Here is a 113,754-nt window from a genome sequence, read left to right on the forward strand (position 1 = left end):
TCGACACCTCCGGATGGGAGATCCGCATGCGCCACGGCACACCCCACGTCCGCGGACCCGCCTGGTGGGACCCCACCAGACGCTGGCGCACCCCACAACCCCCGACACCACGATCTGCGACACCACGAACAATGACCTCGCGCCACGACACGCGTTCTGTTCCGCTGCGGGTGTGACGAGCTGCTGCGGGTGTGATCTGTCGTTGCCGGGAGGACGAGCGCCAGCCCACTCAGCGAACGAGGAGAGACACCGCGACGATGGCGAGGGAGACGGCGCCGAAGGCGGTGGCGAGCGCCGTCAAGGCGAGAAGCATCCCGCCTCCGGGCATCGCCTCGGAAGAGAGCTCCGCCGGTGTGGAGAGGTCCGCCGGTGTGGAGAGGTCCGCCGGTGTGGAGAGCACCGCCGGTGTCGAGGAGTGCAGTGCGGCGGTCGTCTGCAGCTGCCGGCGCCGGGCGGCCACCCAGAACGTGCATGCAGCGCCGATGCCGACAACTCCCGGCGCGAGTCCCCACGCAGCCGCGTCGGCCGGCAGCAGAAGGGGGAAGATCCTGAGGGAGACCACCGAGCCGATCGCGATGGCGAGCGCAGTCCGCCGCCACGCGAGTTCCGTGCGCTCCGGCTGCAGTCCCGGATCGAACGGACCCGAGACGAGTGCCCCCGGGGGGATGTGCCCCTGACCGGTCACCGCCAGAGCACCCCCGCCAGAACCAGCAGGCCGACGACCGTCACGACGACCGCGAGCACGACCGCAGAGAAGGCTCCCGGCAGCGGGCGCGACTGGCGCAGGGCGCGCTCCGCGCGCATCCACTCCCACCAGGCGAGGGGCGCGACCGCCGTGCCGGTGATCATCAGCAGCAGTGAGGCCGCGAGGCGGAAACCGGCGTGCAGGTCGAGGCCCAGGACTTCGAGGGCGACGCCACCCGCGATCAGCGCGAGGCCGGTGCGGGTCCACGCGAGGAACGTGCGCTCGTTCGCCAGAGAGAAACGCGGATCGGGTTCTTCGCCGGTGCCGAACACCGAGGCGGGGAAACGTCGCATCGCCTCATCGTAGCGGCGGGGTGCGGCGGGGTGCGGCGCTCGCGGGAGAGCGACCGTCGTCAGGAGATCGTGATCTCGAAGCCGGTCGCGGTGGGGGTCACAGCCACCTGTGAGAGATCCGTGACCAGGACTGTCGGGTTGTGTGCTGCCGCGTGCTTCCCGACGCCGACGACCCGCATACCGGCCGCGAGACCCGCCTGGATTCCCGCGCCGGAGTCCTCGAACACGATGCAGTCCGCGGGGTCGATCCCCAGCAGGCCCGCGGCGCGGACGAATCCCTCGGGATCGGGCTTGGAGGCGGAGACGTCTTCGGCGGTCACGCTGCGCTCGGGGACGGTGAGCCCGGCGGCCTGCATCCGAGCGGTCATGAGGGCGACGTTGGCGGAGGTGACGATCGCGTGCGGGAACGGCTGCAGCGCCTCGAGCAGCGCCCGTGCGCCCGGGATCTCGATCACACCGTCGACATCACTCGCCTCCGTGGCGAGCATGACCTCGTTCTCACGGAGGTTGATGGCATGGTCGCGCTCGGGCAGCATGATCGCCATGCTCTGGTGACCCTGGCGGCCGTGCACGACGCGGAGCACCGTCTCGCGGTCGATGCCGTGCGGCTCCGCCCAGGCGAGCCAGAGCCGCTCCACGACAGCTGTCGAATCGACGAGGGTCCCGTCCATGTCGAGAAGGACGGCGCGGGCGGCGAGAGTCTGGGGCACCCCTCCAGGCTAGTGCGGGCCGGATCGGACGCCTGCCGACTTCTATGATGTGGACCGGGAGGCACGGACGATGAATGCACTCGCGAAGAGAGTCGTGCAGGTGCTGCGGCAGGTGCGGGGTCCCGACACGGCGGATGCCGTGTTCGAGGCGACTGCGCTGATCGTCGGCGCCGGGTTCCTCGTGATCGGCTTCCTCGTCGCGCTCCCGGTGTTCTGGGGACATGATCTGGCGATCAGCGGCAGCGGTTCGATCGGTGTCTTCGCCGCGTTCGGCGGAGCGATCACCGCGGCCATCGCCTTCGCCCTCGGACGCATCGCGGTGCGGCCGGAACAGGTGGATCCGGCCGCGGTCCGCGACGGCTTCACCGTGCCGGGCGATCGACTGCGCTGGTACGACCTCGCCGCCATCGCGTTCGCGCACGCGGCGATCGCCTACCTCGGCTGGCTCGGCGTCGCGGAGCTCCTCGAGCGGAGCTTCACGGATGCGCCGGTGTTCGCCTTTCCCGGCGCGGTGCTGGTGGCGGTCGCGTTCGCTCTGACCGGCTACGTCTCGTTTCTCAGCGCGGTGGCGCTCACGCCCATGGTCCTCTCGCTCGTGCTCGCGGTCTTCCTCGTCGTCGGCGCCTTCGCCAGCATGCTCGCCTCCAGCGACGTGCACTGGTGGCGCGACAACCTGTCGGCGCTCGGGATGAGCAGCAACAGCTCATCCGTGGCCTTCAACGCGACCCTGATCATCGCCGGCGTCATGGTGACGACCATCGCCCGGTACGCGACAGCCGGGCTCCCCGCCGACGATCCCGCCGACCGCCGCGGACGTTTCCTCGTGCGCGGAGGTCTGATCCTCCTGGGGATCTTCCTCGCCTGTGTCGGGCTGTTCCCCGTCGACGAGTTCTTCCTCCTGCACAACACCGTCGCGACCGGCATGACGGTCGTGTTCGGCGTCGTCGTGGTGGGACTGCCGTGGCTCCTGCCCAGCATCCCGAAGGTGTTCGTGGGCTTCGGCTGGGCCTTCGTGCTGGTGATCATCCTGCTGGCCGCATTCTTCGCGGTCGGTTACTACAACCTCACCGCGGTCGAACTCATCGCCGCAGTGCTGATCTTCAGCTGGATCATCGTCTTCCTGCGCACGGCGGGCTCGATCGGAACAGCGCCGCCCGCCCGCATCGACGAGGTCGAGCGGACGGGCGGCACCGTGCCGGGGGCTGCGGCGTGAGCGTCAGCCCTTCACACCACTGGCGGCGATTCCGGCGACGAACACCCGCTGCGTGACCAGGAACACCAGGAGCGTCGGAAGCGACGCGATGATCGCACCGGCCAGCACCACGTTCTGATACTCGAAGCTCATCGTGTAGGACATGAGCCTGTTCAGGGTCAGGACCACCGGGTAGAGCGCCTCCGAACGCAGGATCGAGAGCGGCCAGATGAAGTTGTTCCACGCATAGACGAACATGAAGACGGCGAGCGTGACGATCGCGGGCTTCAGCAGCGGAACGACGAACTGCCAGACGATCCGGAACTCTCCGGCGCCGTCCATCCTGGCCGCTTCGATGAGTTCGTCCGGAATGTCGCGGATGAACTGCCGCATCAGGAAGATGCCGAACGCGTTCGCCAACCACGGCAGCATCACGCCGAGATACGTGTCGGAGAGTCCCATGCTGTTGACCAGGTAGTACAGCGGCACCAGGGTCACGATCGGGGGCAGGAACATCGTCGCGACGATCGACCAGAAGAGCAGATCGCGCCCCTTGAAGGTGTGCTTGGCGAACACGTACCCCGCAAGGATGCTGGTGGCGAGGACACTGAGGGTGCTGCCACCGGCGATGATGAGGCTGTTCATCATGGACTGCATGAACGGCACTGCCGTCAGCGCGGTCGCGGCCTGATCGAGCGTCGGGTCGGTCGGGAACCAGGTCGGCGGGATCTGGGAGAACTCCGCGGGCGACTTCAGCGCCGAGATCACCAGCCAGTACAGCGGGAACAGCGGCACCAGGGCGACGATCGCCAGCAGCACGTAGAGTCCAGCCGTCGACAGCCGCCGCCGCATCGGAACCGGACGCCGAGAGGCCGGCGCCGTCTTCGGCTTCGGCTTCGGAGCCCGAGGCGGCGTGGAGGTCGGGGGCGAGGTGCTGGTCTGAAGACTCATCGCGTGCGTCCCTTCATGATGATGCCGAGGACCCCGCCGACGGCGATGATCATGAGGAACAGCGAGACCGCGAGGGCCGAGGACTCACCGGCCATGCCGTACTGGAACGCGGTGCGCTGGATCTCGAACGAGACCATGTTGGTCGAGTTCGCGGGCCCGCCCTGGGTGAGGAGGTAGATCGGATCGAACACCTGGATCGAGTTGATGAAGGTCATCAGCACCACGAACACCAGCGACGGGCGCAGCAGCGGGATCGTGATCGACCAGGTCTGACGGACGATGCCCGCGCCGTCGATGCGTGCGGCCTCGTAGAGGTCCTCGGAGATCTGGGTGAGCCCGGCGATGAGCAGGATGACGTAGTAGCCGAGCATCTGCCAGACGTTGAAGATCACGAGCGAGACCAGGGCCCACTGCGGGTCGCTGAGCCATCCGGGCGGGTCTATCCCGACCGCGGCGACCATGGTGCTCAGCGGGCCGTAGCCGGGCGCGTAGATGTTGCTCCAGATGATCACGATCGCGATCGTCGGGATCACATAGGTCGCGAAGAGCAGCACCCGCACGATGCCCTTGCCCTTGAGGCGCGGAAAGTACAGCAGGAGCGCGATCAGCAGGGCGATCGGCACGGTGATGACGATCGACAGCAGCACGTAGAGGGCAGTGTTGCCGAGCGCCTGCACTCTGGTCGCATCGGCGAACAGCCCGGAGTAGTTGTCGAGCCCCACCCACGTCATCTCGGTGATGGGGGTGAACATCGACCAGCGGTGGAAGCTGATCCAGACCGTCATCAGGGTGGGGATGAGGGTGAAGACGCCGATGATGAGCAGCGCCGGGCTGAGGAACAGCGCCGACCAGCGTCGGGTGGAGGCGATGCTCCGGCGCTTCGAGGTGCGCGCGACGGGCGGCGCGGCGGCGGGACGTTCGAGGGTCGTCAAGTCAGGCCTTTCGGGAGGATGGCGGGGAGGCGGTCGAGGCCGCCTCCCCGCCGGGGTGTCACTGAGCGGCGCTGAGCGCGGCGTCGACGTCGCGAGCGGCGTTCTCCATCGCCGTCTTCGCGTCGACCTGACCGTTCACGAGTGCCTCCAGCTGTCGCTGCAGGGCATCGGTCGCAGCCGGTCCGCCGAGCACGGTCGGGAACGGGGTCGCGTTCTCCAGAGCCGTCACGTACGACGACAGGAACGGCGTCTCCAGCTCGGCGGCGTGCGCCTCCAGGTCGGAGGAACGCGTGGGCAGGATCCCCATCGACAGCAGGATGTCGGCCATCGCCGAGGAACCGGCTTCGCCGGAGTCCGGGCCGTTGAGGTAGGTGAGGAACTCCCACGCCGCCTCCTGACGCGCGTCGGAGGCCTTGCCGTTGACCATCGTCATCCAGGAGTACGAGATCGACGAGGACTCATCGCCGCTGGGGCCGACCGGGATCGGCGCGGTGGCGACGTTCTCGAAGTCATCGCCCATACCGTCGCGGAGCGCGCTCTCCCACCAGTTGGCCATGACGATCATGCCGGTCTGACCGTTCACGAAGGCGTCGAGGTACGGGCCGGTGGTGTTGGCGTTCGCCGTCGACTTCCTGGGGTCGCTCGACCCGTCGGCGACCAGCTTCTCGTACAGTTCCGCCGTCTCGAGGGCTTCCGGGCTGGTCAGCTCGGAAGCCGTGCCCTCCTCGTTCAGGAACGAGCCGCCGTTCGACGCGAGCAGCGACAGGAACGGATGCACCACGCCGGAGTTCCAGCCGGTGATGAGGCCGAAGCCCTGCTGGTCTCCGGTGGTGAGCTTCGCGGAATCCTCCACGAGGGCGTCCCAATCGGCCGGAGGCTCGGCGATGCCCGCCGCGTCGAACAGCGCGGAGTTGTAGTTGAGCTGGTACAGGTCGATCTCGTTCGGGATGCCGTACACGTCGCCGCCGTTGCTCGCCGCCGAGACGACGCCGGCCGGCCAGTTCTCCGTGACCTCGTCGGCGACGTCGGCGGGCGCGGCAGCGGCGAGACCGTCGCGCACCAGCTCGGGCAGCCACGCGTCGTAGATGCCGACGATCGCCGGGCCGTCCGCCGACGCACCCTGCGTACGCAGGGTCGAGAGCAGGTTGCCGAACGGGACCGCCTGCACCTTGACGGTGATGTCGGGGTGGTCTTCGGTGAACGCCGCGCCGGCGGCCTCCAGCATCGCGACCTGGTCCGGTCCCCAGTGCGTGAGGAAGGTGAGTTCCTGGGGGCCGCCGGCATCGCCGGAGCCGCCGGAAGAGCCGGAGCAGCCGGCGAGGGTCAGCGTCGTCGCGAGCCCCAGAGCGGTGACCGCGAGAAGTGATTTCTTCATGGTTCCTTCGTTTCTGTGCGTATCGGGTGGGTGAGGAGGATCAGGGGCCTGCGAGGGTGAACTTCTCGGCCCCCGCAGATCGGAATGCGGCTGCGCGCCGCTCACCGACCAGGCAGCCCTTGACCTGCATGAGCGCGGAGTAGTAGTCGATGAAGCGGAAGCCGTAGGTCTCGCCGCGCGCGAAGGCGTGCTCCTGGATTCCGGTGAGCCAGAGGTCGAACGCCTCGTCGGGGATGCCGAAGAACGTGTCCGCCTCGAACCCCTCCATGTCCTCCCAGTTCTCGGCGTGCAGGATCCGCGGAACGGAATGCCGCGCCGCCTCGATCTCCTCGAGAGGGATGGAGGCGAGGAAGGCGCCGCGGAGGGCCGCCTGCGCCGCGCGCTCGTGGTCCCGGTGCATGGAGTGCACCCAGTGGGTGATCAGGACATCGGGCTTGGTCGCACGGATGATCTCGGCGATCTGCTCGGCGACCGCCTCGTCATCCGGGAGGAACCCGTCGGAGTAGTCGAGGGTGATCAGCTCAGCGCCGATCGTCTCGGCGAAGAAGCGGGCCTCGTGGAGTTTCTGCTCGCGGTAGACGCTCGGTGCGACCGTCGGATGCCCGCGCTCGCCGTAGGTGCAGTCGACGATGATGGCGCGGCCGCCCTCGAGGACGACCTTGGCGAGTGTGGGGCCCGCCGTCAGCTCCATGTCGCCGATGTGGCCGCCGACCGCGATGACGGTGTTAGACATTGCTCTCTCCGATCTCTGCGCGCAGGATGTCGAATGTGCGGGTCGCGGCGAACCCGGTCTTGGCGTACAGGGCCGATGCGGTCGATCCCTCATCGGCCCAGAGGAACCAGGCGCTGTGTGCGCCGAGGGCGGTCATCCGCTCCAGGGTCAGGTGGAGAAGCGCCTTGCCGAGTCCCGTTCCGCGGCTCTCCGGGAGCACACCGAAGGGGCCGAAGCGCTCGATCACGGACTCGTAGGTGCCGTGCATGGCCCAGCCGAGTACCGTGCCCTCAGGGTTCTTGGCGATGAGGATGCGTTCCAGCGGCAGCCCGCCGAGAACGCCTTCGCGGATCGCACGCGCCCAGTCGGAATTGAAGGCTTCGCCGGCGATGCGGATCAACGGCACGAGGTCGTCGTCGCTCGGCGTTCCGAGATACCACCCGTCGGCGCGCAGCGCTTCGATCCGAGAGCGGACGTCGTCGGGCATCTGATAGCCGATCAGTGAACGGTCCATCGCGCTCGGACGCTCGATGCGAGAGAACCCCAACGATTCGAGCAGTGCCGACGCGGCGGGGTAGCGGGCGGTATCGAGACCGGGCAGCACGTAGTTCGGCGTGTACGCCGAGAAGACGACCTCGGTCGCGCCGTGCGAGCGGAGCCAGCCGATCGCCTGGATCAGCAGACTGCGCCCGAGACCGTGTCCGCGCTGCTCGGGGACGACGAAGAAGAACGGGATCCACCCGGTCTCCGGCTGGAGATCGCCGGCGTCGTGTGCGATGCGGCGGCGGACGGCATAGGCCGCTCCGACGATCGCGCCGTCGCGCTCGGCGATGAGGAGGCCGTCCGCATCGAAGTTCCGATCGAGCAGGACCAGATCGCGCAGTCGTGCGGGGGTGATCCCGTCCTGCGGGGCGGATCGGGTCCAGGCCTCGGCGAGAGCAGCGCTCTCACCGGGTCGGAAGGGGCGCACCATCGTGGTGCCGTGCTCATACGTCAACGTCGTCGTCCTCTCGCCTTCGGGTGTGGCCAGTATGGCAACAATGTTCAAGAAAGTCGAGAGATGCGTAGATCGTTTACATCACGGAAATATGACGATCTCGCCGCCGGTCGCCGTGGGTGTCGAACCTGCGGGAGGAGGCCGGCGCGAGCTCAGTCGCGGAGGGCGCGGGTGGCCTCGCGGGTCCGGCGCAGCGCGTCGACGGTTTCGGCGAAACGGCGCTTCGCGATGCCGACGAACAGGCAGTCGACGAGCGCCAGCTGCGCGATCCGGCTGACCATCGCTCCGGCGCGGAAGGTGGATTCGCGCACCTCGGTGAACAATGCGTGATCGGCGGCGCCGGCGAGGGGGGAGTCCTTGGCCGACGTGACCGCGATGGTCGCCGCGCCGTTGGCACGCGCCGTCTCCAGGAAGCGCACCGTCTCCGCGGTGGAGCCCGCATGCGAGAACCCGATGGCGACCGTGGGGGAGGTCTGCAGGACGGTCGCGGCGATCGCTTCGTGCGGATCGGAGGGGACGTGGGCATTCCTGCCCACGCGAAGGAGCTTGTGTGCGAGGTCTTCTGCGACGAACTGGCTCGCCCCGATGCCGAAGATCAGGATGCGGTCGGCGCGGTCCACGGCGTCGATCGCGGCCTCCAGTACGTCGAAGTCGAGTCGGGCCACCGTCTCCTCTATCGCGAGCAGTTCGAGAGAGGCGAGTTTGGACACTGCTTCGCTGAGCGTGTCCTCGTCGGAGATCTCGGACCCGAATGCGCCCCGCGCTGAGAACTGCGCCGCCTCCTTGCCCAGCTCGGTCGCGAGCGCCATGCGCAGCGGCGCATAGCCGCTGAATCCGATCGCGCGACAGAACCGTACGACCGAGGCCACGGAGGTGTGGCACTCCTCGGCGAGTTCGTTGATGGTCATGTCGATGACGACCGACGGATTCTCCCGAATCGCTGCGGCGACGCGGGCGAGAGACGGGGGCAGCGTCGCGGCCGCTGCCTCGATCGTCGACTGAATGCTCATCCGCTTCCTCCAGAGATGTGGGATTCTCAGTATGTCGTGGGCCCCTGCGCAACGTTGGGTAAATTCTTTTCAGCAAGTCTAGATCCGATGTAGACTCTTTCCGAACTGTTGTGAACGTCACAGCGAGGAGAAAGATGAGCAGCGCCCCGACGGCCGTAGCGGTCGACCTCGGCAAGACACGTTGCCGCGTCATGGTCGACACCGAGCAGCGCGTCGTACGCTCGGGCATCGGCTCCCCGGGGCTCGCGACGCCGAACGGCGTCGAGGACGCCGTCGGGTCGATCCTTCCTCTGCTCAACCAGGACGCGGCACCCCAACTTCTCGGGGTCGGCGCAGCCGGCGCCTGGGTCGCACCCGACGCCGCGCTGGCGCTCGCGGCCGCTCTCGCCGCGTCGGTGCGGGCGCGCGTCGCCGTCGCGTCCGACGTCGTCACCGCCCATGCGGGCGCTCTCGGCGGTTCGCCCGGAGTGCTGCTGATCGCGGGCACCGGCGCTGCGGCACTCGGCGCCGACGCAGACGGCATCCGTCTGATCGACGGCTGGGGGCCCGACATCGGCGACCTCGGCAGCGGATCCTGGCTCGGCCGCGAAGCGGCCAGAGCCGTGCAGCGGGCGACCGTCGGGCTCGGACCCGATACGCGACTGAGTGAAACAGTCGCCGCGAGCATCCTTCCCGCCGACGACGTGGTCTCCTGGCTCGCCGAGGAGGGATCGGTCGCGCGGCGTCTCGGCTCCCTGGCGCCTCTCGTGCTCGACGCCGCAGAGACCGGTGACGACGTCGCCCACCGGATCGCGACGGAAGGCATCCGCCTGCTCACCGCCACGGCCGTCGCCGCCTCGTCACTGACTCGCGACATCGCGCTGCACGGCGGCCTCACGGATCACGCCTGGTTCCGAGACAGTCTCATCTCCTCGCTGCACGCCGCCGGACGCCGGGTGGTCCCCGCCGCCGGCGACGCCCTCGACGGCGCGCTGCTGATCGCACGCCGCACCGATCTCCCTCACGAAAGGTTCGTCCACCGTGCCGAATGACGACTCCCGCCTCGCCTCCCTCCTCTCCGTACTGGAAGGCCTCGGCACCGAGGCATCCACGACCGAGCGCGGGGATCTCGACCTGTTGAGCACGGCCGAGCTCGTGCATCGGATGAACGACGAGGACCGGCGGGTCCCCGAGGCGGTGGCCGAACGGGCGGACGAGATCGCGGCGGTCGTCGACGCGATCACGGAGCGGTTCCGGCGCGGCGGTCGGCTCATCTACATCGGGGCCGGCACGGCAGGCCGCATCGGCGTGCTGGATGCCAGCGAGTGCCCGCCCACCTTCGGCACGGACCCCTCGATGGTGGTCGGGCTGATCGCCGGCGGCGAGATCGCGATCCGCTCGGCCGTGGAGAATGCGGAGGACGACGCGGAGGCGGCAGGTGGATCCCTGCGTGAACTCGGACTCTCGGCCGACGACACGGTGGTCGGCATCTCGGCTTCCGGCCGGACGCCGTATGTCGTCGGCGGGCTGAACTACGCCCGCAGCGTCGGCGCGTTCACGGCGGCGATCGCCTCGAACGCGGACTCCGAGATCGGTGCCGCCGCGGAGGTCGCCATCGAGGTCGTGACCGGACCGGAGTTCATCTCCGGATCGACGCGGCTCAAGGCAGGCACCGCGCAGAAGCTCGTCGTGAACATGCTCACGACCCTGTCGATGATCAAGCTCGGCAAGACCTACCGCGGGGTGATGGTCGATCTCCTCGCCACGAACGAGAAGCTCCACGCGCGCTCCATCCGTACCGTGTCGCAGCTCGCCGGCGTCGACATCGACGTCGCGGCCGCCGCGCTGCAGGGGGCGGACGGCTCGGTCAAGCGCGCCCTGTTGATGCTGGCGGTCGACGCCACACCGCAGGCCGCGGCATCCGCGCTCGATGAGGCCGACGGGGTGCTCCGCGACGCGATCGCCGCTCTCGCCTGAGGGGAGTGGCCGGTGCCGTCGTGATGTGCCTCGGCCCCTGCGCGGGCCGCGCCGAGCCCGGGAGTCGGTCCGGTAGCGTGGCCGGATGCCCCTCGCCCTGATCACCGGCGCCGCGCGCGCGAACAGCATCGCCGCCGGCATCGTTCCCCGCCTGCGCGCGGCCGGATGGACCGTCGTGACCAGCGACCTCCGCGACGCCGACCACCCCGCCGACCTGTCGACCGCGGGTGGACCGGAGGCCCTGATCGCCGAGGTGGTGGCCGCGCACGGTCCGATCTCCGCGCTCATCCTCAGCCATGCGCACGACGTGCAATCCGGCATCCTCGACACCACGGCGGAGAGCTTCGACCTGCACGTCGCCGTGAACGCACGGGCGAGCCTGCTGCTGATCGCGGCGTTCGCGCGACAGGTCGGCGACGACGGGGGAGTGATCCTCGCCCTCACCAGCGACCACGTGACCGGAAACCTCCCCTACGGTGCATCCAAGGGCGCTCTCGACCGGTTGGTCATCTCGGCTGCCCGCGAGTTGGGGCCGCGCGGCATCTCGGCGAACGTGCTGAACCCCGGACCCATCGACACCGGCTGGATGGACGACGAGACGCGCACGGGGCTGGCCGGCATGACGCCGCTCGGACGGCTCGGACGCCCGGCAGATGTGGCCGCGCTCGTGGAGTTCCTCGTCTCGGACGAGGGCCGCTGGATATCCGGGCAGCTGCTCAAGTCGGACGGGGCATTCTCGGCGCAGTATTGAAGTGCGCTTTCCTCACGGAGTGCGCGTAGCGGAGCCCGAGATTCCGAGCAGCTCCGGTTACTGCTCGCGCTCCTGCGCGAGTGCCACGGCGCGGTCGAAGGTCGAGACGAGTACCTGTCGCCGCTCGGCGCGATAGTCCTCGTCGGGGTCGAGTTCATCGATGTAGTCGTCCCACACGCGGATGTACCGCTCGCGCCAGGCCTCGAGCGTGGCGCTCGGCGGGAACGTCGCGCCCACACGTCCGGCCGATCCGATGTCGGTGAGGAGCTCGAGCCATGCCGGCACCATGCTGCCGCCCCATTCGTCGGGTTGCAGCTCCGTGTCGTCGTCCTCATCGGCGAACGACTCGGCGATCTTGGCGATGAGATCGTCGGTGATCTCGCTCAATCCGTCTGCGACCGTGTCGTCGTCGAAGTTTCCCGGTCCCCACGTGCCCATCGTGCATCCTCCCGTTGCTGTCGTTTTCGGGATCAGTCAACCATGACGAGCAGACACCCCCGGTGCACTGCAGTCGTTGCGCGCCGCCGATTCGGCTCGTCAACTCGCGGCTTGTACGCTGGTGGCATCCCCCGATCCACCCGGCACATTCGCGCGCCGGCGATCTCGGCGCGCGCTCACACATGCAAGGACGCAGATGAACGATTCCGCGGCACACCGCGACGACTGGGCTGAGAGCGAAGAGCTGGCGGAGCGGATGATCCCGCTCATCGGGGCGCTTCGACGCGAACACGACGTGGTCACCTCGCTGCACGGGCACCGACTGCTCGGGCTCTCGGCGACGGGACTGGTCGAGGTGCACGAGCGCGTCGCCCAACTCGGGCACGAGCGGCTCCCGATCGAAGACACGCTCGCCGTGCTGGAGGCGATCCACGCCCTCGCTCCCGGCGCCTCGTCGCTCGACGTCGCGCGCCTGGTCGCGGGGCACGCCGAGAGCGGCCGGCCTCTGGACGACTACCTCGCCGAGGAACTCGCACCCGCCATGGGGGCCGTCGCCGCCGAGCCCACCGACGTGGTGCTCTACGGCTTCGGTCGCATCGGTCGCCTCCTCGCCCGCATCCTCATCGCCCACACCGGCGGCGGCAGCGGACTGCGGCTGCGCGCCATCGTCGTCCGCCGCGGGGCGGAGAACGACCTCGCCAAGCGCGCGTCCCTGCTGCTGCGCGATTCGGTGCACGGCCGCTTCGCCGGCTCCGTCACCGTCGAGGAGGAGGCCGAGCAGATCATCGCGAACGGCACCCGCATCCAGGTGATCTACTCCGACGACCCGGCATCCATCGACTACACCGCCCACGGAATCCACGACGCGATCGTCGTCGACAACACCGGACGCTGGCGCGACGAGGAAGGCCTCTCCCAGCACCTGCGGTCGACGGGCGTCGGGCGCGTGCTGCTCACCGCACCGGGAAAGAGCCCGCTCAAGAACATCGTGCACGGCATCAACGACGAGACGATCGCCGCCTCCGACCGCATCCTCTCCGCGGCCTCCTGCACCACGAACGCCATCACCCCGGTGCTGGCGGCGATCGACGAGGCGTACGGCGTCGTCAAGGGGCATGTCGAGACCGTGCACTCGTTCACGAACGACCAGAACCTGATCGACAACTTCCACAAGGGCGACCGCCGCGGTCGCTCGGCGGTGCTTAACATGGTCATCACCGAGACCGGAGCCGCGAAGGCCGTCGCCAAGGCGCTCCCGCAGCTGGAGGGCAAGCTCACCGGCAGCTCGATCCGTGTGCCCACGCCCGATGTGTCGCTCGCGGTGCTGCACCTCACCATCGAGCGCCCGGCCACCAAGGAGCAGGTCAACGACTACCTGCGCCGCGTCTCGCTGCACTCGAAGCTGCGCCAGCAGATCGACTACGTCGAGAGCCCCGACGTCGTCTCCACCGACTTCGTCGGCTCGCACCGCGCCGGCATCGTCGACGGCCTCGCCACGATCGCCGACGAGGACACCCTGATCCTCTACGTCTGGTACGACAACGAGTTCGGCTACTCGTGCCAGGTGATCCGCGTGCTCGAGGTCATGGCGGGGTCGCACCCGATCGTGCTGCCCGAGCGCCGCGAAGTGACGCTGCAGGGCTGAGCGTCTCCTGCGCCGCGTCGGTGGCGCCCGGCATGATGGGGGCATGAACACCGCGACCCTGCTCACCGAGCGTCTCCGCTCGCATCGGCTGAGCGCGCCGGCGCGCACGGTGACGGATGCCGCGCACCACATGCTCGCGGTGCAGAGCCAGGACTTCACCGCGGGCCGCTGGGCGCTCGCCGCGCGTACCCGCGGGCCGGTGCGTCTGCGCGACGTCGACCGTGCGTTCGACCGCGGCGACCTCGTGCGGGCGTGGACCATGCGCGGCACGCTGCACACCGTGCCGGCACGCGACCTGGGCTGGATGCTCGAGGTCACCGCCGCCCGACAGCGGCAGCAGGCGGTTTCCCGTCACCGTCAGCTGGGCATCGACGACGGCATGGTCGCGACGGCGGTGCGCGCGCTGACACCGCAGCTGCGCGACGGTGGCCGCACCCGCGCCGAGGTGTTCGAGATCCTCGAGGGCGTCGGCATCGACCCGACGGGGCAGCGCGGCATCCATCTGCTCTTCACCCTCACGATCGACGGCTTCATCTGCCAGGGGCCGGTCGCCGCGCGGGCGGGCATCACCAGAGACCAGCGGTTCGTGCTGGCCGAGGAGCACATCCGCGAGCACACCCGCCCGGCAGACCCACTCGCCGAGCTGTTCGTGCGCTACATCGGCGGACATGGACCGGCGGGCGTCGCCGACTTCGCGTGGTGGTCGGGACTCACGCTCGGACAGTCACGCGAGGCGGTCGAGCGCGCGGCAGGGCGGGTCGACGAGGTGGACGAAGGGCTGTTCGTGTCGCTCCAGCGTCCGCGGCGCGCGACGGGCGCGGCGACGGTCCACGCCCTCCCCGCGTTCGACGAGTACTACATCTCCTATGCCGACCGCACGACCGTGTGCGCGCCCGAGCACCTGGCCACCGTCGGCCCGGGCAAGAACGGCATGGTGCGCGCCACGCTCATCGAGCAGGGACGCGTCATCGGATGCTGGACGCACGCGAGCGCGACCCGCGACGCGCCGCCGGAGCTGTTCGCGGAACCCGCCGAACCGGCAGCCGTGGAGGCCGCGCTGGCGCGATTCGCGCACTTCGCCGGCGACTGAGCGCGTCGCCGGCGAAGAAAACGGTCACCGCGAGGCGAGCACGGCCTCCGCGGGGGCGACGAGTGCGGCGATCTCGGGAGCCAGCGCGATGAGGCGCTCGTTGGCCTCGGGCTCGGCGACGGTCGCCCGGAGCCCTTCGCCCGGGAACGGTCGCACGAGCAGGCCGTGACGTTCCAACAGCTCGGCGGCAGCGGCCGTGGCATCACCGAGGGGAAGCCAGACGAAGTTGCCCTTGCTCTCGGGAAGCGCGAGGCCGGCGGTGGTGAAGGCGGCGACGACGCGCTCCCGCTCGACGACGAGCTCGGCGACCCTGGCCTCGAGCTCGTCCTCGGCGGCGAGGGAGGCGATCGCGGCCGTCTGCGCCAGGTCGGTCACGCCGAACGGGATGGCGACCTTGCGCAGCGCGATGCCCAACTGCTCGGGGGCGATCGCGTAGCCGATGCGCATGCCGGCCAGGCCGTACGCCTTCGAGAAGGTGTGCGCGACGGCGACGTTCGGGTAGCGGCGGAAGTACTCGATGCCGACGGGGGAGTCGTCGCGGTCGTTGAACTGCACGTACGCCTCGTCGATCACGACGACGATGTGCGGCGGGACCTGGGCGAGGAACCGGTCGAGCTCGGCGTCGCCGATCGTCGTTCCGGTCGGGTTGTTGGGGTTGCACACCAGGATCAGGCGCGTGCGATCGGTGATGGCCGCCCGCATCGCGTCGAGGTCGTGCCGGTGGTCGTCCGTGAGGGGAACCATGACGGGCACGGCTCCGGCCGCGCGAGCGAGCATCGGATACGCCTCGAACGACCGCCAGGCGAACAGGATCTCATCGCCCTCGCCGGCCGTCGCGCGCATCAGCTGCGAGACGACCTCGACCGATCCGCTGCCGAGCACGACGTTCACCGGCTCGACGCCGAACCGCTCGCACAGCACGGCGGTGAGGGCGGTCGCCGCGGTCTCGGGGTAGCGGTTGATATGCGCGAGCCGGTCGGCGATGGCCGCGGTCACCGACGGGAGCGGGGGATAGGGGTTCTCGTTCGACGACACCTTGAACACCGGTCCGGTGGTCTCCGCCTGCGGCGCGGCCTTCCCCGGGGTGTATCCGGGGATCGCGTTCAGGTCCTCCCGCAGTCTCAGCTCCGACATCCGTTCCGCCTCTCTCATCATCCGCTCGTGCGGCACCCGTCCGTCCGTTTGACAGTGCCGGGCATCATCCATACTATCGCAATTGAATATATCGAATGTGGTCAATTCGGTCGATGGCGGCCGGAACGACGGAAGGAGCGGAGCGACGGTGCCCCAGTCTGCGGTGAATTCCCCGGAAGCGTCCCTCGCCCTGCGCGTGCGGGCGATGCGGTGGGAGGCGCGGGACGTGCTGTCCCTCGAACTCGACGACCCGACGGGCGCGCCCCTGCCCGCGTGGGAGCCCGGCGCGCACATCGACCTCCGCTTCGCGAACGGAGTGGAGCGCCAGTATTCGCTGTGCTCCGACCCCGCCGACCGCACTGCCTGGCGCGTCGCGATCCTGGCCGAGAGCCCGAGTCGCGGCGGCTCCCGCTATGTGCACCAGAGTCTCCGGGTCGGCGAACTCGTGACCGTCTCCGCCCCGATCAACCACTTCGCGCTCACCCCCGCAACGGAGTACGTGTTCGTCGCGGGCGGCATCGGCATCACGCCGATCCTGCCGATGCTGTCCGAGGCCGTCCGCCGCGGGATCCCGTGGCGCCTGGCGTATCTCGGCTCGACGGAGGAACGGATGGCGTTCCTCCGCTACCCCCAGCTGGCCGGGGGCGAGACGCTCCTGGTCCGTGGCGACGCCGACGAGCGACTCGACCTCGCCGCGTGGATCGGCGTCCCCTCCGCTGGGACCGCCGTGTACGCGTGCGGCCCCGAACGCATGCTGGATGCCCTCGAGCAACTCAGCCTCGACTGGCCGCACGGCGCGCTGCACCTCGAGCGCTTCCAGCCGAAGACCTTCGGGGAGTCGCAGGGCGCCGACACCTTCGAGGTCGTCGCGACCAGGTCCGACCTCGTCGTCACGGTCGACCGCGGCTGCAGCATCCTCGAGATGCTCGAGAGCGCCGGGATCGGGGTGCCGAGTTCCTGCCTCGAGGGCGTCTGTGGCACCTGCGAGACGACCGTGATCGACGGCACCCCCGAACACCGGGACTCGATCCTCACCCCCGACGAGCGCGAGAGCAACGAGACGATGATGATCTGCGTGTCCCGCTCTCTCGGCGAGCGTCTCGTCCTCGACATCTGACCCCCCGCACGAACGGAGCGAACATGGACACCGGAACCGCATACGGCCTACGCCTCGGGCAGCCGCTCAACGAGCTCGCCCAGGTCGGCCCCGGTACCCCCTACGGCGAGGTGCTTCGCCGCTACTGGCACCCGGTCGCGAAGGTCGAGGATGCGACGACGCGCCCGATCTCGCTGCGGGTGCTGGGCGAGGAGCTCGTGCTCTTCCGCACCCGCAAGGGCAAGGCCGGCCTGCTGCACCCGCGCTGCATCCATCGCGGCGCCTCGTTGTTCTACGGCGGCGTCGAGGAGGAGGGCATCCGCTGCTGCTACCACGGGTGGGTGTTCGACACCGAGGGGCACTGCCTCGAGCAGCCGTGCGAGCCCGAACTGGGCCTGCACCGCGATCGTGTGCGCCAGCCCTGGTATCCGGTCGAGGAGCAGTACGGCCTGATCTGGGCGTACCTGGGCCCGCCCGAGAAGAAGCCCGTGCTTCCGCGGTACGACACCCTTGAGGAGCTCGCCGACGACGAGCAGTTGATCGTCAACGACCAGGGCGTGGGCGGCGGCGGACCCGCCGAGCTCGACTTCAACTGGCTGCAGCACTGGGAGAACGTGATGGACCCGTTCCACGTGCCGATCCTGCACGCGCGCTTCAGCGGCAACCAGTTCACTCCCGAGATGGCGCTCATCCCCGAGGTCAGCTACGAGTACACGCCGCTCGGCGTGCGCAGCATCCAGATGCGCGAGCTCGGCGACGGTCGTCAGCTGCGCCGCGTCACCGAGGTCATCTTCCCGAACCTGCGGGTCGTGGCCAGCCCGAAGCTCAGTTCGGGGCAGACGAACATGATCGGCTGGGTCGTGCCGATGGATGACACGAACTTCCGCATCTTCACCGTGGCGCGCGATGCCGATCCCGACTTCCTCGCGAAGCTCCGCTCCACGCACGAGGGCAAGCCGTGGAAGGAGCTCACCGACCTCGAGCATCAGCGCCTGCCCGGTGACTACGAGGCGCAGAAGTCGCAGGGTGCCATCTCGCTGCACTCCGAGGATCACCTCACGACCACCGATCAGGGCATCGCGATGATCCGGCGGATGATGGCCAAGCAGCACCGCGCGGTCGCAGCCGGCGGCGACCCGGTGGGCGTGAGCTTCGATGAGGCGGAGCGGCTGGTGCGCATCGAGGGCGGCAACTACTTCGAGGGTGCCGCAGACGCGCCGCTGCTCGCCGACGCGGTGGACGACTGACATGGCGAAGTACACGGCGCGACCGCCGCGCGGAGACCGCCCGGTCCTCGTGCTCGGGATCAGCGACGTGTTCGTGATCGAGGGCGAGCCCTCGGTCCCGGTGAGCATGCACCACCTCTCCGCCTGGGGCCGGTGGGTTCGCGACGTCGCCATCCCGGACTCGGCGGCCCGACGCCTGCACGAGCTGGCCGAGCACTTCGACATCGTCTGGGCATCCGAGTGGGGACACAACGCGCACACGGCGTTCCGCGGGCCGCTCGAGTTGCCGGAGGAGCCCTGGCCCTTCTTGCCCGTGCAGTTCGACAAGCTCGCGCACATCCGCCGCTATGCCGATGGTCTGCCGTGGGTCTGGGTCGACGATCCTCTCGTGGATCTCAGCGGAGAGCCGCCGGAGTGCGAGGACGGGATCGTCGTGCGGGTCGACCCCGCTGCCGGCATCCTCAGCCTCGATCTCGATGATCTGCTGACACGGACGCGCGCGCTCGTCGAACGGCGCACGGGAGGGAACACGATGCACACGAGCGAGGAGCAGGGATGAGCGCTGACGTCGCGATCGTCGGCGGACGCGTGGTCACCGGCCTCGGTGAGGAGCTCGACGGCGGCACGGTGCTCGTGGCGGGCGGCCGCATCGAGGCGGTCGGTGTCGGGATCGCGGTGCCGGACGGTGCGCGGGTGATCGATGCGACGGGATGCTGGGTCCTGCCCGGACTCATCGACCCGCACAGCCACATCGGCGTGCACGAAGAAGCCAACGGCCCCGCGGGCTTCGACGGCAGCGAGGTGTCGTCGCCCGTGACCGCCGGCGTGCGGGCGATCGACGCGATCAACATCGAGGACATGGCGTTCGCCGACGCGTTGGCAGGCGGCATCACGGCGGTCGTCGTGAAACCGGGATCGGGGAATCCGATCGGCGGGCAGAGCGTGGCGATCAAGACCGCCGGTGGACGCTCGGTCGACGAGCAGGTCATCCGCGCGGCGCTCGGCATGAAGTCGGCGCTCGGCGAGAATCCGAAGCAGGCCTATGGGGAGCGTAAGCAGCTGCCGTCGACCCGTCTCGGCATCGCGCTCGTCATCCGGCAGGCGCTCCTGGATGCGCGCGACTACGCCGAACGGCGGGATCGCGCCCGCGCCGAGGGCACACCGTTCGCGGTCGACCTGGGAAAGCAGGCGCTCACCGAGGCCCTCGACGGCGCGCTCTCCTGGGAGCAGCACGCGCATCGGCACGACGACATCGCGACGGCGCTGCGCATCGCCGAGGAGTTCGGGCTGCGTCTCGTGCTCAACCACGGAACCGAGGCCCACAAGCTCGCCGACGTGCTCGCGGAGCGCGATGTGCCCGTCATCTTCGGCCCCATCCTGTCGAGCCGATCCAAGGTCGAGGTGCGCGAGGCCGATCCTGCGAACCTCGCGACCCTCGCCGCCGCGGGAGTGCGCGTCGCCCTGACCACCGATCATCCGGTGGTTCCCATCGGGCTCCTCGCTCTGCAGGCTGCCGTCGCCGTGCGTGCCGGCCTTCCCCGCGAGACCGCCATCGCCGCCATGACCTCCGCCGCGGCCGACATCGCCGGCATCGGCGACCGCGTCGGTGCGCTGGAGGTCGGCCGCGACGCGGATGTGGTTCTGTGGACCGGAGACCCGCTCGACGTCGCCTCGACCGTGCGGGAGGTGCTCATCGACGGACGGACCGTCTACACCGCGAAGAAGGAGAACTTGTGACGCTGCGCGACGATGCCGCCCGCCTGCTGCCCGAGCTGGTCGATCTGCGACGCCGCCTGCACCGCATCCCCGAGGTCGGTTTCGAGCTTCCGCAGACGCAGGCCGTCGTGCTCGCGGAACTCGCCGACCTCGGCCTCGAGATCACCACCGGCAGTGACCTGAGCTCGGTCACCGCGGTGCTGCGCGGAGCGGCGGACGGGCCGTCGGTGCTGCTGCGGGGCGACATGGACGCGCTGGCGATCGTCGAGGAGACCGGGCTCGAGTACGCGTCCGTGAACGGCGCCATGCACGCGTGCGGACATGACCTCCATGTGGCGGGACTCGTCGGTGCCGCCCGGCTGCTCGCGGCACGGCGGGAGAGCATCGCGGGGTCCGTCGTCTTCATGTTCCAGCCGGGCGAGGAGGCCGGCGGAGGTGCGCCGCTGATGATCCGCGACGGCGTGCTCGAGGCGTCAGGCGCGAGGGTCGAAGCGGCATACGGCATCCATGTCGGTCCGGGGGAGCGCGGCACGTTCCAACTCAAACCGGGCACGATCATGGCCGGTGCGAATGTGCTGAGGGTCACCGTGCACGGCCGGGGTGGCCACGGCTCCCGCCCGCATCAGGCGGTCGATCCGGTGCCCGCGGTCGCCGAGATCGTGCTGGCGCTGCAGAGTTGGGTCACCCGGCGCGTCGACGTGTTCGACCCCGTGGTGCTCTCGGTGACGAAGCTGTTCGCGAGCGAGGTCGTGAACGTGATCCCCGAGCAGGCCGGCCTCGCCGCGACGCTGCGCACGTTGTCCGAGGCCTCGATCGCACAGGCCCAAGCGGAACTTCCGCCCCTCATCGAGCGCATCGCGGCCGCGCACGGGTGCACGGCCGATGTCGAGGTGATCATCGGCTATCCGGTGACCGTCAACACGGCCCCGGAGACCGCGGCGGCGACGGCGGTGCTGCGCGAGGAATTCGGCGACGAGCGGGTCGAAGAGCTCGCCGTGCCGTGGATGGCCTCGGAGGACTTCTCGTTCGTGCTCCGCGAGGTTCCCGGGACGTTCCTGTTCCTGTGTGCCACGCCGCCGCACGTCGATCCGGACGACATCCCGATGAACCATTCACCGCACGCGGTCTTCGACGATGCGGTGCTCGGCGATCAGGCCGCGGCGCTGGCCGCGCTCGCTCTCTGGCACGTGTCCCGCTAGGCGCGGGCGCCGTCCGGTCGCGGTACCGAACCGCGGTCAGCGGCCGAGCGTGCGGTGGTCCAGCACGGCCTTGCGCCCGGCCTCGACGTCGCTGCTGCGGATCGCATCGATGAGTGCCTCGTGGATGTGCAGGCGCTCGTCCGTGTCCTGGCGGAATCCGGGGACGGCCAGTGCGTCCTCATCCGCCGCGCCGGCGGTCTCGCCCTCGATGTAGTCGACGAGGTTGAGGTAGAACGTCCGCAGCACCGCGTTCGGCGAGATCTCGGCGATGCGGCGATGCAGCCGCCAGTTGCCGTGCAGCCCCTCGATCGGGTCGTGCCAGTGGTCGGCGAGGTCGGACATGACCGCGTCGAGGTCGGCGATGTCCGCATCGGTGCGGTTCAGGACGGCGTCATGCATGACCGCCTCGTCGAGCGCATCGAGCACCTTGATCACGTCGTTGACCGGAGCGCCGGTCTGGCGCAGACGGAGCACGCTGTGGGCGAGGCGGATGAGTGGCGACTGGTCGGCGACGAAGATGCCGCCGCCCGGGCCCGGGCGCAGGTCGACGGAGCCGCGGGCGCGCAGCACGCGCAGCGCTTCGCCGAGTGTGGCCGGCGCGACGCCGAACTGCTCGCACAGGTCCTGTCGTGTGCCGATGCGGTGGCCGGGGGTGAGGCCCTCGGACTTGATCATCGCTTCGACCTCGGTCACGACGCGGTCGGCGACGGACTGTGCGGGCGCGACACGCTGGAAGGTGCGCGCGTCATCCTGGGTGCTGGCCACGGGAATCCTTCGGTCGGGGCAGTGTTCTGCAGCGGATCTCTCACATCCTAGGGACGCCCCGCCGCCGGGGAGCGGCGGCTCAGGGCGATTCTCCTATTTGCAGTAATTGAATGTATCTAATACAGTCAATCACGCAATGCTGCTCACGAGAGGAAACAGATGACCGACCACACCGGTGGCGATCTGCTCGCAGACTCCCTCATCAACCAGGGAGTCTCACGGATCTTCGGTATTCCGGGCGTTCAGCTCGATGCCGCCGCAGACGCCCTCCACGCCCGCGCCGACCAGGTCGACTTCATCTGCGCCCGCAACGAGCAGGCGACGACCTACATGGCCGACGGGTATGCGCGCAGCACCGGAGACGTCGGTGTCGCGATGGTCGTTCCCGGCCCGGGAGTGCTCAATGCCCTCTCCGGTGTGGCGACGGGCTACTCCGCGAACTCGCCGATGCTCCTCATCGCCGGACAGATCGATTCGAAGGCCATCGGCCGCGGACTCGGCGCCCTGCATGAGATCCCCGACCAGACGGGCATCCTCGAACGGCTCACCAAGTGGACCGGCATCGCCCGCTCCGCCGACGAGATCCCCGGACTCGTGCGCGAGGCCTTCGTGCAGCTGCGCAGCGGCCGCCCGCGTCCCGTCGCGATCGAGGTGCCGCCGGACGTGCTCGCCGCCACCTCGCGGATGGCGGCGGCCGAGATGGTCGCCGACGCCCCGCTCGTTCCCGACGAGCAGCAGATCCGCGACGCGGCGGCCCGGCTCCTCGCCGCCCGGCGGCCGATGATCGTCGTCGGCGGCGGAGTGCTCGCCTCGAACGCGTCCGTCGCTCTGCAGGCGCTCGCTGAGGCGCTGGAGATTCCCGTGCTGATGACCGAGAACGGCCGGGGAGCGCTCGACGCCCGGCACCGCCTCGCGTTCGACTCGCTCGCGCTCCGCGCCTTCCGTGAGGACGCCGATCTCGTACTGGCGGTCGGAACCCGCTTCGTCTCCACCTTCGGAACCCAGGTGGACACCCATGGTGCACCGGTGATCCTCGTGAACGCGGAAGAGGCAGACCTCGGCGGCCCGCGCGCCGCCGTGCAGACCCTCCACGCCGACGCCCGGCTGGCGCTCGCCGCGCTCGCCGCCGAGGTGGGGTCCCCGCAGCGCGATTCCCGCGAGAGCGAGTTCGTCCGCGTCCGCTCCTGGCTCGCCGAGCAGTTCGACGACATCGCCCCGCAGCGCGAGTACCTCGCCGCGATCCGCGGTGCGCTGCCCGAGGACGGCGTCTTCGTGAGCGAGTTCACCCAGGTCGGCTACGCGGCCAGCGCCTGCTACCCCGCGTATCAGCCGCGCACCTACATCGGCCCCGGTTACCAGGGCACGCTGGGCTACGGCTTCGCGACGGCTCTGGGCGTGAAGGCCGCGGATCCGAGCCGCTCCGTGGTCTCGGTCAACGGCGACGGCGGATTCTCCTGGACGCTGCAGGAGCTGTCGACGGCGAAGCGCTACGGCCTCGGACTGGTGACGATCGTCTTCCACGACGGCTTCTACGGCAACGTGCGCCGCATCCAGAAGAACCGCTACGGCGCGCGCTACTTCGCCAGCGACCTGACGAACCCCGACTACGGCAAGCTCGCCGACGCGTACGGCATCCGCTCTGCGCGGGCGTACACGCCGCAGGAGCTGGCGGGTGTGCTCGCCGATGCGGTCCCCGCGAACGAGCCGATCCTCATCGACGTGCCGGTGGGGGAGTTCCCCTCGCCGTGGCACCTCATCCATGAGGGCGTCCCGCGTCCCGTTCCGCTCGCGCCCGACGCGCACCTCGTGCAGCGGGCAGGGGTCTGACATGACCATCGGGCACGACATCGCAGGCATCAGGGAAGATGTCGATGGCCTCAGGGCGATCGATGTCGTCAGCCCGGCCGACGGCACCGTCATCGGCGCCGTCGTCGCAGGCGGCCCCGCGGACGTCGATCGCGCGGTGGCTGCGGCCGCGGACGCGTTCGGCAGCTGGTCCACGACGCCGATGGCGCAGCGGATCGCTTACGTAGAGGCGCTCGCCGAGGGGTTGGCGCGCCACCGTGAGCTTCTCGCCGCGACCCTCAGCGCCGAGATGGGCTCGCCGATCGCGTTCGCGCGTTCCGCTCAGGTCGGGGTCGCGATCGCCGACCTGAACATGCTCGCCGATGCTGCCCGCGCGCACGTCGAGCGGGAGGCGGTGTCGAACTCCCTCGTCGTCTCGGAGCCGGTCGGCGTCGTCGCCGCGATCACCCCGTGGAACTTCCCGCTGCACCAGATCGTGCTCAAGGTCGGCGCCGCCCTTCTCGCGGGCTGCACGGTGGTGCTCAAGCCCAGCGAGGTCGCCCCTCTCAACGCCGCGATCATCGGGGACATCCTCCGCGAGATCGGATTGCCGGCCGGTGTCGTGAACATCGTGCACGGCGACGGCGCAGGAGTCGGCTCGCCCCTCGTCGCCCACCCGGGCGTCGACATGGTCACCTTCACCGGCTCACGCCAGGTGGGGGAGCAGGTGGCTCGCGCCGCGGCGGCGACCATCAAGAAGGTCGCTCTCGAGCTGGGCGGCAAGTCCGCCGCGATCGTGCTCGACGACGCACCGCTCGAGGAATCGGTGCGGGGAGTGCTCGCCTCGTGCTTCGCGAACGCCGGCCAGACCTGCGCCGCGCAGACCCGCGTCCTGGTACCGGAGAGCATGCGCGATGCCTGGCAGAAGGCCGCGCTCGAGGTCGCCGCGGGCTGGGCCCCCGGTGATCCGCGCGAGGAGGGGACCGCGACCGGGCCCCTCGCCTCGGCTCTGCAGCGCGATCGCGTCCGGGCGCACATCGCCACGGCGATCGACGAGGGCGCGCAGGTGCTGACCGGCGGTCTCGATATCGTCGAACCGACGGCAGGCGGCGCCTACGTGCAGCCCACGATCTTCACCGATGTGACGCCGGACATGCGGATCTTCCACGAGGAGGTCTTCGGTCCGGTGCTCACGATCACCCCCTACGGCACGGTCGATGAGGCTGTCGACCTGGCCAACGACAGCGTCTACGGACTGTCGGGCGGCGTGTGGTCGAGCGACCCTCGACGCGCCCTCGACATCGCTCTGCGCATGCGCACCGGGACCGTCGGCATCAACGGCGCAGGCCTCGATGTCGGTGCACCCTTCGGCGGATACAAGCAGTCGGGCGTCGGCCGGGAGTGCGGTGTCCACGGGTTCGAGGAGTTCCTCGAGCTCAAGTCGGTGATGGGCGCCGCTGCCCTCCTCGACGATCGCTCGTGAAGTTACATACCCGAAACACCGGCGACACGAGCCAATAAAGAGTAATTCATAACATTCAATTGGGTTGACCCGCACCGTGCGGAACCCGTGAGAGAGGACACCATGAGACGCAGCATTGTCGCCGCGGCCGCCGTCGGCGTGACGGCCCTCGCCCTGTCCGGCTGCGCCGGTACGGCGGAGCCCGGGGGAGGAGAAGCACAGACGATCAAGATCGCCGTGCAATCGGATCCCGGAACGCTCAACCCGATCACGAATGCGACGAACGCGAGTGAGTCCGTATCCACGTTCGGGTACGAGTCGCTGCTCTTCTACCCGACCGGGGAGGAGCCCCGAGGGCTGCTCGCGGATTCGTGGGAGTCGACCACGACCGGCGTGGAGTTCACGCTCAAGGACGGCATCCTCTGCGCCGACGGCACGCCGTTGACCGCGACCGATGTCAAGTCCACATTCGAGTACGCCGCGGCCGACGAGACGGGCTCGCCCTACAAGGGCGTGTACTTCCCGGCCGAGGGCCTCACGATCGAGGCGGACGACGATGCCCGCACGGTCACCTTCACCAGCGCGAACGCCCAGAGCTTCCTCGCCGAGACGATCGGCGCCCTGCCGATCGTGTGCGCGTCCGGTCTCGCCGACCCGGCCGTTCTCGACACCGAGTTCCACGGCACCGGCGCCTACGCGTTGAAGGCGTCCTCCCCGGGGCAGTCGTACACGTTCACGCTGCGTGACGACTACACCTGGGGTCCCGACGACACGACCAGCGAGACAGCGGGGCTGCCCGGCACGGTGGAGATCTCGATCATCGAGAGCGACTCGACCGCCGCCAACATGCTCCAGACCGGCGAGGCCAACGTCGCAGAGGTCGGCGGCAGCGAGCGCGACCGGCTCGACAAGACCGAGTTCGCGAAAGAACTCGAGGTGCCGCTGCGCCCGGGGCTGATCTTCTTCAACCAGGCGGAGGGCCGGGTCGGCCACGATCTCGCCGTCCGTGAAGCTCTCGCCCAGGCTGTGGACCGCGAAGCCGTCGGACCTGTCGCCTCCGCGGGTCGCGGCGAGCAGATCACGACACTCGTGTCCGAGTTCGGCGCCGCGTGCACCGCGATGGACAGCTCCGGCGCCATCCCCGACTACGACGTGGATGCTGCTGCTGCCGCACTCGACGCCGCGGGCTGGGTCGAGGGCGCCGACGGCATCCGCGCGAAGGACGGCAAGCCGCTGTCCATCCTGATGCTCTACCCGGCATCCGAGAGCCAGGGCGTCACCGCCGCGATCGAACTGCTGCAGACCGAGTTCAAGAAGATCGGTGTGGACGCGGTTCCCACCCCGTCCGCGTCCTACACCGACGTGATCTTCTCCGGCGGCGACTGGGACATCGTGTGGGCCCCGATCTTCACGAGCCTCCCGAGCGACTGGGCCGGCATCCTGGGCGGCGAGTTCCCGCCCAACGGCGGCAACTGGACCTACAACAGCAACCAGGAGTACTTCGACCTGGTGGGCGAGGCGCAGGCGCTGGCCGGAGCCGACTCGTGCGACGCCTGGCAGGCTGCGCAGGACTCCCTGTTCCGCAACCTCGAGGTGCTGCCCGTCTACTCGTCGACGTCGACTTTCTACGGTGTCGGTGTGGAGTTCGGCATGTCGAAGAGCATCCTCGCTCCGACCACGATCCGCGTGACAGAGTGACAGGATGACGTCGCAGATCGTGACGCGGCCGAAGACCGTCGTGGTGGCCACCCCTCGGGGTGGTCGCCACGGCGGCGGCCGCTGGATCCCCTTCCTCCTCCGGCGCATCGGCCGGATGCTCATCGCGATGTTCGTGATCGTGACGGCGGCGTTCGTCGTCCTCCGCGCCGCCGGGGGAGACCCGGTCCGCGCGGCACTCGGGCCGACCGCACCGGCATCCGTGGTGGCGGAGCGCCGGGCGCAGCTCGGGCTCGATGATCCTCTCATCGTGCAGTTCTGGAACTACCTGACCGGGATCGTGTTCCGTGGCGATCTGGGCGTCTCCCTGATCACCGGACGATCGGTGAACGAGCTGGTGGAGTATCGGCTCCCCGCCACCGTGCAGCTCGCCGGCATCGCGTTCATCGTGATCCTCCTCATCGCGATCCCCCTCGGGCTCGCCATCGCGATCCTCACCGCCGGCAACCGCCGTCGCCCCGTCGAGGTCGCCTTCACCTCGGTGACGGGCTTCTTCGCCGCCGTGCCGGAGTATCTGATCGGTGTCGCACTGCTGACGCTGTTCGCGATCACGATCCCGCTCCTCCCGGTCGCCGGCATCAGCGGCCCGCAGTCGTACATCCTCCCCGTCCTCGCGCTCGCGCTCGGCGCGTCGGCGTCGCTGTCCCGCATCGCTCGTGTCGAGGCGCTCAATGTGCTCAGCGACGACTACATCCGCACCGCGCGCTCCAAGCGGCTCCCGGCCGCGATGGTGTACTTCCGGCACGCCCTGCCGAACATGCTCACCGCCACCCTGACCCTCGGCGGCGCCCTGCTCGCGACGATGATCGCCGGCAGCGTCCTGGTCGAGCGGGTCTTCAACTGGCCGGGCATGGGCAGTGCCTTCGTGCAGGCGATCATCACCAAGGACTACGGCATCGTGCAGGGGCTCGCGATCGTCTACGCGGCGATCATCCTCGTCGTGAACCTGCTGGTGGATGTGGTGCTCGCCATCCTCGACCGTCGTACGACCATTCTGGAGACCGCATGACCTCCTCGCACCGGCGGCGCACCTGGCTGCTGCAGTCCCCGATGGCGCTGATCTCGCTGACCTTCATCGCGATCTTCGCCCTCCTCGCCGTGTTCGCCCCGATGTTGTGGGGTACGCAGGCCGAGACCCCGTCGCCCGCCGACCTCCTCCAGCCACCGAGCGCCGAGCACCCTCTCGGCACCGACGCGCTCGGGCGGGACCTGCTGCTGCGCACGCTCGTGGCCACGCGGCTGTCGCTCGTGATGGCGCTGACCGCGACCGCTCTGGGTGCCGTGGCCGGGCTGATCCTCGGTGCGCTGCCGGTCGTCGCCGGTCCGCGCGTGCAGCGCATGTTCGGCTCGGTCATCAACACCTGGCTCGCCTTCCCGGTGCTGCTGGTCGCGATGCTCACAGTGATCCTGCTCGGCACCGGCTCCACGACGGCCGTGATCGCGCTCGCGCTGACCATGACCCCCTCGTTCGCCCGCCTCGCACAGACCCTCTCCTCGCGCGTCGGGGGTTCGGAGTACCTGGCCGCGGCCCGCCTGCTCGGGGTGTCGAAGACGCGTCAGTTCACCCGCTACATCCTCCCCAACATCGCCGAGCCGGTGATCGTCAACGTCACGATCTCGATCGGCGGGGGACTCCTCGCCCTGTCGAGCCTCAGCTTCCTCGGCGTCGGCGTGCAGCCGCCCGAGTACGACTGGGGCCGCCTGCTCAGCGAGGGCTTCGAGCAGGTCTACAGCCAGCCGTCCGCGATCGTCGGGCCGGGTGTGATGGTCGTGCTCGCCGGAATCATGTTCGGCATGTTCGGCGAGGCGCTGGCCTCCCACATGCGCGGCCGGGGGCGCACCCGCACGCTCAGCGTCCGCGAGCTCGGCGATCCTGACCGCGTCTCCTCGACCACTGCCGTCGAGGAGCGGAGGGACGACGTGGAACCGCTGCTGGACGTTGCGGGCCTCAGCGTCTCCTTCCCCGGTGAGCACGGCTGGGTGCGCCCCGTGCAGGACGTCTCGTTCCGCATCGCACCCGGCGAGATCGTCGGCGTGGTCGGCGAGTCCGGCAGCGGCAAGAGCGTCACGATGATGGCGATCGCGCAGCTGGCTCCGGCCGGGGCCGCCGTCAGCGCGCAGCGCCTCACCTTCGCAGGAGAGGAGCTGTCCGGACTGTCGAGCGAGCGTGCGGCGAAGAAGCTCGGCACGAGGGTCGGTGTCGTGTTCCAGGACTCGCTCACCGCGCTGAACCCGGCGCTCCGCGTGGGCACGCAGCTTGCCGAGGTGCCGCGCGTGCACCAGAAGGCGACGCGGCGGGAAGCGGATGCCGCGGCCGTCGATGCCCTGGCAGCCGTGTCGATCACCGATCCGGCGCGTCGGGCCAAGCAGTTCCCGCACGAGTTCTCCGGTGGCATGCGCCAGCGTGCGCTCATCGCGATGTCGCAGATCGGGAAGCCGCGGCTGATCATCGCCGACGAGCCGACCACGGCGCTCGACGTCACGGTGCAGCAGCGGGTGCTCGCCCTGCTCCGCCGCGAGTGCGAGGAGACCGGGGCGGCGGCGATCGTCGTCTCGCACGACATCGCGGTGCTGGCCGAGCTCTGCCAGCGCATCCTGGTCATGTACGGCGGCCGCATCGTCGAAGACGTCGACGTCCGCCACCTCGCGGAACCCGAACGGCTGGCGCATCCGTACACCCGCGCGCTGGCGGAGTCGCTGCCGGATCTCGACACCGACCGCACGGCACCGCTCGCGACGATCCCCGGTGAGCCACCGGACCTCGCGCAGCCGGTGGTCGGCTGCGCGTTCGCGCCGCGCTGCGCGTTCGCCACCGAGCTCTGCCGCACCGAGACCCCTCAGCTGGTCGCGCACGGCTCCGGCCGCGTGGCGTGCTGGCACCCGCAGGACGTGGGCGTGCACGAAGACGAATTCGCGAAGGCGGGTGCATGATGGCCGATCTCGTCATCGAGAACCTCGTGGTCACATTCGGCCGCGGGCCCCACGCCGTGAATGCGGTGGACGACGTGTCGCTCACGGTGCCGCACGGCACGACGGTGGGGCTGGTGGGCGAATCCGGGTCGGGCAAGTCCACCGTCGCGCGCACGGTCGCGGGGCTCCAGAAGCCGACCTCGGGCCGGATCCTGCTCGACGGCAAAGACCTCGCGGTCGGACGCCGTGATCGCCGGGCCCACGCCCGAGACGTGCAGATGATCTTCCAGGACCCGTACTCGTCGCTGAACCCGCGCATGTCGGTGGGCGAGACCCTGGACGAGGCGCTGGCCACCCACGGCTCCGGCAACGCCAAGGCGCGTGCGGCCGGCGTCAAGGAGCTGCTCGAACTCGTGCGACTGAAGCCCGGTGTGTCGGAGCTGCATCCGTCGAGCCTGTCCGGCGGCATGCGGCAACGCGTCGCGATCGCCCGCTGCCTCGCGGTGAAGCCGCGCCTGATCATCGCGGATGAGATCACGTCCGCCCTCGACGCCTCGGTGCAGGGCGCGGTGCTCAACCTGATGCGCGACCTGCAGCGCGAGCTCGAGCTCTCGGTGCTGTTCATCACCCACAACCTCGCCGCGGTGCGCTACATCGCCGACACCACGGCCGTGATGCGCAGCGGCGAGATCGTCGAGCACGGCGATGCCGACGCGATCGTCACGAACCCGCAGCATCCCTACACACAGGCGCTCGTGGCGGCCATCCCGCGCATCCAGAACGCCGGCACCGACAGCCTCCTCCATTCGATCGGATCCTGAATGACCCTGCTCGACGACGCTCAGGTCCTGCTGCCCGAGCTCGTGGCCCTGCGCCGCGCCATCCACGCCGACCCCGAGCTGGGTCTCGAGCTGCCGCGCACCCAGCGACGGGTGCTCGACGCGCTGGAGACCCTCGGACTCGAGGTGGTCCTCGGTGAGGGCCTGAGCTCGATCGCCGCGGTCGTGCGCGGCGCGCATCCCGGACCGACCGTGCTGCTGCGTGCCGACATGGACGCGCTTCCGCTCGTCGAGGACACGGGGCTCGACTACGCGGCGACGGGGGAGCGGATGCACGCCTGCGGGCATGACCTGCACGTCGCCGGTCTCGTCGGAGCCGCGCACTTGCTGGCGGGGCGTCGCGAGGAGCTCCACGGCGATGTCCTGCTGATGTTCCAGCCCGGCGAGGAGCTCGGCGACGGCGCGAAGCGGATGCTCGCCGAGGGGCTCCTCGAGACCACCGGGTCCCGGCCGGTCGCGGCCTTCGGCATCCATGTCGTTCCCGGCGAGTACGGCGTGTTCTCGACCCGTCCCGGCGCGCTCATGGCCGGCGCGATCGAGGTCGAGATCACCATCACGGGAGCCGGGGGCCATGCGTCGGCCCCGCACCTGACCCGCGATCCCGTGCCCGTCGCCGCCGAACTCGTCACCGCGCTGCAGACCTTCGTCACCCGCCGTTTCGACGTGTTCGATCCGGTCGTCCTCAGCGTCACGCAGTTGCATGCCGGGGGACCGGCCCGGAACATCATCGCCGATACCGCGACGCTCGTCGCCTCGGTGCGGGTGCTGTCGCACGAGTCGAGTGCGCGCGTGCAGGCGGAGCTCCCGGCGCTCGTCCGCGAGATCGCCGCCGCCCACGGTTGCACGGCCCAGGTCGATGTGACCGTGCTGTGCGCGCCCACCGTGAACGATGCCCGCGTGGTGGAGCGGGTGCGAGCCACGCTGCAGGGCCTCTTCGGCGACGAGCGCGTGTGGGAGACCGCGCACCCCGTGATGGGATCGGAGGACTTCTCCTTCGTGCTCGAACAGGTGCCGGGGGTGTTCCTGTTCCTGCGGGCGACGCCGGCGGAGGTCGACCTCGAGACGGCGTCTCCGAACCACTCTCCGACGGTCGTGTTCGACGATGCTGTCCTCGCCGATCAGGCCGTGGCGCTCGCGGCTTTCGCGATGGAGACGCTCACGGCCTGATCTGCAGCCTCGTCGGGCTCCTCAGCGGGTGAGGAAGGCGCGGAGGTCGGCGTTCAGGCGCACCGCGACCTCGGGGTCGCTGTACATCATGTGCCCGGCGCGGTACCAGTGGGTCTCGGTGCGCTCGCGCGGCAACCCCCACTGCCGCAGCAGGTGGTCGGCCGCGCCGACGGTCGTCAGCGAGTCGTACACGCCGGTGCCGATGAACAGTCGTCCGCGCGGTGTCTGCTTCATCCAGCGTGACAGCCGTGCCGGGTACGGGTACGTGCGGAACGGGGAGGGGCGTCCGTAGGCGACGAACCCCGCACCGCCCTGCTCGTCCCACTCCCAGTCGCGGCCCGCCTCCGGGTCGACCACGCGATACGGCTGCGCGGGGGCGGTGCCGAAGACGTGTCGCATCAACTGCTGCAGTCCCGCCACGTACCGCGGGGAGAGTGCCACATCGGAGGGGTCGTGGTCGAGCTCACCGGAGCGGCGGTCGGCCGCCGGTGCGGAGTACCGACTGTCGGTCACTCCGAGCACGCGTCCGGGGAGCAGGCGCGAGCGGAAGTCCTGCTTGCTGACCCAGAGTCGATCGTCGGCGAGCTCGCCCGTGGGAATCCCGATCATCCGCGAGAGGCGCTCCGAGATCCCGGCACGCTCGTCGGCCGGCAGCTGGTCGCCCTGCAGCATCGCGAGGGCGAGGTCGCCTCGAGCGAAGTCCAGTGCCGCGGCGATCGCGTCCTCGACCGTCTCGTGTTCGCGGGAGCCGACGCCGTGATACCAGGCCGTCGCTGCCTTGTACGGCAGGTTCGCGAGCGCTCCGACCACGTTGCCCGGACGATCCAGCGTCTCCTGGATGTTGACGGCCTGCCCCAGCAGCACCATGCCGTCCAGCGGCGCGGTGTCTATGCTGTGCGATGAGGTCGCGAGGAATGCCGCACGCAGGGTGCCGTAGCTCTCTCCGAGGAAGAACTTCCGGGAGTTCCAGCGACCGTGCCTGTCGACCCAGTCCGAGATGGCGGCGGCGATGGCGTCGGCGTCTCCCTCCACGGAACGGAAGTCCGACGCATCGGCATCGTCGGCGAAGCCCCCGAACCCGGTACCGGGTGCGTCGAGGAACACCAGATCGGCGACGTCGAGGATCGTCGACGGGCTCTCCTCCACGCCGTAGGGAGGGAGCCCGTCGTCGGCGAGGTCGACGGGGACGTGCGCGCGCATCGGCCCGATCCCGCTCAGGTGCAGATAGAGCGTCGACACCCCCGGACCGCCGTTGGTGAGGAACAGCACGGGGCGATCCGTGCCCTCGACGATGTAGCTGAACGCCGAGATCCTCCCCTGGACTGCGCCGTCCGAGCGCCGCAGCGGGAGCTCCTCGAGGCGGGCGGTGTAGGCCAGGTCGCCGACCCGACCCGCGGCCCCGAGCCCGATCATCCGTGCGTCGTGGCGTCGCGGTAGAAGTCGTCGAGATCGCTCTTCATGCGCTCCACCGCCCGTTCGTCGACGAAGGTCATGTGACCGGACTCGTAGAACGTGAAGCGGATGTTCTCGCGCAGGCTCGGCGCCAGATAGAGGTGCGCCACGTCGACCTCGGGTCCGAAGAACGGGGTGGCCAGGTCGTAGAAGCCGCCCATCACGAACACCTTCAGGTTCGGGTTGCGGCGCACGGCGGCCGACAGGTCGATGGAGACGTCGGGCACCAGCTGCGGGGCATCCACGCCCGGTGCCTTGTGCTTCCAATCCCATGCGCGGGAGATCGGCATGTTGTGCAGGTGGCGGTAGTGCAGGTCGCTGGTGAAGCCGATGTCGTCCACGAGGTGCGCGCGGTACGTCGAGAGGTGTGCGCTGTTGACGCCGGCGGTGGCCGCGTCGTCGGTGGCCGGGTCGTGCGAGCCGTTGCCGACGACGTACTGGTGCTCGGCGGTGAAGCGGGTGTCGAAGCGGCCGATCACGCGCCCTTCGTCGGCGAGCAGGGCGTAGCGGTACTGCTCCATCCCGATGCGGAAGTGGTGCTTCTTCAGGTAGTCGGCGTCGAGCCCGATGAGGGCGCTCATCCGTTCGGCGACGGCGTCCTCGAGGTCGGCGGGCAGCAGATCGCCGCGTAGCAGCGCCTCGGCGAACGGACCCTGCGCGAACTCACGTGCCTCCAGGAGGAGTGGCTCGAGCTCGGTGTGCCCGGTGCGGGCCTTGCCGTGGTACCAGGCGGTCGCCGCGTACGAAGGGAGCAGATTGATGTACTCGCGGGGTCCGCCGAGGTTGCTCTCGCCCCAGTTGAGCACGGTCGACAGAAGCACGACGCCGTTGAAGTCGAGGCCCTGGTTCTGCAGCCGATGCACGAGCGACGCAGCGCGCGTGGTGCCGTACGACTCGCCGAACAGGAAGCGCGGCGCATTCCAGTTGTTCGTGATCGTGAGCCAGCGCGTGATCGCCTTTGCGAACGCGGCGACGTCCTGGTCGACGCCCCACAGCTCTGCCGGGGTCGCATCGCCGAGGAGACGTGAGTATCCGGTGCCGGGCGCGTCGATGAACACGAGGTCGGAGGCGGTGAGCAGCGTGTGCGGGTTGTCGCCGCTCGCGTAGGGGGCGGGCGGCGTCGCGAGGGGTGTGTTCGTGGGCGTGCGCTTCGGTCCGAAGCCACCGATGTTGAGCCAGAGGCTCGCCGAACCGGGGCCGCCGTTGAACAGGAACGTCACGGGGCGCACCGGGGCGCCCTCCTCGCGGTCGGCGATGTACGAGGTGTAGAACACGCTCGCGAGTGGGCGGTGCTCGTCGTCGCGGACGATCACGGTGCCCGCGCCGGCGGTGTAGTCGAGCGAGCGGCCGCCCGCGGTGATGCGGTGGCGGCGCGAGGTGAAGGTCTCCGTGTCAGGTGCGTCTGCGGGGGTCGGCTCGGTCACAGGTCTCCCTCGGGAAAATGAATGAGTGAATTGAATATAGCTTAATCACTCACTCGCGTGCCGACCGAGGAAGTTGTAGACCTCGTTGTCGTCCACGCCGGGGAACGCGCCGCGGGGGAGCGGCGAGAACATGTGCGTGTGCACGCGCGCGCTCGGCCAGGCCCTGCCGTTCCAGCGTTCGGTGAGCTCGGCGGAGGGGCGACGGCAGCAGGATTCGTCGGGGCAGGTCGACACGGCGCGATCGCTGGTCTCGCGCCCGCGCCACCAGCGCGCGTCGTCGAAGGGGACCCCGACCGTGATGGAGAACTCTCCGTCGGTCGACGCCCCGGTCTGTGTCGAGCACCAGAACGTGCCCGAGGGCGTGTCGGTGTACTGGTGATGCTCCGTGGTGCGGTTCTGCTGGGTGAACGCCGCGCGCGCCTGGAACTTGCGGCACACCCGCTGTCCCTCCACCGCGCCGGTGACGTCCATGGGCAGCGGCAGGTCGTCGTTCTCGTAGACCCTCGTGATCGCGCCCGTGGCGTCCACGCGGAGGAAGTGCAGCGACATCCCGAGGTGCTGGGTGAGCAGGTTCGTCATGCGCATACCGGCTCCCTCGTGCGTCACCCCGAACGCGTCGCGGAAGTCCTCGACCGCGAGGTTGCGATCCTTCTTGGCCTGCTGCAGGAACGCGACGGCGGCCGTCTCCGGCATCAGGCAGCACGCGGCGAAGTAGTTGATCTCCAGTCGCTGCTGCAGGAAGTCGGCGTAGTCGGTCGGGGGCGTGTGCCCCAGGTAGCGGTGGGCCATGGCCTGCAGGGCCATCGAGCGGAGGCCGTGACCGCCGGGGATCGATGCCGGCGGCAGGTAGATCCGCCCGTTCTCGAGGTCGGTGACCGATCGTGTGGAATGGGGCAGGTCGTTGACGTAGATCAGCTCGAAGCCGAGCTTCTCGGCCATGATGCTCACCGTGCGGTGGGTGAGCGCGCCCTGCACGTGCCCGGCGGCCTTCAGATGCTTCTCGGCGAGCTTCTCGATCTCGGGGAGGTAGTTGTTCTGCGCGCGCATGCGCAGCCGCATCTCGGTGTTCGCGCGCCGTGCCTCCTCCGGGGTGGCGATGGCTTCGCGTTCGCGACGCTGCAGTTCGCGGTGCAGTCCGAGCACTGACTCGATCGTCTCGTCGCTCATGCCCTTGGTCACGCGCACGGGCGCGACGCCGAGCTGCCGGAAGACGGGGCTCTCCTGGGCGCGTTCGAGTTCGATCTCCAGCGCGGCGCGACGGTTCGGCGGCTCACCCGAGATGAGGTCGGTCACCTCGGTGCTCGTGGCGTGCGCGATCGCCTGCAGCAGCGACAGCTTGGGTTCGCGCTTGCCGTTCTCGATCAGGCTGAGCTGCGACCCGGCGACGCCGACCAGCGCGCCGAGCTCGTCGAGGGTGAACCCCTTCTCGAGCCGGTGGTGACGGATGCGATGACCGAGAGTCGTGAGGTGTATGCCGGAGGACGCCATTCCTTGAGTGTAGCGAAAGAATTGCAGTTCTTATCGCCCGGTTTGTCCGAAAGTCCGGTCGGAAGCGGAAGAAGATAGGTGCAACGCCCCACAATTCAAAGGAGCACACGTCATGGCCTTCGCCGAAGTCTTCACCCCTCGCACGTCTCCCGTCGCACCGACGCGTACGTTCGGCGCGGCTCCGACGTATGACACCCCCGCCATGGCCGAGCTGGCCGCGTGGGTCGAGGAGATCCGCGTTCTCACCCAGCCCGACTCCGTGCACTGGGTCGACGGCTCGCGCGCCGAGAACGACTGGCTGCTGCACGGCCTCGTCGACGAGGGCAAGCTCATCAAGCTCAACCCCGAGTGGCGTCCCGGCTCCTACCTCGCCCGCTCGCACCCCAGCGACGTCGCCCGCACCGAGGGACGCACGTTCATCGCCTCCGAGCGCGAAGAGGATGCCGGCCCCACGAACAACTGGGCGGACCCCGCCGAGATGCACTCGAAGATGGACGAGATCTTCGAGGGATCGATGCGCGGCCGCACGATGTACGTCGTGCCGTTTTCGATGGGACGCGTGGGCGGCCCGCTCTCGCACATCGGCGTGCAGATCACCGACAGCGCCTACGCGGTCGCGTCGATCGGCATCATGACGCGCGTCGGCGATGCCGTCACGCGTCAGATCGCCGAGGGGGCTCCGTGGGTCAAGACCGTGCACACGGTCGGCGCGCCCCTCGCCCCGGGCGAGAACGACGTCGAGTGGCCCTGCAACGACGACAAGTACATCGTCCACTTCCCCGAGACGCTCGAGGTCTACTCCTACGGTTCGGGCTACGGCGGCAACGCGATCCTCGCCAAGAAGTGCTTCGCGCTGCGCATCGCCTCGGTGATCGCCCGTGACGAGGGCTGGCTCGCCGAGCACATGCTGCTCATCCGCGTGATCGACCCGCAGGGCAAGGCGTACCACGTCGCGGCCGCGTTCCCCTCGGCGTGCGGCAAGACGAACCTCGCCATGCTCCGCCCCACGATCCCGGGGTGGAAGGTCGAAACCCTGGGTGACGACATCGCCTGGATCCGTCCGGGCGAAGACGGTCGCCTGTGGGCGATCAACCCCGAGGCCGGCTTCTTCGGCGTCGCACCCGGCACCGGCGAATCGACCAACGTCACGGCGGTCGAGACGCTGTGGGGCAACACGATCTTCACCAACGTCGCGCTCCGTCCCGACGGCGACGTGTGGTGGGAGGGCCTGACCGACGAGGCGCCCGCGAACTTGATCGACTGGGAGGGCAACGAGTGGACGCCCGACTCCGGTCGACCGGCAGCGCACCCCAACTCCCGGTTCACGGTGTCGGCGGCGCAGTGCCCGCAGATCTCCGACGACTGGGAGGAGGCCGTGCCACTCGACGTCATCCTCTTCGGCGGGCGTCGCGCCAGCAACGTCCCGCTCGTGGTCGAGGCCACCGACTGGACGCACGGTGTCTTCCTCGGCTCGAACATCTCGTCGGAGCGCACGGCTGCGGCCGAGGGCACGGTCGGGGAGCTGCGCCGCGACCCGTTCGCGATGCTGCCCTTCTGCGGCTACAACATGGCCGACTACTTCGGCCACTGGCTGAAGGTCGGTCGTGGTCTGCGCTTCGACCGCGCACCGCGCATCTTCCAGGTGAACTGGTTCCGTCGCGGTGACGACGGCCGGTTCCTGTGGCCCGGCTTCGGCGACAACTCGCGTGTCGTCGACTGGATCATCCGCCGCATCGCCGGCGACGTGCCGGCTGTCGACAGCCCGATCGGACGCCTGCCGCGCGTGGAAGACCTCAACCTCGACGGACTCCACATCCCCGCCGCCGACCTCGACGAGCTGTTCGCCGTCGACGCCGCGGCGTGGCAGACGGAGGCCGACCTGACCGAGGAGTTCTACGACACCTTCGGCGACAGGGTTCCGGCGGCGCTGCGCGCCGAGCTGGCGTCGCTGCGCTACCGCCTCGCCAAGGCGTAGCCCCAGACCGGTGCCGGTTCGGGGGAGCCGGCACCCTCACACCCGCGAAGGCGGGACATCAGAGACGAACCCATGGCTGAGTGGTCTCCGACGTCCCGCCTTCGTGTCGTCCGGGAACGGACGAGAATCAGGTGAGCAGCTGGTGCCGGGCGAGGTCGCGGTAGAGCGGTGTCGACTCCACGAGCTCCTCGTGCGTGCCCTGGCCGACCACGACGCCGTCCTGCAGCACCACGATCAGGTCGCTGTCGACCACGGTCGACAGGCGGTGCGCGATCACGATGAGTGTGCGGTCGGTCGAGACGGCATCGATGGCTTCGCGCATCCGCTGCTCGTTCACGCCGTCGAGCGATGACGTCGATTCGTCGAGCAGCAGGATCGGAGCATCGGTGAGCAGGGCGCGGGCGATCGCGAGACGCTGGCGCTCGCCGCCGGACAGCATGACGCCATCCTCGCCGACGGGCGCGTCGATGCCCAGCGGGTTGCGTTCGAGCACGTCGCCGAGGTTCACGGCACGCAGCACGCGTTCACAGTCCGCGTCGGAGGCATCGGGTGAGGCGAGACGCAGGTTCTCGGCGAGCGTGCCGGCGAGGGTGGGAGCATCCTGCTCGACGTACCCGAACTGGGCGCGCAGCTCGTCGCGCGGGTAGGTGCGCGCGTCGTGGCCGTGCAGGCGGATGGAGCCGCCGGTCGGGTCGTAGAACCGCTCGATCAGCGACAGGATCGTGCTCTTTCCCGCACCGCTGGGGCCGACGAGGGCGACTCTGGCGCCGCGCGGAACGGCGAACGACACCCCGCGGAGCACTTCGTGGTCCTGCGCGGCCGGCGGTGCACCCTCCGCGGATTCCAGGTGCGCGTCGGCGAGCAGGTTCCGGGCCTCCTTCGCTGCGGCATGACGGGCTGCCACCACGTTCGCGGGGTAGTGGAAGCGCACGTCGCGGAACTCGATGGCCGGTGCGCCGGGTGCTGCGTCCTCGGGAGGGAGGGCGGCGGCGATGGCCTCGTCGTCCTGCGACTCCGTCGGCAGGTCCAGCACCTCTTGGATGCGACCGAGTGCGCCGAGTGCCTGGTTCACCGAAGTGATCGCGCCGAAGGTCGTGGCGAGCGGCATCACGAGGAGGAACAGGAACATGATGAACGAGATCAGCGACGCGATGGTGATCGCGCCGGCGGCCACCCGGAACCCGCCGACGCCGAGGACCACGAGCAGCGACAGCTGCAGCGCGATGCCGGAGACGGGCACGACCATCGACGAGATCTTGGCGATGCGCACGCCGATGCCGTACGCGTCGGTGGCGAGCTCCGACACCGCGGCCGTCTCGCGCTCGGTGGCGCCCGAGGCGCGGATGGTGCGGATCGAGCCGACCGCACGCTCCACGCCGGAGGCGAGTTCGCCGACTTTCTCCTGCTGCGCGGTCGAGGCGGTGCGGATGCGGCCGCTGAGCAGCACGACGACCGTGACGGAGATGCCGATCACCACCACGATGAGCAGCAGGAGGATCGGGTCGATCAGAAGCATCGCGATCAGCGCGCCGAGGAAGAGCACGGCGCTGCCGACGGCATCCGCGAGGCCCTGCGTGAGCACGGCGTAGAGGAGGGTCGTGTCGGTGCCAACGCGGGAGACGAGGTCGCCGGTGCGGCGGGCATCGAACTCGGAGGTCGGCAGGTGCAGGATGCGGGCGATCAGCTTGCGGCGGCTCGAGTGCACGACCGCGGTGCCGGTGCGCTGGAGCAGATAGTGCTGAAAGCCCGAGATGACGGACGACACGATCACGAAGCCGACGAGCAGCCACACGAGGATCCCGATCCCGGTGTCGGACTGCACCGCCTCGATGACCTGGCCGACGAGCAGGGGTTGCACGAGAGACGTGGCGGCACCGACGACGCTGAGCACGGCGACCACGATCAGGGTTCGCTTGTGTTCGAAGAGGAAGGGGAGGAGCTGGCGGAAGGTGGCGCGCGGGCCTTCGGGCTGTGCGCCACGTCCGCGGCGGCGTGCTGTCGCCGAACCGGACATGCGGGACCTCGATCTGGAGATGGTACTTCGACCGTACTTCGTTCGCGGCCGAATCCTATGGGCGGGCTGTAAGGGTGCGCGGTGTCGGGGCCGGGCGTCAGGAGCGACCGAACCGCCGGTGCGCGGCCTGCTTGCTCACGCCGAGCGCGCTCGCGATCGCCTGCCACGAGTATCCGAGGTTGCGGGCGCGGCGCACATTCGCCTCCTCGGCGCGGGCGATCTCCTTACGCGTCTCGGCGAGCCTGTGCAGCGCGGCCAGGGGCTCGCTGCCATCGTCCTGTGCGATCGCGATCGGCATTGTCATGATGCACCTCCTGCGTCAATTCTTGTTGACTGCTGCAGAAATGTCAATTTCTGTTGACGTGTGAGACTGGTGGGATGCTGACCGCTCCGAAGCTCGTCCCCGGCGATCGTGTTGCCATCCTCTCGCCTGCGTTCGCGGCGCCCGCGGTCGCGCCGGAACTCCACGCACAGGCGCTGCGCCGTCTCGAGGAGCACACCGGCCTGATTCCGGTGGAGTACCCGACCACGCGTGAGCTCGACGCGAGCCCGCAGGCACGCGCCGCCGACGTGAATGCGGCTTTCGCCGATCCCACAATCCGGGCGATCCTCGCCACGATCGGCGGGGATGACCAGATCCTCGTCGTCCCGCACCTCGACCCCACGCTTCCGGTGGTCGATCCGAAGCCGTTCGTGGGATACAGCGACAATACGAACATCCTCAACTGGCTCTGGGGGCTCGGGGTGCAGGGCTACTACGGCGGATCGACAGCCGTGCACCTCGGGCCCGGACCGCAGGTGGACAGCATCCACCTGCGGTCGCTGCGCGCGCTGCTGCTGGAGGGCGGCGCGCTGGAGATCACCGAACCGGGGGAGTCGGAGGATGTCGGGCGGCGGTGGGCAGACCCCCGAGCGCTCGTGGAATTCGGCGATCGCATCCCGACCGACCCGTGGACGTGGGCCGGGCCCGCCGTGCGCGTCGAGGGCACGACCTGGGGCGGATGCCTCGAGGTGATCGATGGTCTCGCATTCGTCGGCCGACTCCCGGCTGCGGAGCAGCTCGAGGGCGCGATCCTGCTGCTCGAGACGAGCGAGGAGCGGCCGCCCGCCGGCTGGGTCGCCCGGTGGCTGCGAGGGCTCGGCGAGCGAGGGATCCTCACCGCGGTCTCCGCGGTCGTGGTCGCGCGCCCGCCGGTGAGCGATTTCGAGTTCCGCCCCACGCCCGCTGAGGCTGAGACACTCCGTGCGGCGCAGCGAGACGCGGTCATCGACGTCGTGACCCGTTACAACTCCGCGGCCGTCATCTGCGTCGGTCCGCCGTTCGGGCACACGCGTCCGCAGTGGATTCTGCCGTACGGCGGCACCATGGTCGTGGACGGTGCCGCCCGCACGATCACCGCCGCGTATTGATCTGAGTTCGACCGCGCGGATTATCCCCAGCTCGCTCTTTCGCGCATGCGCAACACATGCGATCCTGGAAGAGTGGGTCGGATGCTGCAGGTACGAAATCTCCCGGACGATGTTCATGCACGCCTCAAGGAACGCGCCGCCGCGGAGCGCATGTCGCTGTCCGACTACGTGGCCCGCGAACTCGCGGACCTCGTGCAGTACCGGACGAACGCGGAGATCATCGCCGCAGCGCGCGCGAGGTCGGTGAGTGACGGAAGCGCGCTCACACGCAGTCAGATCCTCGCGGCGCGTGACGCGGCTCGTGCCGACAGGGACGACGAGCTCGCCCCATGAGCACCGCGGTCGTGCTCGATGCCTCCGCAGCGATCGATGCCCTGCTGGGCACGAGTGACTGGGTGAACGGCGACGACTTTCACGCACACGCCGGGCTCGACATCGAGGTGCTCTCGGTGTTGCGGCGTCAGACGCTCCACGATGGCCTGCCGGCTCACCGCGCGCGGGAGGCGCTCGACCTCTTCGGCGAGCTGCAGATCACGCGGCATCCGCTGCGCCGGCTGATACCGCGGATCTGGATGCTGCGGGACGATGTCACCGCCTACGACGCCGGGTATGTCGCGCTCGCCGAGGCCCTCGGCATCCCGCTGCTCACGCTCGACCGGAAGCTCGCGAAGACGGCGGCGCGCTACTGCGAGGTCATCGTCCTCTGACGGGCGTCACGCCCGCGTGCTGATCTGAGTCCTGCGGGAGCGGCAGCCTCCGACGCCGGCGGCTGCCGCTCTCCGTGATCAGAGCTCGACGGCGGCGGCGACCCCGAGGTCGTCGTCGTAGTCGTGGTCCTTCGTCTCGGGGGAGAGGAGCAGTGCGACGAAGGTCAGCACACCCATCGCGGACAGGTAGAGGCCCACCAGCCACGGCGCGCCGTCGCCGAGCGCCCACAGCCAGAGCGCGATCAGAGGCGCCACAGCCGCGCCGAGGATCGACGACACGTTGTAGGCGATCGCCGACCCCGTGTACCTCACGTTCGTCGGGAACAGCTCGGGGAGCAGCGCGCCCATCGGGCCGAACGTCGCCCCCATCAGCATGAACCCGAACACGAGGAACGCCTGAGCGAGTGCACCGGTGAACTTCGGGTCGACGGCGGGGAGGAGGAACGTGTTGAACGTGAAGCCGAACACGATGATCGCGCCCGTGACCCAGAGCAGCAGCTTCCGGCGTCCGACAGCGTCGGCGATCGGCCCGGAGAGCAGCGTGAAGATCCCGAAGAACACCACGCCGATGATCTGCATCAGCACGAAGTCGGTGTAGCCGAATCCGAGGCCGGGGTAGAACTGTGCCGCGAACTTGGTCGGGTCGAACGGTGCGCCCGTCGCTTCGGCTGCGGCTTTCGCGGCGGCCGAAGCGGTCTCGAGCGACGCGGGCTTGGTGCCGTAGGCGAGCGTGAAGTTGGTCATCAGATAGAACAGCACGTAGGTCGCCAGCATGATGAACGTGCCGAGGATCAGCTGCTTCCAGTGGTGACGGAACACCGTCGCGAGCGGGAGCTTGCGGATCACGCCCTTCGTCTCGGCCTTCTTGAACGTGTCGGACTCGACGAGCTTCAGTCGCACCCACAGGCCGATGATCACCATGACGGCCGAGAAGAGGAACGGGATGCGCCAGCCCCAGGAGAGGAACGCCTCGGACTTGAGGACCGGGTTCTCGGCGTGCGGCAGCAGCCAGTTGATCGAGAGGAAGAGGAAGTTGGCGATGATGAAGCCGAGCGGTGCACCCAGCTGCGGGAAGGTGCCGTACCAGGCGCGCTTGCCTTTCGGGGCGTTCTCGGTGGCGACCAGCGCGGCACCCGACCACTCGCCACCGAGCGCGAAGCCCTGGGCGAGACGCAGGATCAGCAGCAGGAGCGCTGCCCACCAGCCGATGTCCTGGTACGTGGGGAGCAGACCGATCACGAAGGTCGCGATTCCCATGGTCAGCAGCGATGCCACGAGGGTGGCCTTGCGGCCGAACTTGTCGCCGAAGTGGCCGAAGACCACGGCGCCGATGGGACGCGCGACCATCGCCGCACCGAAGACGGCGAACGACGACAGGAGCGAGGTGGTGTCGTCTCCGGTCGGGAAGAACAGCACGGGGAACACGAGAACGGCCGCCGTCGCATACGCGTAGAAGTCGTAGAACTCGATGGTCGTGCCGACCAGACTCGCGGTGATGACGCGCGAGCGCGGGTTCGCGGGCGCAGTGGCAGTACTCATGAGGCTCCTCCGTTCAGCCCCTTTGGTATACCGGGGACTCGGCGAGTTTACGCCTTCCTGAGTGTTGGCTGTGTACGCGTTTCGCGTGTCATTCGGCGCGCGATCCGGATGCGTAGAGTCGAGGGCGGCGAAAGGCGGGAGGAACGATGACCACGAGGATGCTGCTCCTGGCCGACACCCACGTGCCGAAGCGGGCGAGAAGGCTGCCGGATGCGGTGCTGCAGGCGGTGGACGATGCCGAGATCGTGGTGCACGCGGGCGACTGGGTCGACGAAGCCACACTCGATCTGCTGGAGTCGCGGTCGCGGGTGCTGCACGGCGTGTACGGCAACAACGACGGCCCCGAGCTGCGGGCACGCCTGCCGGAGGTCGCCCGGTTCACGGTCGAGGGCGTCGATATCGCCGTCGTGCATGAGACGGGGGAGTCCCGCAGGCGCGAAGAGCGGATGGACGAGGCGTACCCCGGCATCGATCTCCTCGTATTCGGGCACTCGCACATTCCCTGGGACACCGTGTCCCCTGCGGGCCTGCGACTGCTCAACCCCGGGTCGCCCACGGACCGCCGTCGGCAGCCGGCGTGCACCATGATGTGGGTCACGATCGAGGGGACGAATGTGAACGCGACGCTGGTGCCGCTGCCGTGAACCATCCGCCCGTCTCCCGCGCTCCGATGCGCTCCCGCGTCACTCCTCCGTGACGCCGAGCGCCGGTGCCTCGACGAAGCGGGCGACGGGTGCCAGGATCTGCTCGAGCTCGAGCACGACGAGCCGGTTGCCGCCGGTGCGTGTCGCCGGTGCGGGCACGTAGAGCGTGCGCTGCGGCCCGTTGCGCCAGTAGCGGCCGAGGAAGAAGCCGTTGACGAACGCGTATCCCTTGCTCCACGGTGCGGTGTCGAGGAACAGGTCGGTCGCGGTGTCCACTGTGAACTCGGCGGTCCACGCGAGCGGGCCGTCTCCCGCAGCATCCGTCGGCTGTGCCGAGGCGAGCTCGGCGGCGATGGCGGCGACGTCGAGCGGTGTCGAGCGCCACCCGGTCACGACTGTGCCGTCGAGAGTGACCGCGCCGATCAGCCCCTTCTCCTCGCCGAGCCGGTGGTCGTAGTTCACCCGGCCCTGGTCCTCGACCAGGATGCTGAGGGTGCGGCCGGCCGGAATGCGGATCGCACGGTCATGCCGCGTGCGGGAGAGCGTGCCGACGGCGACGCCATCGACGCTCACCCAGGCGAGGTCGCGCACCTCGTCGATGAGCAACTGGCCGCCCTTCCCGTCCGGGAGGTCGACGTCGTATCGCACCAGCGCGCTCAGATGCCCGAGGGCGTCGAAGCTCTGCGGCTGTGCGGCGACCGCACCGGATCCGGCAGCATCCGTCCACGCCCCGACGGGGGAGAGGGAGACTTCGAGCGCCGGTGCCGCGCTCGCGAAGGCTGGCACCTCTTCCGGCACCGGGGCGTACTTCGCGATCACCTCTCGGAAGGCGAAGAACTTCTCCGTGGGGGTGCCGGCCTCGTCGAGCGGCGCGTCGTAGTCGTAGGAGGTCACGAGCGGCAGGTAGCGACCCTTGTCGTTCGCGCCGTTGGTGAGCCCGAAGTTCGTGCCGCCGTGGAACATGTAGATGTTGACCGATGCTCCGGCGGCGAGCAGGGCGTCGAGGTCGGCTGCGGCAGCGGTGACGTCGGTCGTGTGATGCACTCCGCCCCACCAGTCGAACCAGCCGTCCCAGAACTCCGAGCACATCAGGGGGCCGGTCGGCTGGTGCCGGCGCAGGGTCGCGAGGCGTTCCGCGCTGCGGGATCCGAAGGAGCCGGTCTTGTGCAGCTCGGGGAGGCTGCCGTCGCTCAGCATCTGATCCACGGGTTGATCCACGGTCGTCAGCGGCACCGTGATGCCGGCGTCCCGCGTGACGGCGACCAGTGCCTCGAGGTAGGCCTTGTCCGCTCCGTAGGCGCCGTATTCGTTCTCGATCTGCACGAGCACGACGGGTCCGCCCCGGTCGATCTGGCGCGGCGCGACGATGTCGTACACGCGTCGCAGGTAGGCGCTCACCTCGACGAGGAAGTCGGGAGCCGACGATCGCAGGTTCTCCATGCTCCCGGTCAGCCACACCGGCAGACCGCCGTTGTGCCACTCGGCGCAGATGTAGGGACCCGGGCGCACGATCGCATCCAGACCCTCGGCATGAACGAGGTCGAGGAAGCGTCCGAGATCGTTCCACCCGGTCGTGTCCCACTCACCGCGCCGCGGGGCGTGCGCGTTCCAGGCGACATACGTCTCGATCGTGTTCAGGCCCATCAGCCGTGCCTTGCGGATGCGGTCCTGCCACAGGTCCGGGTGCACCCGGAAGTAGTGGATGGCGCCGGAGATCACCTGATGCGGCTGACCGTCGCGGAGGAAGTCGGTGTCGCCGAGAGAGAACGTGGTCACGTGTCGGAGTGCTTTCGATCGAGGAGCTGAGCCGGCCCCGCTCTGGGGCCGGCTCAGCCACGGGTGTTACTTGTTGACGGTGAAGCCCTGCGCGTTGCCGTACTCGACCAGCGCGTCCTGCCAGGCCGTCAGGCCCTCGTTCAGGTCGGTGCCGTTCTGGTACGACTGGCCCACGGTGTCGCCGAAGATGCTGTTCGCGTACACCTGGTAGGGCAGGTAGCTCCAGTCCTCGACCACGTCGTCGGCTGCGGCCGCGAGGACCTCGTTGATCTTCTGGCCACCGAAGTACTCCGGAGCATCGGCGAGGAACTCTTCGCTGGAGAGCTCGGCGGTCGTCGACGGGAAGCCGCCTGACTCGAGGAAGATCGAGATGCTTTCCTCCGAGTTGTTCAGCCACCACAGGAAGCCGGCCGCGAGCTCCGGGTTCTTGCTCTGCGTCGTGACGGCCTGACCGCCACCGCCGTTCTCGGCGCTCGCCGGAGTGCCGTCGTAGGTCGGCATCGGCGCGACGCGCCAGTCGCCTGCGCCGTCGGGGGCGCCGGTGATGAGGTTGCCGGGCATCCAGGCGCCGATCACGAGGGTGGCGAGGCTGCCGTCACCGAGGCCGCGGAACCACTCGTCGCTCCAGCTGCCGTAGGGCGCGACGAGGTCCTCCTCGACGAGGCGGTTCCAGTTCTCGGTCCACTTCTTCGACCCTTCGTCCTGCAGGTCGATCGTGACATCGGTGCCCGAGGTCTCGAACGGCTTGCCTCCGGCCTGCCAGATCATGGAGGTCGCGAAGCCGGCGTCGCCGGTGTCGTTGGTGATGTAGGCGTCGGGGTTCGCGGCGTGGATCTTCTTCGCCGCCTCGTAGTACTCGTCCCAGGTGGTCGGCACTTCGACGCCCGCGGCGTCGAACACGGTCTTGTTGTAGAACAGCGCCATGGGGCCGGAGTCCTGCGGCAGGCCGTAGATGGCGTCGCCGGCGGTGACCGAGTTCCAGGTGGATGCGGTGTAGTCGTCCTCGAAGTCGGCGAAGCCGTACTTCGACAGATCGGCGAAGGCGTCGGTCAGTGCGAACTGCGGGAACGCGTAGTACTCGATCTGTACGACGTCGGGCGCGCCGGAGCCTGCCTTGATCGCGTTCTGCAGCTTCGTGTACTCCTCGTTGTTGGTGCCGGCGTTGACGAGGTTGACCTTGACGTTCGGGTATTCCTTCTGGAACGCCTCGACCTGAGCCTCGGCAGACGGCGTCCACGACCAGTACGTGATCTCGCCGCCCTTCTCGAGCGCGGCCTCGACGGAGTCGAAGGAGCCGGATCCGGCGTCGGAGCCGGAGCCGCTGCCGGCGTCGCTGCCGGTGCTGCAGCCGGCCAGCGCCAGTGCTGCCACGGTTCCTGCGGCGAGCACCGCGAGGGCGCGCCGTGTCGGTGAGGGAAGGTGCTTCATTGCTGTGTCCTTTCGGGGGTGCGATCCAGCATCGGATCGCGAGGGGGTGAGGAAGGAGTGCGGGGCTACTGCTTGACGCTTCCCGCGGTGAGACCTGACTGCCAGAAGCGCTGCAGCAGCAGGAAGGCGATGACGATCGGGATGATCGTGAGCAGCGAGCCCATGATCACGAGGTTGTAGATCGGCTGGGAGCCGGCGCCGATGGCCTGGGCGCTCCACTGGTTCAGACCGACCGTGAGGGGATACCAGGCGGGATCCGACAGCATGATCAGCGGGAGGAAGTAGTTGTTCCAGGTCGCCACGACCGTGAACAGCGCGACCGTCACGATGCCCGGCGCGAGCAGGCGCATCGAGATCGTGAAGAACGTGCGGAACTCTCCGGCGCCGTCGATGCGCGCGGCCTCCAGCAGCTCGGTCGGCACGGACTCGGAGGCGAAGACCCAGATCAGGTACAGCCCGAAGGGGCTGATGAGAGACGGGATGATCACGGCCCAGGGGGTGTTGGTCAGGCCCAGCTCGCTGAACAGCAGGAACGTCGGTACGGCGAGTGCCGTGCCGGGAACGGCGACTGCTCCGAGGACGACGGCGAAGACCGCGCGCCGACCCGGGAAGCGGAACTTCGCGAGGCCGTAGCCGGCCAGTGTGGCGAGCAGAGTCGCGCCGCCCGCGCCGACCACGACGTACAGGAGCGTGTTGCCGAGCCAGCGCAGAAAGATGCCGTCGCGGTAGGAGAACGTGGCGACGAGGTTGTCGAAGAACGCGAAGTCGTCCGAGAACCAGAGCCCGAAGGAGCTGAAGAGTCCCGCCTGCGTCTTCGTCGAGCTGAACAGCAGCCAGACCAGGGGCACGAGCGTGTACAGCGCGTAGACGATCATGACGATCAGCAGCGTGTTGGACTTGCGCGGGTTCAGCGGATCGTGACGTCGGTGCGAGGGGCGGGCGAGGGGGAGTGCCATGTCAGCGCACCTCCGACTTCGAGCCGCGCAGCTGCACGACGTAGGCGATGACCGCGGTGATGATGCCCATGATGATGGCGATCGTGGCGGCGTAGTTGAACTGCTGTCCGGCGAACGACAGGTTGTAGGCGTACATGTTCGGCGTGAAGAACGTGGTGATCACGTTCGGAGCCAGGGGCCGCAGGATGTTCGGCTCGTTGAAGAGCTGGAAGCTGCCGATGATCGAGAAGATCGTCGCGATCACGAGCGCGCCGCGCACGGAGGGGATCTTGATCGAGAAGATCGTGCGCCATGCCCCCGCTCCGTCGAGGGATGCGGCCTCGTACATGTCGGTCGGGATGGTCTTGAGTGACGAGTAGAAGATCAGCATGTTGTAGCCGACGAACTCCCACGTGACGATGTTGCCGATCGAAACCAGCATCCACTCCTTGGCGAACGGCGTGATCGCATCGACTCCGAGGAAGTCGTTGATGTTGCTCGTGAGTCCGAACTGGTCGCCGTAGATGTAGCCCCACATCAGCACCGCGACGACGGCGGGCACGGCGTAGGGAAGGAAGATCAGGATGCGGAAGAAGGATGCTCCGCGCAGACGTGCGCTGTCGATGGCGAGGGCGGCGCCGAGGGCGAGGACCAGCATGATCGGCACCTGCACGACGAGGAAGATCAGCACGCGGCCGAACGCCTCCCAGAACTGCGGGTCGGTGAGCGCGCGGACGTAGTTGTCCAGGCCGACGAAGGCGTTGCCTCCGATGAGCTTCTCCTGGAAGAAGCTCAGGTACAGCGCGTAGGCGAGCGGTGTCAGGAACACCAGGGCGAAGACGACCATGAACGGGCCGACGAAGGCCCAGCCCTTCCAGTCGCGCTTGTCGCGGCGCCGGAGGCCGGAGGCGCCCAGGGCTGCGGGGGTTTCAGTCGTCATCGACGATTCCTTCTTACGGTTCCGGCGCACCGTGCGCCGTGTGTCAACGTCAACATATGCGATGCGCTGCTAGTGTGTCAACGTCAACATATGAGGGGATGGGTGATCGTGACCCCAGAGCATCCGACAGAGACGTCGGCACGTCGTCGTGAGCCTTCGATGGAAGACGTCGCCCGCGAGGCCGGCGTCTCCGGACAGACGGTCTCCCGCGTCGTGAACGCCAGGGGATACGTCGGTGCCGCCACCCGCGAGCGCGTCGAAGCCGCGATGCAGAGCCTCGGCTACCGCCCCAACAGCGCAGCCCGCGCGTTGCGGTCAGGGCGATTCCGCACGATCGGCGTCGTGATGTTCTCGTTCAGCTCCTACGGCAACCAGCGCACGCTCGACGCGATCGCGGTGCGCGCCGCCCAGCTCGGCTACGCGCTCACCCTCATCCCCGTGGAGTCGAGTGCCGGCGAGACCGTGGCCGGTGCGTTCCGGCGCCTGGAGGAGCACGCGGTCGACGGGATCATCATCGTGATCGAGGCACACCAGCTCGACGAGGCCGATATCGAGATCCCCGATGCCCTGCCCGTGGTGTTCGTCGACTCCAACCGCGGCGAGACGCTGCCGTTCGTCGACACCGACCAGGCGCAGGGTGCGCGGCTGGCGACCGAGCATCTGCTCGAACTCGGACACGACACGGTGTGGCACGTCACCGGTCCCGCGCGCTCGTACTCCGCGGAACGGCGTCGCGATGCCTGGCGGGAGACGCTCGAGAAGCACCGACGCCCGGTGCCGGAACCGTTGCAGGGCGACTGGTCCGCCGCGTCGGGGTACGAGGCGGGTCTCCGGCTCCGCGAGATGGACGGCGTCACCGCGGTGTTCGTCGCGAATGACCAGATGGCGATCGGCGTGCTCCGCGCGTTCCGGGAGGCCGGATGCGAGGTGCCGGGCGATGTGAGCCTCGTCGGCTTCGACGGGTTGCCGGACGCCGCGCAGCTGTGGCCGCCACTGACCACGGTGCAGCAGCATCCGGAGCGGGTCGGGGCCCTCGCGGTGGATGCGTTGCTCGCCGAGCTCGACGGCAGCGGGCGTCAGCAGACGCCGCTCGTGAGCACCGAGCTGGTCGTGCGGGAGAGCACGGCGCCGCCGCGAAAACGCTGAGCGCTCGCGCTCAGCGCCAGATCGCAGCGATGGCGGCGTTGGCGGCGGTGAGGATGCCGACGAGCCAGAACACCGCCGGGGGGATGGCTGCTCCGCGGCGCTGACGGCCCAGACCGATTCCGAGGAGCGCACCGATGACGAGCAGGATCACGAGCTTGACGCCGATCTTGACGTAGTTGAGCTCGTACGAGATTCCCCAGGGGGCGGCGAGAGCGAGGCCGGCGACCGCGGCGATCGCCATGCCGATGTTCATCAGACGCGTGAACTCGCGCTTGCCGCCGAACGCCTGGACCGCCCACGCTCCGAAGAGCACGGCGAAGCCGATGAGGTGGACGAACAGCACGATGTGGCGCAGAGTCTCCATGCCCTCACCGTAGGAGGTACGGGTCGGTCTGCGCTAGCAAGGCCAGGCTGACCTGCGCGGTGGGGCCCGTCTCAGCCGCGCAGTTCGCGGACGACGAGGGCGGTGCGCAGTGCCGCGTCCGCCGCCTCGGCGCCCTTGTCTTCCTTGGAGCCTTCCAGGCCCGCGCGGTCGAGACCCTGCTGCTCGTCATCGAGGGTCAGCACGCCGAACCCGACCGGCTTGCCGGCGTCGAGCGCGACGCGGGTGAGGCCGTCGGTGGTCGCTGCCGACACGTACTCGAAGTGCGGGGTGCCGCCGCGGATGATGACGCCGAGCGCGACGACCGCATCGGCGCCGCCGGCGAAGGCGGCCTGTGCAGCGAGAGCGAGCTCGAACGAGCCGGGCACCCGCACGAGGCGATGCGAGGCCTGCGCCTCGTTCAGCACGCGTTCCGCGCCGGCGATCAGGCCGTTCGAGATGGTCTCGTGCCAGGTACCGGCGACGATCACGACGTTCAGGCCGCGTCCATCGATGTCGCCGGTCTCGGGTGCTCCTGCGCCGCTCATTTCTCGTCCTTCCCGTGGGCGAGCGCCTCTGCGAGTTCCGCTTCGCCGATGATGTGACCCATCCGGTCACGCTTGGTCTCCAGGTACTGATGGTTGTTCGGTCCGACGCCCACGATCAGGGGGACCTGCTCGATGACGTCGAGTCCCAGCTCGCGCAGCTGCTCCACCTTGTCGGTGTTGTTCGTCAGCAGCCGCACCTTCGACACGCCGAGATCGGCGAGGATGCCCGCTGCTGCGGCATAGTCGCGCGCGTCGGCGGGCAGGCCGAGGGCGAGGTTCGCGTCGACCGTGTCGAGGCCCTCCTCCTGCAGGCTGTATGCCCGCAGCTTGTTGATGAGGCCGATGCCGCGTCCCTCGTGACCGCGCATGTAGATGACGACGCCGCCCTGCTTCTCGATCGCATCGAGCGCCGAATCCAGCTGCGGGCCGCACTCGCACTTCAGCGAGCCGAACGCCTCGCCGGTCAGGCATTCCGAATGCACGCGGACGAGAGCCGTCTCGCCGAGTTCTCCCGAGACGACGGCGATGTGGTCGGTCCCGGTGACGCGGTCCTTGTAGGCGAGGAACCGGAAGGTCCCGTGGGTCGTCGGCACCGTGGCGTCGGCACGCAGGCTCACTCGGCGCCCGCGATGCGCCGAGGGCGTGGCGCCTTCGGGGTCGATCTCGTTGAGGTGCGCGATGAGCTGCTCGATCGTGATGACCGGCACACCGTCGCGAGCGCCCAGTTCGATCAGCCCGGGCAGGCGCATCATGCTGCCGTCTTCCGCGACCACCTCGGCGATCGCGCCGACCGGACGCAGGCCCGCGAGTTTCATCAGCTCGACGGCGGCTTCGGTGTGACCACTGCGCTCGCGCACGCCACCGTCGACGGCGCGCAGCGGCAGGACATGGCCCGGACGGATGATGCTCGTCGCCGTCGAACCCGGGTTCGCCAGCACGTTCAGCGTGTGCGCGCGGTCGTGGGCGCTGATGCCGGTGGTCACGCCCTCGGCCGCGTCCACACTCACGGTGTACGCCGTCGAGCGAGCGTCTTCGCTGGCGGCCACCATCGGCGGCAGGTTCAGGTGGTCGGCGAGGTCGGTCGGCATCGGGGCGCAGATGAAGCCGGACGACCAGCGCACCGTCCAGGCCACCCACTCGGGCGTGGCGAGCTCGGCCGACAGGATCACGTCGCCTTCGTTCTCGCGGTTCTCGTCGTCGGCGACGAGCACGGGGCGCCCGGCGCGCAGCGCCTCCAGGGCCTCGGCGATCGTGGAAAGGCTCATCGCGAGCCTCCTTCCGGTGCGGCGCGGAACGCGAGCAGGCGCTCGACGTGGCGGGCGAGGATGTCGGTCTCGAGGTTCACGCGGTCTCCTACGGCACGGCTGCCGAGGGTCGTCGCGGCGAGGGTCTCCGGGATGAGCGAGACCTCGAACCAGGGGGAGGGGTCGGCGGGCTCGCTGACGGCGCTCACGGTCAGTGATGTTCCGTCGACGGAGATGGATCCCTTGTCGACCACGAGCGGGGCGAGGTCGGACGGCAGGCTGATGCGCAGGACGCTCCACTGGGCACCGGGTCGCACCTCGAGCACGTCGCCGACTCCGTCGACATGACCCTGCACGATGTGTCCGCCCAGTCGTGCACCGACCGGCATGGCCTTCTCGATGTTGACGCGGGTGCCGACCGTCGCCGATCCGATCGCGGCGACGTCGAGCGTCTGCTTCATCACGTCGGTGTCGAAGGTGTCGGCAGTCGAGCCGACGACCGTGAGGCACACGCCCGAGACGGCGATGGACTCGCCGTGCACGGCATCCGCTGCGGCGCGCGGGGCCCGCACGGTCAGGCGCCAGCCGTCTCCCGCGGGCGCGATCGCGGTGATCTCGCCCATCTCCTCGATGATTCCGGTGAACATCAGGCGGCTCCGTTCTGGTTCTGAGGGTCTGTCGCTACTGCGGGGTGTGCGATGGCGAGCAGGTCGCGTCCGAGCGGGACCCACTCGTCGATCGTGAGGCGGCGCGCATGGTCGATCGACGCCACGCCGATGTCGCCGAGAGCGAGCTTGTCGCCGCCGAGCAGCACCGGCGCGATGTAGGCGAGCACCCGGTCGGCCAGGCCCGCCTCGATGAAGGCGCTGGCCAGGGTCGGCCCGCCCTCGACGAAGACGCTCTGGATGCCGCGCGCGTGCAGATCGGCGGTCACCGTGCGCAGATCACGGGTGTCGTAGAAGAGCGGGGAGTGCGGATGGCGGTGCACCGCGGCGTCCGTCGGCGTCGGGCGCGAACCGATGACGACCGGGACGGGCTGGTGCGGCAGCAGATCGTCGCCGTCGCGGGCGGTGAGCGCCGGGTCGTCGGCGAGCACGGTGCCGGTGCCCACGACGATCGCGTCGGCGTCCGCGCGGCGGCGGTGCACGTCGGCGCGCGCGGCAGGCCCGGTGATCCACTGGCTCGAGCCGTCGGCAGCGGCAGCGCGGCCGTCGAGGCTCTGCGCCCATTTGACCGTGATGTGCGGGCGTCCCAACCGCTGCGCCATGAGCCAGCCCTCGATGAGCGCGTGCGCGGCGTCTGCCTGCTCACCCGATTCGACGTCGACGCCGGCGGCGCGCAGGCGGTCCGCTCCGCCTCCCGATTCGGCGCCGGGATCGTCGAGGGCGTACACGACCCGCGCGACACCTGCCTCGATGAGCGCGACGGCGCAGGGCCCGGTGCGGCCGGTGTGGTTGCAGGGCTCGAGCGTCACGACGGCGGTGGCGCCGCGGGCATCGCCCGGTGCGAGCTTCGACAGCGCGTCGACCTCGGCGTGCGGGGTGCCTGCTCCGTGATGCCAGCCCTCGGCGAGGACCGTGCCATCGGGGGAGAGGATGACCGCGCCGACCTGCGGGTTCGCCCCACGGGGTCCGCGCGTGGCGAGCTGGAGCGCGCGATCCATCGCGCTGCGCTCTGCCGCGTTCACTGCCATCCGTCGTCCTCCTCTGAGGCTCCGGGGTCAGACAGGGATGGCGGAACGGACGCACGCATGCGTCTCGTGCTGCCTCCCTTCCGGACTAGCGAGGTCTCCCTCGCATCACCGTCGGTCCCGGAATTCCACCGGATCGGCATCCCGATCTCTCGAGACGCTCGCGGACTGTCACCGCCGGTTCGGATTCCCACCGACCCCGGAGCACGTTGTTGCTCTGAGTGTACTCAACGCACCTGCGCGCATTTCATTCCAAGACATGGACCGGCAGGGCCGCGATCACTTCAGCAGTCGAGAGAGACGGCGGTCGGCGAGCACCTTGCCGCCGGTCTGGCAGGTGGGGCAGTACTCGAGCGAGCGGTCGGCGAAGAACACGCTGCGGACGGTGTCGCCGCAGACGGGGCACGTCTCGCCGCGACGCGCATGCACCTGCATCCCGCGGCGCTTGGCATCCTTGAGGTCGGCGGGCGGCTTGCCCGATGCCTCGGCGACCGCTTCGGTCAGCGTCTCGCGCATCGCGTCGAACAGGCGGTCGATCTCGGCATCGTCGAGCTTCCCGGCGATCGCGTACGGCGACATCCGGGCGGCGTGCAGGATCTCGTCGGAGTAGGCGTTGCCGATCCCCGCGATCACCGCCTGGTCGCGCAGCAGCCCCTTGATCTGCATCCGCCGGTCCTCCAGCAGCCCGGCGAAGGCGTCGCGGTCGAAGGCGGAGTCGAGCGGGTCGGGCCCGAGCCGCTCGATGCCCGGCACCTCCTGCGGGTCGCGGACGACGTAGACGGCGAGCGACTTCTTCGTTCCGGCCTCGGTCAGGTCGAAACCGCTGTCGTCGTCGAGCGCGATGCGCAGAGCGATCGGCGACTTGCCGGGTTTGATGAGCGTCGTCGGCAGCGTCTCGTACCAACGCAGCCACCCCGCCTTCGCGAGGTGGAACACGAGGTGCAGCTCGTCGCCGCAGGACAGCACGACGAACTTGCCGAGCCGGGCGGCGGCCGTGATCGTGGTGCCCTGCAACGCGGTGATCGGCGGATCGTAGGTCTTCAACGCGGCGATCGCCGCGACGCTGGTGCGGGTGATCGTGCGCCCCACGGCGCGGTCGGCGAGGAACGTGGTCAGGCCCTGGACTTCCGGCATCTCCGGCATGCCTTCATCCTGTCATCGGCCGCCGACACTGTCACCCGGTGGGCTCACTCCTCAGAGGATCGGCCAGTCCACCGGCGTGCGGTCGTCATCGTGCAGCAAGCCGGCGATCCAGCCGTCGTCTCGGCCACGCGGGCTCGTGAGCGCCTGGCGCTGCAGGCCTTCGTAGCGGAAGCCGAGCGCGCGGGCGGCCCGCGCCGAAGGGACGTTCCCGGCGACGGCCTGCCAGCGGATGCGGACGAGCCCGAGCTCGGTGAAACCCCAGTCGATCACGGCGCGTGCCGCTTCCGCGAGATGACCCTTGCCCCGAGCGGCCGGGGTCACCCAGTACCCGAGCTCGGCGGCCCCACCCGTGACGTGGGTGGCGATGCCGTGCAGACCGATCATGCCCACGAGCTCGTCGCCGGCGTACATGCCCCAGACGGCCTCCGAGCCGTCGGCCCACGACCCCGCGACGAGACGCACGAAGTGCTCGGCATCCTCGCGGTTGTACGGGCTCGGAACCGTCGTCCAGCGCGCGATCTCCGGATCCTGGCACGCCTCCGTGATCGCATCGATGTCCGCCTCCGTCGGTGCATGCAGGACGAGACGTTCGGTGGTCAGGGCGACGGATTCCATCCCGACAGCCTATTGAGGTGAGCCCCCTCGGAACGAGCGGGCGGGCCGGAGTGTCGGCGGGCGCGACTAGTCTTGTCCGGTGACTGTTCCGGGGATTCTGCGCGCCTTGGAAGAGGCGTCTCTGTACCGTGACGCTCTGAAGTGGGCGCACACCGATGCCGACCTCGGTCTGGTCGACGGGCTCGATGCGCCGGCGCTCGCCGGTCTGCTCGGCAAGCGCGCGGCGGCGGGGCATCCTCCCGCCCTGCTCGCGGTCGTCCCCACCGGGCGCCGCGCCGAGAGCCTGGCGCTGGCGATGCATGCCTACCTGCCCACGGCCGACATCCTGACGTTCCCGGCCTGGGAGACGCTGCCGCACGAGCGCCTGAGCCCCAGCGTCGACACGGTGGGCCAGCGCCTGCAGACACTGCGCCGCATCGCGGAGTGGTCCGGTGACCACCCGCTCGTGATCGTCGCCTCCGTGCGCGCGGCGCTGCAGCCGATCGCGGGCAACCTCGGGGAGATCGCGCCGCTCGAACTCTCCGTCGGCAGCAGGGGCAACGAGCTCGACCGCGTGGTCGAGCAGCTCGTGGAGCGCGCATACTCCCGTGTCGACATGGTCTCCCGCCGTGGCGAGTTCGCCGTGCGCGGCGGCATCCTCGATGTCTTCCCTCCCGTCTCGGAGCACCCGTTCCGCATCGAGTTCTTCGGCGACGAGATCGACCAGATCCGCGCCTTCTCCGTCGCCGATCAGCGCTCGCTCCCCGGCGACGTGCCCGGCGTCGACCTGCCGCCGAGCCGCGAGCTGCTGCTGACCGCCGATGTCCGCGATCGCGCGCGGGAGCTGATCGAGGGATTCCCGGCGATCAGAGGGATGCTCGAGAAGATGTCCGAGGGCATCCCGGTCGAGGGCATGGAATCGCTCCTGCCTGCGGTCGCGGGGCCGCTGAAGTCCCTGGCCGAGTATCTGCCGGCGGGGGCCGCGACGGCCGTCGTCGATCCCGACCGCTCCACCGCGCGTGCGATCACGCTGGGTGACACGAACCGCGAGTTCCTCGATGCCGCCTGGAGCGCGGCCACCTCTGGTGCGTCGGCGCCCATCGACCTCGGGGCCGGCGACTTCCTCACGGTCGCCGAACTGCGCGAGGTCGTGCGCGACCGGGGTGGCGTCTGGTGGCAGCTGAGCCCCTTCGGCATCAGCGTCGGCGACGGCGACGCGGCTTCCGACACGGATGCCGCCACCCTCGGTGCCGCCATCATCCCGTCGTTCCACGGCAACGTCGACGGGGCGATCTCGTTCGTCGAGGCCAAGGTCACCGACGGCTGGCGGGTCGTGGTGATCGCAGCCGGAAGCGGCCTGGTCGACCGTGCACGCGATGTGCTGTCCGATCGCGGCCTCGCGGCCCGCGTCGTCGAGAGTCTCACGGATGCGCCAGAGGCCGGTGTCGCGACCCTGGTCATGGGGTCCGTCGAAGCCGGATTCCAGGTGCCGGAGGCGAAGCTCGCCGTCCTCACCGACAACGAGTTCTACGGACGCACGATCGGTGGCGACCAGCGGGTCGTCAAGAAGCTCGCCTCGCGGCGCAAGAACGTCGTCGACCCCTTGCAGCTGAAGCAGGGCGACTTCGTGGTGCACGCCACGCACGGCATCGGGCGGTTCGTCGAGATGACGCAGCGCGAGGTGTCCACCGGTGGACGCAACGCCACCAAGTCCGTGCGCGACTACCTCATCCTCGAATACGCCCCCTCCAAGCGCGGCTACCCCGGCGACAAGCTGTATGTGCCCACGGATCAGCTCGACTCCCTCTCGAAGTATGTCGGCGGCGAGGCCCCGACCCTGTCGAAGATGGGCGGCAGCGACTGGTCGCAGGCCAAGGGCAAGGCCCGCAAGGCGGTGCGCGACATCGCCGTCGAGCTCGTGAAGCTGTACTCCGCGCGCATGAGCGCCAAGGGCCATGCCTTCGGCCCGGACACGCCTTGGCAGCGCGAGTTGGAGGAGGCGTTCCCGTTCGCGGAGACGCAGGACCAGTTGCAGACGATCGACGAGATCAAGGCCGACATGGAGCGGCCGATCCCGATGGACCGGCTGCTCTCCGGCGACGTCGGCTTCGGCAAGACCGAGGTCGCCGTGCGCGCGGCGTTCAAGGCGATCCAGGACGGCAAGCAGGTCGCGATGCTCGTGCCGACGACGCTCCTGGTGAAGCAGCACATGGAGACGTTCACCGAGCGCTTCGCCGGTTTCCCGGTCAAGGTGCGCGCGCTGTCGCGCTTCCAGACCGACAAGGAAGTCCGGCTCACGCTCCAGGGACTGCTGGAGGGGTCGGTCGACATGATCATCGGCACCCACCGCATCCTCACGGAAGGGGTCATCTTCAAGGATCTCGGCCTGATGATCATCGATGAGGAGCAGCGGTTCGGCGTCGAGCACAAGGACGCGCTGAAGAAGCTGAAGACCAACGTCGACATCCTCGCCATGAGCGCCACCCCCATCCCGCGCACGCTGGAGATGGCGGTCACGGGCATCCGCGAGATGTCCACGCTCGCGACGCCGCCCGAGGACAGGCATCCGATCCTGTCGTTCGTCGGCCCCCGCAGCGACAAGCAGATCGCCGCGGCCATCCGGCGCGAGATCCTGCGCGAGGGGCAGGTCTTCTTCGTGCACAACCGCGTGCAGTCGATTCAGCGCGTCGCGGCGCAGTTGGCGGAGCTCGTGCCCGAAGCGCGCATCGCCGTCGCCCACGGGCAGTTGGGTGAGCACCAACTGGAGCAGGTCGTCGACGACTTCTGGGAGCGCAAGTTCGACGTGCTCGTCTCGACCACGATCATCGAGACCGGCCTCGACATCTCGAACGCGAACACGATCATCATCGACCGCGCCGACAAGTACGGCCTCAGCCAGCTGCACCAGCTCCGCGGTCGGGTCGGGCGAGGGCGTGAGCGGGCGTACGCGTACTTCCTCTACGACGAGATGAAGCCGCTCTCCGAGACCGCCGCCGACCGGCTGCAGACGATCGCGGTCAACAACGAGCTCGGCTCGGGCATGCAGGTCGCGCTGAAGGACCTCGAGCTCCGCGGCGCGGGCAACATGCTCGGTGCGGAGCAGGCCGGACACATCGCCGGCGTCGGATTCGACCTGTATCTGCGGATGATCGGCGAGGCGGTGGCGACGTTCCGCGGCGACGAGGTCGAGACCGGGCAGGAGCTGCGGCTCGAGCTTCCCCTCGATGCCCGCATCCCCGAGTACTACATCGACAGCGAGCGGCTGCGTCTCGAGGCGTACCAGAAGCTGTCGGCGGCGTCGGCGGCCACAGCGAAGGACGGGGCCATCGATCTCGTGATCGAGGAGCTCGTCGACCGCTACGGCACGCCGCCGGAAGAGGTCGAGGGATTGCTGGCGATCTCGCGACTGCGTCGTCGGGCTGCGCGCGCCGGGCTGACCGACGTGGTGGTCATGGGCTCGAACCTGCGCATCGCACCGGCGCGGCTCGAGGACTCGATCAAGGTGCGGCTGCAGCGGTTGTATCCGAAGGCGAAGCTCGTGGCCGGGGGAGAGGCACTGGTCGTGCCGATGCCCACGGTTCCCGCCGCTGTGGGCGTGGGGCTCGAGCCGCTGCCCGACGCACAGCTTCTCGAATGGGTCGAGCAGCTGTTCACCGCGATCTTCCCGGAACCGGCCAAAGCCGAGTAGCGTGCGGTGGCTGCTTTCCCGGCTGCGGCGGGACTAGTCTGGCCGCATGTTGTACGAGCACCTCGGGGCTCGCCCCCGCATCCATGACACCGCCGTCATCGCCCCCACCGCCGTGGTCTCCGGCGATGTGGAGGTGGGGCCGGGCTGTCAGGTGCTGCACGGCGCCGTCATCACGGCGGAGGGCGGCCCGATCACCCTCGGCGAGAACGTGATCGTGATGGAGAACGCGCTGATCCGCGCCACCGCGGCCAATGCGGTCCATGTCGGCGCGCACACCCTCATCGGAACGCTGGCGAGCATCGCCGGGGCGACGGTGGGTGAGGAGGTCTTCTTCGCCTCCGGCGCCCGCGTCTTCAACGGTGCTCTCGTGGGGGCCCGCTGCGAGGTGCGGGTCAACGCGATCGTGCACCGCCGCGCCGTGCTGCCCGAGGGCACGGTGGTCCCGATCGGGTGGGTGGCCGTCGGCGACCCGGTGCAGCTGCTCTCACCCGACCGGGATCAGGAGATCGCCGCTGCGCAGCCCGAGCTCGACTTCCCCGGTCACGTGTTCGGCGTCGACCGAGACACCCCCGACCTGATGGTGCAGCTCACCGAGCGCTACGGCAGCTCGCTCGCCAGGCACGCCCACGACCGCGAGATCACGGACTGAGACGCCGCGGAGACGACGAGGCCGGGCACCCCTGCGGATGCCCGGCCTCATGTCGTTCGGATCAGATGACGCCCTGGGCGAGCATCGCGGCGGCGACGCGCTCGAAGCCCGCGATGTTGGCTCCGGACACGTAGTCGCCGCCGACGTCGTGGCGCTCTGCGGCGTCGAAAGCGGCGTCGTGGATGTCGGCCATGATCTCGCGCAGCTTGTTCTCGCTGTCGGCGAAGGTCCAGCGCTGACGCGAGGCGTTCTGGCTCATCTCGAGCGCCGAGGTCGCGACACCGCCGGCGTTCGCGGCCTTGCCGGGGGCGAACAGCACGCCCGCTTTCTGGAAGGCCTCGACGGCGTCGGGCACGCACGGCATGTTCGCGCCCTCGGAGACGGCGCGCACGCCGTTCGCGATCAGGGCCTCGGCATCCGCGAGGCTGACCTCGTTCTGCGTGGCGGAGGGGACGGCGATGTCGACCGGGACCTCCCAGACGCTGCCGCCTTCGACGAAGCGCGCGCTCGGACGACGGTTGGCGTACTCGACGATGCGGGCGCGCTCGACCTCCTTGAGCTGACGGAGCAGGTCGACGTCGATGCCGGCGTCGTCGACGACGTAGCCGGACGAGTCGGAGGCCGTGACGGCGGTCGCGCCGAGCTGGGTGGCCTTCTGGATCGCGTAGATCGCGACGTTGCCCGAGCCCGAGATGCCGACGCGCTTTCCGGTGAGGGAGTCGTTGTGCACGGCGAGCATCTCCTGCGCGAAGAACACCGCCCCGTAGCCGGTCGCTTCGGTGCGCACCTCGGCGCCGCCCCAGCCGGTGCCCTTGCCGGTGAACATGCCCGACTCGTGGCGGTTGGTGACCTTGCGGTACTGGCCGAAGAGGTAGCCGATCTCGCGGCCGCCGACGCCGATGTCGCCCGCGGGGACGTCGGTGTGCTCGCCCAGGTGGCGGTAGAGCTCGTTCATGAACGACTGGCAGAAGCGCATGACCTCGGCGTCGGACTTGCCGTGCGGGTCGAAGTCGGACCCGCCCTTGCCGCCGCCGATGCCCTGACCGGTGAGCGCGTTCTTGAAGATCTGCTCGAAGCCGAGGAACTTGATGATCGACAGGTTCACCGAGGGGTGGAAGCGCAGTCCGCCCTTGTACGGGCCGAGCACAGAGGAGAACTGGATGCGGTAGCCGCGGTTGACCTGCAGCTTGCCGGCGTCGTCGATCCACGGCACGCGGAAGAGGATCTGCCGCTCGGGTTCGACGAGCCGCTCGAGGATCCCGCCGTCGACGTATTCCGGGCGTCGCTCCAGCACGGGGGCGATCGAGTGCAGCACCTCGTGGACGGCCTGGTGGAACTCCGGCTCGTGCGGACTGCGGGACAGCACCGTGTCGAACACGGGCTGCACGGAGGCGGCGAGCGGATGGAAGTCGGCGGGAGTCGTAGCGGTCACGCGGAAGGGACTTTCTGATGGGGGATTGTGGTGCAGGCGATCGTGTCGCGTGAGGCATCGCCGGAGTCGGCGGAGGTTTCACTCTAGCGGCCGGCCGAATGCGGATCGCGCACCCGGCCGGACGGTATCTCGGTCACCCGGTGTTCTGAAGGCCGGCGGCGACGCCGCTGACCGAGAGCAGGAGCAGACGCTGCTGTTCGGCATCGGCGCCCGAGCCGGTGGGCTCGTCGCTCGCCGAGCGCAGCGCCCGCAGGGCGCGCAGCTGCAGCAGCGAGAGCGCGTCGACGTAGGGGCTGCGCAGCTGCACGGCCCGCTGCAGAACCGGCTTGTTCTCCAGCAGGCGCTCGCCGCCGGTGAGCCGGATCACCCAGCGCCGCGTGATCGCGAGTTCGTCGAGGACGAGCTGTGCCAGATCATCGCGGTCGCCCAGTGCCAGGTACTGCTGCGCGATGCGCTCGTCCGTCTTGGCGAGGCTCATCGCGACGTTGTCGATCATGGTGCGAAGCAGCGGCCACTCGCGGTACGCCTCGACGAGCAGCTCCTCATCGCCGACGGCGTCCAGGGCGGTGCCGAGACCGAACCAGCCGGCGAGGTTGATGCGCGCCTGCGTCCACGCGAACACCCACGGGATGGCCCGCAGATCCTCGAGCGACTCGACGGACAGTCCGCGGCGCGCCGGGCGGGAGCCGAGCGCGAGCAGCCCGATCTCCTCCATCGGGGTGACCGTGGCGAACCAGGGCGCGAATCCATCGGCCTTCACGAGCGAGAAGAAGCGCTCGCGGGAGGCGGCGTCCATGACCGAGGCGACCTCCGCGTAGCGCTCGGCCGCGCGACTGGTGCGCTCCTCCTCGGTGGGGGACGACGCGAGCAGCGTGGCGGCGGCGACCTGGTCGATGTGCCGCATCGCGATGGCCGGCTCGCCATAGCGCGCGAAGATGACCTCACCCTGCTCGGTGAGCTTGAATCGACCGTCGACCGAGTGCGGCGGCTGCGCGAGGATCGCGGAGTTGGCGGGCCCGCCACCGCGCCCGAGGGCGCCACCGCGACCGTGGAAGAGCGTCAGCTCGATCTCGGACTCCTGCGCCCAGCGCGCGATCTTCTCCTGCGCCTCGTACAGGGCGAGGTTCGCGGCGACGGGGCCGACATCCTTCGACGAGTCCGAGTATCCGAGCATGACCTCGAGGCGGTTGCCGGTGGCGGCCATGCGCTCGCGGAACTCCGGGAACGTCACGGCCTCGGCCAGGATTCCGGGCGCTGCCTGAAGGTCGGCGAACGTCTCGAACAGCGGCACCACGTCGAGCACCGGAGCGTCGTCACCGAGCGCGTACCGGGCGAGACGGTGCACGTTGGCGAGATCCGAGGCGGCCTGGGTGAAGGAGACGACGTAGCGTCCGGCCGCGCGCAGGCCGCGGTCGCGCTGGATGTCCCCGATCGCGCGGAAGACCTCCAGCACCTCCTCGGTCTGGGCGCTGATCGCCTCTCCCGCATCGAGCTCGGCCAGAGCCTTCGCGTGCACCTGCGAGTGCTGACGCACCTCGAGCTCGGTGAGGTGGAAGCCGTAGGTCTCGACCTGCCAGATCAGGTGCTGCACGCCGCCGAAGGCATGACGCTTCGCGCCGGCCTCCGCGAGCGAGGACTGCACGGCCCGCAGGTCCGCGAGAAGTTCCTCAGGACGCGAGTAATCCTGGGTCGAGTCGCCGTGGCGAGTCGCGGCGACCCGTCGGGACAGGACGAGCAGCACGCGGCGGTGGGGCTCATCGGGGGAGCGGGCCGCGAGTTCGGCGGCGAGTTCCGGCTCTGCCGCGGCGAAACGGTCCCATAGGGCGACGACCTCGGCGTTCGGCGGGGTGTCGTCGGCGGACAGCGTGAGGGTCCGGCCGATGCGGTCGAGCGCGCGCTCGAGGCCGCGCAGGACGTGGTCGGCCGCGATCTGCGAGGCCTCACGCGTCACGGAGGCCGTGACGAACGGGTTGCCGTCGCGGTCGCCGCCGACCCAGGAGCCGATGCGCACGAACGCGGGCACCACCGGGGCGCTGGATCCGGAGTCCTCGCCACGCAGAGCGTCGTCGATGCGGCGGTACACGTGGGGCACGGTCGTGAAGAGCGTCTCGTCGAACACGCCCATCACGGTGCGGACCTCGTCCGTCGGGGAAGGCTTCTGCGACCGCAGCGGCGCGGTGCGCCAGAGGGTGTCGATCTCCTCCAGCATCCGGCGGCGGGCGCGGTGCTCCTCGGATCCGCCGGCGCTCGCCGCGTCGTGCTGGGTCAGCAGTTCGGACAGGCGGCGGATGCTCGAGGAGACGGCGCGGCGGCGGGCCTCGGTCGGGTGCGCGGTGAAGACCGGGTGGAAGCGGAGGCCGTCCAGGCGGCGGCGGGCTTCTTCGTCGCCGACCTCGCTGCGCAGTCGGGCATAGGCGGTCGCGACGGTGTCGGCGGCATCCTCCCGTCCCGGCTGTCCGGCGCGCTCACGCAGCACGCGAACGCGCTGGTGTTCCTCGGCCAGGTTCACGAGGTGGAAATAGCAGGTGAAGGCCCGGGCGACCTCGTCGGCCCTGGCGATCGTGAACGACTCGGCGATCGCCGCGGCACGCTCGAACGCGTCGGGCGTCTCCTCGTCGTACGCCTGGATCGTCGCGAGGCGCAGACGCTCGACGTCTTCGAAGAGGCCGTCGCCGCCGGCTTCGCGCAGCACCTGCCCGAGCAGCTGCCCGAGCATCCTGACATCGGTGCGCATCGCATCCGGCGTGCCGCGACCGGCTTCGAATCGGCCGATCACACGGATCGCCTCGGTGTTCGTGGGCTCGGAGAAAGAGTGTGCGGGGGTCACCCTTCGAGAGTATCCCGGGCGGTGGGGGTGTCCTGCACGCATGACGCCAGGCGCCGGAGCGACGCAGCGAGACCGCGGGCGCGGCGATATCCCGGCGACCTACGATGGAGGGGATGCGCATCTCAGCGAACCCCCTCCGCGGTCAGCAGTTCCCCGCCGTCCTCCTTCTCGTCGCCGCCGGCCTCGGCCTGCTGCTCGCGAACCTGCCCACGCACGACGGGTTGGCGGCGTTCCTCGACTTCCACATCGCGGTGCCGGGTACCGCGCTCGATCTGTCGATCTCGCACTGGGTGTCCGACGGCCTCCTTGCGATCTTCTTCCTCGTCGTCGCGATCGAGCTGCGTCACGAACTCACGCACGGCGAGCTCGATTCGCCGCGCAAGGCCGTGCAGCCGGCGATCGCCGCGGGCGGCGGAGTGCTCGTCCCGATCGCGGTGTATCTGCTGATCGCCGGCGGTGACAGCTCCACGTCGTCGGGCTGGCCGATCCCGACGGCGACCGACATCGCCTTCGCTCTCGGGGTGCTGGCGATGTTCGGCAAGGGGCTGCCCTCGCGCGTTCGGGTGTTCCTCCTCGCCCTGGCGATCCTCGACGACATCATCGGCATCATCTTCATCGCGGTGCTCTTCGCCGACGACGTGCAGTGGTTGCTACTGGGCCTCGCGGTCGTGGGTGTCGCCGTGTTCTGGGCGCTCAGCCGTGTCCTGCACGCGAAGGGGCACCCGCTCATCGCGGTCGCCATGGTGGTGGTGGGTGTCATCACCTGGGGTCTCGTCGCCTCCTCCGGCATCCATGCGACGATCGCCGGGGTGCTGCTCGGGCTCGTCATGTCGCCGGTACCGGCCGGTCGCACGCGGCACGCGCTGGAGCCGACCGTGAACGGCGTGATCCTCCCGGTCTTCGCCTTCGTCGCGGCGTTCGTCGTGATCCCCGCGGTGTCGATCACGCAGCTGTCACCCGCGTTCTGGGCGATCGTGGTGGCGCTGCCCGTCGGCAAGATCATCGGCATCTCGCTGTTCGGCTGGATCGCGATGCGCATCCGTCCGAAGGGCGCAGATCCTGCGCTGCCGTTCGCCGACATCCTCGCGGCCGGTGCGCTCGGCGGTATCGGCTTCACGGTCTCGCTCCTCCTGGCCAACCTCGCCTTCGCGAGCGACGGCGGCATCCGCGACCAGGCGATCCTCGGTGTGCTCGTGGGCTCGCTGATCGCGCTCGTCCTCTCCGGGTTCATCGTGTCGCTGCGGGCACGCTGGTACCGTCGGGTCGCATCCGCCTCGTCGTGAGCGCGGAGCCGGATCCGGACCGACCGAAGGAGGTCGCGTGAACTCGCAGCCCGCGTCTGAGTCCCGTGCTGACGGGGAAGACCCGCTCCGCACCGCCGCCGACACCATGCACGCGGTCCGCGACCGCTGCGTGTGGTCGCAGCAGATCACGCACCGCGACCTCGTGCCGTATCTGATCGAGGAGTCGCACGAGGTGATCGACGCGGTCGAGTCCGGCACCCGCGACGACCTCCGCGAAGAGCTCGGAGACCTGCTGTGGCAGGTGCTGTTCCACGCGGCGATCGCGGCGCAGGATCCGGAGGACCCGTTCGACATCGACGACGTGGCGCGCACCCTGACCGAGAAGATGGTGCGCCGGCATCCGCACGTCTTCGCGGGAGAGGTGGCCGAGACGCCCGAGCAGGTGCTGGTGCACTGGAACGCGGCGAAGGCCGCGGAGAAGCGGACCCGCCGCAGCGTGCTCGACGGCGTGCCGCGGGGGATGCCGGCGCTCGCGCTCGCCCAGAAGCTCGTCGGTCGCGCAGCCGGTGTCGGTGTGACGGTCGCGCCGGTTTCGACGGCAGTGTCCCCGGCATCCGAAGCCGACCTCGGTGAGGCACTGCTCGCGCTCGTGGCGACCGCGCGCGCCGAGGGCTGGGACGCGGAGCGTGCACTGCGCGAACGGCTCCGCGCGCTCGAAGACGACGTCCGGGCGGCCGAAGCCGGCTCCTGACGCACGGCCGGGGTGCCCGACCTGGGAAGATGGACGCGTGGCTACTGTGAACCCGCCGCGCGGCATGCGCGACATCCTCCCCGCCGACAAGGCCCGCCGTGAGCGCGTGCTCTCCGTCATCCGCGAGCGCTACCTCGCGCACGGATTCGACGAGATCGAGACTCCCGTGGTCGAGGACTACGAACGCCTGCATGCCGGGATCGGCGGAGACAATGAGAAGCTCTCGTACAACATCCTGCGGCGCGGGCTCGACGCCGACGCGATCCGTGCGGCGGCCGACGACCCTGCCGCGCTCTCGGACCTCGGCCTCCGCTACGACCTCACCGTGCCGCTCGCCCGTTTCTACGCGAGCAACCGCGGTCAGCTGCCCACCGTCTTCCGCTCGATCCAGATCGGACCGGTCTGGCGTGCGGAGCGCCCGCAGAAGGGACGCTACCGGCAGTTCGTGCAGTGCGACATCGACATCATGGGAGACGACTCGTCTCGTGCCGAGGCCGAGCTGATGGTCGCCTCGCTCGACGCGGTCGACGCCCTGGGTCTCGAGGGCGCGACCGTGCGGATCAACGACCGACGCGTTCTGGACTGGATGCTGGACTCCTTCGGGTTCACCGCCGAGGAGCGTCCCGGCGTGCTCATCACGATCGACAAGCTCGACAAGATCGGTCCGGAGGGAGTCGCCGCCGAGCTGCATGAGCGCAGTGCCTCGACCGCTGCCGCCGACGCCTTCGACGCCTTCCTGCGTCGGCCGCAGACGATGGAGTACAACCCGTTCGGGGAGCGTCAGATCCGCAAGGCGCTGCCCGACGGCGCCCCGGCCGAACTGATCGAGCACCTGGTCGGCATCGGCGAGGCCGTCGCCGCGGGGCGCGGCCAGAGCGACATCCCGCTCGTCTTCGACCCGTTCCTCGTGCGCGGCATGGGGTACTACACCGGCACGATCTTCGAACTCGCGCACCCGTCTGTCGCATACTCGCTCGGCGGCGGCGGGCGGTACGACGGCATGATCGGTCGCTTCCTCGGGCAGCAGGTGCCCGCGGTCGGGTTCTCGCTGGGCTTCGAGCGTCTGGTCGATCTGATCGCCGATGAGGTGGATGCTGCGGCCGAGGCGGTCGTGCTGATCCACGACGCCGACGTTCCCGTGCATGAGCTCGTCCGTCACAAGGCCGCGCTCGTCGCCGAGGGTGCCCGGGTTCGGCTCGAGCGACGCACGAAGAACGTCAAGGCACTGCTCGAGCGCTCGGCGGCCGACGGATACACGGCCTTCGCGACCGTGTCCGCGGGTGCCGACGACCTCGAGGTCAAGCCGCTCTCCTGACGCGAGCTTCGGAAGGCCCCCGCGTCGCGTTCACGCCGCGTTCACGCCGGCGCGGTGGAATCGGGGCGTGAGCCGCTTCCGCACCCTCGCCGTCGTGACGCTGGCCCTCGCGGCGGTGCTGAGCGGTGCGCGTTTCGCCCTCGTGCAGCAGGCCGCCATCGCGCGGAAGCGGATCGGGAAGCCGCTGGGGGAGGATTCCCTCGACGCCGACCGGGTGTGGCGTCGAGCGCTCGACGGCGAGCCCCTCGATCTGCTGGTGTTGGGCGACTCGATCGCCGCGGGTCTCGGGGCGGAGCGTCGCAAGGAGACGCTCGGCGGTCGGCTCGCGAAGAGCGTGGGCCGGCGGATTCATCGACCGGTGCGGCTGCGCACCGCTGCGGTCGTGGGGGCGGAGTCACCCGACCTTCCCGCGCAGCTCGACGCGCTCCCCGCCGACTACCGTCCGCACGTGGCGGTGATCATCGTGGGCGGCAACGATGTCACGCACCGGCTGCCTGTGGCGCTGTCCGCACAGCACATGCACGAGGCGATCGGGCGGCTGCGGCAGACCGGCACCGAGGTCGTCGTCGGCACCTGCCCCGACCTCGGCGCACTGCGTGCGGTTCCGCAGCCGCTCCGCCGGATCGCGTCGAGCCTGTCGCGCCGTCTCGCCGTGATCCAGGACGAGACGGCGCGACGGGCGGGCGCCGAGCCGGTCGACCTGCGCCGCGCGGTCGGCCCGATGTTCTTCGATGAGCCGGAGGAGATGTTCAGTCTCGACCGCTTCCACCCGAGCGCTCTGGGTTACCGGCGCACCGCCGAGGCACTGCTGCCTGCCGTGTGCCGTGCGGCGGAGGTGGCGCTCAGTTCGCGCCGTCGCTCGGGGCCGCACTGAACGACGCGGCCCACTCGGCCACCCGCCGGCTGCTCTCCTCGTCGGAGATGTCATCGACACGGGTCATCACCGACCAGCGCACGCCGAACGGGTCGCGGATGCTCGCGAAGCGGTCGCCCGAGACGAACGGTGCGGGTGCTTCGCGCACGGTGGCTCCTGCCGCGACGGCCTTCGCCACGACCGCATCGACGTCGGAGACGTACAGGCCCATCGAGTAGCAGTCGTCGTCGCCTTCAGGCCCGCGGACGAGGTGGTACTCCGGGTTCGGTTCGCCGAGCTGGAGGATGCCGAGCCCGAAGTCGAGGTCGGCGTGTGCGACCACGCCGCCGAACTCGGTCACGTCGATGACCCTGGCGCCGAACACGTCGCGGTAGAACTCGATGGCCTGCCTCGCGTCGGGGATCGCCAGGAACGGCGTGAGCGAGGTCGCGCTGTTCGGGCGGCCGTCGGTCGTGTATGTCCCGGTGGCGCCTGTCGTGGGGGCCTCTGTCGTGGGGATGTCGTTGCTCATGCCGCCACGTTAGGTCGCGGGGAAGGCCCGCGGCTTGAACATCCGCGACAACCTCCCGACGTCGGTGGGGGAGCCTACGCTGAGCGCATGGTGAACCCGACCCGTGGGGTGCTCTACCCCGCCCGCCTGCCCGAGTTCCACCGCCTCCCCGCACCGGCAGCGGCGACGGAGCTGGTCGCCTGGTTCTGGATTCCGGAGTGGGACATCGAGCGCGGGCGTTCGTCGCGCCAGGAGATCGTCGCCTATCCGGCGCTCAACCTCGTCGTCGATGCGGATGCCGTGACGCTGTCGGGCGCCACGACCCGGATGACCCACCGTGATCTCCGGGGGAGAGGCTGGGCCGTGGGTGCTCTGCTGCGCCCCGCTGCTGTCGCCGCCCTGATCGACGACCCCCGCGTGCTGGTCGACGGTGAGCGAGTCCTGGGCGAGTCGACGGCGGAGGTCGCCGAGCTGCGCGGTGCCCTGGTGGCGGCGATGGGTTCCGGAGACGGGCATCGCGATCGGGCGGTCGCGGCCTTCGCCCGGTGGCTCGGGGAACGGGTCGGCCCGGTCGGGGATCCCGCCCGCCAGGCCAACGCGCTCATGGAGGTCCTGATGGGGGAGGGAGCCGCGCTCACTCCGGAAGAGGCGGCCGCCCGCCTCGCGGTATCGGTTCGCACTCTCCAGCGGATGACCCATCGCCACGTCGGGCTCTCGCCGGCAGCGATGATCCGGCGACGGCGCCTGCAGGAGGCAGCTGTGCGCGTGCGGGAGCACCCGGACATCGAGCTCGCGTCGATCGCCGCCGAGCTCGGATACGCGGATCACGCCCATCTCACGCGCGACTTCCAGGCCGTCCTCGGGATCGCACCTCGCACGTACCGTTCGGAATCGAGCCGCTGACCTCAGACGCGCGCGAGTCGGAGTCGCAGCATCCGGTATCCCACGCCGAGCAGGACCACTCCTGCTCCGATGGCGGAGGCCAGGGCGGGGAGGGTCACCACCAGCACGAGGCAGCCGAGCGCGCCGATGACCTGCAGTGCGCGGGGGTAGCGGCGTGCCGGTCCCGTCTGCCGGAAGGCCGCCGCATTGGCGATGAAGTAGTACAGCAGCACACCGAAGGATGAGAAGCCGATCGCCCCGCGAAGATCGGCGAACATCACGATGGCGATCACGATGACGGCGATCATGATCTCGGCGCGCTGCGGCACGTGGTGGCGCTCGTCGATCTTCGCGAGGAATCTCGGGACGTCGCTTTCCCGTGCCATGGCGAGGGTCGTCCGGCCGATCCCGGTCAGCAGTGCCAGCAGCGCGCCGAGTGAGGCGGCCGCTGCAGCCACACGGATGACCGGGGCCCACGCGGAAGCGCCCGCCGCGTCGAGCAGGTCGACCAGAGGCGCCATCGATCTGATCGCATCCCCGCCGAGGACCAGGACGACCGCGACGCAGACGAGCGTGTAGACGACGACGGCTCCACCCAGTGCGAGGACGATCGCGCGCGGAATCGTCTTCGACGGGTCGACCACCTCCTCGCCCATGGTCGCGATGCGCGCGTAGCCGGCGAACGCGAAGAACAGCAGCCCGGCACCCTGCAGCACGCCGTAGGCGGTGGCGTCGGGCAGCGGACCGGGGGCGGCGGTCGGTGCGGCGCCGAGCCCGAATCCGACAGCGACGGCGATCCCGAGGAGCGAGCACACGACCAGGATGCGGGTGAGCAGCGCGGTCCTGGTCACGCCGAAGCAGTTCACGACAGCGAGCGCCGCCACCGCCGCCGCGGCAACCGGCACCTGCCATCCGGCGGGGGCGGCATAGGCGGCGAAGGTCATCGCCATGGCGGCGCAGCTCGCGATCTTGCCGATCACGAAGCTCCAGCCGGCGACGAATCCCCACCAGGGCCCGATCTCGGCGCGGGCGTACGCATACGTGCCGCCCGCGACGGGATGCGCGGCCGCGAGCTGCGCCGATGCGGTGGCGTTGCCGTATGCGACGACGGCGGCGATCGCGAGGGCGATGAGGATGCCGCTTCCGGCGGCCCCGATCGCCGGAGCCCACACGGCGAACACGCCGGCGCCGATCATGGAGCCGAGACCGATGGCGACGGCGTCTCCGAGCGTCAGACGGCGAGCGAGGGGCATCCGTCCATGGTGACAGCCCGCGGTGAACGGCGGGTGACGCGGTTCACCCTCGGGACGCCGTGACCCGCTTCTTCTCCCGGATGTACACCTCGCGGCGCACCTTCGCGACGACATCGCCCTCGCGGTCCGTGATGACCGTCTCGAACCACTCCAGGACCTTCGCCCCGCCGCGGGCGCGTTCGCGGATCTCCTCGGCCTTCTCCTTCGACACCTCGAACTCGGCCGTCAGCACGCCGCGGCCGGGCTTGAGGAACTCGATCTCGCCGCGGGTGTCCCACACCACGTGGTCGCGCCCGAGCTGATGCATGACGAGCATGAAGAAGTACGGGTCGGTCATCGCGGACATCGACCCGCCGAACGCGGTCTTGACGTAGTTGCGGGTGAAGACGTTCACGTGCAGCTCGACGGTGGCGTGGGTCCAGTCCTCGCTGAAGCGACGGATGCGGATGCCGCTGAAGAGGTTCGGGATCCACAGGCTCATGCCGAGGGCGAGGCGGCGGGGAGTGATGCGCATCCCGCCAGTGTGGGGGACGTGGGCGCGGGCGACGAAGACGTCTGGAGGGTAGCCACAGTTATTCTAGTTCGAGTAGAATAACGCGAACAAGACGGAGGTCGGATGCTGATCAGGGTCGACATGGCGAGCGGGGTGCCGCTCTACGAGCAGGTCGCGGCCTCCGTGCGTGCTGACATCATCGGCGGCAGACTGGCGCCGGGAGACCGCCTTCCCTCGGCGCGCGAAGTCGCCGAGACCCTCGAGATCAACCTGCACACCGTCCTGCACGCTTACCAGCAGCTGCGCGCGGAGGGCCTGATCGACCTGCGACGTGGTCGTGGTGCAGTGGTCTCGGCTTCCGTCGGTCCGCTCGTCGACCTGACGAAGGATCTGCATGATCTGGTGTCGCGCGCCGCCGCGCTCGGCGTCGCGCCGGCCACACTCGCCGCTCTCGTGAAGGAGATCACCGTATGACCCCCGCCGTCCGCCGTGCCCGCACCGCCTTCCTCTGGGTGGGGGTGATCATTCCGCTCACGATCCTGGCGGTGTCGGCGGTCATCGTCGCGTTCTGGCTCCCCGAGATCCCGGAGCCTGCGGCGATCCACTGGTCGGAGGACGGCGTGAACGGCTTCGGGCCCGGCTGGACCTACCTCGCCATCCTCGGCGGCATCGCGGTGATGGTCATCGGGTTCGCGCTCCTCGCGTGGTTCGCGCACCGACTCCCGCAGAACGGGCAGCCGGTTCCCTCCGCAGAAGCCGAGCGCCCGCAGTGGTCGATCACGGCGAGGTTCCTCGGCGCGATGAACCTCGGTCTCGCGGCCATCATCTCCTTCATCACCCTGGTCGGTGTCGACGCGCAACGCGGTCTCGCGGATGCCGCCGACACACCCGACATCGGCTTCGAGGTGCTGATCGGGTTCCTGCTCATGGCCGCCGGCGTGGCGATCGGGTGGTTCCTGCAGCCGTCCACGCCCCTGCCGGACACGAGCGGGTCCGAGAGCCCGGCGGAGCCCCTCCCGACCTCCGCCACGGAACGCCTCGTGTGGATCGGCACCGCAGCGATCGCCGGTGTCGCGTTGGCCGTGCTCGGCGGCGCGGTGCTGCTCGCCTGTGCGCTCGCCGCCGTCATGATCGCGACGGGAGCGGGCGGAGTGATGACCGCGGTCATCATGCTCGCCTCGTGCGGGATCCTGATCGCCGCGCTCGTCACCACCTTCGCGTTCCGCGTGCGCATCGGGCCCGCCGGACTGCTCGTGCGGTCGCTGGCGGGCTGGCCGAGGATCGAGATCCCGTCCGCCGATATCGCGTCGGTACGCGCGATCGACGTCGATCCCTTCGCCGAGTTCGGGGGATGGGGGCTGCGCTACGGCCTCGACGGACGGTACGGCGTGGTCCTGCGGCGAGGTGAAGCGCTCGAAGTGACGCGGGTCGGTGGACGGCGGTTCGTCGTCACGGTCGACGACGCACAGACAGCGGCGGCGGCGCTCGCCGCCGTCACGAGGAAGGAAGCGTGAACAGCATGGACTCACCCACCCCCACGTCTCGAAGAGTCGAGTGGCCCGCCATCATCGTCTTCGTGGTCGTCGCCTGCGCGCTGGCCTGGCTGGTGGCACTGCCACTGTGGCTCGGAGCCGGTCTCGCCGAGCCGATGTCCGTCTTCCTCCTCCCGGTCATGATGTTCACTCCGGCCATCGCGGTACTGGTCGTCACCTTCGCGATGCGCGTGCCCGCGCGGGGACAGCGTGCGCGCTTCCTGGGCCTCTGGCCGCTACGGCCCGCCAAGCGCGTGGTCTGGCTCATGGTCGCCGCATGGCTCGTCCCGCCGGTCCTGGTGGCGCTTACGATCCTCGTGTCCGCAGCGCTCGGGTTCGTGCAGCTCGATCTGACGTTCGCCGGCTTCGCGGCTGAGCTCGCGAAGTCGCTGCCCGATGGTGTTCCGGTGCCGCCGGTCGAGATCGTGGTGTTCGCGCAGATCGCGATGGTTCCGCTCGGGGCGCTGCTCAACAGCTTCTTCGCCTTCGGGGAGGAGCTCGGATGGCGAGGCTGGCTGGTGCCGGCCCTGCGACCGCTCGGCACCTGGCCCGCCCTGATCCTCAGCGGCGCGATCTGGGGCCTGTGGCACAGCCCGATCATCCTGCTCGGCTACAACTTCGGGCGCACCGACATCACGGGAGTCCTGTTCATGGTCGGCGGCTGCGTCGCGTGGGGCATCCTGCTCGGCTGGCTGCGCCTGCGCTCGGCATCCCTCTGGCCGGCGGTGATCGCGCACGGATCACTGAACGCCGCCGCCGGGCTCATCGTCCTGTTCGCGGCCTCGCAGCCCGACATGGCGCTCGCCGGACCGCTCGGCGTGGCGGCATGGATCGTCATCGCGGTGGTCGTCCTGGTGCTCGTGCTGACCGGCCAGTTCCGGAAGCAGCCGGAGCTCGCCGACGCGCCCGGTCGTCTGCTCTCGCCGCCGCGGGGTTGACGGAGGCCACAGCCGGCGGTTGGCTGAGGTCATGGACTCCACCCCCGCCGCCTGGTCGCAGGCCGATTCGTACCTCGCCGACACGCTCGTCGGGCCCGACGCCGAACTGGAATCGGCTCTCGTCGCGCAGCGAGAGGCGGGGCTGCCCGAGATCGAGGTCGCTCCCGTCGCCGGCAAGCTGCTGAACCTGCTCGTCCGCATCAGCGGTGCGCGAAGGGTGCTCGAGATCGGCACCCTCGGCGGCTATTCGACGATCTGGCTCGCCCGCGCCGTCGGTTCCGAAGGCCGCGTCGTGACGATCGAGGCGGAGGCTGAGAACGCCGCCGTCGCACGGGCCAGCATCGACGCCGCCGGTGTCGGTGACCGGGTCGACATCCGCATCGGCAGGGGCGCCGAGGTGCTGCCGACTCTGGTCGGCGGGTTCGATCTGGTGTTCATCGACGCCGACAAGGAGTCCAACACCGTCTATCTCGACTGGGCCGCGCGACTCGGTCACTCGGGCACGGTCGTCGTGCTGGACAACATCGGGCGCGAAGGCGAGATCGTCCGCGACGACAGCACCGACTCGAAGGTGATCGGCACCCGTGACGGTCTGCGGATGCTGGGGGAGGACCCGCGCTTCGACGCCACGGCGCTGCAGACGGTCGGGGCGAAGGGCTGGGACGGCTTCGCGATCGCCGTCGTGGTCTGAGCCCGCTCCGTGCGCGGCGGTCGGACGAGTCCCTGATCGGGTCGCACGGCCGGGCTAGACTGGGCGCGGATCGACGACGCTCCACACCACGTTTTCCCCCTGAGCAAGGAGCACATCAGTGGCACTGATCGAGGCTGTAGGCGCACGCGAGATTCTCGACTCGCGCGGAAACCCGACCGTCGAGGTGGAGGTCCTCCTCGACGACGGCATCGTGCAGCGGGCGGCCGTCCCGTCCGGTGCATCCACCGGTGCGTTCGAGGCGTACGAGCTCCGCGACGGCGACAAGAGCCGCTACGGCGGCAAGGGCGTCCTCAAGGCCGTCGAGGCCATCATCGACGAGCTGGGACCTGCGATCGAAGGTGTCGAGGCGAGCGAGCAGCGCATCGTCGACGAGATCCTCATCGAGGTCGACGGCACCGAGAACAAGAAGCGCGTCGGCGCCAACGCCATCCTCGGCGTGAGCCTCGCCGTCGCCAAGGCGGCCGCAGACTCCGCTGACCTCCCGCTGTTCCGCTACCTGGGTGGCCCGAACGCGCACGTGCTGCCCGTTCCGCTCTTCAACGTCATCAACGGCGGCGAGCACGCCGACAACGGCATCGACATGCAGGAGTTCTTCCTCGCGCCGGTCGGCGCGGAGACCTACTCCGAGGCGCTCCGCTGGGGCGTCGAGACCTACCACGTGCTGCGCGCAGAGCTGAAGGCCGCGGGCTACGCGACCGGTCTCGGCGACGAGGGCGGCTTCGCCCCCGACCTGCCCAGCAACCGCGAGGGTCTGGACTTCCTGGTGAAGGCGATCGAGAAGGCCGGCTTCACCCCCGGCACCGACATCGCCCTCGGCCTCGACGTCGCGGCGACCGAGTTCTTCAAGGACGGCGTCTACCGCCTCGACAACAAGGACTGGGACGCGGCCGCGCTCACCGAGTACTACGTGGGCCTCGTCAACGACTTCCCGATCGTCACGATCGAGGACGCTCTCGCCGAGGACGACTGGGACAACTGGAAGCACCTCACCGACGCTCTGGGCTCCAAGGTCCAGCTGGTCGGCGACGACCTGTTCGTCACCAACCCGCAGCGTCTCGCCGACGGCATCAAGCGCGGCGTCGCCAACTCGCTGCTCGTCAAGGTCAACCAGATCGGCACGCTCACCGAGACGTTCGATGCGGTCAGCCTGGCGCAGCGCTCCGGCTACACGGCGATGCTGTCGCACCGCTCGGGCGAGACCGAGGACACCACCATCGCCGACCTCGTCGTCGCGACGAACTCCGGTCAGATCAAGGCGGGTGCGCCCGCTCGCAGCGAGCGCGTCGCGAAGTACAACCAGCTGCTGCGCATCGAGGAGGAGCTCGGCGATGCCGCGGTCTTCGCCGGTCGTTCCGCGTTCCCGCGTTCGCAGGCCTGAGAACAGCTGACACACGAAGAAGCCGCGCGAGCGGCGGCCGAGAAAGCCGTCGCCCGCGGCGCAGGAAGCCGCTGAAGCGGTACGACGAAGGAGGGGCCGTGGCACGACGACCGGCTCCTCCTTCGTCGTCTCCGAATCCGAAGGCGACCGGAAAGGGGCGCGGCGGGTCGAAGGCGTCCGCTGCTGCCGCCCCCGCGCCCAGGGCCGCGGGGAGGAACCGCGGCGACGCGGCACGTGTCGATGTGCGCGAGTGGGCCTCCGGCATCCGCCTCTCGGCGTTCTCGGTCATCATGCTCTCGCTCGTGGTGCTGGGGGCCTGGGTCCTCGTGCCCACGCTCGGCACGTTCATCGATCAGCGTCAGAAGATCGCGGCACTCGAGGCATCGGTGCAGGTGAGCGAAGACGAGATCACGGCGCTGATCGCCGAGCGCGAGCGATGGAACGACCCCGCCTACATCACCACTCAGGCGCGCGAGCGCCTGTACTACGTCAAGCCGGGCGAGGTCGTCTATCTGATCGACAACGACCTCGATCCGTCCGTGCTTCCGCGTGAGCAGGCGCCCGTGAGCGACACGCTCGAGGAGAAGCCGTCGGACTGGATGCCGCAGCTGCTGCGCACCCTGGTCGCGACGGGACTCAGCGACACGGCGACGACCGCTCCCTGAGTGTCCGCTCCGAGCATCCTCTCGGCCGGCTCCCCTACGCTGGTGGGGTGACCACGCCGCCGTTCCCCGCTCCCACGCCCGCCGAGCTCGCCGTCGTCTCGGCCCAGCTCGGTCGTCCTGCCCGGGGTGTGGTGGGCATCGCCGCTCGCTGCGCCTGCGGCAACCCCACGGTGGTCGCGACGACGCCGCGCCTCCCGGACGGCACACCGTTCCCCACGTTCTACTACCTGACGCACCCGGCTGCCACGGCCGCGATGTCGACCCTCGAGGCCAACCAGGTGATGCCGGAGCTCGCAGCGCTCCTGGCCGACGATGAAGATGTCGCCGCCGCCTACCTCGCCGCGCATGAGGCCTACCTCGCCGACCGCGCGCAGTTCGGGGAGGTGTCCGAAATCGACGGCATCTCGGCGGGAGGGATGCCGACGCGTGTGAAGTGCCTGCATGCACTCGCGGGGCATGCGCTCGCTGCCGGTACGGGAGTGAACCCCATCGGTGATGCCGCGCTGGCGCGGTCGTCCTGGTCGCCCGAGGTGTGCCGGTGCGAAGACCCCGGTGCCGCCCAGCGCGAAGCGGCGGCGTCACCGGCATGACAGCCCGTCGGACGCTGCGCAGCGCCGCCGCCATGATGGTGGTCGCGGCGTCTGTGCTGCTCCTCGGGGCCACGGCGACGCCGCCGCCGATCCCGGACGACCCCTCCGACCCGACCCGCGCATCGGAGTATTGGCTCGACGGCGCCCGCATCCGTGAGGCGTGGCAGACGACCCGCGGCAAGGGTGTGACGATCGCCGTCATCGACACCGGCATCGGCAAGGTGCCCGAGGTGTTCGGCGATGCCGTGGTCGGCGGCACGGACGTCTCCGGTGCGGGCACGCCGGATGGACGGACGCCGCTCGGCGCGATCGACGGAAATCATGGCTCCTGGGTGGCTTCGCTCGCCGCCGGACGCGGCGCCGCCGACGGGACCGGCATGATCGGAGTCGCGCCGGAGGCCAACCTCCTCTCCATCTCGGTCGGCTTCGGCGCGGCCGCCGCCGTGCCGTTCACGGAGCAGGTGGCGAAGGGCATGCGCTGGGCGGTCGACAACGGCGCCGACATCATCAACCTCTCGTTCACGACGAACACGCTCGACTGGGACGAGAGCTGGGACGACGCGTTCCTCTATGCGTTCGAGCACGACGTCGTGGTCGTCGTCGCCGCGGGCAACCGGGGGAGTGGCACGAACATCATCGGCGCACCGGCGACCATCCCCGGCGTGCTCACGGTGGGCGGCGTGGACCAGACCGGCACGGCGAGCGTCGAGGCTTCCACCCAGGGCATCACGATCGGGATATCCGCTCCGAGCGAGGGCCTGATCGGAGTCTCCGCCGACGGCAAGGTCGAGCGGTGGCGAGGGACGAGCGGCGCGGCGCCCATCGTCGCGGGGGTCGCCGCGCTGATCCGCTCTGCGCATCCCGACATCAAGGCGATCGACGTCATCAACCGCATCATCAAGACGGCGATACCGGTCCCCGACGCCGTCAAGCCGCAGGATCCGCTCTACGGCTACGGGCTGGTGGATGCCGCCGCGGCGATCTCCGCCAACATCCCCCCGGTGAGCGCGAACCCCATGGGCGACCTGGCGGAATGGGTGCGCTACTTCCGTCGCGCGGAGTCGGAACCGCAGCCCGTGCCGTCGATGACGCCGGTGGCCGTGCCCCCTCTTCCCGCGGCCGATGCGCCGAGCGAGGCGGCTTCACCGTTGCTTCCCAGCGCCGATTCGCTGCGCTACGGTACCCTGCCGCTCATCGCGCTCACCGTGCCTGGTATCCTGGTAGCGCTTGGCGTCACCGCAGCTGCCCGGCGCATCCGATCGGCGCGCGTTTCCGTACGCCAAATCCCCGACTCCGAGGAGTAGTTCTTCTGTGCCTCAGAACAGCACTGTGCCCAAGATTCTGATCGTCGGCGGAGGGTACGCAGGCTTCTATACCGCGTGGAAGCTCGAGAAGCACCTCCGCAAGGGTGAGGCCGACGTGACCATGGTCGACCCGCTGCCGTACATGACGTACCAGCCGTTCCTGCCCGAGGTGGCCGCCGGCTCGATCGAGGCACGTCACTCGGTCGTCGCCCACCGCCGTCACCTCAAGCGCACCCACGTCCTCACCGCCAAGGTGACGAACATCAACCACGCGCAGAAGGTCGCGACGATCACGCCGCCCGTCGGCGAGCCGTACGAGTTCGCGTACGACCAGATCGTCGTCACCGCGGGAGCCGTCTCCCGCACCTTCCCGATCCCGGGCATCGCCGACAACGCGATCGGGCTGAAGACCATCGAGGAAGCCGTCGCGATCCGCGACAAGGTCATGTCGAACTTCGACAAGGCCGCCTCGCTCCCCGCCGGACCCGAGCGCGACCGTCTGCTGACCGTCGTCGTCGTCGGCGGCGGGTTCGCCGGTATCGAGGTGTTCGCCGAGCTGCGTTCGCTGGCTTCCGCGCTGGTGGGCAAGTACCCGCAGATCAGCTTCGAAGACACGCACTTCCACCTCATCGAGGCGATGGGCCGCATCATGCCCGAGGTCTCGCTGCAGACCAGCGAGTGGGTGCTCAAGGACCTCGCCAAGCGCGGTGCCAACGTGCACCTCGACACGCAGCTGACGAGCGCGGTCGACGGCAACGTCGAGCTCTCCACGGGCGAGGTCATCCCGACCGACGTCATCGTGTGGACCGCCGGTGTCATGGCGAACCCGACCGTGGTTCGTGGCGGCGACCTCCCGGTCGAGGAGCGCGGTCGCATCCAGACCCGTGCCGACCTGCGCGTCGGCACGCCCGAGGCCTTCGTCGAGGGCGCCTGGGCTGCGGGCGACGTGTCGGCCGTCCCCGACCTCTCGGGCGGCGGAGTCGGCGGCTTCTGCGTGCCGAACGCTCAGCACGCGGTACGCCAGGCGAAGCTTCTCGCGAAGAACCTCGTCGCCGTGCTCCGTGGGGAGAACCCCAAGGACTACTTCCACAAGAACATGGGCGCGGTGGCGGGGCTCGGCCTGTACAACGGTGTCTTCCAGTCCGGCAAGATCGCCCTCAAGGGCTTCGTGGCCTGGGTCGCGCACCGCGGCTACCACGGTCTCGCGATGCCGACGTGGGAGCGCAAGTTCCGCGTCATCTGGGGCTGGTGGAACAACCTGTGGCTGGGTCGCGACCTGGTGAACCTCGAGACGGTGCAGAACCCGCGCTACGTCTTCGAGGAGTTCGCCGCGCGTCCGCGTCCGGCAGCTCCCGCGGCGCCCGTGGCAGATGCTGCTCCTGCGGCGAAGGCTGCTCCTGCCGCGAAGGCTGCTCCGGCGGCCTCGGAGACGACTGCCGAGAAGAAGCCGGCCGCGAAGAAGACGGCCGCGAAGAAGCCTGCGGCGAAGAAGCCTGCCGCCGAGAAGGCTCCTGAGCCGGCCGAGGCTGCAGCGAAGTAGCAGACCCTCGAATCAGATTGAGATCGGCCCCGCGCGCTCTGCGCCGGGGCCGATCTTCGTTTCCTCGGGGCGGCTCCGAGGCGAAGCACAGGTGCGGTCGGTAGCGTGAGGGCAGCAAGGGGAGTACTCCCGTCTGCAGCGTCGTCGTCATTACGAGCACGAGATCGTGCTCCGGCCCGCTGGCCCGTGAGGGTGGAGGAGACCTTGGCACCCGCATAGCGGGGTGCCGAGAAACCCCTGCCGTCGCTTCGACGTGGGAATCCCCGGTGGCCCGCACCACGAAAGGGACACCCATGGGAAAACTCTCCCGACTGATCGGAATGGCATCCGACGCGCTCGAGAAGAATGCCGGTTCCGGACGCACCGACCATTGGGCGGGCGGGTCCCGCTCGACGGACTGGGGCGGGATGCTCCGCGGAGCCGTGGACGCGGTCCGCGGTCCGGCGGACGGAACTCCTCGCGCCGAGCAGAGCGCACGGACCGCGGGTGCGGATCCCTACGCGCCGCCGGCACCCGGTGCTCCGAGCGTCAGGGCCGGTTCGACCCCTCCGCGGGATCGTTACGCACCACCGGTCGCCGGATCCGCGCGTACATCCCCTGCGGCAACCGACGCCGATAGAGCGGCCATCGCCCGCTACGACTACCTGCTGCAGACGGCCGACCCGCAGCGTGTCGAGCAGATCCACCGCGAGGCATTCGCCCGGCTGACTCCCGAGCAGCGCACGCTCGTCGAGGCGCGGATGCGGCAGGAGCTCGAACCGGGGGAGCGTCCGAGGTCTTCATCCCCCGATGACCTCGCTCGCGCGGCCGGGCGTGCGGAGGCCATGAAGCCGGGGCGGATGCGCGGACTCCTGTCGCGCGTGCGCGGCGCGGGTGCCGGTGGTGCTGCGGTCGCCGCAGGCGGTGCAGCGGTGGGACTGCTCGGCGTGGTCGCCGGTGGTGCGGTGCTCAGCACGGTGGCCGGTCCGCTTCTGGAGCAGGCCGCGAACATCGGCGTCGACTTCGGCGCGCTGGCCGAGGGCGTCGACGTCGAGTCGCTCGCCGCCGGAATCGATGTCGAGTCGATCGCCGGCGTTGCCGGCGACCTCATGGGTTCCGCAGGCGAGGCGGCGTCCGGACTGGGCGAGACGGCCACGGGATGGAGCGAGCGGCTCGGCGACCTGGGCATCCCGGGCATCGGCGATCTGTTCGGACGCTGAGCTCGGATGTTCTTCGCAACCGACGCCGAACACGGCTTCACCGGTCTGACCGGATTCGCGGCCGACGTGCTCACCTCCCTCGGCGACGTCGGGGTCGGGGTGCTCGTCTTCCTCGAGGTGCTGATCCCGCCGATCCCGAGCGAGGTGATCCTGCCGTTCGCCGGATACCTCAGCCAGAGTGGGGAGCTGAACCTGGGGTGGCTCATCTTCTGGAGCACGCTGGCCTCCTGGCTGGGAGCCCTGCTGCTGTATGGACTCGGCGCGGCGATCGGCATGCAACGGGCGGTGCGGCTGCTGGCGGCGACCCGGTTGGTGAGCCGCTCCGACCTGGAGCGGGGAGCCGACTGGTTCACGCGCAGCGGCGGCTGGACGGTGCTGGTGGGCCGGATGGTCCCGGGCGTTCGCAGTCTCATCTCCATCCCCGCCGGGGCATCGCGCATGAATCTCGCCACCTTCAGCATCTACACGATCGTCGGCAGTGGCGCGTGGAACGCTCTGCTCCTCGGTGTCGGTGCGGCGCTCGGCACGCAGCACGAGCAGTTGGAGCAGTACCTCGGGTACCTCGACTACGCCGTCTACACGGCCATCGTGATCGCCCTCATCGTCCTGGTCGCTCGCCGGGTGCGTGAGGCTGCGGGAGAGCGGAGGGCGGTCGCCGACGGCGAGGAGTGAGAAGCGAAGTGCCCCCGCTGGGACTCGAACCCAGACTGAAGCGATTTTAAGTCGCCTGCCTCTGCCATTGGGCTACGGGGGCCGCGTCGTCAGCCTATCGCCGTGCGGTGGCTGCGACCCGGTGCCGCAAGGGGTGATCCGGAGTACGAGGAGGCCTTAGGGTGGGGGAGTGCTCGACCTCATCGACGAACTGAGCCCCGTCCAGGGTGCGCCCGCGATCGCCCCCGAGTGGGAGGATCCGGCGCGGTACTGGCCACGCCTCTCCGCCGCGACCGGACATCTGCCGGCGCCGGTCGGGGTGATCGATCGCGAGGCCCTCCGCTACAACGCGATGGACCTGCTGGTGCGCGCGGGCGGGCTCCCCATCCGTGTCGCCTCGAAATCGGTGCGGGTGCGGGCCGTGCTCGATGCCGTGCTGAAGCTCCCCGGATTCCGCGGGATCCTCGCGTTCACGCTCGAGGAGGCGCTGTGGCTGGCCGAGACGCACGATGACATCATGCTCGGCTATCCGACGGTGGATCGTGCGGGACTGGAACGGCTCTTCTCCGACGAGCAGGCGGCGCAGCGCATCACGCTCATGGTCGACGATCTCGTCCACCTCGACCTGATCGACAGTGTCGCAGGTCCCACCTCGCGCCCCGAGATCCGTGTCGCGATCGATGTCGATGCGTCCTGGCGCTCTTCCCTCCTCGGCCACATCGGCGTGCGCCGCTCGGCGCTCTTCACGCCCGGCGAGGTCGCCGGCTTCGCCCGCAAGGTCGTCGCCCGTCCCGGCTTCCGCCTGGTCGGACTTCAGATGTACGACGCGCAGATCGCCGGTCAGGGCGATGACGCCGGTGCCGACGCGCCGCTGATCCGCGTGGTGCAGGCACGTTCGAGGAACGAGCTGCGGGAGCGACGGGCAGCCATCGTGGCCGCCGTCGGTGCGATCGCTCCGCTGGAGATCCTCAACGGAGGGGGCACCGGCTCGCTCGAGTTCACGGGGAGCGACGAATCACTCACCGAGGCGAGTGCCGGGAGCGGGCTGCTCGGTGGCCACCTGTTCGACGGGTACCGCTCGTTCCGCCCCGCTCCTGCCTCGGCCTTCGCGTTCGATGTGGTGCGCCGACCGGCCGCCGACATCGCCACCGTGCTGGGTGGAGGGTGGATAGCTTCCGGTCCCGCTCTCGCCTCCCGCCAGCCCCGTCCGGTGTGGCCGGAGGGACTCCGCACACTCGGGCGCGAGGCCGCCGGTGAGGTGCAGACGCCGTTGCAGGGTCCCGCCGCCACGTCGTTGGGCGTGGGGGACCGGGTCTGGTTCCGGCATGCGAAGAGCGGCGAGCCCGCGGAGCGCATCGAGCGCTATCACCTGGTGTCGGGGGAGCAGGTCATCGAGGAGCTTCCCACGTACCGTGGCGAGGGAAAGGCGTTCCTGTGACGAGAATCGGCGGCTCCTGGCAGAACTGGGGCCGCTCGGCCTCGGTGCGCCCCGTGCGCGTGGAGCGTCCGCGCAGCCCCGAAGGCGTGCAGCGCGCGGTGATCGCGGCGGTCAAGCACGGTCTCAGCGTGAAGGCTGTCGGAGCGGGGCACAGCTTCACCGGCATCGCCGTCGCACCCGGCGTCCTGCTGGAGCTGGATGACCTGCAGGGACTCGTATCGGCGGATGCAGCCAGCGGCCGCGTCACCCTCCTCGCAGGAACCCGTCTGCACCGCATCCCCGGACTACTCGCCCCCTATGGGCTCGCCATGGAGAATCTGGGCGACATCGATCGCCAGTCCATCGCGGGAGCGATCTCGACCGGAACCCATGGCTCCGGTGCCCGGTTCGGCGGCCTGGCGACCCAGGTCGTCGGCATCACCATGGTCACGGCCGCCGGAGATTTCCTCCGCATCGACGATGAACACGAGAGCGAGCTGCTGCCCGCCGTCGCGCTCGGGCTCGGCGCGCTCGGCATCATCGTCGAGGTGACGCTGCAATGCGCGCCGGCGTTCGTGATGCACGCCATCGACGAGCCGGCGCCCCTCGACGACGTGCTCGCCACACTCGAGGAGCGCGTGGCCTCGTGGGACCACTTCGAGTTCTACTGGTTCCCGCACACCGAGGTGGCGCTGACGAAGCGTCAGACGCGACTGCCGGAGTCGACGGTGCGCAAGCCGCTCCCGGTCGTGGGCAGGTGGGTCGATGAGACGCTCCTCTCCAACGGGGTCTACCGCGTCGTGTGCGCTGCGGGGCAGGTGGTGCCTGCGGTGACTCCGCCGTTCAGCAGGTTGGCGGTCAAGCTCACCGGGGACCGTGAGTACACCGAGCTGTCGCATCGGGTGCTCATCCAGAGCCGCACCGTGCGTTTCCGCGAGATGGAGTACGCGCTCCCGGCCGAGAACGTCGTGCCGGCGTTCCAGGCGGTCCGCGCCCTCATCGCTCAGCGCGGGTGGCGGATCGAGTTCCCGATCGAGGTGCGCTTCGCGGCGGGCGACGACCTGTGGCTGTCGACGGCGCACGGGCGGCCGAGCGCCTATATAGCCGTGCACCGGTATTGGCGCGCCGACCCCACGGAGTACTTCAACGCGATCGAGGAGATCATGCTCGAGTTCGGCGGACGGCCGCACTGGGGCAAGCTGCACACGTTGACGGACCAGGCGCTGCGCGAGCGCTACCCTCGATTCGACGACTTCGTCGCGCTCCGCGACCGCCTGGATCCCGAGCGGCGCTTCACGAACCGCTATCTCGAACGGGTTCTCGGAGCCTGACCCGGCTCGAGGCCGCAATCCACGCCGCGCGCCCAGTCCACGTGCAGGGTGCGCGTCTAGGATGAGAGAAACACGAGGAAGGGTGGGCCTCTGATGGAATGGCTCGTGCCGGTACTGATCGTTGTCGGAGTGATCCTGCTCGCCGGCATCTATCTGTGGGCCACGTACAACTCGCTGGTGCAGCTGAAGGTCCGCGTCGACGAGGCGTGGAGCGGCATCACGGTGCAGCTAAAGCGACGAGCCGACCTCATCCCCAACCTCATCGAGACGGTCAAGGGATACGCCTCCCACGAGAAGGCGGTCTTCGAGAACGTGACTCGTGCGCGCGCCGAGACGCTGTCGGCCGGCGGTCCCGGTGAGGCCGGCATCGCCGAGGGACACCTCCAGCAGGCGCTGCGCAGTCTCTTCGCGGTCGCCGAGGCGTACCCGCAGCTGCAGGCGAGCACGAACTTCCTCCAGGTGCAGCAGGCGCTGGTCGACACCGAAGACAAGATCCAGGCTGCGCGCCGGTTCTACAACGGTGGCGTGCGCGAGCTCAACACCAAGATCAAGGTCTTCCCGAACAACCTGTTCGCCAAGGGGCTCGGCTTCACCGAGCGCGAGTTCTTCGAGGTCGCCGACAGCAGCGCGATCTCCGAGCCGCCTCGCGTCCAGTTCTGATTCGAATCGCATTCACCAGGGGCCCGCTCACCAGGCGCTGAGCACCACGCCCTCTGCGGTGAACGACACGTCGCCGCGCAGACTCCACGAGTCGGTCCGGTAGGTGGCCTCACGTTTCGCGCCGTCCTGACCGGTTCCGGTGACCGTGGTGACGAGGACGCCCCCTCCGCCGCGAATCCTTTGCCGGACAGGGCCAGCGTCGGTAGCTTCTCGATGCGGTAGCGGAACTCTGACACGGCGCGGAATTCGGTACCCCAGGGAATGCGGATGCCGCAGCCCTCGGGCGCGGCGGTGCCGGGCTCCGCGCACGTCTCGAGGTGCTCGTCGAGCTGCTTCTGCGCGGCGGCTGTCGCCTCGGGGCGTACCGACACATCGATGTCGACGGCCGTCTCGTCGCCGGGGAGCACGGTCACCGATGTCTCTCCGCTGAGCAGCGACACCGGTGCGGCGGCGACGGTGTAGCTCGCCGGCAGCAATGTCGTGGCTTCGCCCGCGGGCAGCGTCTGCCCGCCGATGGAGATGAACGAGCCGACCGAGGGGCGGGCGGTCACGGTGCCCAGCCCGGACTCATCCACCACCCATCGTCCGTCGAGGGGGGAGAGCGTGAGCTCTGCGGAGTGTTTCCCGTCGGCCAGGCGGAAGGAGATCTCGGCCGTCGCCGTCACACCACCGACCGGCGCGCTGTCGTCTCCGCCGACGGAGATCACCTCCGCATCGTGGACGAGTGCCGTCGCGTCGGAGAACGCGTCGAGCGTCTCCTGCGGCATCACGGCACCAGTGGCCTCCACCGCTGCGGGATCACCGGATTCGAGCGCGCGCAGGTACTCCGCCGCCGCCTCCTCCGCCGTGGCGGGCCGCCCGGTCGCCTGCCAGATCCACACGCCTCCGGCGACGAGCACGACGACACCGACCGCACCGGCGATCAGCCACCAGCGCCGCCGGCTCACGGGGCACTCTCTCTGGCGTGCACGTGTCTGTGCACCTGCGCGCCCGCGCCGCTCAGCGAATCATGAAGCGCGGCCGTGGCATCACCCCAACCAGAGACCGACACGCGCTCCAGACCCTGCCAGGCGGCGGCGAGGGCCAGTTCCGCAGCGACCGGCTCAGCATCGCCCGGCCGGGCCTGCGGCTCCCACCACGCGGACTGCACCTGCAGTGTCGAGGTGGCGCGGTCAGCCTTCAGGTCGACCCTCGCCACGATGCGGTCGCCGACGAGCACGGGCAGCGAGTAGTAGCCGAACCGGCGCTTCTCGGCCGGCACGTAGATCTCGATGCGGTAGTCGAGATCGAAGATGCGCAGCGCCCGGTCGCGGAACCACACCACCGGATCGAACGGAGTCAGAACGGCCGCGGTCTCGATCTTGCGGGGCAGCACGGCATCGCGATGCCGCCACGCGCGCAGCGGACGGCCTCCGCGTTCCCAGCCGCGCACCTGCACCGGCTGCAGCTCGCCGGCGTCGACGAGCTCGGTGATCGATCGGGCGACCGCGGCACGGTCACGGATGCGGTAGTAGTCGGCGAGGTCGGACTGCGTCGCAACACCGCTCGAGCGAGCCGCACGGCGCGTCAACTCCAGGATCGCCTCGTCTCGGGAGATCTCCCGCGATCGGATAACGTCGGGGATCACCTGGTCGGCCAGCGCGTACGTGCGCTCGAAGCCCCGGCGGCCGCTCACGGCGACATCGCCCGTGCGCCAGAGGTGTTCGAGCGCGAGCTTGGCTTCGTCCCAGTCCCACCATGTTCCGCGCTCTCGCGGCGCGTCGTCGCGCAGGTCGGCGGGACGCAGCGGACCCCTGGCGCGGAGTTCGTCCTGCACCCACTGCACCGTGCGCGCGTTGTTGCTCATCCACGAGTCCTCATCCGCCCACTTCCGCCGGAAGTCGTCCATGCGGAATCGCCACAGCGGCCAGTCCGCCACCGGGATGAACGTCGCCTCATGGGCGAGGTACTCGACGTAATGGGTGGTGCGGGAGAGGAAGACCCTGTCGAGCAGTGTGGGGTCGTAGGAGCCGAGACGCGAGAAGAGCGGCAGGTAATGCGAGCGCGCGAACACGTTCACCGAATCGATCTGAAGGACGCCGAGCCGATCCATCACGCGGTGCACGTGGCGCGCGGTGACCGATGCGGGTCGGGATCGGGTGAACCCCTGAGCGGCGAGGGCGATCCGCCGGGCGTGCGGGGAGCTGAGGGTCTCGGTCACGCCGTCAGCGTATCGCCGGGCACCGACATCTCCGCTCTTCGGTGATGGATGCGTCGAACGGCATACGGCTTGACCGTAGACTTGGGCGATGAGCGAGGACCAGCGCCCCCGGCTGCGAGATCTCTTCCGTCCGCGCCCGGTCTCCACCGACCGCACCGTGACGACCGATGCCGATGAGGCGGTGCCCTTGCCGCTGCGCATCACGGCGAGCTACTCCTGGCGGCTGCTTATCATCGCCGCAGCGATCGGCGTCTTCATCTGGCTGGTGATGCTGCTGAAGCTCCTGGTCATCCCGCTCATGGTCGGCATCCTCATCACAGCACTCCTGTGGCCGGCGTTCTCGTGGATGCTGCGACGCGGATTCCCACGCTGGCTGGCGATCACGATCTCGCTGATCGGAACGGCCGCCATCGTGACCGGACTGATGTGGCTGGTCGTCTGGCAGGTGCGCGCTCAGCTGCCCGACGTGCAGGCACGCTCGACCGAGGCGTTCGACCAGTTCCAGGTCTGGCTCCACGAAGGTCCCCTGAACCTCTCCGACACCCAGATCGCCGACTACCTGCAGCAGGGCCTCGACTTCCTCGACGAGCAGACGCAGGCGCTCTGGACGGGCGCACTGGCCATCGGCACGACGGTCGGACACGTCGCGACCGGTGCGCTGCTGTCGCTGTTCATCCTCATCTGTCTCCTCGCCGACGGCGCAGGAATCTGGCGCTGGACCCTTCGGATCTTCCCGCGCAAGGCGCGGCCCGCCGTCGACGGTGCCGCCCGAAACGGCTGGGCGACGATCGTGAACTACGCCCGCACTCAGTTGTTCGTGGCCACCATCGACGCGATCGGCATCGGCCTCGGGGCGTTCCTGCTGCAGGTGCCGCTCGCGCTTCCGGTCGCCGTCCTGGTGTTCCTCGGCTCCTTCATCCCGATCGTGGGTGCGGTCGCGACCGGCGCCGTCGCCGTGTTCCTGGCTCTCGTCTACAACGGGCCGTGGATCGCACTGTGGATGCTCGTGGTCGTGCTGGCGGTCCAGCAGATCGAGGGCCACATCCTGCAGCCGATCATGATGGGCTCCGCGGTCAAGGTGCATCCGCTCGCCGTCGTCCTCGTCGTGGCGGGCGGCGCGATGATCGCCGGCATCCCCGGAGCACTGTTCGCCGTTCCGCTTGCGGCCTTCGTGAACGTCGCGGCCGTGACCATCAGTTCTGGTTCCTGGCGCACCGGCGTCGGGCCCAGCGGAGACCTTATCTGGAGCACAGTACCGCGCGAGCGGAGACGGAGGAATCGATGAGTGCAGTCCCCAGCCTGACCGAGTTCGAGCTAGCGGCTCAGAGTCTGGCTGAGGTGATCTCGCACACGCCGACGCTGCCGTCGCGAGCCCTCTCCGACATTCACGGAGGCACCGTCCTGCTGAAGATGGAGAATCTTCAGCGCACGGGCTCGTTCAAGATCCGCGGTGCCGCGTACCGCCTCTCACGCCTGAGCGCTGAGGAGCGCTCGCGGGGCGTCGTCGCCGCATCCGCCGGCAACCACGCCCAGGGCGTCGCGCTCGCGGCGCAGGCGCTCGGCATCCCCGCGACCATCTTCATGCCGCTGGGGGTTCCGGTTCCCAAGCTCCTCGCCACCCGCGGGTACGGCGCCGAGGTCGTGCTGGAGGGCGAGACCGTGGCGACATCGCTGCGTCTGGCGGCGGAGTTCTCCGAGCGCACCGGTGCGGTGCTGATCCACCCGTTCGACCACCGCGACGTCGTGATCGGGCAGGGGACGCTCGGACTCGAACTGCTCGAGGACGCCCCGGATGTCGACACCGTGGTCCTCGGCATCGGTGGCGGAGGCCTGATCGCGGGCGTCGCCGCGGCCGTGAAAGCGCGTGCCGCTGAACTCGGGCGCACCGTCCGCATCATCGGCGTCCAGGCCGAGAACGCCGCTGCTGTGCCCCCGTCGCTCGCTGCGGGCGAGCCCGTGGACATCGTCACCCGTCCGACGATCGCCGACGGCATCCTGGTCGCGCGCCCCGGCGCCATCCCGTTCGACATCATCAAGGAGCTCGTCGATGAGGTCGTCACGGTCTCGGACGATGACCTCGCTCGGGCGATCCTGATCCTGCTGGAGCAGGCGAAGGTCGTGGTCGAGCCGGCCGGTGCGGCCGGCGTCGCGGCGATCCTGGCCGGCAAGGTCTCCGGCACCGGCACGACGATGGCGGTGCTGTCGGGTGGCAACATCGATCCGCTGCTCCTGCAGCGCGTGGTCTCGCACGGGCTTGCGGCATCGGGCCGATACCTCACCATCCGCGTCCCACTGCCCGACCGTCCGGGCCAGCTCGCCCGCGTCTCCGAGCTCATCGCCGAGGCGGGTGCGAATGTCATCGAGGCGATGCACACCCGTCATGGTCATGGACTTCAGATCAGCGAGGTCATCCTCGAACTCAGCGTCGAGACGCGTGGCCCCGAGCACTCGGAGCACACGCTCGACACGCTGCGGCGGGCCGGCTTCGAGCCCATCCTCGTCGCCGACTGACCTTCCCACCCACGCAGAAGCGCCCCCGCGTCCGAGAGGATGCGGGGGGCGCTTCTGCGTGGGTGGTCAGCCCGCGTAAGTCTCGACGTTCACGATCTCCACGCTGATGGAACGCCCGTTCGGCGCCTCGTAGGCCGACTTCTCGCCGACCTTGAGGCCGAGGATGGCCTGACCGAGCGGGCTGGCCTCGCTGTAGACGTCGAGGTCGCTGCCGACCGCGATCTCCCGGCTGCCGAGGAGGAAGACCTCTTCGCCGCCGGCGACGAGAGCCGTGACGACGGTGCCGGGCTCGACGATCCCGCGGCTGGCGGGAGCCTCGCCGACCTTGGCGGTCTTCAGCAGAGCCTCGAGGGTGCGGATGCGGGCCTCCTGCTTGCCCTGCTCATCCTTCGCGGCGTGGTATCCGCCGTTCTCCTTGAGGTCGCCTTCTTCGCGAGCCGCCTCGATGCGCTTGGCGATCTCATCGCGACCGACGGTCGACAGGTGCTCCAGCTCGGCGACGAGCCGGTCGTAAGCCTCCTGCGTGAGGAAGGGAACCTGAGCATCGGTGGACATGGCGAAGCTCCTTCTTTCGGGATCCCTCCGGCGTGCTGCGGGGGATATGCCAAGACGCCCCGGCTCGTGCCGGGGCGTCGTATGTCTGCCACGAGTCTAGGCGACCCAGCAGGTGTTCACCAAACCTGTCGTGGCCTCGGCGACCGTCGGGATGGTGACCGACTTCGCCTGTGAGTGACTATCCCCGGCGGGGATTTCGACGATCTTCCAGCCGACCACGCCGAACTCCTCATCGAGGGCTTCGAGAGCGCACACGACGTCCCGGCCCTGCACGCCGGTGACCTGGAAGCTCACCTCCACCGAGTGCTCGTCGACGAGCGTGAAGCCCAGATCGTCGGCGTCCACGGAGGCCATGGACTGCGCGACGGTCATCCAGCTGAAGGCACCGATCACGAGCAGCGCGAGGCCGCCGCCGACGATCCACGGCCACCGACGCCGTCGGGTTCGTCCATAGCGTTCGTCGAGCTGTTGTGCGGTCGTCACAGGTGGGTCTTCCCGGTCGTTAGGCTGGTGGTACCAGGTTATGCGACCTGCGTACGAAAGGCCGATTCATGCTCGCTCTGACCGAGACCCCGATGCCGACGCCCAGCATGACCGTCGATCCGGTGTCCGTCACCCCGGGGTTCGTGGGCTTCGCGGTGATCGTGGTGATCGTGATCGCCGTGATCCTGCTGATCTGGGACATGAACCGTCGGATCCGCCGCGTCCGGTATCGCGACGAGGTGCGCGAGGAGCTCGACGCCGAGGAGGCCGCCCGCGCCGCAGCCGGAGCACAAGCCGACACGAGCGCGACGGGATCGACCGAGGTCGACGGCTCGAGCACACACGACGAGGGTGAAGAACCGCCTGCACGCTGAGCGCCCACGAGTTCCGGAGCGCCCGAGTGAGGACGGGTGACGGTGACTACGGAGCGCCGAGCGAGGGCGACAGCGGCGCGATGGCGATGAGCAGGCACGCGGTCCAGTGGCACAGGAACGCGAGCACCGTGCACACGTGGAAGATCTCGTGGAAGCCGAAGTGGCCGGGCCAGGGGTTCGGTTTCTTGAGGGCGTAGACGACCGCGCCGCCCGTGTACAGGAGCCCGCCGACGATCACGAGCACCATCATCGCGACGTTCGCCGCGAGAAGGTCGCCGATGTACATCACCGCCGCCCAGCCGAGCAGCAGATACAGCGCGACGTACAGCCAGCGGGGGGCGTTGATCCAGAAGACGCGGAAGAGGATGCCGACGAGGGTCCCTCCCCAGACGAGGCAGAGGAGCAGCACTCCCTTCGCAGGCGGCAGCGCGAGCACGGCCAGCGGCGTGTAGGTGCCGGCGATCAGCAGCAGGATGTTCGCGTGATCGATCCGCTTCAGGAGCACCTTGACCTTCGGCTTCCAGTCGAACCGGTGGTAAAGCGCCGAGTTGCCGAACAGCAGCATGGACGTGACCATGAAGACCGCGGAGGCCCATTTCGCTGCGGCCCCGTCGGCGACGAGGATCAGGATCGCGCCGGCGACCACCGCCACCGGGAAGGTGCCCGCGTGGATCCACCCTCGCCACGTGGGTCGGATCTCCACCGCGGCATCGACTTCCCCGGCAGCGTGCAGCGGGAGCTCGGGGACGTCGGGACCGGACTGTTCGGGAGTGCTCACGTGCTCACTCTAAGCCGACGCGCATACCTCGACGAGCACATGATCCTCAGCATCCGCACACCGTGGCGAAAGCCGGGGCACGGTAGCGTAGGGAGGTGATATCACGCGAGAATCCGGTGCGAGGGCCGCTGTATCGGCTCTACACCAGTCGGCTGCGTCGCCACCTCGATCCCGCTTCCGTCCCGCATCACGTCGCGATGATGATCGACGGCAACAGGCGATGGGCGCGCCAGCTCGGGTTCGACAGCGCGGCAGAAGGCCACCGGGCCGGGGCTGCGAAGATGCGTGAGTTCCTCGGCTGGTGCGACGAGCTCGGCGTGCGCGTCGTGTCGCTGTATCTGCTCTCCAGTGACAACCTGCGAAAGCGGGACTCCGTGGAGCTCGCCGACCTCATCGAGATCATCGCCGAGCTGGCGGAGGCGCTCTCCCAGGAGGGCAACTGGCGGGTCAAGCACGTCGGACGCTCCGACATCCTGCCGCCCGAACTCGCCAGAGTGCTCGCCGACGCCGAAGCGCGCACCAAAGACCACAGCGGACTCCACGTGAATCTCGCCGTCGGCTACGGCGGCCGCAACGAGATCGTCGACGCCGTTCGCAGCATCATCACCAAGCACGAGGCATCGGGCGGCACGATGGAGGATCTCGCCGCCCACCTCACCCCGGAGATGATCGGGGAACACCTCTACACCGGGGGACAGCCGGACCCGGACCTCGTCATCCGCACGAGCGGTGAGCAGCGGCTGAGCGACTTCCTGCTCTGGCAGAGCGCTCACAGCGAGTTCTACTTCGTGGAGGCACTCGGGCCCGATCTCCGACAGGTCGACTTCCTCCGCGCCATCCGCGACTTCGCGGATCGCGACCGACGGTTCGGTCGCTGAAGCCGGGGCGGCGCGCTCGGCACCGTGCCACAATGACGCAGTGAGCACTTTCCAGGACTACGTCGACACTTTCGACAACGAGTCCGGCTACCTGAACTGGGCAGCATTCGGTCCGCTGTCCCCCTCCGTGCGCGAAGAGGTCTTCGCCGATGCCGACCTTCTGGGAAGCGGGCGCCCCTCCTCCCTGTCGCTGGTCGCCGAGCGCGTCGGCCAGGCGCAGGAGCTCGTCGCGGAGCTCCTCGGCGCAGACGCCGCCGACGTCACCCTGCAGCCCTCGTCGACGCACGGACTCATGCACGCGCTGTACGGCATCTCCGGGGCGGTCATCGCGAGCACGGCGGAGTTCCCCAGCGTCAGCCTGACGATCGAGCGGGCCGCGACCGCATCGGACCGCGCGGTCACGCCCCGGTGGATCACGCCCGACGACGGACGCGTGACGCCGGAGGCAGTCGCCGAGGCGCTCGACGACGAGGTCGTCGCGCTGGCAGTGAGTCACGTCGACTTCCGCACCGGATACCGGGCCGACCTCGCCGCACTGCGTGACGTCATCGGCCCCGACCGCCTGCTCATCGTCGACGCGGTGCAGTCGTTCGGCGTGATCGACGTGGACTACGCGGCCGCCGACGTGGTCGTCGGACACGGATACAAGTGGTTGCGTGCGGGCAGGGGCAGCGCCTTCGCCTGGTTCGCGCCGCGTGCACGGGAGCGGATCGTCCCCGTGCTGTCCGGGATCACCGGAACGACGGCGACCGGACTGTTCGTCGATGAGCTGCCGGGGCCGGCGGCATCCGCGAGCGCCTACACGGTCAGCCAGCCGGACACCCTCGCTGCCGGGCGCCTCGCGATCGGCGTGCGGGACATGCGCGATGCCGGGGTCGCCGCCATCGAGGAGCGGCTCGCCGAGAACGTCGACCGTGTCATCGAGATCGCCGACCGCCATGGGATCGAGGTGAGTTCGCCGCGCGAGCGCTCGCAGCGTGCCGGCATCGTCGCACTGGCGCCGGAAGAACCCGCACGCCTCGCCGCCGCGCTCGCCAACGCAGGAATCGTCGTGACGGCCCGAGGTGCTTCGGTGCGCGTCGCCCCGCACGCGGGTACGGATGCTGCCACTTTCGAGCTCCTCGACGACGCCCTGCACACGTTCGGCAACGAGACGTTCATCAGCGCGTAACGAATCCCTGGCGTGTCGAGTTCGGGTTAATCCCCTGGGCGGTCGTACGTTCTAGGCATCGGGCAAGGCGCCCGTTCGGGTCGGCCTCAGGTTCGCGGCTCGTGACCCCCTGGTCGACTCGTTCGAATAGCCGGGATTCCCCGGGTCGGGAGTGGGTCGTGACCACACGTACAGCGCAGCAGGCCACCAGCACCGCGCAGCAGTCCACCCGTAAGACGTCGAGCCGGGCATCGTCGTCCGCCGATCCGGATCAGGATCTGCGCACCTACGTGCTCGACACCTCCGTTCTGCTGAGCGATCCGCAGGCGTTCTTCCGTTTCGCCGAGCACTCGGTCGTCGTCCCGGTCGTCGTGATCACGGAGCTGGAGGGCAAGCGTCACGACCCGGAGATCGGATACTTCGCACGGCAGGCGCTGCGGCACCTCGACGACCTGCGCATCGAGCACGGACGCCTGGACTTCCCGGTCGAGGTCGGGGAGGGCGGCACGCTCCGCGTCGAGCTGGCGAACACCGACTCCTCGGTACTCCCCGCCGGCATCCGGCTCAGCGACAACGACACCCGCATCCTCTCGGTCGCGATGCACCTCGCGCAGGACGGCCAGGACGTCACGATCGTCTCGAAGGACCTGCCGATGCGCGTGAAGGCCGCATCGCTGGGGCTCCGGGCCGAGGAGTACCTCGCCGAGCAGGCGGTGGACTCCGGATGGACCGGCATCGCGACGCTCGACCTCTCCGGCGACGACATCAGCGACCTCTACGAGAGCGAAGTCGGTATCAGCGACCAGGCTCGGGGGATCCCGGTGAACACGGGGCTGATCATCCACTCCGAGCGCGGATCCGCTCTCGGGCGCGTCACGGGTGACGGCGAGTTCCGCCTGGTGCGCGGCGACCGCGACATCTTCGGCATGCACGGCCGTTCGGCGGAGCAGCGGATCGCGATCGACCTGCTGCTCGACCAGGAGGTCGGCATCGTCTCCCTGGGCGGTCGCGCGGGAACCGGCAAGTCGGCGCTCGCACTGTGCGCCGGGCTCGAGGCCGTATTGGAGCGCCAGCAGCAGAAGAAGATCATCGTGTTCCGACCACTGTTCGCGGTCGGCGGCCAGGAGCTCGGCTACCTGCCCGGCGACCAGGGCGAGAAGATGGGCCCCTGGGGGCAGGCGGTGTTCGACACACTCGGCTCGGTCGTCTCCGGCAACGTCATCGAAGAGGTCGTCGAGCGCGGACTGCTCGAAGTGCTGCCCCTCACGCACATCCGTGGACGCTCTCTGCACGACGCCTTCGTGATCGTCGATGAGGCCCAATCCCTCGAGCGGAACGTGCTGCTCACCGTGTTGAGCCGCATGGGACAGAACTCGCGGGTCATCCTCACCCACGACGTCGGTCAGCGGGACAACCTCCGCGTCGGCCGGCACGATGGGATCGCCAGTGTCATCGAGACGCTGAAGGGGCATGAGCTCTTCGGACATGTCACCCTGACCCGCTCCGAGCGCTCGGCCATCGCCGCCCTCGTCACCGAGCTCCTGGAGGGCGGAGAGCTCAGCTGACGACGCATGACGGCGACGACGGCGGATGCCACGCGGGCTGAGACCGCGGCATCCGCCGTCGTGTGCGCGGGGATCTCGCCTTCCGCCGAATGCATGAGTGGCGACCGGATGCATGACCGTTCGGGCGCTGGACATCCTGCGTTCGTGCAATCCTCATGCATCCGGGGGCGGACCGGGTGGTCCGGGACTGCACAGCCGTGGTTTGAGAAACGTGATTCCACGGATTGCATTCCGGCGTGCGAGAGCGATGGTCACATGCATCCAGGATGAGACGATGATCGACGTCGGCTCCGTCCTCGGGCACTTCGGAGGGGTCGCGCGCGGCACCCGACTTCAGGCGTTCGGCTGCTCGCGTTCGCGGCTGGGCGTCGAGTGCAGGGCCGGACGTATCGTTCGGGTGCGGCCCGGGGTTTTCGCGTCGGTTGACGCCGCACCGGAAGTGGTCTCGGCAGCAGCGCACGGTGGCGCCCTCACGTGCGGTGGAGCTTTGCGCGCTCGAGAAGTGTGGACGCTCGAGATGCCGAAAGAGGTGCACGTGTGGATGGGTCTCGGTGGTCGACGTCATCACCCGGAGCGGTGCGGCTGCGTCGCCCACTTCACCCCAGGACGTATGGATATCGGAATCGCTCCGATCGATGTCGCGCTTCTGCACGCATTCGCCTGCTATGGCGAGGAGTTCTTCTTCGCTGCATTCGAGTCGGCATGGAACAAGCGGATGCTTACAGCCGCGGCACGCGCGAGGGTCCGGGCGGCTCTTCCTGCTTCCGCGCGCTGGCTCGTCGATCTTGCGCGGCCCGATGCGGAGAGCGGCTTGGAATCGCTGGTACGGCTGAGGCTCCACCTCATCGGAGTCGAGGTGCGAACGCAGGTCGCAGTCGCAGGAGTCGGACGAGTCGACTTCGTCATCGAGGGGCGGGTGATTCTGGAAGCAGACGGTCGGGAGAACCACGACGGACCGAGTCAGCGTCACCGGGATCTCATGCGCGATGCCGCGGCATCACGCCTCGGGTTCGAGACGCTTCGCTTCGACTACGCGATGATCTTGCACACCTGGGATGTGGTTGTGGCGGCCGTGATGGCAGCACTCGGCCGTGCGCGGGTCTGACCCGCACCATCCGCATGAGTTCTTGCCAGATGCATGAATGTTCCTGTTGGGTTCTCATGCACCCGGAACACGGTCATGCATTTGTGGACCGGAAACGACGGATGCCGCGAGGAACGAGTCCTCGCGGCATCCGTCGTTTCGTGCGGGTCAGCCCGGGTGCGTCATCGACAGCAGGTCGAGCTTCTCGTCGAGCTGCTCGAGAGTGAGGTCACCGCGCTCGACGTAGCCGAGGTCGATCACGGCGTCGCGCACGGTGATGCCCTTGGCGACCGAGTGCTTGGCGATCTTCGCGGCAGCCTCGTAGCCGATGAGCTTGTTCAGGGGGGTGACGATCGACGGGCTCATGCCCGCGAAAGCGGCGGCGCGTTCGACGTTCGCCTGCAGGCCGTCGATGGTCTTGTCGGCGAGCACGCGCGAGGCGTTCGACAGCAGACGGATCGACTCGAGCACCGCCGTGCCCATCACCGGGATCGCGACGTTGAGCTCGAACGAACCGGATGCTCCGGCCCAGGCGACGGTCGCGTCGTTGCCGATCACGCGCGCGCACACCATCAGCACGGCCTCGGGGACGACCGGGTTGACCTTGCCGGGCATGATCGAGGAGCCGGGCTGGAGGTCGGGGATGTGCAGTTCGCCGAGACCCGTGTTGGGGCCGGAGCCCATCCACCGCAGGTCGTTGTTGATCTTGGTGAGCGAGACGGCGATCGTCCGCAGAGCACCGGAGGCCTCGACCAGGCCGTCGCGGTTGGCCTGCGCCTCGAAGTGATCCTTCGCCTCGGTGATGGGCAGCTCGGTCTCGGCCGCGAGCAGCGCGATGACCTTCTGCGGGAAGCCGAGGGGCGTGTTGATGCCGGTGCCCACGGCGGTGCCGCCCAGGGGAACCTCGGCGACGCGCGGGAGGGCCGACTGCACGCGCTCGATGCCGAGGCGGATCTGACGGGCGTAGCCGCCGAACTCCTGGCCGAGGGTCACGGGCGTGGCGTCCATGAGGTGCGTGCGGCCGGACTTGACCGCGTCCTTCCACAGTTCCGCCTTCGCCTCGAGGGCCACGGCGAGGTGGTCGAGCGCGGGGATGAGTGTGTCGATGAGGGCCTGCGTCACGGCGATGTGCACCGACGTCGGGAACACGTCGTTCGAGGACTGCGAGGCGTTCACGTGGTCGTTCGGGTGCACGGCCGAACCGAGGATGCCGGTTGCGAGGGTGGCCAGCACCTCGTTCATGTTCATGTTCGACGACGTGCCGGAACCGGTCTGGTAGGTGTCGACCGGGAACTCGCCGTCGTGCGCGCCGGAGGCCACCTGGTCGGCGGCCTGGGCGATCGCGTCGGCGATGGCGCCGTCGAGCGTGCCGAGTTCCTTGTTGGCGAGCGCTGCAGCTTTCTTGATCCGCGCGAGGGCGGCGATCTGCGTCGATTCGAGGCCCTTGCCCGAGATCGGGAAGTTCTCGACGGCGCGCTGCGTCTGCGCCCCGTAGAGCGCGTTCACGGGCACCCGCACCTCACCCATGGTGTCGTGCTCGATCCGGTAGCCCTGCGCATTCTCGCCGCTGCGCTGGTCGGTGTCGGTCATTCAGAACCCTCCTTGGTTTCGGGGTCGATCCCCTTGGTGACGTCGGTGTCGAGCCCGACCGTGATGACGGGCACCGCCTCGCCCTCGGCCAGACGGTAGTTGGCGCCGACGATGCCCAGACGGCCTTCGGCGACGGCGTTGCTGATGATCTCGGACGACTGCAGCAGGTCGCGCACGGTGTTGCGCAGATGCTCGATGCCGACGAGCTCCGAGTCGATGTCGGCGACGGTGCCGCCGCCGCTCTCTGCCAGGACCTTCCGCGCGGCGGGGACGATCGGGGCGATCAGCTTCCAGATGTGCGGCGGCAGGGGAGCGGCGTCGATCGCGGTGCCGTCGATCGCCGCGCGAACCGCGCCGCAGGAGTCATGGGCGAGCACCACGATCAGGGGCACTTCGAGCATCGCGACCGCGTACTCGAGGCTCGCGACGATCGATTCGCCCATGACCTGGCCGGCGTTGCGGACGACGAACAGGTCGCCGAGGCCGAGGTCGAAGATGATCTCCGCGGCGAGACGTGAGTCCGAGCAGCCGAACAGTGTGGCGACGGGGTGCTGCGCCGCCGCCAGGTCTTTGCGTCGGAGCACGTCCTGGTTCGGGTGGCGCGGTTCGTCCGCGACGAAACGGCGGTTGCCCTCCTGCATCTGCTGCCAGGCTGCGGCCGGGGTCAGGGGGTGCGTCATGAGGCCTCCGAGATGTCGCGGATCTGCGGGATGAGGGATTCTGCGAGTTCCGCGGTGGAGTCTGCAGAGCGCGCGCCGTAGAGCAGGATGTAGTCGTCGCCCGCCTGAGTGCCGATGGCGTAGGTGACGTTCGCGTTGGACTCGGCGCTGCCGGGCTTGTAGACGTCCCAGTCGAGTCCGCCGATGCGCACCGTGTCCGTGGGTGCGATGCCGTTCAGGCGCTGCGGGGCCCAGGACGCGTCGACGTCGAAGGCCTGCGCGACCTTGACGAAGCCGCGCTCGGTGTCGGATTTCGGGGCGAGCGTCACTTCCCAGACGACCGTGGCGCCACCCTGCATCTCCGCATTGTTCGCGCGCCAGAAGGTGCCGAGCTCGGGGATGAGGACGGGGCGCTCCATCGAGGACTCCACGCCTTCGGCCACGGCCGCGACGTCGAGCGGCTTGCGCTCGACAGGCTCGCCCCGGGGCACCGCGAAGATGATGACGGCGACGACGGCCACTGTGACCAGCAGCGCCGCGATGAGGTTGCGGAAGGTCTGGCTGGATCGGTAGGCCTTGCTCGACGCCGCCTTGCGGGCGGCGGTCTCGTCCGGCGTCTCCGGGCGTCCGAGCTCGGCGATGATCGGAGGCTGCTTGCTCATGCGTCGCCGCCAGGAGTCTCGTCGTCCGACGCGGCTGCGCGAGCGGCATCCAGACGGCGTTTCGCGCCGAGCAGCCACTCCTCGCAGCGAGCGGCCAGCGCCTCGCCGCGCTCCCAGAGGGCGAGCGAGTGCTCGAGGGTCGGAGAGCCCTGTTCGAGCTCGGCGACGACCTTCACGAGCTCGTCACGGGCTGCCTCGAACGACAGCGTCTCCACGGGGATGTCGTTCAGGGCGCTCACCCCTCCATCCTACGTCGTGCGTCGTGTCGGCCCGGCTCAGTCGTTCTCAGGGATCTCGCCCTCCGAGCGGGCAGCCACCGATCCACGATCGACCGTGATCGTCAGGGCGCTGCCTGCCGGCGCATCCGCCGCATCGCGAAGGATCACGCCGCCCTCGAGGTGCGCGATCGCATAGCCGCGAGCCAGGGTCGCCGCGGGGGAGAGCGCCCGCAGGGAGGCGCGCAGCTCGCTGGTGCGACGTCCGGCGAGGTCGAGCTGCCGGGTGAGACTGTCTCGGCCACGGGACAGCAGGAGCCACAGCTCCTGAGCACGCGCGTCGATTATCGGCGCGGGGGAGCGGAGGACCGGGCGGGAGCGGAGCTGCTCGAGCTGTGCGATGTCGTGCGTGAGGCGCTGGGTGAGGCGCGACGTCGCGCGGGATCTCAGCTGCGCGATCAGAGCCCGCTGCTCTCCGACGTCGGGTACCACGCGCTTCGCCGCATCCGTCGGGGTGGATGCGCGGAGGTCGGCGACATCGTCGAGGAGCGGGTGGTCGTTCTCATGTCCGATCGCGCTGACGACGGGGGTGGTCGCCGCGGACACCGCCCGCACGAGGCGCTCGTCGCTGAAGCCGAGGAGCGTCTGCGGGTCACCGCCGCCGCGGGCGATGATGATGACGTCGACCTCGGGGTCCGCGTCCAATTTCGCGAGGGCCGCCAGGGTGTCGGGCACACAGCGATCACCCTGCACGGCGGCGTACTCGGTGCGGAAGCGCACCTGCGGCCAGCGCAGCTCGGCGTTGCGGTGCACGTCCTTCTCGGCGTCCGAGCGCTCGCCGGTGATCAGCCCGATGACGTGCGGGAGGAACGGCAGGCGCTTCTTCCGGGCCGGGTCGAACAGACCCTCCTGACGCAGCTGCACACGGAGCTTCTCGAGACGCTCGAGCTGATCGCCGAGCCCCACGTGCTTCATCGCGGAGACCGCGAAGCTGAAGTCTCCGGCTTTGACGAAGTAGTCGGCCTTCACCGCCACGACGACGTGATCGCCGATGCCGATGTCGGACGGGATGCGTCCGCGCACACTCGACCACACGCGGATCGAGATCTGCGCGTCCGAGCGGGTGTCCTTCAGCCGTGCGAAGACGTTGCCGGCGCGCACGTTCCAGGACGTGATCTCACCTTCGACCCAGACCGTGTTCCAGCGGGCGATGAAGTCGCGGATCGTCGCGTTGAGCCTCGTGACCGAGGTGGGGGCATCGGCTGTGGAATCGCGAGGGGCGACCGAATCGGCGGGCGGCGTCTCACCCTGGCCCGTCGTCGCTTCGAAGACTGTCATCCGCTCCCGTTCCTGACCCTGGTCTCTCCGGCCCCGCACAGCCGCGCGGCGGTAGAATCCAAGGGTGACTTCGACTGCCGTGCATCTCCCCGTCCCCCGTCTCCCACGTGTTCGTGCGGCGGCCGGACGGCTTCAGGATAACCCGGTGGCCGGACGCAAGCGGGTCCTGCTCGCCGCGCCGCGCGGATACTGCGCCGGCGTCGACCGCGCCGTCGTCGCCGTCGAGAAGGCGCTCGAACGCTACGGCGCCCCGGTCTATGTGCGCAAGCAGATCGTGCACAACATCCATGTCGTGACCGAGCTCGAGGAGAAGGGCGCGATCTTCGTCGAAGAGGTCGACGAGGTCCCCGAGGGCGCGCACGTCGTCTTCAGTGCGCACGGCGTCTCCCCGGCGGTCGTCAACGCCGCATCGGATCGTGGATTGCACGCGATCGATGCGACCTGTCCTCTGGTCACCAAGGTTCACCGCGAGGCCGTGCGATTCGCCCGCGACGACTTCGAGATCCTGCTCATCGGTCACGAGGGTCATGAAGAGGTCGAGGGGACGGCAGGCGAGGCCCCGGAGCACGTCACGGTCGTGAACTCCCCGGAAGAGGCAGACACCGTCGTCGTGAAGGACCCCAACAAGGTCGTCTGGCTCTCGCAGACCACGCTCTCGGTCGACGAGACGATGGAGACGGTGAACCGGCTGCGCACGCGCTTCCCCGAGCTGCACAACCCGCCGTCCGACGACATCTGCTACGCCACGCAGAACCGGCAGGTCGCGATCAAGAAGGTCGCGGCCGGTGCCGACCTCGTGATCGTCGTCGGCTCGTCGAACTCCTCCAACAGCGTGCGCCTCGTCGAGGTCGCGCTCGAGTACGGCGCGAAGGCCGCCTACCGCGTCGACTATGCGGAGGAGATCCAGCAGGAGTGGCTCGACGGCGTCGAGACCGTCGGCGTCACGAGTGGTGCATCCGTGCCCGAGGTACTGGTGCGCGAGGTACTGGATGCGATCGGCGACGCCGGATACCGTGATGTCGAAGAGGTCAAGACCGCGGAGGAGGACCTCATGTTCTCCCTGCCCAAGGAGCTTCGACACGATGCTTCCGGTCAGCGTGACGATCGTGCACTCGGCGGTCGCGCCACTGGAGGAGGCGCGTAGCGTTGAGCGCCGCGGAAGCGGAGCCGACCCTCATCGGGTCGGTACAGCGCGCGCTGCGACTGGTCGACATCGTCGCCAACTCGCCTCGGCCGCTTCCGACCAAGATGCTGGCGGCGATCACGGGATTGACGCCGGGCACGACATACAATCTCGTGCGCACCCTCGTCCATGAGGGGTATCTGAGCTCCGAACCCGACGGATTGGTGCTCGGGACCCGGTTCCCCTCGTTCCAGCAGCAGATCGACTCGCGGGGCGTCTTCCTGGCTCGAGTCCGAGCTGCCCTCCGGGACGTGACAGAGGATGTGGGGGCGACCGCGTACCTTTCCCGGTTCGCTGATGGAGAGATGCACCTGGTCGACATCGTCGACGCGGTGCGCAACCCGAGGGTGGAGCTGTGGGTCGGACTGCAGTCGAGCGCGCACGCGACGGCTTTGGGGAAGCAGATCCTGGCGGACCTGCCCGATGATGAGCGACTGGACTACCTCTCCCGACATCGCCTGGAGGAGCTCACGCCGCGCACGATCAGCGACCGCACGACATTGCTGACCCAGCTGGAGCATTCGCCCGGATGGGCGGTGGATCATGAGGAGTATGTGATCGGCGCGACCTGTGTGGCGGTGCCGGTCATCGCCCCCGGCGTCACCGCGTCGCTCGCGATCTCGTTGCCGGCCGACCGCGCAGTGGTGGACAGCGAGCTGGTGGCGACGCTGCAGCGAACGGCCAGACGGCTCTCGCTGCAACTCGGCGCCGACAACCTCGACGCGGGTTCCGACGGCGCGGAGTTCACTATCTGAAGTCTGACCCCTGGCGCTCGGGCACACGTTTTCCTATGATCAGGTGAGTAGCGGCATGCATCAGCGCTACTGATCACCACAGGCGTCCCCAGCGCCGGTGATCAAATTGGATGAGAAGCGTCCCCAGCGCTTCACGTCCGCGGCCCCGCGAAGTCCCCACTTCTCCGGGGCCGCTATCGTTTTCACGCGCCCTCGCTGTGAATCGCCCAGGGTCGGGGCGGTTAGCATGGCGGGATGACCGATCAGCGCCCGCAGTACGGCGAACTCGCCACGCCCGAGGAGCAGCGGCGAGCCGCCGGCTTGCCGCCCCTCGACGAGGTCGTCGTCGCCCCGGCGGCACCGCCGGCCGCAGGCCCGACGGTGCCCGATCCGAGCGCGAGCGCCCCGGCGGCACGTCCGCACCCGGTCGACCGCTTCGTGACCATCGCGCTGCTGGCCTACGGCCTGGTGAACATCATCATCACCGGGTTGTCGTATCTCGATCTGCCCACCGTGATGAACGAGACGATGAAGATCCTCGGCATCGAGGGGGAGTTCACGAACTTCGCCCAGGGGCGGATCTGGGGGACGATCGCGGCCATCGTGCTCGCCGTCGGATGGTCGATCACGGCGGCGCTGTCGATCCGACGTCTGCGGCGTCGACGGATCAGCTGGTGGGTGCCGATCGCGGGTGCGCTGGCGACGATGATCGTCGTGACGATCTGCATCTCGGTGCCGATGATGAACGACCCGGCGTTCGTGGCCTACCTCGCGACCGTCGGGCAGTAGCCGCGGGAGCACGTACTGTCGAAGGATGCTTCAGAACAGCTTCGGCATCCAGCTCTCCTACGCCTCCGTGGATCGTGGCGACGGCTCCGACCCTCGGCCATCGGCCCGAGACATCCTCTCCCTGTTGCGTGTTCCCGCCGGTATGCGCGATGCGACAGCCGCGTGGGATGACCGGGAGGAGGCCGTACTCGCGATCCCGGTGACGGACGACGGCCACGTCCTGACGCTCAGCGAGGAGGACACGGTCGAGTCGACCCTGTCGACGAGCGAGCTGAAGTCAGCCTTCGAGGCGGAGGGACTGACGCTCTGGCTGGACGTGGACGTGGACGTGGATGAGGACGAGGCGTTCGGCTTCGATCCGGTGGAGGAACTGGTCGACGAGCTCATCGACGATTCGGCCGAGGTGGGCGCCGACGAGTCGGAGGATGCCGCGATCGATTCCGCACTGTTCGCGGCTTCGGCGGTGAGGGTCTCCGCGTTCTCGCACCGCGGCCCCGGCATCGCGAGGATCCTGGCGACGGCGCGCAGAATGCCCGTCGATCACCGGGAGTCCGGCGACTGGTCGCTTCAGCAGTTCGAGACCTCGGAACCGACCGGTGATTGGTCGACCTCCAGGGCGGAGGTGCCCGTGATCGAGCTGAATCGCGCGGACGCCGACGTGTGGTTCGAGGTGACCACGGGCAACGGCGGTCCGGTGCCGTTCTGGACGGATGCGGAACGCGACACCCTACCCGTGCTCGACATCGACGCCATCCGTGTTCCCGAGACTGCGGAGATCTACCGTCGACTGCTCACCGAGGGTGACGGGAGCCGCGATGAGCTCCTGGAGCTGGCCGCCGCCGTCAGGCTCGATGTGGATGCCGCCCACCGCGCACTGATTCCCGAGGCATTGGGTGGTGTGATCGGTGCCGAGTCCCGCGAGCGAGCCTTCCTGGCCGCCTTCGGCGTCGCGCCGGACTTGATCGACGCCGCGTTCGGCGGGGCGACCGCACGGCCGCAACGGCGGTTCCTGCCGGTGGGGTGGTGGACCGCGGTGCGGGAGACGGCGATCGCCGGGGTCGGGGAATTCACGCCTCTCACCCGTCGGGAACGCCCGCTCGCGCGGCTCGGCGAGGCTCTCCGCCGCCGTCCCGTGGTCGGCCTCGCCCTGTCGTTCGGGGAGTTCGCCGCGGGAGCGTGGGTCACGTCTCGCGTGCGGGGAGCGGGCAGGACCCTCGGGTTGCTGCTCGTGATCGATGCGTTGATCGATGCAGCGATCTCGATCGTCCGGATCCGCCGCGGCCGAGGCTGACGGCTGCCCGGCTGGCCGACCGCGCCACGCTGCGAAATGAGAGATGCCCCAGCCGACCGGCTGGGGCATCTCTCATCGAAGTCGCGACGGATCAGCTCTTCGACTGGCCGTACGAACCGAGCTGACGGGTCGATTCGACCACGCGGGCGGCCATCGCCGACTCGGCGATCTTGCCCCAGGCGCGGGGGTCGTACTGCTTCTTGTTGCCGACCTCGCCGTCGACCTTCAGCACGCCGTCGTAGTTCTTGAACATGTAGTCGGCGATCGCACGCGTGTAGGCGTACTGCGTGTCGGTGTCGATGTTCATCTTGATGACGCCGTTCGCGACCGCGAGGGCGATCTCCTCGTCGGTCGAGCCGGAGCCACCGTGGAAGACCAGATCGAGCGGCTTGGCGCCCGTGTTGTACTTCGCTGCGACCTCGGCCTGGATCTCGCCGAGGAGTTCCGGGCGCAGCTTGACCCCACCCGGCTTGTACACGCCGTGCACGTTGCCGAACGTGAGGGCGGCGATGTAGCGGCCCTGCTCGCCGAGACCGAGGGCCTGCACGGCCTGGTCGACGTCCGCGAACGTCGTGTAGAGGGCGTCGTTCGAGCCCTCGTGCTGCACGCCGTCTTCTTCGCCGCCGACGACGCCGATCTCGACCTCGAGGATGGCGTTGATATTCTTCATGCGGGGGAGAAGGTCCTTCGCGATCTCGATGTTCTCCGCGAGGGGAACCGCCGAGCCGTCCCACATGTGGGACTGGAAGATCGGGTTGCGGCCGGCCTTGACCTCGTCCTCGGAGGCTGCGATCAGCGGCTCGACGAAGCCGGCGAGGGCGTCCTTCGGGCAGTGGTCGGTGTGCAGCGCGACGGTGATCGGGTAGTTCTTGGCGACCTCGGTCGCGAAGCGGGCGAAGGCGAGAGCGCCGGTGGCGCGTGCCTTGACGGTGTGGCCGGCGAAGTAGTCGGCTCCACCCGTGGTGACCTGGATGATGCCGTCGGAGCCGGCCTCGGTCAGCCCCTGGAGGACGGCGTTGATCGTCTGCGAGCTCGAGACGTTGAATGCGGGATACGCGAAGCCGCCGGCCTTCGCGCGGTCGAGCATTTCGGCGTACTGATCCGGGGTGGCGACGGGCATGAGAACTCCTGCGATAAGGGAAGCCGGGACAGGTGCCACTCTATCGGGGCCACCGGAGTCGTATCGAAGGTCGGCCGCACCGCTCGCACGGTCGCTCGTGCCCAGGCGTTAAGAATCGCGATTCCTTCGCGGGATAGAGGCGGAAAACCGGGCTGTTCGCTCGCTTCGATAGCTAGGCTGACCGCATGGTGAGTCTGACTGCGGATCTGAGCCCTCTTCGTCCCGACCGTAACCTCGCGATGGAGTTGGTGCGAGCGACGGAGGCTGCGGCCATCCGCGCGGTCCCTTTCATCGGTCGAGGCGCGAAGGAGGCCGCCGACGGGGCGGCCGTCGACGCGATGCGCGCGTTCCTGGGCACCGTCGACTTCCAAGGCCGCGTCGTGATCGGCGAGGGCGAGAAGGACAACGCACCCATGCTGTTCAACGGCGAGGTCGTCGGCACCGGGCGCGGACCGCTGTGCGACATCGCAGTCGATCCCATCGACGGAACCTCCCTCACCGCAGCGGGTCGGCAGAACGCGCTGTCCGTGATCGCGGTGTCCGACCGGGGCACGATGCTGGATGCCTCCACCGTCTTCTACATGGACAAGCTCGTCACGGGACCCGCAGGCGTCGGCGTCGTCGACATCCGGCTCCCCATCGGAGAGAACATCCGCAAGCTCGCCGGTGCGCTCGACAAGCCCGTCGACGAGATCGTCGTGTCGGTACTGAACCGTCCGCGTCATGAGCAACTCATCCAGGAGATCCGCGATGCGGGCGCCGGCACCCGACTGATGAGCGACGGTGACGTCGCGGGTGGGATCAACGCCGCCCGGCATGATGCGCGCACCGACATGTGCGTCGGCGTCGGCGGCAGCCCCGAGGGCATCGTCACGGCATGCGCCATCAAGGCGCTCGGCGGACACATCCAGGGTCGTCTGTGGCCGCGTGACGACGACGAGCGTCAGCGCGGGATCGACGCCGGACTCGACATGGACAGGGTCTACGAGGCCGACGACCTGGTGCAGGGCAACAACACGATCTTCGTCGCGACCGGTGTCACCGACGGCCAGCTCGTGGCGGGCGTCCGCCGTGAGCGGGGCTATGTGTACACGGAGAGCGTCGTGCTCCGTGGTGCTTCCGGAACCCTCCGGCGCATCGCCTCGGAGCACCTCGTCTCGAAGTGGCTCTGATTCCCCATTCCCCGGCCCTGCTGAGGGCGTGTTCTCCCGGCGGCGACGACGGCATCGTTATCGAGCCGGTATGGGCTCGGGGCGGGGTGAGCCACGCTTTCCGGAGCGCCGTGTCACAATTGTCACTGGGTTTGTCGCCGTGGACGGAGCCGTCAGGCACCGCAGGCACAGGAGGGCGAACGGATGACAACGCAGCACACGAGTGGCTCGAAGGCCGCCGCGACGAAGATCATCACGACGAACACCGGACGGATTCTCCGAGTGAGCGCCGACGCCGAGCAGGGCGTCGCAGCCACCCCGTCCGTCACCACCCCACCGGCGGCGGTCGCCGATCCGGCTCGCCGCGCTGACGTGCTGTTCCGCGTCCGCCGCGACGAGGGTCATGAGGTCAGCGCCTGGTGGATGATCGGAGCGTTCCTCGCCACCAGCGGCCTCGTGATCCTGCTGCTCAGCGGCGTTCCCGGCATCGCCTGAGGCGCTGCTCGACAGTTCGTCCGCGCGCTACGCCGTAGGCCGCAGTGCAGGCGTGACGGCGGTGCACAGCGTCGGTGGGCCCTAGATCTCGTCGAGGCGAATCCGTACCTCGCCCACGTCCGCACGCACTGATGCCGCTCCGATGTGATCCGTGGCTTCTGGCATTTCGGCGACGGGTTCGTCCCCGTGCTCGTCTGCGGCGATCAGCTCGGGAGCGGTGAACCGTCGTCCCGTGCCCTCCGTCACCGCCGGAACGGATGCGAGAGCCGCCGCGTCGACGCCGGGGAACTGCCGCGCCGTCACGAGCACGCGCGTCTCGAGCGAGCCGGCGAAGCGGTTGTAGCTGTCGACCGTGCGCTCCAGGGCGCGGCGCAGATCGTCGGCATGCCCGGCGAGAGTGCCCAACCGGTCGTAGAGCTGCGTGCCGAGAGTGAGCAGCGTACGTGCCTCGGTCGACACCTCCTGCTGCGTCCATGTGAAAGCCACGGTCTTCAGGACGGCCCAGAGGTTCACGGGAGACGCGAGCGCCACTCGTCGGCTGAACGCATAGTCGAGCAGTGTCGGGTCTTCGTCGATGGCCGCGGCGAGCAGCGACTCGCTCGGCAGGAAGCAGATCACGAACTCAGGACTCGCGTCGAGTCCTGCCCAGTACGCCTTTTTGGCCAGGGCATCGATGTGCGCGCGGACGGCTTTCACGTGCTTCTGCATGAGGGCGCGCCGCTGCGGCTCCTGGGCGTCACCCGCCGACAGCGCCGAAGCCTCGAGATACGCGTCGAGCGGCACCTTGGCGTCGACCGCGATCGAGCTGCCGCCGGCGAGGCGGATGACCATGTCGGGCCGACCCTGGCCCCGGTCGGACGAGATCGTCGCCTGCAGGTCGAAGTCGATGTGACGCGTGAGCCCCGCCGCTTCCACCACACGGCGCAGCTGCGTCTCGCCCCATACTCCGCGCGTGGCCGTCGAGCGCAGCGCTCCGGCGAGCGACTCCGTGGTCGCCCGCAGCGCCTCGTCGGATTCTTGCGCGCGTCGCAGCTGCTCCTCCAGTGTGCCGAACTGGGCGTGGCGCTCGCGTTCGATCGCGGTGACCTTGGTCTGCATCTGCTGCAGGCTCTCCCGCACCGGAGCCAGCGCCGTCAGCACCGCGTTCTGCTGCTGCACGCGCTGCGCCTCGGCTCGCTGCTCGTTCCGTGAGTGCTCGACGGCATCGCGGTAGAGGTCGTACTGGCGGTCGCGGTCGTCGCGCGCGGCGGCCAGCTCGGCCTGAGCGCGCGCGAGATCAGCGGCCCCACGTCCTGCGTGCAGGAACCAGCCCACAGCGACACCCGCCGCGAGGGCGACGAGGGGGAGAACCACAGCCAGAGCATCCATGTGTTCATGATGCGGCCGGCATCGGACATTACGAGGTCGCCGCGCACGGGAGCGGTGTGTCGGCTCAGGCGACGGCGCGCTCCAGAGCAGGCGCGACGGGTGCGGTGACGCGCAGGCTCAGCGCGTCGGCGAGCGCGAACACGTCGGCGGCACCCGCCCTGGCGGCCGCATCGATCACGATCTGCGCGCAGGCACGAGCATCGGCGAGGGCATCGTGGTGCGCGAACTCCTCGAACCCGGCGGCGGCTGCGGCGACGGGCAGGCGATAGGAGTCGAGCACATACGTCTTCCGCGCGACCTGCAGGCTGCAGAGCGAGCGGTACGGCGGGCAGAGCTGGCCTGTGGCCTCCGAGGCGCGGCGCAGCACGTTGAGGTCGAAGCCGGCGTTGTGGGCGACGAGCACGTCGGCCCCCGCGAAGGCGCAGAGTCGATCGAACTGGTCGACCCACGTGGCCGCCGACAGCACATCCTCCGGCTGGATGCCGTGGATCCGCACGTTCCACTCCTGGAACTCGTCGTGACCGGGCGGCGGCTGGATCAACCATCCGGTGGTGGCGACGACCTCGCCGCCGCGCACACGGACCAGTCCGACGGAACAGGCGGAGGCGGGGCTGGAGTTCGCGGTCTCGAAGTCGATCGCAGTGAAGTCCAGTGGCACGTCTCCACTCTCACCCCGAGGTCGGCGGCCAGGCGGGAGACTCGCCGTAGGCTGGCCGCATGGCTGAGGACATGGCGACGTCGTTCGGAGCGCAGGCCGGGGACTACGAGGTCGGAAGACCCGAGTACCCCTTCGATGCGGTGGCGTGGATGCTCGAGCGGATGCCGCACGGAACCCGCCGCATCGCCGATGTCGGTGCCGGGACGGGAAAGCTCACCCGGGTACTGGCGCACGCGCCGGATGCCGAGGTCGTCGCGATCGATCCGGATTCCGAGATGCTCGCGACGCTGCGCGGTGCCGTGCCGGGCGTACCGACCTTCGTGGGGTCGGCAGAGCGGCTGCCCCTTCCCGATGCCAGCGTCGACGCGGTCGTCCTGGGGCAGGCCTGGCACTGGGTCGATCCCGTCGCCGGATCCGCCGAGATCGGTCGGGTCGTACGCAGCGGGGGAGTGCTCGGTCTCATCTGGAACATCCGCGACGATCGGGTCGACTGGGTGCGCCGGTTGACCGAGATCATGCACGGCAGCCACGCCGAGAACATGCTCGCCGAGGGGGATCCGGTCGTCGCCGCGCCGTTCGGCGGCCTCGAGCAGGAGCGCTGGGAGTGGGTCCGCCCCATCACGCGCGACCTGCTGCACCGCATGGCGGCGTCGCGCAGCTACATCATCACCGCCTCCGAGGATGAGAAGGCTCGGATCCGGCACGACCTCGACGCGCTGTTCGACGAGCTCGATCTGCACGGCGACACGACCATCGACCTTCCGTACGTGACACGGGCCTACCGCGCCATCCGCGACTGAGGAGCGGCCTTCCGCAGGGCGATGGGGGTGGGGCCAGGTAGACTCGTGCCCCGTGGCTCTCACTATCGGCATCGTCGGCCTGCCCAACGTCGGCAAGTCCACCCTCTTCAACGCACTCACCAAGAACGACGTGCTCGCGGCGAACTATCCGTTCGCGACGATCGAGCCCAACGTCGGCGTGGTGAACCTGCCCGACCCGCGCCTCGACAAGCTCGCGGAGATCTTCGGCAGCGAGCGGATCCTCCCCGCGGCGGTGTCCTTCGTCGACATCGCCGGCATCGTGCGCGGCGCGAGCGAGGGTGAGGGGCTCGGCAACAAGTTCCTCGCGAACATCCGTGAGGCCGACGCCATCGCTCAGGTCGTGCGCGGCTTCTCGGACGACGACGTCGTGCACGTCGACGGCACGGTGAACCCCGCCTCCGACATGGAGACGATCAACGCCGAGCTCATGCTCGCCGACCTCGAGACGGTCGACAAGGCGATCACCCGGTACGAGAAGGAAGTCCGCGGCAAGAAGATCGAGCCCGTCGTTCTCGAGACCGCGAACGCGGCGAAGGATGCCCTGGAGCGTGGCGTGCTGCTGTCGGTCGCGGGCATCGACCTGACACCGATCCGCGAGTTGGGCCTCCTGACCGCGAAGCCTGTCATCTTCGTCTTCAACGTCGATGAGGCCGTGCTGACGAACGACGCCCGCAAGGCGGAGCTCGCCGCCCTCGTTGCGCCCGCCAAGGCCATCTTCCTCGACGCGAAGATCGAGTCCGAGCTCATCGACCTCGACCCGGAGGACGCCGCCGAGCTGCTCGCGTCGACCGGCCAGGACGAGTCGGGGCTCGACCAGCTCGCCCGCATCGGCTTCGACACCCTCGGGCTGCAGACCTACCTCACGGCTGGTCCGAAGGAAGCTCGCGCGTGGACGATCCCCAAGGGGTCGAAGGCCCCGCAGGCGGCCGGTGTGATCCACACCGACTTCGAGAAGGGCTTCATCAAGGCCGAGATCGTGTCGTTCGAGGACCTGGTCGAGACGGGCTCCGTCGTCGAGGCTCGCGCCAAGGGCAAGGCTCGCCTCGAGGGCAAGGACTACGTCATGCAGGACGGCGACGTGGTGGAGTTCCGCTTCAACAACTGAGCGGGGATCGCAGGTCCGGGGGATCGTCTCGGACCTCGTCTATTCCGCAGAGTCGGCACCAGGCTGTCGGGCCTCGGCGTCTGTCAGACCCTTCCGATACTTCGTGGCCGCACGCCGGATCGAGGCCACCTTCGGGTTATCCGCCCGCGATGCGGGAAGACGGTCGAGGATCGTCACGTCGGCTCGGGCGGCGAGCGTCAGAAGTCCCCAGACGCCGATCGAGTCGAGCTCGAAGTCGGCTTCCTCCGGGGTCGCTGCCGCGAACGCCGCATGCGCGGCCGCTTCGATCTCGGGGGCGCTCGGCCTCTTCGACGCACCTTTCACCGCGTTCGGCTGATTCGAGTAGTCGTCGAGCTTCGTCAGCAGTCGCTCTGCGCGCTCTGCGCCGAGTGTCGATGCGAGCTCGGCTTGGATCGGGTACTTCTCCGTCACGCTCGTCTCCAGAGTTCTGATCAAGGCAGCTGCTGTCGGAGCCGAGGAAGGGCCCCGCACGGGCAGAATACCCAGTCCGAGGCCCTCCGCGTGCGGCCGGGAGCTCGTCAGAACATCCCGGGAATCTGCTGGAGCAGCCAGGAGAAGCCGATCATGACCACGGTCGCGAGCGGGAGGACGAAGACGGTCGCCAGGCCTGCGCTGGCGCTCTCCGGCTGCTCGCCCGGGCCGACGATCGGGTCATCCTGCACCCGACCGCCGAGGTAGGCGCGCATCTGCAGGAGGAAACCGGCGGCGAGGAGGACCACGCCGATGGCCGAGGCGACCCAGATGCTCACCTCTCCGATCTGCTGAGGCAGCAGGAGAAGTGCGCCGACCATCACGATGAGCAGCGCCATCCAGCCGACCCAGCTGCGTACCGGATGCTGAGCGATCAGCCGCAGAGGCACGTGCGACGCGAAGAGGAGCAGCGCGAGCGCC

At 69.3% G+C, this 113,754-nt stretch carries 108 protein-coding genes and 1 tRNA gene (1 of these 109 only partly in view); 60 read left to right on the top strand and 49 right to left on the bottom strand.

The window, feature by feature from the left end; genetic code table 11:
• Window positions 1-229: 229 nt before the first annotated feature.
• Genes CQ034_RS00005 through CQ034_RS00015 form a run of 3 tightly spaced genes read right to left on the bottom strand, consistent with a single transcriptional unit; the run spans window position 230 to window position 1,748 of the window.
• Complete coding sequence (locus CQ034_RS00005; protein WP_258133878.1) at window positions 230-685, bottom strand: DUF202 domain-containing protein; 456 nt, start codon at window positions 683-685, stop codon at window positions 230-232.
• On the bottom strand, window positions 682-1,038 hold the full coding sequence (locus tag CQ034_RS00010; protein ID WP_105709491.1) for a YidH family protein: 357 nt from the start codon (window positions 1,036-1,038) through the stop codon (window positions 682-684). Before CQ034_RS00010 ends, CQ034_RS00005 begins: the two co-directional genes overlap by 4 nt.
• A gap of 59 nt (window positions 1,039-1,097) precedes the next feature.
• The gene (locus CQ034_RS00015) at window positions 1,098-1,748 is read right to left on the bottom strand and encodes an HAD-IA family hydrolase (RefSeq protein ID WP_029263051.1); all 651 of its coding nucleotides are present in this window, start codon (window positions 1,746-1,748) and stop codon (window positions 1,098-1,100) included.
• Between the two features lie 70 nt (window positions 1,749-1,818).
• Between CQ034_RS00015 and CQ034_RS00020 the strand changes: the two genes are divergently transcribed.
• The gene (locus CQ034_RS00020) at window positions 1,819-2,961 is read left to right on the top strand and encodes a DUF998 domain-containing protein (RefSeq protein ID WP_105710303.1); all 1,143 of its coding nucleotides are present in this window, start codon (window positions 1,819-1,821) and stop codon (window positions 2,959-2,961) included.
• A gap of 3 nt (window positions 2,962-2,964) precedes the next feature.
• Here the strand turns inward: CQ034_RS00020 and CQ034_RS00025 are convergent, their stop codons facing one another.
• The 6 genes from CQ034_RS00025 to CQ034_RS00050 all read right to left on the bottom strand — a co-directional run bounded on the left by CQ034_RS00025 (window position 2,965) and on the right by CQ034_RS00050 (window position 8,917).
• Entirely contained in the window at window positions 2,965-3,891 is a 927-nt protein-coding gene (locus CQ034_RS00025) for a carbohydrate ABC transporter permease (protein WP_219860748.1), read from the bottom strand.
• Complete coding sequence (locus tag CQ034_RS00030) at window positions 3,888-4,823, bottom strand: carbohydrate ABC transporter permease (protein WP_051662632.1); 936 nt, start codon at window positions 4,821-4,823, stop codon at window positions 3,888-3,890. Before CQ034_RS00030 ends, CQ034_RS00025 begins: the two co-directional genes overlap by 4 nt.
• 58 nt (window positions 4,824-4,881) lie before the next feature.
• Complete coding sequence (locus tag CQ034_RS00035; protein WP_105709492.1) at window positions 4,882-6,198, bottom strand: extracellular solute-binding protein; 1,317 nt, start codon at window positions 6,196-6,198, stop codon at window positions 4,882-4,884.
• 40 nt (window positions 6,199-6,238) lie between these two features.
• Window positions 6,239-6,931, bottom strand: a complete 693-nt coding sequence (locus tag CQ034_RS00040) for a PIG-L deacetylase family protein (protein ID WP_029263046.1) — start codon at window positions 6,929-6,931, stop codon at window positions 6,239-6,241.
• Window positions 6,924-7,907: a GNAT family N-acetyltransferase gene (locus tag CQ034_RS00045; protein ID WP_219860749.1), complete on the bottom strand. Its 984-nt coding sequence runs from the start codon at window positions 7,905-7,907 to the stop codon at window positions 6,924-6,926. Before CQ034_RS00045 ends, CQ034_RS00040 begins: the two co-directional genes overlap by 8 nt.
• A 152-nt stretch (window positions 7,908-8,059) precedes the next feature.
• On the bottom strand, window positions 8,060-8,917 hold the full coding sequence (locus CQ034_RS00050) for a MurR/RpiR family transcriptional regulator (RefSeq protein WP_029263044.1): 858 nt from the start codon (window positions 8,915-8,917) through the stop codon (window positions 8,060-8,062).
• A gap of 134 nt (window positions 8,918-9,051) precedes the next feature.
• Between CQ034_RS00050 and CQ034_RS00055 the strand changes: the two genes are divergently transcribed.
• The 3 genes from CQ034_RS00055 (at window position 9,052) to CQ034_RS00065 (ending at window position 11,624) form a co-directional block, all read left to right on the top strand.
• Window positions 9,052-9,948, top strand: coding sequence for an N-acetylglucosamine kinase (locus CQ034_RS00055; protein WP_105709494.1), 897 nt, complete (start codon window positions 9,052-9,054; stop codon window positions 9,946-9,948).
• Entirely contained in the window at window positions 9,938-10,873 is a 936-nt protein-coding gene (gene murQ / locus CQ034_RS00060; RefSeq protein WP_105709495.1) for an N-acetylmuramic acid 6-phosphate etherase, read from the top strand. Before CQ034_RS00055 ends, murQ begins: the two co-directional genes overlap by 11 nt.
• An 85-nt stretch (window positions 10,874-10,958) precedes the next feature.
• Window positions 10,959-11,624 carry an SDR family oxidoreductase gene (locus CQ034_RS00065; RefSeq protein ID WP_105709496.1) on the top strand — a complete coding sequence of 222 codons (666 nt, stop codon included), beginning with the start codon at window positions 10,959-10,961 and terminating at the stop codon, window positions 11,622-11,624.
• Between the two features lie 57 nt (window positions 11,625-11,681).
• On the opposite strand, the gene CQ034_RS00070 is transcribed toward CQ034_RS00065, so the two are convergent.
• On the bottom strand, window positions 11,682-12,062 hold the full coding sequence (locus CQ034_RS00070; protein WP_105709497.1) for a DUF4259 domain-containing protein: 381 nt from the start codon (window positions 12,060-12,062) through the stop codon (window positions 11,682-11,684).
• A gap of 196 nt (window positions 12,063-12,258) precedes the next feature.
• Here CQ034_RS00070 and CQ034_RS00075 point away from each other — a divergent pair, with 196 nt between their 5' ends.
• On the top strand, window positions 12,259-13,707 hold the full coding sequence (locus CQ034_RS00075; protein ID WP_105709498.1) for a glyceraldehyde-3-phosphate dehydrogenase: 1,449 nt from the start codon (window positions 12,259-12,261) through the stop codon (window positions 13,705-13,707).
• 43 nt (window positions 13,708-13,750) lie between these two features.
• Complete coding sequence (locus tag CQ034_RS00080) at window positions 13,751-14,797, top strand: winged helix DNA-binding domain-containing protein (RefSeq protein WP_105709499.1); 1,047 nt, start codon at window positions 13,751-13,753, stop codon at window positions 14,795-14,797.
• Window positions 14,798-14,821: 24 nt separating this feature from the next.
• Here the strand turns inward: CQ034_RS00080 and hisC are convergent, their stop codons facing one another.
• Window positions 14,822-15,931, bottom strand: a complete 1,110-nt coding sequence (gene hisC, locus CQ034_RS00085; protein ID WP_105709500.1) for a histidinol-phosphate transaminase — start codon at window positions 15,929-15,931, stop codon at window positions 14,822-14,824.
• 148 nt (window positions 15,932-16,079) lie between these two features.
• On the opposite strand from hisC, the gene CQ034_RS00090 reads away from it, so the two are divergent.
• The 5 genes from CQ034_RS00090 to CQ034_RS00110 are packed head-to-tail and all read left to right on the top strand — an operon-like array spanning window position 16,080 to window position 21,168.
• Window positions 16,080-17,048 carry a PDR/VanB family oxidoreductase gene (locus CQ034_RS00090; protein WP_258133889.1) on the top strand — a complete coding sequence of 323 codons (969 nt, stop codon included), beginning with the start codon at window positions 16,080-16,082 and terminating at the stop codon, window positions 17,046-17,048.
• A 23-nt stretch (window positions 17,049-17,071) separates the two neighbouring features.
• Complete coding sequence (locus CQ034_RS00095) at window positions 17,072-18,274, top strand: aromatic ring-hydroxylating dioxygenase subunit alpha (RefSeq protein WP_105709501.1); 1,203 nt, start codon at window positions 17,072-17,074, stop codon at window positions 18,272-18,274.
• Window position 18,275: 1 nt separating this feature from the next.
• The gene (locus CQ034_RS00100) at window positions 18,276-18,812 is read left to right on the top strand and encodes a hypothetical protein (RefSeq protein ID WP_029263035.1); all 537 of its coding nucleotides are present in this window, start codon (window positions 18,276-18,278) and stop codon (window positions 18,810-18,812) included.
• Complete coding sequence (locus CQ034_RS00105; RefSeq protein WP_105709502.1) at window positions 18,809-19,990, top strand: amidohydrolase; 1,182 nt, start codon at window positions 18,809-18,811, stop codon at window positions 19,988-19,990. The genes CQ034_RS00100 and CQ034_RS00105 overlap by 4 nt, the downstream gene beginning before the upstream one ends.
• A complete protein-coding gene (locus CQ034_RS00110) occupies window positions 19,987-21,168 on the top strand; it encodes a M20 family metallopeptidase (RefSeq protein ID WP_105709503.1) in 1,182 nt (393 codons plus the stop codon). The genes CQ034_RS00105 and CQ034_RS00110 overlap by 4 nt, the downstream gene beginning before the upstream one ends.
• A gap of 36 nt (window positions 21,169-21,204) precedes the next feature.
• Here the strand turns inward: CQ034_RS00110 and CQ034_RS00115 are convergent, their stop codons facing one another.
• Window positions 21,205-21,933, bottom strand: a complete 729-nt coding sequence (locus tag CQ034_RS00115) for a FadR/GntR family transcriptional regulator (RefSeq protein WP_105709504.1) — start codon at window positions 21,931-21,933, stop codon at window positions 21,205-21,207.
• Between the two features lie 159 nt (window positions 21,934-22,092).
• Between CQ034_RS00115 and CQ034_RS00120 the strand changes: the two genes are divergently transcribed.
• The 7 genes from CQ034_RS00120 to CQ034_RS00150 all read left to right on the top strand — a co-directional run bounded on the left by CQ034_RS00120 (window position 22,093) and on the right by CQ034_RS00150 (window position 31,812).
• Window positions 22,093-23,760: a thiamine pyrophosphate-dependent enzyme gene (locus CQ034_RS00120; RefSeq protein WP_105709505.1), complete on the top strand. Its 1,668-nt coding sequence runs from the start codon at window positions 22,093-22,095 to the stop codon at window positions 23,758-23,760.
• Between the two features lies 1 nt (window position 23,761).
• On the top strand, window positions 23,762-25,201 hold the full coding sequence (locus tag CQ034_RS00125; protein ID WP_105709506.1) for an aldehyde dehydrogenase family protein: 1,440 nt from the start codon (window positions 23,762-23,764) through the stop codon (window positions 25,199-25,201).
• A 102-nt stretch (window positions 25,202-25,303) separates the two neighbouring features.
• Window positions 25,304-26,878 (top strand): ABC transporter substrate-binding protein, encoded by a 1,575-nt coding sequence (locus tag CQ034_RS00130; protein ID WP_105709507.1) that lies wholly within the window; start codon window positions 25,304-25,306, stop codon window positions 26,876-26,878.
• Window positions 26,879-26,882: 4 nt separating this feature from the next.
• The gene (locus CQ034_RS00135; RefSeq protein WP_091034413.1) at window positions 26,883-27,905 is read left to right on the top strand and encodes an ABC transporter permease; all 1,023 of its coding nucleotides are present in this window, start codon (window positions 26,883-26,885) and stop codon (window positions 27,903-27,905) included.
• Window positions 27,902-29,827: a dipeptide/oligopeptide/nickel ABC transporter permease/ATP-binding protein gene (locus CQ034_RS00140; protein WP_105709508.1), complete on the top strand. Its 1,926-nt coding sequence runs from the start codon at window positions 27,902-27,904 to the stop codon at window positions 29,825-29,827. Before CQ034_RS00135 ends, CQ034_RS00140 begins: the two co-directional genes overlap by 4 nt.
• A complete protein-coding gene (locus CQ034_RS00145) occupies window positions 29,824-30,627 on the top strand; it encodes an ABC transporter ATP-binding protein (protein WP_197021063.1) in 804 nt (267 codons plus the stop codon). Before CQ034_RS00140 ends, CQ034_RS00145 begins: the two co-directional genes overlap by 4 nt.
• The gene (locus CQ034_RS00150) at window positions 30,628-31,812 is read left to right on the top strand and encodes a M20 family metallopeptidase (protein ID WP_105709509.1); all 1,185 of its coding nucleotides are present in this window, start codon (window positions 30,628-30,630) and stop codon (window positions 31,810-31,812) included.
• Between the two features lie 21 nt (window positions 31,813-31,833).
• On the opposite strand, the gene CQ034_RS00155 is transcribed toward CQ034_RS00150, so the two are convergent.
• The 3 genes from CQ034_RS00155 to CQ034_RS00165 are packed head-to-tail and all read right to left on the bottom strand — an operon-like array spanning window position 31,834 to window position 36,176.
• Window positions 31,834-33,225, bottom strand: a complete 1,392-nt coding sequence (locus CQ034_RS00155; protein WP_105709510.1) for a hypothetical protein — start codon at window positions 33,223-33,225, stop codon at window positions 31,834-31,836.
• A complete protein-coding gene (locus CQ034_RS00160; protein WP_105709511.1) occupies window positions 33,222-34,688 on the bottom strand; it encodes a S10 family peptidase in 1,467 nt (488 codons plus the stop codon). The genes CQ034_RS00155 and CQ034_RS00160 overlap by 4 nt, the downstream gene beginning before the upstream one ends.
• A 45-nt stretch (window positions 34,689-34,733) precedes the next feature.
• A complete protein-coding gene (locus tag CQ034_RS00165; protein ID WP_029263022.1) occupies window positions 34,734-36,176 on the bottom strand; it encodes an XRE family transcriptional regulator in 1,443 nt (480 codons plus the stop codon).
• 112 nt (window positions 36,177-36,288) lie between these two features.
• Here CQ034_RS00165 and CQ034_RS00170 point away from each other — a divergent pair, with 112 nt between their 5' ends.
• Window positions 36,289-38,151 carry a phosphoenolpyruvate carboxykinase (GTP) gene (locus tag CQ034_RS00170; protein ID WP_181156173.1) on the top strand — a complete coding sequence of 621 codons (1,863 nt, stop codon included), beginning with the start codon at window positions 36,289-36,291 and terminating at the stop codon, window positions 38,149-38,151.
• Window positions 38,152-38,278: 127 nt separating this feature from the next.
• Here the strand turns inward: CQ034_RS00170 and CQ034_RS00175 are convergent, their stop codons facing one another.
• Together CQ034_RS00175 and CQ034_RS00180 are read right to left on the bottom strand one after the other, a co-directional pair.
• On the bottom strand, window positions 38,279-40,165 hold the full coding sequence (locus CQ034_RS00175) for an ABC transporter ATP-binding protein (RefSeq protein WP_105709512.1): 1,887 nt from the start codon (window positions 40,163-40,165) through the stop codon (window positions 38,279-38,281).
• Between the two features lie 97 nt (window positions 40,166-40,262).
• Window positions 40,263-40,469, bottom strand: coding sequence for a transcriptional regulator (locus tag CQ034_RS00180; protein WP_105709513.1), 207 nt, complete (start codon window positions 40,467-40,469; stop codon window positions 40,263-40,265).
• Window positions 40,470-40,543: 74 nt separating this feature from the next.
• Here CQ034_RS00180 and CQ034_RS00185 point away from each other — a divergent pair, with 74 nt between their 5' ends.
• The 3 genes from CQ034_RS00185 to CQ034_RS00195 all read left to right on the top strand — a co-directional run bounded on the left by CQ034_RS00185 (window position 40,544) and on the right by CQ034_RS00195 (window position 42,282).
• Entirely contained in the window at window positions 40,544-41,575 is a 1,032-nt protein-coding gene (locus CQ034_RS00185; RefSeq protein ID WP_105709514.1) for a S66 peptidase family protein, read from the top strand.
• Between the two features lie 81 nt (window positions 41,576-41,656).
• Entirely contained in the window at window positions 41,657-41,908 is a 252-nt protein-coding gene (locus CQ034_RS00190) for a hypothetical protein (RefSeq protein ID WP_105709515.1), read from the top strand.
• Window positions 41,905-42,282 carry a type II toxin-antitoxin system VapC family toxin gene (locus CQ034_RS00195; protein WP_105709516.1) on the top strand — a complete coding sequence of 126 codons (378 nt, stop codon included), beginning with the start codon at window positions 41,905-41,907 and terminating at the stop codon, window positions 42,280-42,282. Before CQ034_RS00190 ends, CQ034_RS00195 begins: the two co-directional genes overlap by 4 nt.
• A gap of 78 nt (window positions 42,283-42,360) precedes the next feature.
• Here CQ034_RS00195 and CQ034_RS00200 read toward each other — a convergent pair whose 3' ends face one another.
• Window positions 42,361-43,821: an MFS transporter gene (locus CQ034_RS00200; protein ID WP_105709517.1), complete on the bottom strand. Its 1,461-nt coding sequence runs from the start codon at window positions 43,819-43,821 to the stop codon at window positions 42,361-42,363.
• A 146-nt stretch (window positions 43,822-43,967) separates the two neighbouring features.
• Here CQ034_RS00200 and CQ034_RS00205 point away from each other — a divergent pair, with 146 nt between their 5' ends.
• A complete protein-coding gene (locus tag CQ034_RS00205) occupies window positions 43,968-44,465 on the top strand; it encodes a metallophosphoesterase (RefSeq protein ID WP_105709518.1) in 498 nt (165 codons plus the stop codon).
• Window positions 44,466-44,504: 39 nt separating this feature from the next.
• On the opposite strand, the gene CQ034_RS00210 is transcribed toward CQ034_RS00205, so the two are convergent.
• The 4 genes from CQ034_RS00210 to CQ034_RS00225 all read right to left on the bottom strand — a co-directional run bounded on the left by CQ034_RS00210 (window position 44,505) and on the right by CQ034_RS00225 (window position 49,544).
• Window positions 44,505-46,241, bottom strand: a complete 1,737-nt coding sequence (locus CQ034_RS00210; RefSeq protein ID WP_105709519.1) for a beta-galactosidase family protein — start codon at window positions 46,239-46,241, stop codon at window positions 44,505-44,507.
• A 66-nt stretch (window positions 46,242-46,307) separates the two neighbouring features.
• Window positions 46,308-47,669 carry a sugar ABC transporter substrate-binding protein gene (locus CQ034_RS00215; protein ID WP_105709520.1) on the bottom strand — a complete coding sequence of 454 codons (1,362 nt, stop codon included), beginning with the start codon at window positions 47,667-47,669 and terminating at the stop codon, window positions 46,308-46,310.
• A gap of 65 nt (window positions 47,670-47,734) precedes the next feature.
• Window positions 47,735-48,625, bottom strand: coding sequence for a carbohydrate ABC transporter permease (locus CQ034_RS00220; RefSeq protein ID WP_181156174.1), 891 nt, complete (start codon window positions 48,623-48,625; stop codon window positions 47,735-47,737).
• A 1-nt stretch (window position 48,626) separates the two neighbouring features.
• On the bottom strand, window positions 48,627-49,544 hold the full coding sequence (locus CQ034_RS00225; RefSeq protein WP_105709521.1) for a carbohydrate ABC transporter permease: 918 nt from the start codon (window positions 49,542-49,544) through the stop codon (window positions 48,627-48,629).
• 159 nt (window positions 49,545-49,703) lie between these two features.
• On the opposite strand from CQ034_RS00225, the gene CQ034_RS00230 reads away from it, so the two are divergent.
• Window positions 49,704-50,690, top strand: a complete 987-nt coding sequence (locus tag CQ034_RS00230; protein WP_105709522.1) for a LacI family DNA-binding transcriptional regulator — start codon at window positions 49,704-49,706, stop codon at window positions 50,688-50,690.
• Window positions 50,691-50,700: 10 nt separating this feature from the next.
• On the opposite strand, the gene CQ034_RS00235 is transcribed toward CQ034_RS00230, so the two are convergent.
• The 7 genes from CQ034_RS00235 to CQ034_RS00265 form a co-directional block, all read right to left on the bottom strand.
• The gene (locus tag CQ034_RS00235; protein WP_029263008.1) at window positions 50,701-51,054 is read right to left on the bottom strand and encodes a hypothetical protein; all 354 of its coding nucleotides are present in this window, start codon (window positions 51,052-51,054) and stop codon (window positions 50,701-50,703) included.
• A 71-nt stretch (window positions 51,055-51,125) separates the two neighbouring features.
• Window positions 51,126-51,599 carry a 6,7-dimethyl-8-ribityllumazine synthase gene (gene ribH / locus CQ034_RS00240; protein ID WP_029263007.1) on the bottom strand — a complete coding sequence of 158 codons (474 nt, stop codon included), beginning with the start codon at window positions 51,597-51,599 and terminating at the stop codon, window positions 51,126-51,128.
• A complete protein-coding gene (ribA, locus tag CQ034_RS00245; RefSeq protein WP_105709523.1) occupies window positions 51,596-52,864 on the bottom strand; it encodes a GTP cyclohydrolase II in 1,269 nt (422 codons plus the stop codon). The genes ribH and ribA overlap by 4 nt, the downstream gene beginning before the upstream one ends.
• Window positions 52,861-53,490, bottom strand: coding sequence for a riboflavin synthase (locus tag CQ034_RS00250; protein ID WP_029263005.1), 630 nt, complete (start codon window positions 53,488-53,490; stop codon window positions 52,861-52,863). The genes ribA and CQ034_RS00250 overlap by 4 nt, the downstream gene beginning before the upstream one ends.
• Window positions 53,490-54,536 (bottom strand): bifunctional diaminohydroxyphosphoribosylaminopyrimidine deaminase/5-amino-6-(5-phosphoribosylamino)uracil reductase RibD, encoded by a 1,047-nt coding sequence (gene ribD / locus CQ034_RS00255; protein ID WP_105709524.1) that lies wholly within the window; start codon window positions 54,534-54,536, stop codon window positions 53,490-53,492. Before ribD ends, CQ034_RS00250 begins: the two co-directional genes overlap by 1 nt.
• A gap of 276 nt (window positions 54,537-54,812) precedes the next feature.
• On the bottom strand, window positions 54,813-55,676 hold the full coding sequence (locus CQ034_RS00260; protein WP_105709525.1) for an Fpg/Nei family DNA glycosylase: 864 nt from the start codon (window positions 55,674-55,676) through the stop codon (window positions 54,813-54,815).
• A 51-nt stretch (window positions 55,677-55,727) separates the two neighbouring features.
• Entirely contained in the window at window positions 55,728-56,291 is a 564-nt protein-coding gene (locus tag CQ034_RS00265) for a GNAT family N-acetyltransferase (RefSeq protein ID WP_105709526.1), read from the bottom strand.
• 79 nt (window positions 56,292-56,370) lie between these two features.
• Between CQ034_RS00265 and mfd the strand changes: the two genes are divergently transcribed.
• The gene (gene mfd, locus CQ034_RS00270; protein ID WP_105709527.1) at window positions 56,371-59,958 is read left to right on the top strand and encodes a transcription-repair coupling factor; all 3,588 of its coding nucleotides are present in this window, start codon (window positions 56,371-56,373) and stop codon (window positions 59,956-59,958) included.
• A gap of 46 nt (window positions 59,959-60,004) precedes the next feature.
• Window positions 60,005-60,607, top strand: a complete 603-nt coding sequence (locus CQ034_RS00275; protein ID WP_105709528.1) for a gamma carbonic anhydrase family protein — start codon at window positions 60,005-60,007, stop codon at window positions 60,605-60,607.
• 61 nt (window positions 60,608-60,668) lie between these two features.
• On the opposite strand, the gene gdhA is transcribed toward CQ034_RS00275, so the two are convergent.
• Both gdhA and CQ034_RS00285 read right to left on the bottom strand, forming a co-directional pair.
• Entirely contained in the window at window positions 60,669-62,039 is a 1,371-nt protein-coding gene (gdhA, locus tag CQ034_RS00280; RefSeq protein WP_105709529.1) for an NADP-specific glutamate dehydrogenase, read from the bottom strand.
• Between the two features lie 133 nt (window positions 62,040-62,172).
• A complete protein-coding gene (locus tag CQ034_RS00285) occupies window positions 62,173-64,866 on the bottom strand; it encodes a phosphoenolpyruvate carboxylase (RefSeq protein ID WP_105709530.1) in 2,694 nt (897 codons plus the stop codon).
• 113 nt (window positions 64,867-64,979) lie between these two features.
• Here CQ034_RS00285 and nhaA point away from each other — a divergent pair, with 113 nt between their 5' ends.
• From nhaA to CQ034_RS00305, 4 genes are all read left to right on the top strand, one after another.
• A complete protein-coding gene (gene nhaA / locus CQ034_RS00290) occupies window positions 64,980-66,149 on the top strand; it encodes a Na+/H+ antiporter NhaA (RefSeq protein ID WP_029262997.1) in 1,170 nt (389 codons plus the stop codon).
• A 106-nt stretch (window positions 66,150-66,255) separates the two neighbouring features.
• Window positions 66,256-66,861 (top strand): MazG family protein, encoded by a 606-nt coding sequence (locus CQ034_RS00295; protein ID WP_258134095.1) that lies wholly within the window; start codon window positions 66,256-66,258, stop codon window positions 66,859-66,861.
• Window positions 66,862-66,925: 64 nt separating this feature from the next.
• Window positions 66,926-68,176, top strand: coding sequence for a histidine--tRNA ligase (gene hisS / locus CQ034_RS00300; protein WP_219860762.1), 1,251 nt, complete (start codon window positions 66,926-66,928; stop codon window positions 68,174-68,176).
• 67 nt (window positions 68,177-68,243) lie between these two features.
• A complete protein-coding gene (locus CQ034_RS00305; protein ID WP_181156176.1) occupies window positions 68,244-69,050 on the top strand; it encodes an SGNH/GDSL hydrolase family protein in 807 nt (268 codons plus the stop codon).
• On the opposite strand, the gene CQ034_RS00310 is transcribed toward CQ034_RS00305, so the two are convergent.
• Window positions 69,019-69,561, bottom strand: a complete 543-nt coding sequence (locus tag CQ034_RS00310; protein WP_105709533.1) for a glyoxalase/bleomycin resistance/extradiol dioxygenase family protein — start codon at window positions 69,559-69,561, stop codon at window positions 69,019-69,021. The genes CQ034_RS00305 and CQ034_RS00310 overlap by 32 nt on opposite strands.
• A gap of 87 nt (window positions 69,562-69,648) precedes the next feature.
• Between CQ034_RS00310 and CQ034_RS00315 the strand changes: the two genes are divergently transcribed.
• On the top strand, window positions 69,649-70,443 hold the full coding sequence (locus CQ034_RS00315) for a helix-turn-helix domain-containing protein (protein WP_105709534.1): 795 nt from the start codon (window positions 69,649-69,651) through the stop codon (window positions 70,441-70,443).
• 2 nt (window positions 70,444-70,445) lie between these two features.
• On the opposite strand, the gene CQ034_RS00320 is transcribed toward CQ034_RS00315, so the two are convergent.
• Together CQ034_RS00320 and CQ034_RS00325 are read right to left on the bottom strand one after the other, a co-directional pair.
• On the bottom strand, window positions 70,446-71,675 hold the full coding sequence (locus CQ034_RS00320) for an APC family permease (RefSeq protein ID WP_105709535.1): 1,230 nt from the start codon (window positions 71,673-71,675) through the stop codon (window positions 70,446-70,448).
• Between the two features lie 43 nt (window positions 71,676-71,718).
• Window positions 71,719-72,189: a PaaI family thioesterase gene (locus CQ034_RS00325; RefSeq protein ID WP_105709536.1), complete on the bottom strand. Its 471-nt coding sequence runs from the start codon at window positions 72,187-72,189 to the stop codon at window positions 71,719-71,721.
• 102 nt (window positions 72,190-72,291) lie between these two features.
• Here CQ034_RS00325 and CQ034_RS00330 point away from each other — a divergent pair, with 102 nt between their 5' ends.
• The 11 genes from CQ034_RS00330 to CQ034_RS00380 all read left to right on the top strand — a co-directional run bounded on the left by CQ034_RS00330 (window position 72,292) and on the right by CQ034_RS00380 (window position 82,698).
• Entirely contained in the window at window positions 72,292-72,642 is a 351-nt protein-coding gene (locus tag CQ034_RS00330; RefSeq protein WP_105709537.1) for a GntR family transcriptional regulator, read from the top strand.
• Complete coding sequence (locus CQ034_RS00335; RefSeq protein WP_105709538.1) at window positions 72,639-73,682, top strand: hypothetical protein; 1,044 nt, start codon at window positions 72,639-72,641, stop codon at window positions 73,680-73,682. The genes CQ034_RS00330 and CQ034_RS00335 overlap by 4 nt, the downstream gene beginning before the upstream one ends.
• A gap of 5 nt (window positions 73,683-73,687) precedes the next feature.
• Window positions 73,688-74,638, top strand: a complete 951-nt coding sequence (locus CQ034_RS00340; RefSeq protein ID WP_105710307.1) for a CPBP family intramembrane glutamic endopeptidase — start codon at window positions 73,688-73,690, stop codon at window positions 74,636-74,638.
• A 31-nt stretch (window positions 74,639-74,669) separates the two neighbouring features.
• A complete protein-coding gene (locus CQ034_RS00345; RefSeq protein WP_105709539.1) occupies window positions 74,670-75,329 on the top strand; it encodes an O-methyltransferase in 660 nt (219 codons plus the stop codon).
• A gap of 118 nt (window positions 75,330-75,447) precedes the next feature.
• Window positions 75,448-76,728, top strand: a complete 1,281-nt coding sequence (gene eno / locus CQ034_RS00350) for a phosphopyruvate hydratase (RefSeq protein WP_029262985.1) — start codon at window positions 75,448-75,450, stop codon at window positions 76,726-76,728.
• Window positions 76,729-76,826: 98 nt separating this feature from the next.
• On the top strand, window positions 76,827-77,393 hold the full coding sequence (locus CQ034_RS00355; protein WP_105709540.1) for a septum formation initiator family protein: 567 nt from the start codon (window positions 76,827-76,829) through the stop codon (window positions 77,391-77,393).
• Window positions 77,394-77,440: 47 nt separating this feature from the next.
• Complete coding sequence (locus tag CQ034_RS00360; protein ID WP_105709541.1) at window positions 77,441-77,983, top strand: DUF501 domain-containing protein; 543 nt, start codon at window positions 77,441-77,443, stop codon at window positions 77,981-77,983.
• Window positions 77,980-79,287, top strand: coding sequence for a S8 family serine peptidase (locus CQ034_RS00365; protein ID WP_105709542.1), 1,308 nt, complete (start codon window positions 77,980-77,982; stop codon window positions 79,285-79,287). The genes CQ034_RS00360 and CQ034_RS00365 overlap by 4 nt, the downstream gene beginning before the upstream one ends.
• A 25-nt stretch (window positions 79,288-79,312) precedes the next feature.
• The gene (locus tag CQ034_RS00370) at window positions 79,313-80,827 is read left to right on the top strand and encodes an NAD(P)/FAD-dependent oxidoreductase (protein WP_105709543.1); all 1,515 of its coding nucleotides are present in this window, start codon (window positions 79,313-79,315) and stop codon (window positions 80,825-80,827) included.
• Window positions 80,828-81,120: 293 nt separating this feature from the next.
• Window positions 81,121-82,026, top strand: a complete 906-nt coding sequence (locus tag CQ034_RS00375; RefSeq protein WP_105709544.1) for a cation-transporting ATPase — start codon at window positions 81,121-81,123, stop codon at window positions 82,024-82,026.
• 6 nt (window positions 82,027-82,032) lie between these two features.
• The gene (locus tag CQ034_RS00380; protein WP_105709545.1) at window positions 82,033-82,698 is read left to right on the top strand and encodes a DedA family protein; all 666 of its coding nucleotides are present in this window, start codon (window positions 82,033-82,035) and stop codon (window positions 82,696-82,698) included.
• A 9-nt stretch (window positions 82,699-82,707) separates the two neighbouring features.
• Here CQ034_RS00380 and CQ034_RS00385 read toward each other — a convergent pair.
• A tRNA-Leu gene (locus CQ034_RS00385) sits at window positions 82,708-82,780 on the bottom strand.
• 87 nt (window positions 82,781-82,867) lie between these two features.
• Here CQ034_RS00385 and CQ034_RS00390 point away from each other — a divergent pair.
• The 3 genes from CQ034_RS00390 (at window position 82,868) to CQ034_RS00400 (ending at window position 86,085) form a co-directional block, all read left to right on the top strand.
• Entirely contained in the window at window positions 82,868-84,115 is a 1,248-nt protein-coding gene (locus tag CQ034_RS00390; protein ID WP_105709546.1) for an alanine racemase, read from the top strand.
• The gene (locus tag CQ034_RS00395) at window positions 84,112-85,425 is read left to right on the top strand and encodes a D-arabinono-1,4-lactone oxidase (protein WP_105709547.1); all 1,314 of its coding nucleotides are present in this window, start codon (window positions 84,112-84,114) and stop codon (window positions 85,423-85,425) included. The genes CQ034_RS00390 and CQ034_RS00395 overlap by 4 nt, the downstream gene beginning before the upstream one ends.
• Window positions 85,426-85,518: 93 nt before the next feature.
• A complete protein-coding gene (locus tag CQ034_RS00400) occupies window positions 85,519-86,085 on the top strand; it encodes a LemA family protein (protein ID WP_029262976.1) in 567 nt (188 codons plus the stop codon).
• Between the two features lie 943 nt (window positions 86,086-87,028).
• On the opposite strand, the gene CQ034_RS00410 is transcribed toward CQ034_RS00400, so the two are convergent.
• Complete coding sequence (locus CQ034_RS00410; RefSeq protein WP_105709549.1) at window positions 87,029-88,285, bottom strand: winged helix-turn-helix domain-containing protein; 1,257 nt, start codon at window positions 88,283-88,285, stop codon at window positions 87,029-87,031.
• Window positions 88,286-88,373: 88 nt separating this feature from the next.
• On the opposite strand from CQ034_RS00410, the gene CQ034_RS00415 reads away from it, so the two are divergent.
• A complete protein-coding gene (locus CQ034_RS00415) occupies window positions 88,374-89,570 on the top strand; it encodes an AI-2E family transporter (RefSeq protein WP_029262973.1) in 1,197 nt (398 codons plus the stop codon).
• Complete coding sequence (gene ilvA, locus CQ034_RS00420) at window positions 89,567-90,796, top strand: threonine ammonia-lyase (RefSeq protein ID WP_029262972.1); 1,230 nt, start codon at window positions 89,567-89,569, stop codon at window positions 90,794-90,796. The genes CQ034_RS00415 and ilvA overlap by 4 nt, the downstream gene beginning before the upstream one ends.
• A 66-nt stretch (window positions 90,797-90,862) precedes the next feature.
• Here the strand turns inward: ilvA and greA are convergent, their stop codons facing one another.
• Together greA and CQ034_RS00430 are read right to left on the bottom strand one after the other, a co-directional pair.
• The gene (greA, locus tag CQ034_RS00425) at window positions 90,863-91,351 is read right to left on the bottom strand and encodes a transcription elongation factor GreA (protein ID WP_029262971.1); all 489 of its coding nucleotides are present in this window, start codon (window positions 91,349-91,351) and stop codon (window positions 90,863-90,865) included.
• A 96-nt stretch (window positions 91,352-91,447) separates the two neighbouring features.
• A complete protein-coding gene (locus CQ034_RS00430; protein ID WP_029262970.1) occupies window positions 91,448-91,834 on the bottom strand; it encodes a DUF4307 domain-containing protein in 387 nt (128 codons plus the stop codon).
• 68 nt (window positions 91,835-91,902) lie between these two features.
• Here CQ034_RS00430 and CQ034_RS00435 point away from each other — a divergent pair, with 68 nt between their 5' ends.
• The gene (locus CQ034_RS00435) at window positions 91,903-92,208 is read left to right on the top strand and encodes a hypothetical protein (protein WP_029262969.1); all 306 of its coding nucleotides are present in this window, start codon (window positions 91,903-91,905) and stop codon (window positions 92,206-92,208) included.
• Between the two features lie 46 nt (window positions 92,209-92,254).
• Here the strand turns inward: CQ034_RS00435 and CQ034_RS00440 are convergent, their stop codons facing one another.
• Complete coding sequence (locus tag CQ034_RS00440) at window positions 92,255-92,986, bottom strand: hemolysin III family protein (RefSeq protein WP_029262968.1); 732 nt, start codon at window positions 92,984-92,986, stop codon at window positions 92,255-92,257.
• A gap of 98 nt (window positions 92,987-93,084) precedes the next feature.
• Here CQ034_RS00440 and CQ034_RS00445 point away from each other — a divergent pair, with 98 nt between their 5' ends.
• The 4 genes from CQ034_RS00445 (at window position 93,085) to CQ034_RS19700 (ending at window position 97,684) form a co-directional block, all read left to right on the top strand.
• Complete coding sequence (locus CQ034_RS00445) at window positions 93,085-93,864, top strand: isoprenyl transferase (protein WP_029262967.1); 780 nt, start codon at window positions 93,085-93,087, stop codon at window positions 93,862-93,864.
• 40 nt (window positions 93,865-93,904) lie between these two features.
• Entirely contained in the window at window positions 93,905-95,035 is a 1,131-nt protein-coding gene (locus CQ034_RS00450; RefSeq protein WP_105709550.1) for an aminotransferase class V-fold PLP-dependent enzyme, read from the top strand.
• 158 nt (window positions 95,036-95,193) lie between these two features.
• Window positions 95,194-96,579 (top strand): PhoH family protein, encoded by a 1,386-nt coding sequence (locus tag CQ034_RS00455; protein WP_029262965.1) that lies wholly within the window; start codon window positions 95,194-95,196, stop codon window positions 96,577-96,579.
• Window positions 96,580-97,189: 610 nt separating this feature from the next.
• Window positions 97,190-97,684: an endonuclease domain-containing protein gene (locus CQ034_RS19700; RefSeq protein ID WP_258133898.1), complete on the top strand. Its 495-nt coding sequence runs from the start codon at window positions 97,190-97,192 to the stop codon at window positions 97,682-97,684.
• Between the two features lie 147 nt (window positions 97,685-97,831).
• Here the strand turns inward: CQ034_RS19700 and CQ034_RS00465 are convergent, their stop codons facing one another.
• From CQ034_RS00465 to xseA, 5 genes are read right to left on the bottom strand one after another with little or no spacing between them, the layout of a single operon-like run.
• Window positions 97,832-99,253 (bottom strand): aspartate ammonia-lyase, encoded by a 1,422-nt coding sequence (locus tag CQ034_RS00465; RefSeq protein WP_105709551.1) that lies wholly within the window; start codon window positions 99,251-99,253, stop codon window positions 97,832-97,834.
• Window positions 99,250-99,933 carry a carbonic anhydrase gene (locus CQ034_RS00470; protein WP_105709552.1) on the bottom strand — a complete coding sequence of 228 codons (684 nt, stop codon included), beginning with the start codon at window positions 99,931-99,933 and terminating at the stop codon, window positions 99,250-99,252. The genes CQ034_RS00465 and CQ034_RS00470 overlap by 4 nt, the downstream gene beginning before the upstream one ends.
• Window positions 99,930-100,574, bottom strand: coding sequence for a DUF4245 family protein (locus CQ034_RS00475; protein ID WP_105709553.1), 645 nt, complete (start codon window positions 100,572-100,574; stop codon window positions 99,930-99,932). Before CQ034_RS00475 ends, CQ034_RS00470 begins: the two co-directional genes overlap by 4 nt.
• Entirely contained in the window at window positions 100,571-100,813 is a 243-nt protein-coding gene (locus tag CQ034_RS00480) for an exodeoxyribonuclease VII small subunit (RefSeq protein ID WP_029262960.1), read from the bottom strand. The genes CQ034_RS00475 and CQ034_RS00480 overlap by 4 nt, the downstream gene beginning before the upstream one ends.
• A gap of 36 nt (window positions 100,814-100,849) precedes the next feature.
• Window positions 100,850-102,127 carry an exodeoxyribonuclease VII large subunit gene (xseA, locus tag CQ034_RS00485; RefSeq protein WP_029262959.1) on the bottom strand — a complete coding sequence of 426 codons (1,278 nt, stop codon included), beginning with the start codon at window positions 102,125-102,127 and terminating at the stop codon, window positions 100,850-100,852.
• Between the two features lie 64 nt (window positions 102,128-102,191).
• On the opposite strand from xseA, the gene CQ034_RS00490 reads away from it, so the two are divergent.
• The 4 genes from CQ034_RS00490 to CQ034_RS00505 all read left to right on the top strand — a co-directional run bounded on the left by CQ034_RS00490 (window position 102,192) and on the right by CQ034_RS00505 (window position 106,124).
• Window positions 102,192-103,271 carry a 4-hydroxy-3-methylbut-2-enyl diphosphate reductase gene (locus CQ034_RS00490; protein WP_181156177.1) on the top strand — a complete coding sequence of 360 codons (1,080 nt, stop codon included), beginning with the start codon at window positions 102,192-102,194 and terminating at the stop codon, window positions 103,269-103,271.
• Window positions 103,272-103,273: 2 nt separating this feature from the next.
• A complete protein-coding gene (locus tag CQ034_RS00495) occupies window positions 103,274-104,065 on the top strand; it encodes an IclR family transcriptional regulator (RefSeq protein WP_029262957.1) in 792 nt (263 codons plus the stop codon).
• Window positions 104,066-104,299: 234 nt separating this feature from the next.
• Window positions 104,300-104,833 carry a DUF6264 family protein gene (locus CQ034_RS00500; RefSeq protein WP_105709554.1) on the top strand — a complete coding sequence of 178 codons (534 nt, stop codon included), beginning with the start codon at window positions 104,300-104,302 and terminating at the stop codon, window positions 104,831-104,833.
• Between the two features lie 25 nt (window positions 104,834-104,858).
• Window positions 104,859-106,124 carry a hypothetical protein gene (locus tag CQ034_RS00505; protein WP_105709555.1) on the top strand — a complete coding sequence of 422 codons (1,266 nt, stop codon included), beginning with the start codon at window positions 104,859-104,861 and terminating at the stop codon, window positions 106,122-106,124.
• A gap of 91 nt (window positions 106,125-106,215) precedes the next feature.
• On the opposite strand, the gene fbaA is transcribed toward CQ034_RS00505, so the two are convergent.
• Window positions 106,216-107,244 carry a class II fructose-bisphosphate aldolase gene (gene fbaA, locus CQ034_RS00510; protein ID WP_105709556.1) on the bottom strand — a complete coding sequence of 343 codons (1,029 nt, stop codon included), beginning with the start codon at window positions 107,242-107,244 and terminating at the stop codon, window positions 106,216-106,218.
• A 185-nt stretch (window positions 107,245-107,429) separates the two neighbouring features.
• Here fbaA and glpX point away from each other — a divergent pair, with 185 nt between their 5' ends.
• A complete protein-coding gene (gene glpX, locus CQ034_RS00515; RefSeq protein WP_029262953.1) occupies window positions 107,430-108,416 on the top strand; it encodes a class II fructose-bisphosphatase in 987 nt (328 codons plus the stop codon).
• A 183-nt stretch (window positions 108,417-108,599) separates the two neighbouring features.
• Window positions 108,600-108,890 (top strand): hypothetical protein, encoded by a 291-nt coding sequence (locus CQ034_RS00520; protein ID WP_105709557.1) that lies wholly within the window; start codon window positions 108,600-108,602, stop codon window positions 108,888-108,890.
• Window positions 108,891-108,971: 81 nt separating this feature from the next.
• Here the strand turns inward: CQ034_RS00520 and CQ034_RS00525 are convergent, their stop codons facing one another.
• On the bottom strand, window positions 108,972-110,258 hold the full coding sequence (locus CQ034_RS00525; RefSeq protein WP_105709558.1) for a DNA recombination protein RmuC: 1,287 nt from the start codon (window positions 110,256-110,258) through the stop codon (window positions 108,972-108,974).
• Between the two features lie 64 nt (window positions 110,259-110,322).
• Window positions 110,323-110,916, bottom strand: coding sequence for an exonuclease domain-containing protein (locus CQ034_RS00530; protein ID WP_029262950.1), 594 nt, complete (start codon window positions 110,914-110,916; stop codon window positions 110,323-110,325).
• A 59-nt stretch (window positions 110,917-110,975) separates the two neighbouring features.
• Between CQ034_RS00530 and CQ034_RS00535 the strand changes: the two genes are divergently transcribed.
• On the top strand, window positions 110,976-111,716 hold the full coding sequence (locus tag CQ034_RS00535; protein WP_105709559.1) for a class I SAM-dependent methyltransferase: 741 nt from the start codon (window positions 110,976-110,978) through the stop codon (window positions 111,714-111,716).
• Between the two features lie 52 nt (window positions 111,717-111,768).
• The gene (ychF, locus tag CQ034_RS00540) at window positions 111,769-112,842 is read left to right on the top strand and encodes a redox-regulated ATPase YchF (RefSeq protein WP_105709560.1); all 1,074 of its coding nucleotides are present in this window, start codon (window positions 111,769-111,771) and stop codon (window positions 112,840-112,842) included.
• Between the two features lie 39 nt (window positions 112,843-112,881).
• Here ychF and CQ034_RS00545 read toward each other — a convergent pair whose 3' ends face one another.
• Window positions 112,882-113,274: a hypothetical protein gene (locus tag CQ034_RS00545; RefSeq protein ID WP_105709561.1), complete on the bottom strand. Its 393-nt coding sequence runs from the start codon at window positions 113,272-113,274 to the stop codon at window positions 112,882-112,884.
• A 107-nt stretch (window positions 113,275-113,381) separates the two neighbouring features.
• Window positions 113,382-113,754: the end of a hypothetical protein gene (locus CQ034_RS00550; protein WP_146114777.1), read on the bottom strand. Its footprint extends 404 nt past the window's final position; only the last 373 of its 777 coding nucleotides appear in the window; its start codon lies beyond the right edge, outside the window; it ends in the stop codon at window positions 113,382-113,384.

Source organism: Microbacterium sp. MYb45 (assembly GCF_002979655.1).
GTDB lineage: Bacteria > Actinomycetota > Actinomycetes > Actinomycetales > Microbacteriaceae > Microbacterium.

Coding starts and splice junctions, on each gene's coding strand:
- CQ034_RS00130 (WP_105709507.1), top strand. CDS start 25,304: ATGAGACGCAGCATTGTCGCCGCGGCCGCCGTCGGCGTGACGGCCCTC.
- CQ034_RS00335 (WP_105709538.1), top strand. CDS start 72,639: ATGACCCCCGCCGTCCGCCGTGCCCGCACCGCCTTCCTCTGGGTGGGG.
- CQ034_RS00205 (WP_105709518.1), top strand. CDS start 43,968: ATGACCACGAGGATGCTGCTCCTGGCCGACACCCACGTGCCGAAGCGG.
- CQ034_RS00325 (WP_105709536.1), bottom strand. CDS start 72,189: ATGCGCATCACTCCCCGCCGCCTCGCCCTCGGCATGAGCCTGTGGATC.
- CQ034_RS00125 (WP_105709506.1), top strand. CDS start 23,762: ATGACCATCGGGCACGACATCGCAGGCATCAGGGAAGATGTCGATGGC.
- CQ034_RS00265 (WP_105709526.1), bottom strand. CDS start 56,291: ATGGAATCCGTCGCCCTGACCACCGAACGTCTCGTCCTGCATGCACCG.
- CQ034_RS00190 (WP_105709515.1), top strand. CDS start 41,657: ATGCTGCAGGTACGAAATCTCCCGGACGATGTTCATGCACGCCTCAAG.
- greA (WP_029262971.1), bottom strand. CDS start 91,351: ATGTCCACCGATGCTCAGGTTCCCTTCCTCACGCAGGAGGCTTACGAC.
- CQ034_RS00200 (WP_105709517.1), bottom strand. CDS start 43,821: ATGAGTACTGCCACTGCGCCCGCGAACCCGCGCTCGCGCGTCATCACC.
- CQ034_RS00080 (WP_105709499.1), top strand. CDS start 13,751: ATGAACACCGCGACCCTGCTCACCGAGCGTCTCCGCTCGCATCGGCTG.
- CQ034_RS00465 (WP_105709551.1), bottom strand. CDS start 99,253: ATGACCGACACCGACCAGCGCAGCGGCGAGAATGCGCAGGGCTACCGG.
- CQ034_RS00070 (WP_105709497.1), bottom strand. CDS start 12,062: ATGGGCACGTGGGGACCGGGAAACTTCGACGACGACACGGTCGCAGAC.
- CQ034_RS00195 (WP_105709516.1), top strand. CDS start 41,905: ATGAGCACCGCGGTCGTGCTCGATGCCTCCGCAGCGATCGATGCCCTG.
- CQ034_RS00295 (WP_258134095.1), top strand. CDS start 66,256: ATGCACGCGGTCCGCGACCGCTGCGTGTGGTCGCAGCAGATCACGCAC.
- ribD (WP_105709524.1), bottom strand. CDS start 54,536: ATGGCAGTGAACGCGGCAGAGCGCAGCGCGATGGATCGCGCGCTCCAG.
- CQ034_RS00155 (WP_105709510.1), bottom strand. CDS start 33,225: ATGATCGGGCTCGGGGCCGCGGGTCGGGTCGGCGACCTGGCCTACACC.
- CQ034_RS19700 (WP_258133898.1), top strand. CDS start 97,190: ATGGATATCGGAATCGCTCCGATCGATGTCGCGCTTCTGCACGCATTC.
- CQ034_RS00105 (WP_105709502.1), top strand. CDS start 18,809: ATGAGCGCTGACGTCGCGATCGTCGGCGGACGCGTGGTCACCGGCCTC.
- CQ034_RS00535 (WP_105709559.1), top strand. CDS start 110,976: ATGGCTGAGGACATGGCGACGTCGTTCGGAGCGCAGGCCGGGGACTAC.
- CQ034_RS00500 (WP_105709554.1), top strand. CDS start 104,300: ATGACCGATCAGCGCCCGCAGTACGGCGAACTCGCCACGCCCGAGGAG.
- CQ034_RS00075 (WP_105709498.1), top strand. CDS start 12,259: ATGAACGATTCCGCGGCACACCGCGACGACTGGGCTGAGAGCGAAGAG.
- CQ034_RS00400 (WP_029262976.1), top strand. CDS start 85,519: ATGGAATGGCTCGTGCCGGTACTGATCGTTGTCGGAGTGATCCTGCTC.
- CQ034_RS00260 (WP_105709525.1), bottom strand. CDS start 55,676: ATGCCGGAGATGCCGGAAGTCCAGGGCCTGACCACGTTCCTCGCCGAC.
- CQ034_RS00050 (WP_029263044.1), bottom strand. CDS start 8,917: ATGAGCATTCAGTCGACGATCGAGGCAGCGGCCGCGACGCTGCCCCCG.
- CQ034_RS00415 (WP_029262973.1), top strand. CDS start 88,374: ATGAGCGAGGACCAGCGCCCCCGGCTGCGAGATCTCTTCCGTCCGCGC.
- CQ034_RS00345 (WP_105709539.1), top strand. CDS start 74,670: ATGGACTCCACCCCCGCCGCCTGGTCGCAGGCCGATTCGTACCTCGCC.
- xseA (WP_029262959.1), bottom strand. CDS start 102,127: ATGACAGTCTTCGAAGCGACGACGGGCCAGGGTGAGACGCCGCCCGCC.
- CQ034_RS00120 (WP_105709505.1), top strand. CDS start 22,093: ATGACCGACCACACCGGTGGCGATCTGCTCGCAGACTCCCTCATCAAC.
- CQ034_RS00150 (WP_105709509.1), top strand. CDS start 30,628: ATGACCCTGCTCGACGACGCTCAGGTCCTGCTGCCCGAGCTCGTGGCC.
- glpX (WP_029262953.1), top strand. CDS start 107,430: ATGGTGAGTCTGACTGCGGATCTGAGCCCTCTTCGTCCCGACCGTAAC.
- hisC (WP_105709500.1), bottom strand. CDS start 15,931: ATGTCGGAGCTGAGACTGCGGGAGGACCTGAACGCGATCCCCGGATAC.
- CQ034_RS00520 (WP_105709557.1), top strand. CDS start 108,600: ATGACAACGCAGCACACGAGTGGCTCGAAGGCCGCCGCGACGAAGATC.
- CQ034_RS00320 (WP_105709535.1), bottom strand. CDS start 71,675: ATGCCCCTCGCTCGCCGTCTGACGCTCGGAGACGCCGTCGCCATCGGT.
- hisS (WP_219860762.1), top strand. CDS start 66,926: ATGCGCGACATCCTCCCCGCCGACAAGGCCCGCCGTGAGCGCGTGCTC.
- ribA (WP_105709523.1), bottom strand. CDS start 52,864: ATGAGCCTTTCCACGATCGCCGAGGCCCTGGAGGCGCTGCGCGCCGGG.
- fbaA (WP_105709556.1), bottom strand. CDS start 107,244: ATGCCCGTCGCCACCCCGGATCAGTACGCCGAAATGCTCGACCGCGCG.
- CQ034_RS00225 (WP_105709521.1), bottom strand. CDS start 49,544: ATGACGACTGAAACCCCCGCAGCCCTGGGCGCCTCCGGCCTCCGGCGC.
- CQ034_RS00040 (WP_029263046.1), bottom strand. CDS start 6,931: ATGTCTAACACCGTCATCGCGGTCGGCGGCCACATCGGCGACATGGAG.
- CQ034_RS00020 (WP_105710303.1), top strand. CDS start 1,819: ATGAATGCACTCGCGAAGAGAGTCGTGCAGGTGCTGCGGCAGGTGCGG.
- CQ034_RS00135 (WP_091034413.1), top strand. CDS start 26,883: ATGACGTCGCAGATCGTGACGCGGCCGAAGACCGTCGTGGTGGCCACC.
- CQ034_RS00275 (WP_105709528.1), top strand. CDS start 60,005: ATGTTGTACGAGCACCTCGGGGCTCGCCCCCGCATCCATGACACCGCC.
- ribH (WP_029263007.1), bottom strand. CDS start 51,599: ATGAGCGGCGCAGGAGCACCCGAGACCGGCGACATCGATGGACGCGGC.
- CQ034_RS00010 (WP_105709491.1), bottom strand. CDS start 1,038: ATGCGACGTTTCCCCGCCTCGGTGTTCGGCACCGGCGAAGAACCCGAT.
- CQ034_RS00035 (WP_105709492.1), bottom strand. CDS start 6,198: ATGAAGAAATCACTTCTCGCGGTCACCGCTCTGGGGCTCGCGACGACG.
- nhaA (WP_029262997.1), top strand. CDS start 64,980: ATGCGCATCTCAGCGAACCCCCTCCGCGGTCAGCAGTTCCCCGCCGTC.
- CQ034_RS00180 (WP_105709513.1), bottom strand. CDS start 40,469: ATGACAATGCCGATCGCGATCGCACAGGACGATGGCAGCGAGCCCCTG.
- CQ034_RS00145 (WP_197021063.1), top strand. CDS start 29,824: ATGATGGCCGATCTCGTCATCGAGAACCTCGTGGTCACATTCGGCCGC.
- CQ034_RS00220 (WP_181156174.1), bottom strand. CDS start 48,625: ATGGCACTCCCCCTCGCCCGCCCCTCGCACCGACGTCACGATCCGCTG.
- CQ034_RS00140 (WP_105709508.1), top strand. CDS start 27,902: ATGACCTCCTCGCACCGGCGGCGCACCTGGCTGCTGCAGTCCCCGATG.
- CQ034_RS00165 (WP_029263022.1), bottom strand. CDS start 36,176: ATGGCGTCCTCCGGCATACACCTCACGACTCTCGGTCATCGCATCCGT.
- CQ034_RS00315 (WP_105709534.1), top strand. CDS start 69,649: ATGGTGAACCCGACCCGTGGGGTGCTCTACCCCGCCCGCCTGCCCGAG.
- CQ034_RS00330 (WP_105709537.1), top strand. CDS start 72,292: ATGCTGATCAGGGTCGACATGGCGAGCGGGGTGCCGCTCTACGAGCAG.
- CQ034_RS00055 (WP_105709494.1), top strand. CDS start 9,052: ATGAGCAGCGCCCCGACGGCCGTAGCGGTCGACCTCGGCAAGACACGT.
- CQ034_RS00065 (WP_105709496.1), top strand. CDS start 10,959: ATGCCCCTCGCCCTGATCACCGGCGCCGCGCGCGCGAACAGCATCGCC.
- CQ034_RS00215 (WP_105709520.1), bottom strand. CDS start 47,669: ATGAAGCACCTTCCCTCACCGACACGGCGCGCCCTCGCGGTGCTCGCC.
- CQ034_RS00235 (WP_029263008.1), bottom strand. CDS start 51,054: ATGGAGACTCTGCGCCACATCGTGCTGTTCGTCCACCTCATCGGCTTC.
- CQ034_RS00175 (WP_105709512.1), bottom strand. CDS start 40,165: ATGTCCGGTTCGGCGACAGCACGCCGCCGCGGACGTGGCGCACAGCCC.
- CQ034_RS00525 (WP_105709558.1), bottom strand. CDS start 110,258: ATGGATGCTCTGGCTGTGGTTCTCCCCCTCGTCGCCCTCGCGGCGGGT.
- ilvA (WP_029262972.1), top strand. CDS start 89,567: ATGAGTGCAGTCCCCAGCCTGACCGAGTTCGAGCTAGCGGCTCAGAGT.
- CQ034_RS00375 (WP_105709544.1), top strand. CDS start 81,121: ATGGGAAAACTCTCCCGACTGATCGGAATGGCATCCGACGCGCTCGAG.
- CQ034_RS00170 (WP_181156173.1), top strand. CDS start 36,289: ATGGCCTTCGCCGAAGTCTTCACCCCTCGCACGTCTCCCGTCGCACCG.
- CQ034_RS00340 (WP_105710307.1), top strand. CDS start 73,688: ATGGACTCACCCACCCCCACGTCTCGAAGAGTCGAGTGGCCCGCCATC.
- CQ034_RS00185 (WP_105709514.1), top strand. CDS start 40,544: ATGCTGACCGCTCCGAAGCTCGTCCCCGGCGATCGTGTTGCCATCCTC.
- CQ034_RS00310 (WP_105709533.1), bottom strand. CDS start 69,561: ATGAGCAACGACATCCCCACGACAGAGGCCCCCACGACAGGCGCCACC.
- CQ034_RS00505 (WP_105709555.1), top strand. CDS start 104,859: ATGCTTCAGAACAGCTTCGGCATCCAGCTCTCCTACGCCTCCGTGGAT.
- CQ034_RS00095 (WP_105709501.1), top strand. CDS start 17,072: ATGGACACCGGAACCGCATACGGCCTACGCCTCGGGCAGCCGCTCAAC.
- CQ034_RS00100 (WP_029263035.1), top strand. CDS start 18,276: ATGGCGAAGTACACGGCGCGACCGCCGCGCGGAGACCGCCCGGTCCTC.
- CQ034_RS00365 (WP_105709542.1), top strand. CDS start 77,980: ATGACAGCCCGTCGGACGCTGCGCAGCGCCGCCGCCATGATGGTGGTC.
- CQ034_RS00230 (WP_105709522.1), top strand. CDS start 49,704: ATGGAAGACGTCGCCCGCGAGGCCGGCGTCTCCGGACAGACGGTCTCC.
- CQ034_RS00380 (WP_105709545.1), top strand. CDS start 82,033: ATGTTCTTCGCAACCGACGCCGAACACGGCTTCACCGGTCTGACCGGA.
- CQ034_RS00435 (WP_029262969.1), top strand. CDS start 91,903: ATGCTCGCTCTGACCGAGACCCCGATGCCGACGCCCAGCATGACCGTC.
- CQ034_RS00475 (WP_105709553.1), bottom strand. CDS start 100,574: ATGAGCAAGCAGCCTCCGATCATCGCCGAGCTCGGACGCCCGGAGACG.
- CQ034_RS00025 (WP_219860748.1), bottom strand. CDS start 3,891: ATGAGTCTTCAGACCAGCACCTCGCCCCCGACCTCCACGCCGCCTCGG.
- CQ034_RS00250 (WP_029263005.1), bottom strand. CDS start 53,490: ATGTTCACCGGAATCATCGAGGAGATGGGCGAGATCACCGCGATCGCG.
- CQ034_RS00470 (WP_105709552.1), bottom strand. CDS start 99,933: ATGACGCACCCCCTGACCCCGGCCGCAGCCTGGCAGCAGATGCAGGAG.